This is a genomic window from Nannocystis sp., from assembly GCF_016714285.1.
GTDB lineage: Bacteria > Myxococcota_A > Polyangia > Nannocystales > Nannocystaceae > Nannocystis.
This window is the reverse complement of sequence record NZ_JADJNN010000002.1, coordinates 142,672-256,665: the sequence shown is the minus strand read 5'-3', so window position 1 is coordinate 256,665 and position 113,994 is coordinate 142,672. Positions and strand designations below refer to the sequence as shown.

Sequence of the window (113,994 nt, the reverse complement as noted above, 5' to 3'; positions counted from 1 at the left end):
GCACCGGTGCCGCCGACGCGCTCGGGCAGGCCGAGCAGGTGCCACTCGTTGTCGTGGTGCGCCTTGAGCGAGCGCCTGAGCGGCTCGGGGATCGCCACGTTGCCGTCGGCGTCGAGGGTCAGCGGGATGCGGTCGGACGCCACCCAGCTGGGCGCCAGCTCGCGGGCGCAGAACTCGTTGTAAGCCTCGAGCGTGGCCCGGGCGGTCTCGGCGTCCATCCCCGCGAACTCGCCCTTGCCGAGGATGCTCTCGTCGACCCGCAGCACTTCGAACAGGTTGAAGAAGATGTCGCGGAGGTTGCTCTTGTAGTGCTGGGCGTTGCTCACGAGGGCCTCGAACGTTGTTCACAGCGGGCGTAGGCCCGACACGGTGCCGCTCTTTTTTCCGAATTTCGCCAGGCTTGTCAATGTCTGTGTGCAGGTCGCGGGCTCCCCACATGGGCCGCAGGAGCCGCAGGGGCCGCCGGCTCCCCGGTTTGTCGCCACGGACCGGCGTTTCGCAGTACGCTGGCGGCCATCTCATGTGTCGGATCTTCGGATTTCGCTCGGTGATGCAGAGCCAGGTGCACCGCAGCCTCGTGAGCGCTGACAACGCCTTCATGCGGCAGAGCGAGCGGCACCCCGACGGCTGGGGCGTCGCCTACTACGTGGCCCAGGCTCCGCACGTGATCAAGGGCGCCTCGGCGGCCTTCGGCGACCAGCTGTTCAAGCACGTGTCGGGCATCGTCACCTCGGAGACCGTGCTGGCGCACCTGCGCAAGGCCACCCAGGGCGAGCTCTCGCCGATCAACACCCACCCGTTCCAGTACGGGCACTGGGTGTTCGCCCACAACGGCAACATCGAGGGCTTCGCCGACGTGCGCGACGACCTGCTCGCACGCATCCCCCCGGTGCTGCGCCGCTTCATCCTCGGCACCACCGACAGCGAGGTCATCTTCTACCTCGTCCTCGGCAAGATGGCGCAGCGCTGCGAGCTGCACCGCCCCGGCTTCCCGCTGGCCGCGATCGCCGAGTCCGTGCGCGAGGCGGTCGCCGAGATCTCCACGCTCGTCGGTCCGCTCTGTGAGGACAACGCCGGCCCGCCGCACCGCACCTACCTCTCCTTTGTCCTCACCAACGGCCTAGCGATGCTCGCGCACCAGGGCGGCAAGGAGCTCCACGTCAGCACCCACAAGCGCCGCTGCCCCGACCGCGACACCTGCCCGCACTTCGCCCCGGAGTGCGAGCGCGCCGCCGAGAACGGCTTCGTCAGCCACCTCGTCCTCTCCAGCGAACCACTCGACGGCGACAATGTCTGGGAGGAGCTGCGCCCGCACGAGATGATCGGCGTCGACGCGCGCATGCAGGTCCAGCGCTTCCCACCGCCCGCGCCCGGGAGCGCCACATGACGCGCCAGATCCGGCCTTGCCTGGGGCCTTGCCTGGGTGCGGCGATGCTGCTGGCGGCCTGCCGCGACCAGCCGCTCGAGTCGCGGCGGGCCGATGTCGAGGAGCTCTGCGCCGACTATTGTCCGCGGCGGGTCACCTGCGTACCAGACGGCTACGCAGCGGGCGACCCCGCCGAGTGCGAGCGCAAGTGCCGGGCCGACGAGCGTCCGCTCGAGGACAGCGCCTGCGGCGAGGCGTCCTTGGCGGCGCTCGAGTGCCTCAGCGCGGTCGCGTGCGACGAGCTTGCGGCGGCGGTCGCCGGGATCGCGGGGCCGGGCGACAGCGCCTGCTTCGCGGAGCTGCGCGAGCAGCAGGACCGCTGCGACCTCACGCCCCAGTACTGAGCTACGTGCTGGGGCCCGCGTTGAGGCGAGCCAGGAAGGCGTCGGCCATCGACTGCACGTCGGCGCCGCTGAGCCGCTCCTCGCGGGCGATCTCGTAGACGTGGAGGTCGGGCGCGGACAGCTCCTCGATGAAGCGGCTCGGCTTGCGCGGGACCTCGGCGCCGCGCTCGAGGCGCATGGCGGCGCGGGTGATGTAGAGCTGGTCGCGGGCCCGCGTGATCGCCACGTAGAACAGGCGCCGCTCCTCCTCGATGTCGCCGGCGATCGCGTCGCTGATCCGCGGCGCCGCGACGCGCTTGTGCGGCATCGTGCCCTCCTCGCAGCCGATGATGAACACGTGCGGCCACTCGAGACCCTTCGCGCTGTGCATCGTCGCCAGGGTCACCTGGCCGCGTCCGCCGGCCTCGGGCTCGTCCTGCTTGTTGTCCTGGTTCATCGCCTGGAAGAACTCCTGCCAGCGCGTCCGTCCGCCTTTGTTGCGGGCGCGCTGCTCGAAGCGCCCGAGGCTCTCGTACATCCACTCGACGCTGTCCCAGCGGGCCGCCGCCGCCTCGCTGCCGCCACCCTCGCGCAGCATCGCCTCCTTGAGCCCGACCGCGTCGACCAGGCTGCGCAGCGCCCCGAGCCCCGAGCCGCTGGCGTAGAAGTGGGCCTGCGCGCGCTTGATCTGGGCCGAGAACTGGGCGATCGCCGGGGCCGCCCGCGCGGGCAGCTCGGGGATCTCGGCGCTGCGGTGCATCGCCTCCATCAGCGAGACATTGTGGTGGCGGGCGAAGTCCGTCAGTCGCTCGAGGCTCTTGAGCCCGACCCCGCGCGACGGCACGTCGACGGCGCGGCGGGCCGCCAGGTCGTCCTGTGGTGCGACGATCATCTTGAAGTAGGCGAGGACATCCTTGACCTGCTTCTTGTCGTAGACGGCCTGTCCGCCGAGCACGCGGTAGGAGATCCCATGCTCCTGCAGCAGCGCCTCGACCGGGTCGCACTGGCGCGACGATCGGTAGAGCACCGCGATGTCCTCGGGCCGCACGCCGCCCTCGTGGATCAGCCGGTAGATCTTCTTGCCGACCCAGCGGTTCTCCTGGTCGCCCTCGGAGGCGACCACCAGCTGCACCTTCTCGCCGCCGCGCCGCTGTGGGATCAGCTTCTTGTCGTGGCGCGTGCGGTTGTTGCCGATCAGCTCGTTGGCGCAGCGGAGGATCGGCGCGAAGGAGCGGTAGTTCTGCTCGAGCTTGATCGTCACCGCCTTCGGGAAGTACAGATCGAAGCCGAGGATGTTGGCCACCTTGGCGCCGCGCCAGCCGTAGATCGCCTGGTCGTCGTCGCCGACCACGCACAGGTTCTCGCGCGCGCCCGCCAGCCGACGCACCATCTCGAACTGGGCCCGGTTGGTGTCCTGATACTCGTCGACCATCACGTACGCGAACTTGGCCTGCCAGTAGGCCCGCGCCTGCGCGTCGGCCTCGAGCACGTGGGCCACCCGGCAGATCAGGTCGTCGAAGTCGACCGAGCCGAGGGTCTTCAGGCGGTCCTCGTAGGGCGCGTAGACCTCGGCCGCGACCTCGTCGTAGTCGCTCTCGTGGTCGAGCTCCAGCGACGCGGCCGGGGTGATGAACTCGTTCTTCCACAGCGAGATGCGCTGTACGATCGCCCCGAGGTCGAAGCGTCGGTCGGCGCCCGCTCCGTGGTGCCCGAGCTCGCGCAGCACCCCGCGGACCACCCCGTACACGTCGCCCTGGTCGAGGATCGAGAAGCGCTTCGGCACGCCGAAGGGGTCCGGCTGCTCGCGCATCATCGCCGCCCCGAGGCTGTGGAAGGTGCCCAGCACCAGCGCGTCCGCGGCCTTGCCGACCATCCGGTGCAGCCGCTCGCGCATCTCGTCGGCCGCCTTGTTGGTGAAGCTCAGCGCCACGATGCTCTCCGCCGGCACCCCGCGCTCGAGCAAGTACACGACCCGGTGGGTGATGACGCGGGTCTTGCCCGAGCCGGCGCCCGCGAGCACGAGCAGCGGCCCCGCGGTGCAGGTGACGGCCTTGCGCTGATCCGGGTTGAGGCCGCTGAGATCCATCCGTGGCAGGCGCTCCTTGTAGGACCACACGCACCGCGCCGACAAGCCTTGAATGCCGCGAGCGGGTGTGCCTAAGGTCCCCGCGTGGACGCGTCGGCGTCGCCGCTGGAGGTTGTACAGCTCGAGGTCGGGCTGTTGCAGAATTTCTGCGAGGTCATCGGCTGCCCACGCACCGGTGAGGCGGCGCTCGTCGACCCCGCCTTCGAGGTCGACCGCCTGCTGCGCGAGGCGACCCGCCGCGGCTGGCGCGTCACGACGATCTTCCTCACGCACACGCACGACGATCACGTCGCCGGGCTCGACGAGGCCGCCGAGCTCACCGGTGCGACGGTCCGCTGTCACCCGCTCGAGTTGGCAGCGGCGCGCGTTCACGCGCCCCATGTCCTTGCGGTCACCGACGACGAGTGGGTCCCCCTCGGCGCCGCCGCGGTGCGGGCGATCTACGCCCCGGGGCACACGCCGGGCTGCGTGTGCTGGTTCGTCCCGGAGCCCGCCGCCGTGATCACCGGCGACGTGCTCTTCGTCGGCTCGTGCGGCAGCGCGGCCGATCCGCGGGCGATGCTCGACACCCTGCAGCGCCGCCTCGGCGGCCTGCCCGAGCACGCCCGCCTCTACCCCGGCCACGACTACGGCAAGACGCCGACCAGCACCCTGGCCTGGGAGTTCGCCCACAACCCGGCGTTGCGGGCCGACACTCTCGCCAGTTTCTGCGCTTACAAGCAGATCCCCGCGCCGCGCTGATCGCCGCTCACCACTGCCGACGCTGCCGCGGCTGCTTCGGCGGCGGCACATAGCCCCTCGCCAACACGAGGTCGAAGGCCATGCCGAGGTTGATCATGAAGCTGATGAGCACGCGCCGCTCGGAGGCCTGCTCGGTGACCGTCTGACGGTGCGAGCTCGGCCCGACCACCAGCCCGGCCCACGCCTCGATCGCCGTGCGCGCCGAGACGTACTTGTGCAGGCCGCCGCTGATCATGCCCGCGTGCAGGCCGTAGTCGTCGCGCGCGACCTGCTTGTTGTAGAAGGGCGGCACGTAGGTGCTCGGGCCAAACGCGGGCAGCAGCATGTACTCGCCGCGGATGAAGGCCAGCCGCGAGTAGGCCCCGAGCCCGAGACCCGCGCCGGCCAGGCCGCTGTGCACCGCGTAGGGCCGCGGCCGCACGTTGCCGACCATGATCCCGCGGGCGTGCAGGTACAGCGCCTTGAACAGCTGCGCGCGCAGCTCGATCGTCGCGCCCGCCCCGAGGAAGTTGCCGCGGTGCTGACACTGGTCATACCCGTCACCGCTCTGGCAGTCGCCCTCACCGACCGCGTGCGGCCCGAGCACGAGGCCGGCGCTCAGCTGCAGCCGCGGTCGCGGCGGGGAGATCTCAGACGCGGCGCTCGTCGGCGGGCCAATCGGCGCTGGCGGCAGGCTCGCCACGGGAGCGGGCTCGACCTGAACAGCGACCGGGGCGGGCGCCGGGGTCGGCGCCTCCACGGCGGGCGCCTCGACCTCGATCAGCGTCGGCGCCCGCTCGTTCGCGGCGGGCTCATTCGTCGCCGACGCGGGCACCGGCACCGGCGCGACCTCTGCCGGCACCTGGGCGCGGGCGAGGGCAGGGGCCGCCAGCGACGCGGCGAGGGCGAGCTCCGGGACGACGCGACGCATGGTCTCATGGTGCCCAACGCGGGCGAAGCTGGCCAGCCCTGGCGCCCATCAGGCCCGGGAATGTGCGCGGCTTTTCGCGTGTTGCGAGGGCTCCGGCAGCCCGCGCAGGGACCTTGCCGCTCCGGGTCCGATGCAGGTCCGGTCGATCACCTCGGCATTGGTCACCAGCGATCACGTTCCGTCGGCCTCGTGTCACTCGCCACGCGCGGTCATCGATCTTGATCTCGTGGCATCGGCTTGAGTAAGAAGAAAATCCCTAAATTGCGGACCCTGACGCTGGCTGGGTCATTCTTCGTCCGCTCGCTCATGGCGCGCTTTTAGTCCGAGAACTCCACATTGCACCGCCCGTGATCCGCTCGAGATCACGCAGGCCTGTTTCTCTGTGCGCCCTTGTCGATGCGCCCTGACCCGACCGTTCGCCCGTCCGGCGGAGACCCCATGAAGCACCTCGCCCTCGTCCCCTCGCTCATCGCCTCGCTGCTCGCGCTGCCGTCTTGCGACGCGCCGCTCCAGGACTCGTACGCGCTCGACAGCACGACCTCCCTGCCCGAGGGCGTGGCCTTCGACAACGTCACGCACACCTTCTTCGCCACCGCCGTCAACGGCGCCCAGATCACCCGCATCACGCCGCTCGGCCAGGAGATCGTGTTCCACAGCGACGTCAACACGAAGCTCTCCTTCAGCGGCGCCCACGTCGACGAGGAGCGCCGGCGCCTGTGGGTCTGCGTCGTCGACGTGAAGACCAACAGCTCCCCCACCTCCGAGGTCTGGGCCTTCAACATCGAGAACAAGCAGCGGACCCACCGCATCGCCCTGCCGACCGTGTCCTTCTGCAACGACCTCGTCGCCGACGATGACGGCGCGGTCTATGCCACCGACTCGGCCAACCCCAACATCTATCGCATCGACCCGAGGACCCAGAGCTTCTCCGTCTTCCTCTCCGCGCCGGAGTTCACACCCGTCGCTCCCGGCACCGTGGCGCTCAACGGCCTCGATCTCTCGCCCGACGGAGAGCGCCTGCTCGTCGTCACCACCATCCCCGCCGCGCTCTACAGCATCCCGGTCGCCGACCCGCAGGCCTTCGTCCCGGTTCGGACCACCGGCGACGTGTTCGCGATGCCAGGCGACCCGCGCTTCCCCGGCCCCGACGGCATCGAGTTCCTCGACGAGACGCTCTACGTCGCCTACGACGGCGGCGTGCAGCAGCTCGCCTTCCGGGACGCCGACTACACGCACGCCGCCGTCGCCACCACCACCTCGGTGCCGACCGGCCTGACCAGCCTCACGGTCGCCGAGGGCCAGCTCTACGCCATCGACAGCGAGGTCTTCCGCGCCCTCTACCTGTTTCTGCCGCCCGAGCTGCCCTTCAGCATCCTCCGCGTTGACACCGGCTTGTTCGACCGCTAGCCCGACCGCGAGCCAGCGGCCCCGCGCGGTCAGCCGACCGTGTTACGATCGGCGGCCGCGATGCCGCAGACCCTCCGCTTCCACCTCAACGACCGGCTCATCGAGGACGAGCGCGCACAACCGACGACCACGCTGCTCGCGTACCTCCGCGAGCAGCTCCACCTCACAGGCACCAAGGAGGGCTGCGCCGAGGGCGACTGCGGCGCATGCTCGGTCGTGGTCCTCGACGCCGAGGCCGCGGGCGGTCCCACCTACCGGGCCATCAACGCCTGCCTCGTGCTCCTGCCGATGGTCCAGGGCCGACGCGTGTACACCGTCGAGGGCCTGCGCCAGGACGGCGCCCTGCATCCGGTGCAAGAGGCGATGGTCCGCGAGCTCGGCTCGCAGTGCGGCTACTGCACCCCCGGCGTCGTGATGTCGCTGTTCGAAGCCTGCTACCGCCGCGACCTCCGCGAGCCGTGGCAGCTCGACGACCAGCTGTGCGGCAACCTGTGCCGCTGCACCGGCTACCGACCGATCCGCGACGCCGCCCGCTCGGTCGCCGCCAGCTGCCCGCAGGACTCGTTTCACGCCCGGCTCGCGGCCCCGGCCGACAGCATCGCGTTCACGCGCGAGTCCGCCGGCCGCATCTACGCCACGCCGACCAGCTTCACCGAGCTGTGGTCTCACCTCGCCGCGCATCCGCAGGCCCGACTGATCTGCGGCGGCACCGACCTCTCGCTGCTGATCACCAAGCGCTTCCAGGACCTGCCGGAGCTCGTCTCGCTCGAGGGCCTCGCCGATCTCCGCGGCATCTCGCGTATCACCGATGGTTTCGCCGGCTGGCGCATCGGCGCGACCACCAACCTCGCCGAGCTCGAGGCCGCGTGCCTCGCCGACTTGGCCGCCTACACCCCGCTGCTGCGGATGCTGCGCTACTTCGCCTCGCGCCAGATCAAGAACCGCGCGACCGTCGGCGGCAACCTGTGCAACGCCTCGCCGATCGGCGACCTCGCGCCGGTGCTGATCAGCCTCGGCGCCGTGGCCGAGCTCCGCTCCGCCGCTGGCTCGCGCCGCGTCGCCCTCGATGAGTTCTTCCTCGCCTACCGCAAGACGGCGCTGCAGGCGGGCGAGATCCTCGCCGCCATCGAATTGCCCGAGCTCCCAGCCAACGCCCGCGTCGCCGCCTACAAGGTGTCGAAGCGGCGCGAGCTCGACATCAGCACCGTCGCCGCCGGCTGCTACGTCGAGCTCGACGCGGCCGACCGCGTGGCCCAGATCCGCCTCGCCTACGGCGGCATGGCGGCGACCCCGGCGCGCGCGCGCAACCTCGAGGCCGCCCTGCTCGGGCGCAGCTGGTCGCTCGCCCAGGTCGAGGCCGCCTTGCCCGCGCTCGCCCACGACTTCCGGCCGCTCGATGACCTCCGCGGCTCCGCCTGGTATCGCGGCCTCCTCGCCGAGAACCTGATCCGCGGCTTCGTGCTCGAGACCCAGCACGAGGCCCGTCCCAACCTGTCCCAAAGACCATCCGCCACCGTGCACCTGGAGGTCGTGCCGTGACGCTGCATCAACCGTCCCACCACGAGAGCGCCCACGGCCATGTCTCGGGCGCCGCGCGCTACGTCGACGACCTCCCGCGCCCGCCGGGCCTGCTCGTCGGCCTCCCGGTCGGCTCGCCGATCGCCTGCGGGCGCCTGCTCGCGGTCGGCCGCGCCGCCGCGCTCGCGCTGCCCGGCGTGCACGCGGTGCTGCTCGCCAGCGACATCCCCGGCCACAACCGCATCGGCCCGATCGTCCACGACGAGCCGCTGCTCGCCGACGGCCCGCTCCACGCGGTCGGCCAGCTCGTCGCGCTCGTCGTCGGCGAGTCGCTGGCGGTCTGCCGCGCCGCCGCCCAGAAGCTCGAGATCTCCGTCGAGGAGGCCCCGCCGATCCTCTCTATCGCCGACGCGATCGCGGCCAGCTCCTACCTCGGCACGCCGCACCGTATGCGCCGCGGTGACGTCGAGGCCGCCCTCGCCAGCGCCGCGCTGCGCCTCGATGGCGAGCTGCGCAGCGGCGGCCAGGACCACTTCTACCTCGAGACCCAGGCAGCGCTGGCGATCCCCGGCGAGGACGGCAGCCTCGAGATCCAGTCGTCCACCCAGCACCCCAGCGAGATCCAGAGCGCCGCCGCGGAGATCCTCGCCTGCGACCGCAGCCGCATCGTCGTCCAGGTCCCGCGCATGGGCGGTGGGTTCGGCGGCAAGGAGTCGCAAGCCACCCACTTCGCCGTGCTCGCCGCCCTCGCCGCCCGCGCCCTCGCTCGCCCCGTCAAGGTCTGGCTCAATCGCGACCAGGACATGCAGATGACCGGCAAGCGCCACCCCTTCTGGTCGCGCTACCGGGCCGGCTTCACCGCCGACGGCCGCATCACCGCGCTCGAGGTCTTCATCTTCGCCGACGGCGGCTGGAGCATCGACCTCACCCCGGCGATCCTCGACCGCGCGCTGTTCCACCTCGACAACAGCTACTACATCCCGAACCTCGCCTTCGAGGGCCGGGCCGTGCGCACCAATACCGCCTCCAACACCGCGTTTCGCGGGTTCGGTGGCCCGCAGGGCATGCTCGTGATCGAGGACGCGATGTCCCGCGCCGCCGAGCGCCTCGGCATCGACCCGGCCGAGCTGCGCCGCCGCAACTACTACGGCCCCGACGCGGAGGGCGCCGCCGCCGTCATCCTGCCCGAGGGTCCGCTCGAGCCCGCCGTGCTGCCGCTGCTGCGTCAGCGCCGACTCACTCCGTATTATCAAGACATCGACGACTGCCGCCTCCCGCGGATCCACGCCGAGCTGCTGCGCGACGCCGACTACGCCGCCCGCCGGGCCGAGATCGACGCGTTCAACGCCCGCTCGCCGCTGGTCAAGCGCGGCCTCGGCTTCATGCCGATCAAGTTCGGCATCTCGTTCACCAACTCGGTGCTCAACCAGGCCGGCGCGCTGGTGCTGGTGTACACGGACGGCAGCGTCCAGCTCAACCATGGCGGCACCGAGATGGGCCAGGGCCTGCACAGCAAGATGCTGGCGATCTGCGCCCACGAGCTCGGCGTGCGCGAGCCGCAGATCCGCGTCATGCCCACGGCCACAGACAAGGTCCCCAACACCTCGGCCACCGCGGCCTCGAGCGGCTCGGACCTCAACGGCGCCGCGGTCCAGCTCGCCTGCGCGGAGATCCGCGAGCGCCTCCGGCCCCTCGCGGCCGAACTCATCGGCGCCAGCGACCCCGCCCGCGTCTGCTTCGCCGAGGGCCGCGTGTTCGAACCCGGCGGCCGCGAGACCAGCTTCGCCGAGCTCACCCGCGCCGCCTGGGCCCGCCGCATCGCCCTCAGCGCGACCGGCTACTACGCCACGCCGGGCATCGTCTACGACCGCGAGGCCGGACGCGGCAAGCCCTTCCATTACTTTGCCTACGGCGCCGCGCTCACCGAGGTCGAGGTCTCCGGCCTCACCGGCGAGCACCGCGTGCTGCGCGTCGACATCCTGCACGACGTCGGCCACTCGCTGCTGCCGAGCATCGACCGCGGCCAGATCGAGGGCGGCTACATTCAGGGCCTCGGCTGGCTCACCAGCGAGGAGCTCGTCTGGGACCGCCGCGGCCAGCTGCTCACCCACGGCCCCTCGACCTACAAGATCCCCGCCGTCGGCGACGCCCCCGAGGATTTCCGCGTCGCCCTGCTCACCAGCGCCGCGCAGGACAGCGTGGTCCACGGCAGCAAGGCCGTCGGCGAGCCGCCGCTGATGCTGGCGATCTCCGTGATCGCCGCGCTGCGCCACGCGATCGCCGGCTTCGGCGCGTCTGGCCTCACGTCTGGCCTCGCATCTGGCCTCGCATCTGGCCTCGAGCCCCACCTCGCCATCCCTTGCACGCCCGAGGCGATCCTGCGCGGCATCGAGGACATGCGGACCCGCGCCCGCGCCCAGATCATCAGCGCCGCGGAGTAGCGGCCCCGCTGTTGCTCGTGAGATCCTCCCGCGATCTCCAGAGGACCGCGATGACCACCGATACCTTCGTCTTCAACCCCTACGCGCCCAGCTACGACGCCGACCCAACACCCGTGTATCGCCATCTGCTCGCGCACGCCCCCGTGTATTGGTGGGAGCGCGGCCGGGCGTTCCTCGTCAGCAAGCACGCGGACGTGGTCGCCATGATGAAGGACCCTCGCTTCTCACGCTCGGCGCGCGACGGCCAGTTCTAGCCGATCCCCGATCTGCCGGAATACAGCCTGTATCGCCGCATCTCGGAGAGCAGCATGCAGGCAGTGTCCCCGTCCGACCACCTGCGCCTGCGCCGGCTCATGAACCCTGCGTTCAGCCCGAAGGCGGCCGAGCGGCTCCGCGAGGACACTCGCCAGATCGCAATGCAGGCGCTCGCGGCACTACCGGAGGACGAGGTCGTCGACCTCGCGGCGTTCGCCGACTACATCCCACTGAGGGTCGTCGGCCGTCTCTTCGCTATTCCAGCCGCCTCGGAGGACGCCTTCCTGACCTTCGCGCAGGCGCGAATCGGTCTACTGAACCCCCTCCTCCCGCCGAGCGAGCGCGATCGCCTGATCCGGATCGTCAGCGAGGGCTTCGGATTGATCGCCGCGCTGATCGCCGAACGTCGCGTTCATCCTGGGGACGACCTGCTGTCGACGTTGATCCACCACGAGGAGGCGGGTGCCCGTCTCTCCGAGTACGAGCTGATGAGCATGGTCGGGGCGATCATCGTCGGCGGCTCGGACACTACGGTCCACACGCTTCGCTTCATGCTGCTCAATCTGCTGCGAAACCCCGAGCAGCTCGCTCGCGTTCGGGCAGATACACGCCTCGTCGGCGCCCTGCTCGAGGAGACCCTGCGCTTCGATCAATTCGGCAAGCTGGGCTCGCCGTGTTACGCGCTCGAGGACCTGAGCATCCGCGGCGTCCCGATCGCCCGGGGCCAGATGGTCATCCCAATGGCCGGCGCTGCCACGCATGACCCCGAGGCCTTCGAGCGGCCCGAAGTGTTCGACATCGGGCGAACGGATCTCGGCGTGGCTCTTAACTTCGGCGTCGGCCCCCACGTCTGCCTCGGAGTTCACCTGGCTCGGATGGAGGCCAACGTCGTGGTGCCGCTCGTGCTCGAACATTTCCCGGAGATGACCCTCGCGGGCCCGCCCGAGTATCAGCCGAGCGGGTTCTTCCGCGTGATGCACCGCTTGCCCGTGCGTGTGCGCCGGGCCGCGGCCTAGTCGAGGAAGAAGTCCGGGATCAGCGTCGCCCCGGGCGTGACCGCGTAGTGGTCGAAGCTGGTCACGCCCGTCTCGCGCAGCAGGTCCTCGTCGAGGAAGAAGTTGCCGGTGCACTTGCGGCTCTCCCGCGTGAGGATCACGTGGGCCGCGTCGGCCATGATCTCGACGGTGCGGCAGCCCGCCATCATCGCCGGGCCGCCGATCATGTTGATCGCGGCGGTGGCGATCGCGGTACGCGGCCACAGGGCGTTGACCGCGACCCCCTCGTCGGCGAACTCCGCCGCCATGCCGAGCACGCACATGCTCATGCCGTACTTGGCCATCGTGTAGGCGACGTGGTTCTTGAACCAGTGCGCCTGCATATTGAGCGGCGGCGAGAGGTTCAGGATGTGCGGGTTGCCGGCCTTGAGCAGGTGCGGCAGGCAGGCCTGCGAGCACAGGTAGGTGCCGCGGGTGTTGATCTGATGCATCAGGTCGTAGCGCTTCATCGGCGTGGCCAGCGTGCCGGTGAGGCTGATCGCGCTGGCGTTGTTGATGAGGATGTCGATGCCGCCGAAGGTCTCGACGGTCTTCGCCACCGCGGCGAGCACCTGGGCCTCCTCGCGGATGTCGACCATCAGCGGCAGCGCCTTGCCGCCCGCGGCCTCGATCTCGGCGGCGGCGCTGAAGATCGTTCCGGGCAGCTTGGGGTGCGGCTCGGTGGTCTTGGCGGCGATGACGACGTTGGCCCCGTCGCGCGCGGCACGAAGGCCGATGGCGAGGCCGATGCCGCGGCTGGCGCCGCTGATGAAGATTGTCTTGCCGGAGAGCGTGGGCTTGCTGGTCATGTGGCTTCCTCGCGCCCGGTGGGCGCGCCTGCAGGTCGTGTGTAGCTGATCGCAACGATGTTGAAGATGGCCCGGCCGCGCGGGCGCTCGACCGTGACGTCGTCGCCCTCCTCCTTGCCGAGCAGGGCCTTGCCGACCGGCGAGGCGACGCTGATCTTGCCGACGCTGACGTCGAACTCCTCGGCGCCCACCAGCTGGTAGTGCACGGTGCCGCCGTCCTCGTCCTCGAGCGTGACCCAGGCGCCGAAGGTCACGCGCTCGGGCTCGCTGGCGGGCGGCGAGAAGGGCCTGAGGTTGTCGAGCCGCTTCGACAGGAACTCGAGGCGCTTGTCGATCTCCCGCAGGCGCCGCTTGCCGTAGATGTACTCGGCGTTCTCCGACCTGTCCCCGAGGGCAGCCGCAGCCGAGACCTCATTCGTCACCCGCGGGCGCTCGACCTTCCACAGGTACTCGAGCTCGTCGCGCAGCTTCTTCAGGCCCTCGGCCGTGATCCAGTGCTTCGGGGGCTCCTCCGCCACCGGGCGACCATGCCAGGTGCTCACTCCGGCGGCAACGCCCGCGCGCCCGCCGACAGCGGCGCCGCCTCCTCGGCCTCCTCGAGCGCCTGCGCCACCACCAGCTCCGCCTGCCGCTGCATCCCCGCCACCCGACCGCCCGCCATCACCACCCCGGCCCCACCTGCGAGCAGCAGGCCGATGCCCAGCCACATCATCAGCGACGACAGCAGGAAGCCCAGCACCGTCACCCCGAGCGCGACCGTCGTGAACATCACTGCGGCGAGCGCGAGGCTCGAGCCGGTGCGCTCGCTGCGGACCTGCACGAGCGCGCCGCCCTGGCCGTCGGAGCTGCCGTGGATGCGGTAGAGCATGCCGGTGCGGTCGTCGAGGATGTCGATGTCGCCGTTGCCCTGACGGTGCCCGCGGTGACCGACCTGGCGGGCGATCGCCGCGCGCACGCCCTCGACCGCGCGGTCGGGTGACAACGCGAGCTGGGCCTGCGCCGTGTAGCCCTGCACGGCAGCTCCGGCGGACTTCGCGATCGCCGTGCCCGGGCTGTCGCCGGCGCGCTGAGACAGCGCCTGGCGCAGCTCCTCGGGAGAGATGCCGGCCTCCGCGGCCGCGTCACGCAGCTCTTGATCCGTGAGTTTGGCCCGCTCGTTCATCGCCGGCCAGGGTAGCGCAACTCGTCGCGTCCGGTGCAGCCCTCACGATCGCCTTCATGTTAGACCCGCGTCGAGGTCAAAAGGACAATGAGTGAGCTCGCCTTCATGGCCGCGGTGCAGGAGCGTCGCCTCGCGGAGCTGATCGCCCGCGGGGTGCAGATCGTCGATCCGAGGCAGACCTACGTCGACGCCGCGGTGCTGCCCGAGCGGATCCACGCCGGCTCCGTGCTCCACCCGGGCACCCGCCTGTGCGGCGCGCGGAGCTTCCTGGGCCCGCACGCCGAGCTCGGCCGCGAGGGCCCGGTCACCGCGATCGACTGCGTGCTCGGCGAGGGCGCGCGCCTCGATGGCGGCTACGCCCGCGACGCCGTGCTCTTGCGCGGCGCCTCGGCGGGCTCGGCCGCCCACCTGCGTGAGGGCACCTTGCTCGAGGAGGAGGCCAGCACCGCCCACGCCGTCGGCCTCAAGCACACGATCCTCCTGTCCTTCGTCACGATCGGTTCGCTGGTGAATTTCTGCGACCTGCTGATGGCCGGCGGCAGCTCGCGGCAGGATCACTCCGAGGTCGGCAGCGGCTACATCCACTTCAACTACACGCCGTGGGGGGCGCGCGGCGACAAGGCCACGCCCTCGTTGATCGGCGACGTGCCCCACGGCGCGCTGCTGCGGTCGCGGCGGATCTTCCTCGGTGGCAGCGGCGGCATGGTCGGCCCGCGTCAGGTCGGCTTCGGGGCGGTCGCCGGCGCCGGGCAGGTGCTGCGCAAAGATGTCCCCGAGGACAGGCTCGTGATGCAGGCGACCCGCGAGCGCGAGCGGCCCTTCCCGCACGGCGCCCTCGATCCGGCCGAGCCGCGCGCGGCCCACAACGCCCGCTACATCGCCGAACTGATGGCCCTGCGCGCCTGGTACGCGGAGATCCGCCTGCGCCGGGCGCCCGCGACCGGGCCGCACGCGCACGTCCACACCGTCACGCGCGAGGCCCTCGCCACCCTCGACCTCTGCATCGCCGAGCGACAGGCCCGCTTCACTGCCTTCCTGCGCGAGCGCGGCGTCGACACGCCGCAGCTCACGACCCACCACGAGCACCCCTGTCCGCTCGTGCTCCACGCGGCTGAGCCTTACACCGACCACGTCGCGTGGGTGCAGAGCCTGCCCGACGCCGACGTGACGGCGCTCGGCGCCTGGCTGGCCGACATCGTGCGCGACGTGGCCAGCGGCTAGGGCTGTTCGAGGCTCGGGGCCAGCAGCTCGAGCGCGTGCGAGATCCCCATCGCGGTGATCAGCGTCGTCAGCTTCGGCCCCTTGTCGCGGTCGATGAGCAGGTCGTACACGACCGGCAGGAAGGTCTTGTTGTCGAGCGATGTGCCGGCGGTCAGCGTCTTCATCGTCGGCACCAGCCCGTCCTCGTCGAGCGTCGCGTCGGCCTGCAACACCTCGACGATGCGCCGCAGGCAGGTCGCCTCGTCCGGCGTCAGCGCCCGGGTCTTCGGCGTCTTGCGGATGATGAAGAGGAACTCCTCGGGCGCGAACTTCTCGAGCCAGTTCTTGACGCAGCGAGCGCGCGCCGTGCACTGCACGCGCTCCGCGTCGGTCTTGATCAACCCGGCGAGCTTGTAGTGATTGATCGTCTGACCGATGTTCCCCTCGAAGATCTGCAAGATCATGCTGAGGTGGCGAAAGCCCGGGAGGAAGGGCATCACCTCGCCGGGGCCGACGCGGTGGTGATCGACGCTCGCCAGCTGCAGCGCGCGCTGGGCCACCAGCTTCTTCTGCTCGTCCTTGGCCTCCTCGAGCCCGTAGGCGACCCGGCGCAGGCGATCGTAGGCCTCGTAGAGCGCGATCACGTCGACGTCGAAGCTGATCTGGAACTCGGTGTTGGGCCGGTACGACACGAAGATCCAGCGCAGCACCTCGGGCTCGTAGACCTCGAGGCAGTCGGTCACCGTGACGACCCCGCCCTTGGAGCTCGAGATCTTGCCGGCGCGGCCCTTGATCCGCACGAAGTCGTAGCCCACGTACTCCGGCGCGCGGAAGCCGTAGACCTCGCGCACGATGTCCTTCGCGGTGTCGTAGCTGCCGCCCGCGGTGCTGTGGTCCTTGCCGCCTGGCTCGAAGCACACGCCCTCGTGGGCCCAGCGCATCGGCCAGTCGATGCGCCACGGCAGCTTGAGGTTGCCGCCGCTGCGCAGGTCGACGTCACGCTCGTGGCCGCAGCGCTCGCAGTTGTAGTGCACCGTCCACTCGCCCGTGATCTGGAAGCGCAGCTTGTCGCGCCCGCACTCGTCGCAGAAGCCGGACAGCGGCAGCCAGTCGTCGTCGACGCGCGAGTGGGCGGTGGTCTGCTCGCGCACGCGGTTCAAGATGTCGCGGATCTTGCTCGCCTGCTGCAGCGCCTTCTGGATGCCGACCGCGTAGGTGCCCTTGCGGTACTGCGCCGACTGGCGGATGAACTCCGGCCGGATGCCGAGCGGCTCCATGCTGCGCTCGAACTGGGCGATGTGGTGCGCGGCGTAGCTGTCGTGCTGGTCCCAGGGGTCTGGCACGTCGACGATGCTGCGACCGAGATGCGTCGCCAAGAGCTCGCGCTTCGGCATGCCCTCGGGCACCTTGCGGAACACGTCGAAGTCGTCCCATGAGTAGATGAAGCGCACGTCGGCGCCGCGGTCCCGCAGCGCCCGCGCGACCAGGTCGACCGTCATCACCTCGCGGAAGTTGCCGACGTGCACGACCCCCGACGGCGTGATCCCGGCGGCGACGGTGATCCGCTTCGCCTCGGGGTGCGCAGCGAGGGTCTTGGCGGCGGCCTGGTCGGCCCAGTGGTTCAGGAAGGGGTCGTGCGACTCCATGGCGGGCATGGTTGTCGCGCGAACAGGCCCGCGGGCACAAGGCCCCCCGGCCAGTGAAGTTGGGGGGCCCGTGATTCCTACTTGGCCGGGGCCTTGGCGGCGGCCGGGCTCTTGCCGCAATTCGCGGCGTCCTTGATCGCCTCGATGCGCTCGACCAGCGCCTGTCCGGCGCTCTTGGCGGCGTAGATCTTCAGCGCCTCCTCGGCCTGCGTGCAGGCCTCCTTGAAGTTCTTCTTGTAGTTGGCGACCGACGCGAGGCCCTCCAGGGCCCGCGCCGCGATGAGCTCGCTGCCCGGAGCGGTGGCCGTGCGCTGGGCCTTCACGAAGGTCGAGGCGGCCGAATCGAGCTCGCCAGGGTTGGCGATCTGGTCCTTGTCCTCGCCGCCGAAGGCCATGTTGATCTTGGCCTCGCCGTACAGCACCAGCGCCAACCCGGCGTTCGGGCCGTCGCTCTGCAGCTTGTACGCCGCCTCGAAGTTGGTGGCTGCGTTGGCGTCCTCGTCCATGCCGAGCTGGTAGGCGCCGAGGGCCAGCTTGGCGATGACCTGCACCTCCTTGTCGGCGGTCTGGTCACCCATCGCCACCGCGTGCTCGGCCGGCTCCTTGGCGTTCTCGGCGACCGGCTCGACCACCGACAGCGCGAGCCAGCCGGCGCTGAGCCCCGAGGCGCGCAGCTGCTGCCGGGCCTTCAGGTCGGCCGTCAGCGGCTCGAGGATCTCCTTGGCCTTGTCGAAGTTGCCGAGGATGTACTGGTCGCGGGCCTGGGCGATCGCCGGCGGATCGGGCTCCTGCGGGACGCCGGGCGTCACAGCGCCGCCGGTGTCCCCGGGCGCGCCGCCTGTGTCGCCGGGCTTCGGGTCGTCGGGCTTGGTGGTGTCCGGGTCCTTCTTGCAGGCGCCGAGCAAGGCGAAGGCGGTGAGGCAGAGCAGAGTGCGCTTCATGAGATGGTGGTTCCTGACGATGGTTGACCTGAGGTGGCGGACGATGGAGCTTCGGGGAGATCGTCGCGTGCGAGCGGCACAGGCTCGCGCTTGCACACACGGACGTGGAGGCTGCCGTCTGCGCCGAGTGTGCCGTAAACCAGGCGCGTCGGGTCGGGATCTTGCCCGAAGCGTTCGTGTTTGAACCGCCCAACGACCTCGACCTCGTCGCCGAGCAGGAGGGAGCAGAACACCCGGTGCGGCCCGACCCGGTCCTCCGGGGCGACGACATCGGCGCGCCCCAGGTGCTCCAGCGTGGCCCGTCCGGTGGCGTCGGCGACCGTCACGTACTCGACGGCGACCGCGGCGTCCGGCCCGGCCCCGCTGCGGTTGCGCCACACGCACTCGCGCCCAGGCGCGCCGCCGAGGCTTCCGTCGGCCGCGGCCAGGACCCCACGGATCAGCACCGGCCCCTCCGGCGCCTCCGCGATCGGCGTGGCCAGGCCGCGCTGCAGCATGCGCCCGACCATCGCCGAGAACTGCGGGTCGTCCTTGCTGCGTTGCCGCGGTCCGCGACGTCCGCGAGGCTCGGTGTTGCGCGCCGACATCTGCCGCTGCGCCCGAAGATTGCCGAGCCAGTACACGAGGATCGCCGCCGGGATCAGCACCGCGACGATGTATGGCCAACGAGCGGGCAGCTCCACGACCTCAGCCAGCATCACCAGTACGCCTCTGCCACCGTCAAGGTGAAGCCGAGCTCGTCCTTGTCGGCCCGGGCAGCGCCCGGCTTCTTGTCGAGATCCTCGGGGCCCTGAGTCTTGCCCTCGACGAGCGATCTGCCGGACTTGCCAGGCTCGATGCGGGCGATCGGCGCGCCGCGCATGCGCTGACCGTTGGAGAACTGGACCTCGGGGATCACCCCCTCGATCGCCACCGTGCCGCGGTTCTCGACCACGAGGATCCACCGGATCCGTCCGAGCCAGATCTCCGGCGTGCCCTCGACGTCGAGCTTCACCGTCGGCCCGATGTCGTAGGCGCGGTTGGGCCTGCCGTCGTGCTGGCGCGGGATCAGGTGCATGCGCTCGGCCTGATAGTCCATTTGCACGAAGAATTCGCGCATCACGTTGAGCCCGAGCAGCCCCTCGGTCCGCTCGTTGACGCAGCCGTCACACACCGAGACGAGCAACCCCTCGAGCACGGTCTCGCCGAGGCGCAGGCCGGGCAGATACACCATTCGGCTCTCGCGCGGACCGCTCGCGGTGTTGAACTGCAGGGTGGGGGCGTCGTCTGGCACCGCGAGGCCGAGCTTCGCGGCGGTCTTGCTGTTGACCGTGGTGAACGAGGCGCCGGTGTCGAACAGGTAGGGCAGCACGGTGCGCCCGGCGGGCCCCTGCAGCTCGACGCTCATCAAGATCGCGTTGCCAGTGGCGGAGAAGGGGACGGCGATCTCCGTGGCCGAGGCGGTTCGCAGCGGCGTGGGGCTGGGCGCCTCGACCGCCGGGATGTCCTCGGGCGGGTCGATCTGGTCGGCCAGGCTGTGCCCGATCGCGCTCGCGATCCGCGTGACCCCGTGGTCGTCCCCCAGGCCCTGCGCCACCCAGTTGTCTTGCGAACGCAGCGCCGTCACCAGCGCCTGCGGCGCGATCTGGGTGAGCAGCAGCAGCCCGACCATGTTCCAGGCCAGCGGCAGCCACGCAGCGGTCGCCCACAACCGCCGTGAGTCGCCCCCGTGCTTCCACGCCGCCAACCCCATCGGCAGGGCCAGTGTGACCACCACGCTGAGTAACCCCAGCCACACCGTGTTGGTGTAGGGGTCGAGCTGGGCGACCCGTGCGAGCGAAAAGTTGCACCAAAGCGCCAGTGGCAGGACCAGCACAGAAGTAAACACCAGCGCCACCCACAGCATCGTCGTCAACGTCCCCGACGATGCAGCGCCCGTGCCCGTACCCGTGCCCGTAGCGGTTGGACTCGAGCGTCCGAGGCGCGGTTTGTTCACGGCGGGGATACTATCCGAAATTGGGGGCATCTGAAGACGGTCGTTGGATCCCCGCGGCAAAATCCGTAGGATACACGGCGGGAATGGCTGAGCAGCCCAAACAAGCCAAGATCGCCACGTTCGGCGTTCGCTTCGAATCCTACGACGACTTTCTGGTCGAGTACACGGACAACCTGCGGCGTGGCTTCTTGATGCTACCCAGCGTCCGCAACCTCGCGGTGGAACAGGTGGTCCGCATCAAGCTGAGCCTGCCGAACCGGGCCATCTTGTACCTCAGCGGCAGCGTCAGCGACCCGGGGGCCGATGGGGGCAAGGGTACCCTCATCAAGCTGGTGAACTTCACCGCGGAGCAGGACAAGATCCTCAGCCTCTGCGTGAACTCGGTCCTCATCGACGCCGCGCCCGCGGCCGTCGAGGCCGCCCCGAACAAGCCGATCAACGTCCTGCTCGTCGATGACTCGCCGAGCGTGCGCAGCGAGCTCAGCACGGCGCTCCGCGCCCGCGGTATCAACGTCAGCACCGCTGACAACGGCCTGCTGGCGATGTCCGCCGCGCTCAAGCAGGAGCCCGACCTGATCCTCACGGACGTCGAGATGCCCGAGATGGACGGCTGGACGCTGCTGCGGATGGCCCGCGCCCGCAAGAAGCTGGCCCACATCCCGATCGTGTTCCTCACCGCGCTCAGCGACGACATGTCTCGTCTGCAGGGCTACCGCATGGGCGTCGACGACTACCTGCCGAAGACCCTGCCCGCCGACGAGATCATCGCCCGCATCCAGGGCGTGCTGGCCCGCCGCGCCGGTAACCCCAACCCCGCGGTCGAGAGCCGCGGGCTCCGCGGCGACCTGCACCACGTCCGTCTCGGCAGCGTGCTCTCCTTCCTCGAAGCCGAGAAGAAGACGGGTGACCTGCGGCTCGACAACGGCGACGACCACGCCGTGCTGCGCATCGTCAACGGCATCCTGCGCGACGTGAAGAACCTCGGCGATCGGGTCCAGCACCCGCACGAGCGGGTCTTCGAGCTGCTGTCGTGGTCCAGCGGTCAGTTCGAGTTCTTCACCTTGCCGCCAGGCTCCGAGTCCGAGGGCGGGCAGATCGAGCCGACCTCCGTCACTTATCTGTTGATGGAGCACGCCCGCCGTGAAGATGAGGCCGCCGAGGCCAACCGCCGGCGATCCTGAGGCTGGCTGAGAGGACATGTCCCCGGGGCCATGGTCTTCGGGGCCGGTTCATTAAACGCCGCGAGGCGCCCCGCGCGAGCGGGACGCCTCGGCTCAAGACGCGGCGGTGATCACTTCTTGGCCGGGCCGTCGGTCGCGCAGGTGGCATCGACCGTGAAGTTGCTGCCCGACTGGAACGGCTCGACGTTCATGATGAGGTAGGTGCCGCCGTGCTGGGCGCAGTGGATCTTGGCCTGGTCGACCGCCTGCTGGGCGGTCGGGGCGAAGCCCTTGGCGATGCCGAGCTCGACGTAACCGGTGGCCATCGCGTCCTTGGAGGCGACGGTCTTCACCTTGGCGACGGGAACGGGCTTGGCGCTGGTGCCGTTGCCGCGGAAGCTGCCACCGATACCACCCGCGCAGGCGGAGGTCAGGGCGAGGGACAGGGACAGGACGATCATGACAGGGCGCATACAGACTCCGGAGCTGGTAGGTCAGCGATTGGGGCGGCTAGACGTCGCCTGAGTGGGGAAGATTCGCGGTCCCGGGCAGCACACGCAGGCTCGCAGAGCGGATCCCCGGGCCATCCTGCGTGCGAGCACAGGTCCCGGGCCTGGTCTCGGCGCCGTGGGCCACACAGCGGCTGCAATCCCCGGCACAGCCGCTGCGGCGGCGGTTCAGCCAGCGCGCGGTGAGCCAGGCCACGGCCACGGTGATGCACAGCAACACCGCCCCGGTCTGCCACCACGCCTGCCACCCCGACAGCCCATCCGAGAGTGAGGGCCCAAGATCGGCGAGCACGGAGCGCGGGGACGGCAGCATGTCAGTCACCCTTACGCAGCGCCGCTTCGTCCGCAGGGCACCAGCCGCCCTTGATGCCGCGTGCGCGTGGGCACAGGCCGTACAGCTCGAGTCGGTGGCGGACGAGGTTGAAGCCGAAGCTGCGAGCGACCCGCTCCTGCTCCCTCTCGATGTCGTCGTTCTGGAACTCGAGCACGTGCTGACACTCGATGCAGATCAGGTGGTCGTGGTGTTCGGTGTCGCCCGCCGTCTCGTACATCGTCTGGCCGTCGCCGAAGCGGCGCAGCGCCGCGAGGCCACACTCGGTGAGCAGCTTCAGCGTGCGGTACACGGTCGCGTAGCCGATGCGGGGGTTCTCCGAGCGGCTGAGGTGCAGCAGCTCCTCGATGCTCATGTGGCCATCGGTGCTGAAGAACTTCTGGGCGATGAGGTCCCGCTGGCGCGTCGACTTGAGCTGCTTCTTCTCAAGATACGCGTGGAACTGACCCATCAAGGTCTCGACGTCGGTCCCGATTGGGTGGTGCCGCCGATCGTGCATCGCCGTGACCGTAACGCGAGCCCCGCCGTGCGGCAAGCGTTGCGGGCGTGAAACCGAACCCTTATAGTCCGCCGCGCATGGCGACCCCTGCCTCATCCTCAACACCTCGGCGCCGCGCCAAGCCTGGTGAAGCTGCGATGGCGGCCCCTGAGCTTACGTCACCCGCGATCGACCAGGTCCTCGGTGAACTCGAGCGGGTGGTCGCCGAGCTCGAGGCCGGTGACTTGCCGCTGGAGAGCGCCCTCAAGCGCTTCGAGGACGGCGTGCGCCTGGCACGACAGGGCGGCCAGCTGCTCGACGCGGTTGAGCAACGGGTCGAGATGTTGCTCGAAGGTCGCGACGGCACAGCGCCCTTCCCCGGCACCAACGAGGATGACGACGACGGAGGCGACGACGATGACAGCGTTTGACCTGAAGGCATACGTGAACGACCGCCGGCACCAGGCGGACGAGGCCCTCGCGCAGGCGCTGCCCGAGATCGACGCCGCGGGCGGTGACCCGGGTCGACTCAAGGAGGGCATGCGCTACGCGGTCCTGCAGGGCGGCAAGCGCATGCGGCCGATGATCACGATCGCCGCCTGCGAGGCCGCCGGGGGGAGCGTCACGAACGCGTTGCCGGCCAGCTGCGCGCTGGAGATGATCCACGCCTACTCGCTGGTCCACGACGACCTCCCGGCGATGGACAACGACCTCGAGCGCCGCGGTCGGCCGACCGTCCACGTCGCCTTCGGTCATGCCCAGGCGATCCTCATCGGCGACGCGCTCCTCACCCGCGCCTTCGAGGTCCTCGGCCGCGGCGCCGCCGGCATCTCGGGCGATCGCATCGCCGCTGCCATGACACGCCTCGCTCACCACGCCGGGATCCACGGCATGGTCGGCGGGCAGGCCCTCGACATCCAGCACGGCCAGGACATCCACGCGCTCGAGCTGCTCGAGCGGGTGCACGCGCTCAAGACCGGCGCCCTCTATGCCGCCGGCGGCGCGATGGGTGCCCTGTGTGGCGGCGCGACCGAGGCGCAAGTGCGTGACCTCGAGGCCTGGGGCCTGAAGTTCGGCATCGCCTTTCAGCACGCCGACGACATCCTCGACGACGACCAGCAGGCACTGCGCCCGCAGGCGCTGGCCCGCGTCGATCAGCTGGTCGGCGAGTGCGACGGGCTGGCCGCCCAGTTCGGCGTCCGCGCCGAGCCGCTGCGGGCGCTTGCCAGGTGGGTCGCCGACCGGGCCCACGCCGCCGCCGCGGGCGTCAAGGCCGACTGACCTTCAGGACAGGTCACGGCGCCACCGAGATCAGCACGCCGTAGATCCCCGCGCGGGAGATCCATCCATTGATCCCCCCGCGGTTGTTGCCGATCTGAAAGGTCGGCCCGCGGATCGCCTTGATCAGGTGCAGGTACTGTTGCCCGTTCACCTTGCACAGCACGATGTCACCGACCGCGAGCGCGCGCTCGCCCACCGGCTCCACGGTGCACAGCGCCCCGTTGTCGACCTTGCCGCGCATGCTGTTGCCGCGCGGACGAAAGCTCACCGTCTCGCCTTGCAGCAGCCGCTCGATGTGTCCCGTCGCCCAGCCCACGTCAGTCCCATGTAAAAGCAGCGAGGCCTGGCTGACAAGCCCGCGTGCGCGCTCTAGCATCGCCGGATGCTGCGTCGTCCGCTCTGTCTGATCCTCCTGCTGACCGCCGCATGCGCGCCCGAGCCCGCCCGCAGCGAGGCGTCGAGCCCACCAGTGTCGGCCGCCGCTGCGCCGATCGTGACCAACGCTCCGGTGACAATCGTCGATCCAGCGCCCGCCCCAGCGCCCGAGGCCAACGACCCGCGCTGGCACGCGACCCTGAAGGAGATCGCCGCGCACTACACGAGCTGGGGACGGGTCGACGACCAGATGCGCTGGGCCCCGACCCTGTGCGCCATGCCTCAGCCCGCGCGCGCCCGCATCAGCGCCAGCGGCGACGAGTCCACCCACGGGCGCAAGCTCTACACCCTCTACGCCAAGGACCCCGTCGCCTACGGCGCCCCCAAGAGTTTCATGGCCAGCCCCGATCTGCCGAGTCTCGCCGACCTCAAGCAGGTCGTCGTCAAGGAGGCCTTCCGTCCGCTCGAGGTTGCGAACGACGGCAGCCTGGGCCTCGGCGGCGGCATGTTGCCCGCCGAGCACGAGGGCAAGCGCTACATGCCGGGCGAGCCAGCGGGGATCTACGTCGTGTTCAAGCCGAGCAAGCCGCTGGCCGAGACCGACGCTGGCTGGGTCTACGGCACGGTCACGGCCGACGGCGCGACCGTGACCTCGGCGGGCAAGGTTGCGAGCTGCATGGGCTGCCACGAGCACGCGAAGCACGAGCGCCTGTTCGGCACCGACCCGATCAAGGTCCCGCCAGGCCCGGGCCCCGACGGTCGCCACCACTGAGCACCGGGCGAGTTAGCTGGCCCAGATGCGCAGGTGGTTGATCGCGAAGTTCATGCGGGCCATGCACTCGCGATACTCCGGGTGGCGCAGGATCATGAAGCCATCCGAGAGCAGCGTCTGCTTCCAGTCGCGGCGCGCGTGGCCGATCGGCAGGATGTCCGACACGACCAGGCTGTCGCCGAGGCGCTGGCGGATCTCGTCGAGCCCCTCGATGCGGCGGATCCGTCCCTGGCCCTCGGCGCGCTTGAACAGCGCCGCGACGTGGTATCGGCGGTGCGGGCGGGCGTCGAAGCTGCGCCAGCAGACCGTGCGGGCCCACTCGCGGTAGAGGTCGAAGTCGTTGGCGAAGTTCATCTGGTCGACGAGCTTGCCGCCCGGCGAGCGCGCGCCGATCTCCCCGAACACCACCTCGCCGTCCGGCTTGCGGTACCACTCCATGTGGGTGAAGCCGGTGTCCATGCCGAGCGCCTTGAGCACGCCGCGGCCGAGCTCGATGCCGTCGCGTAGCGCCGGCTGGTAGGGGTCTCGAAACACGATCTGCGCCGGCGTGATCCACTCGTTGTTGCGGCCCTCCAGCGGCTTCGGGTGGTACTGGGCCACGCTCTCGAACACCGGCGTGCCGTCGATGCACACGGTGTCGTAGGTGAACTCCTCGCCCTCGATGAACTCCTCGAGGTTGAGCTCCGCGTGATGACCGACGGCGCCGAGCACCCCGCGCAGCTCCGCGGGGTCGTCGGCGCGGTAGGTGTCGGCGGTGCCGGCCCCCGCGATCGGCTTGACGATCACCGGGTAGCCGATCTCCTCGGCGGCCGCGAGCGCCTCGGCGGCCGTGCTCACGCGGGCGTAGTGTGGCACCCGCAGCCCGGCCGCGGCGACCCGCTCCTTCATGATCGGCTTGTCGCGGAAGCCGATCGCAACATCCGGCCGCATCCCCGGCAGACCCAGCGCCTCACGCACGCGCGCCGCCAGCACGATGCACGGCTCCCACAGGCACTCGATGCGGTCGACCTGCAGCTGGCGCGCGGCGGCGACGATGCGCCGCAGCGCGTCGTCCTCCTGGAACAGCCCGGGCACCTGCAGGTAGTCGCGGAGGTGGCGCTGGACCTTGGCAGGCAGGCTGCCGCGCGGCATGTCGCCGACGCCGTAGACCTGGGCCCCGACCTCGGCGAGGCCGCGCGTGAAGTCTTGCATCTCCTCCGGGTAGTGCGGTGAGATAAAGAGGACTTTCATGGGCTCGCTCCTGGGTGGCCTTCGGGCCAGGTACTTGGGGACATGTGCTTCGAGACAGGCGCGTTCACCCGGCGCGCACGCGGATCGTGCGGGCGATGACCTCGAAGATCTCGCGCATGGCGTCATAGTCGGGGTGGCGCATCTGGATCCACGCGTTGGCCATGTAGCCGGCCTCGATCGGCTGGGTCGGCGTGCCGGCGGGCGGCAGGTGAGCCTTGGTGACGTACTCGCCGAAGCGGCGCTGGACCTCCTCGACGCCCTCGTAGCCGACGATGCGACCGTCACGATCGGGGCGCAGCGCGATGATGCCGGAGGCGAAGCGACGCGAGGGGCGACGCTCGATGCGGCCAAACACGACCGCGTTGGCCCACTCGCGGTAGATGTCGATGTCGTTGCCCGCGGCGTACACGTCCCACTGACCGACGCCGGGCGGGCGGGCGCCGATCTCCGAGAACTTGAGGCCCTTGGGCCCGTAGAACCACTCCATGTGCGTCGCGGTCGTGCCGAGGCCCATGGTGGTGATGACGCGGCGCCCGAGCTCCTTGAGCGCGTCGTAGCCGGAGGCGTCGAGCCGGTTGGTCGACACGATGTACGGCGAGATCCAGCGGTTGCGCATCGCGTCGAGCACGTTCGGGTAGTAGTGCGACACGAACTCCATCACCGGCACGCCGTCGACCGACATGGTGTCGTAGAAGCCCTCGTGACCCTCGATGAACTCCTCGATCGCGACCGACTGTCCCTGAGCGACCCCGGCCTCCTTCAGCGCCGCGGCCAGCTGTCCGTCATTGTCACAGCGGGTCGTGCCCGAGGCGCCCGCGCCCGCGCGCGGCTTGATGATGATCGGGTAGCCGACCGCGCGCACGAACGCGATCGCCTCGTCGACGGAGGCGATGCCGTCCGACGCGGCGCAGGGGATCCCGTGGCGGCGCAGGTGCTCCTTCATCTGCGGCTTGTCGCGACACAGCACGGCCGCCTCGACCGACAGGCCGGGGATCTTGCAGGCCTCGCGCACCGCCGCGACCGGCAAGATGTGAGCCTCGATCGTCGACTCGAGCCGGTCGACCCACTCGCGCCGCTGCACCCGTCGTACCGCCTCGAGCATCGCCTGCTCGTCGCACACCGATGGCACCTGCTCGTAGCCGTGCAACCAGCTCTTGAGCTCGCTGTCGAGGTACACCGGCGACGCCTCGCCGATGCCCGTCACCTTGGCGCCGACGGAGTGCATGGCGCGGACAAAGTGCCTCTGGTAAGAGGGGAAGTGCGGGGCGACGAACAAGACATGCATGATGCGTTTCCTACCCTCGGGGCAGCCTATTGCGCTCCTACCATGGCTGCGCGCCAAGGGACAGATCCATGACCGTGGGCATGCTGCTGGGCCCCCAGCGCCTGCATCCGATCGTCGGCGAGGCCCTGGAGCTCCTCAAGGTCGACCCCGCGGACGGCCGCAAGATCGCCGCCATCACCGCGGGCTGGCAGGAGCGCGAGGCCGAGGACCAGGAGCTGTGCGCCGCGCTCGGCAACCGATCCGTCAACCTCATGCTGCACGCCCGCGGCGAGGCCGTGTTCCGCGACGATCCCGATTTCTTCGCCGCGCACCGGGCGAAGCAGGACCGCCTGCGTAGCCTGCAAGACCTCTACCGCCTGCGCCTCGCCAGCACCCTCAAGGCGGCAAGACGGGTCCAGCAGGCCACGGCCCCGCGAGATCTCATCGAGTCCGAACTCGAGGAGTCGCTGCAGGCCCTGCGCCTGCTCGACGCCCACCACGTCGCCAAGGTCCGCCAGATCGAGGAAGACTTCGACCGCCGGACCAAGCCGCTGCAGCGCCTGTCAGTCCGCCGCCAGCTCGCCGAGATCGACGCGATCCTCGCCGAGTGCAGCGCCGTGGCGATCGCCGGCGGACACGTCGCGGTGCTCTACAACCGCATGCGGATGTTCGACCTCAAGAGCCGCCTCGCCGAGCGCCCCGAGGTCCCGATCATGGCCTGGTCCGCCGGCGCGATGGTCGTCTCGGACCGCATCGTCCTGTTCCACGACAGCCCGCCGCAGGGCCGCGGCAACGCCGAGCTGCTGGCCAACGGCCTCGGCCTGTTCCCCGGCGTCGTCGTCCTCCCGCACGCCCGCCGCCGCCTCCTGCTGCACGACCACGCGCGCATCTCGGTGTTCGCCCGCCGCCACGCGACCGCCGCCTGCTTCGCCCTCGACGACCGCTGCTGGCTGCGCTTCGACGGCGCGCGCTGGTTCAGCGGCCCCAACACCTTTCAGCTGTGCAGCGACGGCCAGCTCATCACCACCACTCCGGCCGCGCCATGAAGTCAGCGATCCAGACCTTCCTCTCCAAGGGTCCCCCCGACGAAGTGGCGATCGCCGCCTTCCTCAAGGCCCACACCTTCCCGATCGTCGAGGGCCGCCAGGCCACCTTCGTCTATCACGGTGCCGCCGACGCCGTGAACCTTCGCCACTGGGTCTTCGGCCTCGCGTCGTCGCAGTCCTTCGAGCGCGTGCCGACCACCAACCTCTGGCACCACACGCTCGAGATCCCGCCGCAGTCCCGCGTCGAGTACAAGCTGGAGATCCACCAGGCCGGACACCGCCAGTGGATTCAAGATCCGCTGAACTCGAACCTCGCTCACGACCCCTTCGGCGCCAACTCCGTGTGCCACGGCCAGGGCTACGAGCGACCCGACTGGACTGAGCCCGACCCCGACGCCCGCAAGGGCTCGCTCAAGGAGATGCTGTTCTCGCAGACCACCCTCGGCGGGCCCCGCCGCGTCTCCGTCTACCTCCCCGCGCGATTCCGCGAGACCCGCCGCTACCCCCTCCTCATCGTCCACGACGGCGGCGACTACATGCGTTACGCCAGCCTCCAGACGGTCCTCGACAACCTCATCCACCGCCTCGAGGTCGCCCCCCTGGTCGTCGCGCTCACCCACCCCGGCGACCGGCTCGGCGAGTACCCCAACCATCCGGGCCACGCCGCCTTCATAGCCGAACAACTGCTACCGGAGATGCAGGCCAAGTTCCCGCTCTACGAGGCCCCGGCCTCGCGCTGTCTCATGGGCGCGAGCTTCGGCGGCGTCGCGGCGCTGTCGACCGCGTGGCGCTATCCCGGCGTCTTCGGCCGCCTGCTGCTGCAGTCGGGCAGCTTCGCCTTCACCGACATCGGCGAGAGCAAGCGAGGACCCACCTTCGCCAAGGTGGTGGACTTCATCAACGCCTTCCGCGACCGCCCCGGCAAACCGTCGGAGAAGGTGTACCTGTCGTGCGGCACCTACGAGTCGCTGATCTACGAGAACCGGACCATGGTGCCGGTCCTGCAGGGCACCGGCATGGACGTCCGCTACGAAGAGGCACGCGACGGACACAACTGGGAGAACTGGCGCGACCGCCTGCGCAGCGGCCTGTCCTGGCTATTCCCCGGGCCGCTGTGGATGGTTTACGAGTGAGGCTTTCGCGCTTGCCAAATTGAGGCCTCTTCGCCCATAGTCGCGCCGGGAAGGACCCCGAGATCATGGCGAACGTTACGCGCAACATCGGTCTGTCGCTCGGCGCCGACATCTGCTGGCCCGGCTGCTTCGAGGAGATCGTCAAGCGGCTGAACCTCAGCCTGCCCATCGGCGGCGACAGCATCGACTTCCACATCGAGCGCGTCACCATCGACCCGTACTACCTGCGCCAGCCGGTCCGCTACGACGTCGTCCTCGACCGCCTCACCCACTGGTTCCACACCAGCCGCGAGTGGATCAAGAAGGCCGTCATCATGGACGGCCTCTATGTGCTCAATAACCCGTGGTCGCTGCAGTCGATGGAGAAGCACTCCACCTACTGCGCCATGATGAAGCTCGGGATGCCGATCCCCGAGACCTGGATGATCCCGCCGAAGGAGCGGCTCACCGAGAACCCCGACGTCCACCCCACGATGGAGCGCTACGGTCGCAAGTGGGAGCTCGAGGAGATCGGCGAGCGCCTCGGCTACCCCTTCTTCATGAAGCCCTACGACGGCGGCGCCTGGGTCGGCGTCTCGCGCATCGACAACCCGCAGCAGCTGCGCCGCGCCTACGAGGAGTCCGGCAAGCGGGTCATGCACCTGCAGAAGGCCGTCGACCCCTTCGACCTGTTCGTCCGCGCCATCGGCATCGGCCCGCAGGTCCACATCGTCAAGTACGACCCCGCCGCCCCGCTGCACGACCGCTACAAGGTCGACTTCTTCTTCGTCAACGGCGAGGAGTGGTCGGTCCTCACCGACACCTGCCTCACGATCAACGCCTTCTTCGGCTGGGAGTTCAACTCCTGCGAGTCGCTGCGCAAGGACGGCGTCTTCCACCCGATCGACTTCGCCAACGCCTGCCCCGACTTCCAGGTCACCTCGCTGCACTACCACTTCCCCGACCTCGTCAAGAACATGGTCCGCTGGGCCATCTTCTGCGCCGCCACCAAGCGCGAGAAGTCGCCGAACCTCAGCTGGGACCCCTTCTTCGCCATCGCCAAGCAGGACCTCCCGTACCGCGAGCGCCTCAAGGGCTACGCGAAGATCGCCAACGAGCGCATGGAGACCGAGCGCTTCAACGAGTTCTGCGCCAAGCACCTGTCGCACCTCGATGAGGTCGCCCTCGAGTTCTTCGGCACGGATGTCGCCAAGGGCTACGTCCGCCAGAAGGTCGCCGCCCTGTTCCCGCAGCACGAGGTCCACCGCTTCACCGAGCACTTCTGGGGCCTGGTCCAGTTCTGGCGGAAGACCGAGACGGACCGCCTCAATAGCCTCAAGCCTGCCGAGCCCGAGCCGACTCCCATCGATGTTGGCGATGTGGGCGCGGTTGCGGCTGCCCCACTGGCCGACTCGCTCGACGCGACCATGCCCGAGGCGGTCTTCACCGCTCCGCCTGTGGCCGCCGCACCCGTTGCCGCCGCGCCCGCAGTCGCCGCGCCCGCAGTCGCTGCGCCCATCAGGCCGATCACGGGCACCGCCAGCAAGCCCACCAACAAGAAGTCCGGCAAGGCCAAGAACTGATCCGACATGGAGAAGGTGCGCGCAACCTGGTACTCACCGCGACTCCGCCAGGACGTCACCGTCGCCCGCTTCGGCCACTACGGCGCGCCGCTGCTGCTGTTCCCGACGGCGGGCGGCGACGCCGAGGAGTGCGAGCGCATGCTGATGATCCGCGCCCTCGCGCCGCTGATCGACGCCGGCAAGCTCAAGGTCTACTCGCCAGACTCCGTCGCCGGCCAGGCCTGGATCGACAAGGGCCTCAGCGCCCGCCACAAGGCGTGGGTCCAGAACCAGTTCGACGGCTACGTCTACAACGAGCTGCTGCCGGCGATCCGCAGCGACTGCCGCAGCCCTGACATCGAGGTCTACACCGCCGGCGCCTCGCTCGGGGCCTTCAACGCGCTCATGTCGATCTGCCGCCACCCCGAGGCCTTCAAGGTGGCGCTGTGCATGAGCGGCACCTTCGACCTCTCGGGCTGGATGGACGGCCACCACCCCGTCGACTTCCACCTCGCCTCCCCGGTCCACTTCCTGCCCTACCTCGGCGAGGGCCCGCAGCTCGAGCGCCTGCGCCAGCGCTTCGTCGTGCTCGCCTGCGGCGGGGGCCGCTGGGAGACCCCGCGCAACTCGTGGGGCGCCGCCGCTGCGCTCGGTCAGCGCGGCATCCCCAATCGCGTCGACCTCTGGGGCCCCGAGCACGACCACGACTGGCCCACCTGGCGCGAGATGCTCCCCAAATACCTCACCGAGATGCTCCAGGCCGAGATGCCCTAACCCCGACACGCCGCGCGCACGGACGGCGCGCGAGAACCATCGAGGAGAGCCGCCCATGGTCCGCGTCGTCTTCATCGCCCCGTTCAACATGACCGCCACGACGCGCTTCGTCAGCGCCGTGGCCGAGCTCCCCGAGGTCCAGCTCGCGCTCGTCACCCAGGAGCCCAGCGAAGCCCTGCCTGCCGAGCTCCGGCAGCGCCTCGTCGCCCACTACCGCGTCGCCGACGCGCTCGACGTGAAGCAGCTCGCGCCCGCCGTGGCCGCGCTCGGCACCCAGCTCGGCGGCATCGACCGCATCCTCGGCACGCTCGAGCAGCTGCAGGTCCAGCTCGGACAGCTGCGCGACCACTTCGGCGTCGATGGCATCGGCGAGGTGGTCGCCCGCAATTTCCGCGACAAGGCGCAGATGAAGGACGTCCTGCGCGCCGCCGGGGTCCCCTGCGCCCGCCACCGTCGCCTCAACTCGGCCGCCGAGGGCTGGGTGTTCGCCCGCGAGGTCGGTTTCCCGATGATCGTCAAGCCGCCCGACGCCGCCGCCGCAAAGGGCACCTTCCGGGTCACCGACGCCCACACCCTCGAGGAGGCGCTCCGCGTCTTGCGGCCCTCGCCCGACCACCCCGCCGTCGCCGAGGAGTTCGTCACCGGCCTCGAGCGCTCCTTCGAGACGATCAGCATCCGCGGCCGCGCCGTGTGGGACTCGTCCACCCGCTACAACCCGGCGCCCCTCCACGTGCTCGAGAACCCGTGGATCCAGTGGACCGTGCTGCTCCCCCGCGAGGTCGAGACCAGCGACACCCAGGCCGTGCGCCCCTACGCCCACGCCGCACTCGAGGCCCTCGGCATGCGCACCGGCATCAGCCACATGGAGTGGTTTCGCCGCGACCGACCCGACACCGGGCCCGTAGCGATCTCCGAGGTCGGCGCCCGCCCGCCCGGCGCGCAGATCATGTCGATCAACTCCTACGCGCACGACGTCGACTTTTACCGCCTGTGGGCTCGCCTCGTCGTGCACGAGGCCTTCGACCCGCCGCGCCGCAGGTTCGCCGCCGGCGCCGCGTTCTTCCGCGGCCAGGGCGGCGACCCTCACAGCGTCCGTCGCGTCGTCAAGATCCACGGCCTCGAGCAGGCGCAGAAGGAGCTCGGCCCGCTCGTCGTCGAGGCCAAGCTCCCGCAGCTCGGCCAGCCGCGCGCCGAGTCCTACGAGGGCGAGGGCTACGCGATCCTTCGCCACGCCGACACCGAGGTCGTCGAGAAGGCGCTCGCCCGCCTCGTCGCGCTCGTCCAGATCGAGCTCGGCTAGGCAACGGAACATGGCGCGAGGGACATGTCCTCCAGGGCATGTCCTGATGGCCATGTCCCGCAGTACAGCAAGGGAACGCGCCTGCAGACCGCTGCGGACCGTCCGTCGCTGCGCGGCGTCGGAGCCGCCACGCGTCACCGGCCCGCGGGCACAGCCAATCGCGGTCGATTTTCCGATGCTTACTTGCGCGCATTCTCGGAGCGCTCCCGCATTCGCGCGCTCGCATCCACAGATGCGCCGATTGCCGCGGCGTACCATCTCGTACCAGCGGAGCGTCGTTTTTCCGCGAGCGCGCACTGGTTATCCACAGCGAACGCGCGGCCGCTCGCGCGGTCCCGGCCCGGAGATCCGCGCTTGACCTGACCGGCCCACACGCCGCTCTAATGGAGCTTGTAGTCGGAGGCTTCGATGCGCGCACACGACGTCAACGAGCGCCAGCTCGAGATCAAGGAGTTCGCCCGGTTCGAGCAGGCCCAGGGCGTACGCCACAAGCCGCGGCCGCGGCCGCTCGGCGGCGACGCCAATGTCTACGGCGAGGACTTCGCGCTCGTCACCGTGCGCGACGGCTTCTACGCCGACGAGCACCGCGTCTACTACGCCTCGCGCGGCCGGGTCTACGTGGTCCGCTCCCCGCGCATGCGCTCGGGTCAGGGCTACCGCCGCATCGCCGCGCTGCCCGAGGACGCCCAGGCGCTCGACGAGTCCGCCTTCGACCCCGATGACCTCGAGGACCAGGCGGTCTTCGCCGTGGCCGACTGCATCGACGGCATCGAGTGACAGCGGTGTCGTGCCATTAAAAAGAGCCGCCTCGTCCAGGGCACGGCGCCCTGCCGACGAGGCGGTCGAAGCCGCGAGACCTTGCTCTGGGCTTCTGTTGTTGGGATGGAGGCGCCGGGAGTTGAACCCGGGTCCGAAAGCCATCAGGTGGGACCACTACGTGCGTAGCCGATGAATTTGTCCGCACCCTTGCAGGTGCGGTTTGAGTCTTGGGTATGCCCATCGACAGGCCTTCCCGCGACCGATCCCCTTGATTCTCGCCGGCGCGCCCGAGGCGTGCGCACCTGCTAGCTCCTGTGATTACACCCCTGTCCCTACTGAAGCGCCTCGGGCAGAGATGTCACCGCGGGTTAGGCGGCGAGGGCCATACGGCCGTAGTTGCCATCGTTGGCAGCTGTGTTTCCTACAAATTTTGACGTGGCTTTGTAGGCAGCCCCGGCACGCGATCCTCACGTTCAGAACCCCCGTCGAAACCGTGACACCCCCGTTGCAGCCCTCGCGGGCTTGGTCTCGTCTTCGGGGCGACGGGGCCCCCAAGGCGAAGGGCCAGTATGGTCCAGCGCCCCGGACTGCGCAAGTCCCCGACATCCGCGCCGCCTCGCTCGCCGCCGCCTCGCTCGCCTCGCTCGCTCTCGCGACGCTGCTCCAGCCAGGGCCGGCCTCCGCCGCAATGTTGCGCCCCCCCACCGCCCGGGGTTACATGACCTGGCATCGCCCCGAGCAGCCCCGATACCGTGACCTCTGCGGTCCCCAAGCCGCCCCCCGACCGCAGCGGAGGGCCGCCCAGACGGGCTTTCGTCGTGGTGCTCGCGGGTGACCGCATGGGCGAGATGGTCGAGCTCGACTCGCACTACACGACGATCGGTCGCGGGCTCACGGCGACCGTGCGCATCAACGACGAGGGAATCTCGCGCACCCACGCGGCCGTTACGGTCGACAAGGGCGTGTACTACCTCTCCGATGCCGGCTCGACCAACGGGACCTTCGCCAACGGCGAGCGTGTCGACCGCTATCCGCTGCGCGAGGGCGACAAGATTCAGCTCGGCGCCGCCAGTGTCCTCCGCTTCACCTTCCACGAGGACACCGACGACGACCTCCAGCGCGACCTCTACGAGTCGACCCTGCGCGACCGCCTCACCGGCCTGTTCAGTCGCAGCTACCTCGAGAACCGCCTCGAGAGCGACGTCGCCATGGCCCTGCGCCACGGCAAGCCGCTCGCCCTCGGCATGTTCGCCCTCGACGACCCGCAGCAGATCGTCCTGGCCCACGGCCAGCCCGCGCTCGACCAGATCTACCGCGAGCTCGCTCGCCGCGTCCTCGAGATCACCCGCAGCGACGACCTCGTCGCCCGCAACGGCGACGAGTTCGTCCACGTCTGCCGCGATGTCGACGTCATGCGAGCCGCCCGCGCCGCCCTCCGCGTCCACGCCACCCTCGCCGATCACAACTTCTCGTCCCCCGGCGGCGGCCCGCTGCGCATCACCGTCAGCATCGGCGTCGCCGACCTCGCGCTCCTGCACGAGCCCACCGCCGAGGCCCTGCTCAAGGCCTCCGAGTCGGCGCTGCTGGTGGCCCGTCGCGCGGGCGGCAACCGGGTCGAGATCTACGACCCGGAGAACGAACCCACCCGCTTGGTCTAGAGCCCGATCCAGGGAGATCCCATGTCTGCTCGTCGCGTCTCGATCTCCCTCGCCCTGCTCGCGCTGACCGCCTGTCGCGGCGACACCACGCCGCCGCTCTACACCGCCGCCGTCGATACACCCGCGCCGCCCGCGGCCGAGGAGGCGCCGATCGCCGAGCCCGGCCGCCGCCTGTGGTTCGCCCGCGGCCCCGGTCGCGACGCGATCCTCGCCCGCGAGCGCCAGGACCACGTCGCCGCCGTCGCCCTCCTCGACCAAGTCCTCGCCAGCCCCGAGCTCGGCCCCGATGACCGCGGCGCTGCCCAGTGGTTGCGCGGCCTCGAGGACCTCCGTCTCCAGCGCCCGGCCGAGGCCGCCGCTCGCTTCGCCGAGGCCCGCAGCGCCCCCGCCCTCGCCAGCGTGAGCGCCCGGCTGCGCCTGCTCGAGGCCCAGGCCTGGCTCGACGCCAGCGAGCCGACGCGCGCCCTCGCAGCGGTCGGCGACCTGGCCCAAGGGACAGACAACAGCGCCCTCGTCGGCAGCGCGATCATCATCACCGCCGACGCGAAGGCCCGCGGCGACGACGCCCCGGCGAAGGGCGTCGCGGCGCAGCTCTACGAGCGCTTCCTGCAGCGCCCCGGCGACTCGCCGCGACGCCACGAGGTCCGCGCCAAGTGGGCCCGCCTGCTCGTCGCCTCCGAGTCGCAAGACGACCTGCGCAAGGCGCTTGCGCTGTACGAACGCCTCGCCCTCGATGTCCCGCTCAGCGACTACGGCGAGGAGGCGCTGCAGCGGATCGGCCCGCTCGAGCAGCGCCTCGGGATCCACAAGTCCTTCGCCGAGGCGCGGGAGGCCGTGCGCCAGCGCAGCCTCGCGCGCATGCGCGACGCCCTGGCCCGCAGCCGCTTCGCCAGCGTGATCCACGACGCCGACGACTTCCTCGGCTTGCCCGCGCTCGCCGACGGCGACCGCTGTGAGGCCCTCTTCCTCAAGGGCAGCGCGATCTTCAAGCAGCGCAAGCGACCCAAGTCGCGACCGGTCTTCGATCAAGCCGCGACCGCCTGCCGCCGCGCCGGGTCGGGCCACCAGGACACCCTCGTCAAGGCGCTCTACCAGGCCGGCCGCGGTCGCTACGCCGAGGCCCACTACGAGGACGCCGCCAGACAGTTCTCCGCGATCGCCGACGAGTTCGGCGGTCACTCCTACGCCGATGACGCCCTCGTCCTCGCCGGTGAGTCGTGGGCCGAGCGCGACGACCACCCCCGCGAGCGCGCCGCCTACGAACGTGTCCTCAAGGACATCCCCGCCGGCGACATGGCCGGCGAGGCCCGCCGCCGCCTCGTGGTCCTCGCCTTCACGCAGGACCGCGTCGCCGACGCCCTCACCCTCACCGACGAGGGCCTCGCCAGCGCCGCCAAGCTGGACCTGCGCGAGCGCGCCAAGCTGCACTACTTCCGCGGCCGCGCCCTCCAGCGCCAGGGCCACACCGAGGCCGCCGTCGCCGCCTGGCTCGACGCCCTCAGCGTCGGCCCGCTCAGCTACGCCGGCCTGCAGACCCTCTCGCGCCTCCGCGACGTCGGCGACGACGCGCTGGCGAAGGGCGTCGCGGTGCTCGAGCGCGAGTCGGCCGGCGTCGCGGTCCAGCTCGAGCTGCCGGCGACCCCGGCGGCCCAGCGGGCCCAGCTGCTCGCGCGGCTCGGGCTCGGCGAGGACGCAGGTGAGGAGCTCGGTGAGGCTGGCATCGCCGGCTGGCCCGCGGCCGCCGTGCTCGTGCAGGCGGGCCTCTACGCCGAGTCGCAGCGCCTGCTCGGCGGCCTCGGCAGCGGCTGGCGCAGCAGCCCGCCGGTCGGTCAGCTCCGCGAGCTGTGGCAGATCGCCCACCCGCTGGCCTTCGGCGAGCTCGTCCGCGCCGACGAGGCCAAACATCAGGTCCCGCCCTTCCTCGCCTTTGCGATCATGCAGACCGAGAGCGTGTTCGACCCCGGCGTCACCTCCAAGGCCGGCGCCCGCGGCCTCATCCAGCTCATGCCGGCCACCGCGGCGGACCTCGCCCGCCAGGCCGGCCTCGCCGACTTCAACCCCGAGAACCTCTACCAACCCGCCCTCAACCTCGAGCTCGGCACCCGCTATCTCGGCAACCTCGTCCGCCGCTACGGGGGCGAGGACGCCGCGGTCCCGCTGGCGATCCCCAGCTACAACGCGGGCGCGGGCGCGGTCGACCGCTGGCTCGAGCGCCGCAAGTCGTGGGACTTCGACCTCTTCATCGAGGCCATCCCCTTCGACGAGACCCGCGCCTATACCCAGTCCGTGCTCGAGCGCTGGCTGACCTACCGCTGGGTGCACGGCGGCCAGCTCCCCGCCGAGCAGCGCATCCCGTACATCCCACTGGCGATCCCCGGCCGCAGCACCGGCGTGTAGCGCTGCGTCGCTGGCGATCCCCGGCCGCAGCACCGGCGTGTAGCTCCGGCTGTGGCATCACCGCAGCTACCGCCGCGGGGCGCCGTGCGGCAGCTGTCCCGAGGGACAGCCCAAAAATTGCTCGAGCTGCTCCGCGTGCAGCGTCGCCTCGGCGCGACCCATCGCCACCGTGGCCTCGACCCGCTCGCTGCTGGTGTAGTCCCAGCAGCTCACCGGCGTGATCCGGCTCGGCGCGAGGTACAGCCGGGCCCCGCGCGGCCCGAGGCTCTGCGGGGGGTAGGGCCGGGTCAGCAGCACCAGGTTGCGCGCGACCCCGGCGACCTGCTCGGCGGCGAAGGCCGGCACGTTGTCGACCATGCCGCCGTCGAGGTAGCGCTCGCCGCGAAAGCGCCCGAACGGCGTGAACGGCGGCGTCGCCGACGACGCCATGATCAGGTCGGCCACCTCCTCGGCGCTCTCGCAGCGGCGCGCATCAAACACCCGCGGCACAAAGCCGAGCCGCCGCCCGACGCTCGGGTGCAGCATGTCCGGCCGCAGCCGCTTCTCCGCCATGTACGCGCCGTAGCCGATCAGCATGCTCGCCAGCGGGGAGATCCTCCGCGGCGGCTCGGCGACCACCATCAGCACCGGCACCTCACAGGCCCGCAGCGCCTCGAGCCCGCCCTCGCGAAACGCGTGCACCATGCTGTCGCGGTAGACCGGCCCCTGCGGCGTCGGTCGCTCGCCCTGCAGCAGCCGTCGCCACTCGAAGTTCGAATGCACGTCGCGTCGCCGCCAGTGCCAGTAGCTCCGCGTCGCCTCGGTCCGCCCCGCCAGCCACACCGCCGCCGTGCAGGCCCCGGCGCTCACGCCGGCCACCGCCGCCAGCCGCGGCCGCAGCCGCTCGCCCCAGCGATCGAGCAGGCCCACCTGATAAAACGAACGGCTCCCGCCCCCCGCGAAGGTGATCGCCAGATCTCTCGGCATGTCTGAAGAGACAGGTGCTTCGACCTGTCCTCCGGGACAGGCAACGAGGTGCTCGCGCCGCTCGCGACTCATGGCAGCTCCAGCGGCACGCGCGTGCACCCTGACAGCGCCGGCGTGGGCCGCTCGACCCGGCGCAGCTCGTCGTCCCCCGGCCCATACACGCCCGCGGCCCGCAGCAGCGCCGCCGCTGGCTCCTCCGCGCCAGCCGCCGGCAGCCGACCCTCGACCGCCAGCACCAGCGTGTCACCGCAGACCCACGGCGCCAGCGCGTGGCTCGGCCCCAGCGACGTGCTGTCGCCGTGGGCCGCCAGCCCGAACCACAGCGGCGCGAAGCGGACCACCTCGCCGCCCAGCGCAGCGCCCACGAAGGCCGCGTCGACCAGCTCGCTCGCCGGGTCGCGGTGCGTCGCCAGCAGCAGCGGCCCGATCGCGGTGACCGTGCCCGTAAAGTCGCAGCGCCCCGCACAAGCCTCGGGCGCCGCGACGCCGAGGCTGCGCGCGCTCGCCATGTCGCTGCCGCGCAGCGTCAGCTCCGACCTGTCCCCCGGGACAAGTACCCAGGGACATGGCGCATCAGCCAGCAGCGCCAGCGCGGCGGCCGGCGGCGGCGCACAGCTCGGCTCCGCAGCGACGACCGGCGGCGCGGGCACACCGACCACCTCGCGCACCGGCGGGTTGCAGCCCACGAGCACGGCACCCCCGATGGCCACGAGGGTCGCCCCGACGGCCATCGGGGCCCACCCGAGGGCCCAGACGGCCCTCGTGACGGCCTTCCCGACGGCCTTCCCGACCGCCCTCCCGACCGCCCTCCCGACCGTCAATTGACCGGCGCGATGGGAGCCTGGATGCACCCGCCGCCGCTCAGCTGCATGACGCCCTTGTTGTCCGTGAAGGACTGGGCCTGCCACAGGACCTTGCCCTCCTTGTTCTGGCCGGTGATGCCCGACTGCTTGGTGAGCGCCGCGAACGGCAGGTCGCCGGTGTCACACTCGGCGTAGTCGGGCAGCGGCCCCGGGCCCCACAAGATCTTGCGACCGTTGAGCTCCCCCGGGTTCGGCGTGATGTAAGTGACCGCCAGCGAGTACGACTCGGTGCCCGTCGTCATCAACGTCTGCTTGAACTCCTCGACCGTGCAGTCGATGCGCCGCGCGACGTCCTCGCTGCACAGGCGCTCCTTCCACTCCTCGAACACCGCCGGACCATCCTTGCCGTCGAGCCGCTGCTCCGGGTGCCTGTCCAGGTAGTAGCTCTTCAGACACGGCAAGTAGTCGAGCTTGAGGACGATCTTGTAGGTCCCCGCGAAGGGGTCGCCCTCGACGCTCTCTCCCTGGCTCAGCTCGACGCAGGTGAAGCCGAATTCCTCCGGCTCATCCTCCTTGCAACTCATCATCGACAGTCCACTGGCCAGGCAGCCAGCCATCAGCAGCAGCGCGCGCACGTTTGCGTTCATTGTCGCCCTAGTCTCGCAAAACGAGGCCGACTCCCGCAAGTTCCCTTCGCGGCGAAATGCTGGTCCCTGGTCCCTGACCCGGGTCGCCCCGGGCCGCTCCGAACCGAATGTCGTCGGGTCGCCGCGGGCCGCCGTGGCCCTCCGCGGGCGGCGAGCGTGCAGCCAGTTTCACCCGCAAACCGCCTCCAGGCGTCCGTGTGGGGGTCTCCGGGCCTCGCCCAGCTGTGACACGCGTCACCCTGGGCACACCAGGTCGCATGTTAGCCTCGAAACCCGTCTGGAAGCCCGTTTTTGGGCCCGATCTCCGCGATATGCCAGCTCTATCTCCGACCCGGGTGACCCCGCAGGGCCACGGCCGCCTCGCCGCCGCGATCGCCCGCGCCACCACCGCAGCCTCCTGGTGGCGCGAGCAGACCCCGGTCGCCTCGCGGACCGCCGCCCGCGGCGAGCCTCCGTACCTGCTCAGCGTCCCCGATATCGGCCTCGCCTGCGAGGTCCTGCTCGCCGATCGCCTCTTCCACGACCTCGGCAGCGCCGAGCGCGACGGCCTCGCGGGATGGATCCGTGCCACCCAGCAGCCCTCCGGGGCCTGGCACGACGCCGCCGGTCGACCCGACCCCTCGCGCACTGCCCTCGGCTGGTGGGCCCTCGTCGAGTCCGGCGATGACCCCGAGGCCGAGCACCTGGTCCGCGCGCGGCGCATCGTCCACGAGCTCGGCGGGGCCCAACGCGGCAGCATCGAGGTCCGCCTGTGGCTGGCGATGGCGGGCCACATCCCGTGGGCCTGGCTGCCGACCATGCCGGCCGAGCTGTGGCTGTTGCCCACGGTGACCTGGCTGTCGCCGAGCCGCGTCTCGCCGTGGGCCCGCGGGGTGATGACCCCATACCTCCTGCTCTCGCGCGCGCCCGCGCGGGTGCATGTGAGCAGCGCCGCGCCCCTGCTGCTGCACCGCCCCGACGGCGAGCCGATCTTGCCGCGCCTGGTCCAGCCGGGTCTGCTCGGAGATCTGCTGCAGGCCTTCGACCAGGGCGTGAAGCTGATCCGCAAGCTGCCCCGCGGCCCGGTCCTCGGCGCCGCCCTCAAGCGCGTGCAGCGGTGGATGATCGCCGCCCAGCAGGCCCACGGCGGATGGTTCGCGGCCCACCCGACCTTGCTGAGCCTCATCGCCCTGCGGGTGCTCGGCGCCAACTACGACGACCCGCGGATCGTCCGCGGCCTCGCCTACCTCCGCCGCGCCCGCGGCCTCGTCAGCACACCCGCGGGCCCGCAGCTGGCCCAGGGCCTCCTCTGCGCCCCGCTCACCACCCTCGCTCGCATGGTCCGCCTCGCGCTCGCCGGCGACGCCGCGTCGATCGCCGCCGGCGAGGCCGCGCTGCCCTTCCTGCTCGGCGAGGAGATCCGCCAGATCGGCGAGTGGCAGCTTCGCACCAACGCCCCCGCCGGCGGCTGGCCCTGCGAGGCCGGGGCCGACAAGTACGTCGACACCCTCTCGACCTGCGCCGTCCTCGACGCCCTCCACGCCCTCCCCCGATCGTCGCACCACCAGAGCCAGGCCCGCGCCGCCATGCGCCGCGCCGTCGAGGTCCTGCTCGCGATGCAGGAGCCCGACGGCGGCTTCGCCCGCTTCGAACGCGGCGAGTCCGAGGTCTTCATGACCCGCTTCCCGCTGCGCGACGCGAGCCTCCTCGCCGCCGGCACGCCCACCGACAACGCCCGCGTCCGCGTCTCCGCGGCGGCCCTGCGCCAGCTCGGTCGCCTCGGCTTCCAGGCCGACGACGACCGCGTCGCCCGCGGGATCCAGTGGCTGTGGCAGCGCGTCACCCTCGACATGGCCGGCTTCGATCTCGGCACTCTCGGCGAGCTCGCGCTGTGCAGCGCAGCACTGTGTCCGCCGACACATCCGCTGCGCCAAACCATTGAACGCCAGCTCCGCGGTCGTCAGCGCGAGGACGGCAGCTTCGGCAGCGTCGTCGACACCGCCGTGGCGATGCACGGCCTCATGGCGCTCGAGGGCGCGGTGTGCATCCAGACCCAGCGAGCCGCGCGGCACCTGGTCCAGTTGTTGGACAGCGCCCCGCCCGAGCTGGCACAAGCAGCGCTGTCGGAGCGCCTCGGCGGCGAGTGGACCCCGGGCCTCGGCCTGACCCCGGTGTGCCACGACCCGAGCGCGGGCGTCCGCGAGGCCGCGCTCGCGCTCACCGTGTTCGCCGAGCGCGGTGGCCAGCTGTGATCGATCGAACCCACCGGTCCCCCGCGTACCAAGGAGCCCCATGACCACCGCGACCGCAGCAGCCACCACGCCCGCCAACCGCTACGACGTCGTGATCATCGGCGCCGGCCTCGCGGGCTGCGCCGCCGCGCAGGCGCTCGCGCACGCCGACCCCGAGCGTCGCCGCAAGATCTTGCTCATCGATCGTCACCCCGGCTCCTCGCCGCGCTTCGCCGGCGAGTTCATCCACCCGCGCGGCGCCCAGATCCTCGCGGACCTCGGCTTCTACGCCGCGCTCAAGGCCGCGGGCGCCGTCGATGTCGACGGCTTCACCGTGCTCGAGCGCGCCGACGGTCGCTACGTCGAGCTGGCCTACGACGAGGTCCCCGGGCAGCGCAGCCAGGGCCTCGCGGTCCACCACAAGACCCTCGTGCGGGTCATGCGGCAGGTCGTACGCGAGTGTCCCCAGGTCGACCTGTTCGAGGGCTGGATCATCCACGAGCTGCTCCACCGCGGCGAGCGCGTCTGCGGCGTCGTGCTCACGGGCCCCGCCGGTCAGCAGGTCACCGTCCACGCCGACCTCGTCGTCGGCGCCGACGGCAAGGCCAGTCAGGTGCGCAAGCTCGCCGGCATCCCCGACCAGCGCCAGACCGTCGGCTTCACCGTCGGCCTCGAGCTGCGCAACGCCAGCCTGCCGGCGCCGACGTGGGGCAACATCATCCTCGGCGCCTGGGGTCCGGTGCTCGTCTACCCGATCTCCCGCGACACCACCTCCGGTTCTGGCGGCGACCTCATCTACCGCGTGACCCTCGACCTCCCGGCCAACCTGCCGGTCAAGGGCGCGCGCCTGGCCGAGTTCCTGCTCGAGACCTTCGTGCCCTTCCTGCCCCACCCGCTGGCCGACCAGATCGCCGACGCGATCCTCCACCACAAGGGCCCCTTCGAGATGGCCCCCACCGTCAACCTGCCCGCGCCCACCGCGGTGCGTCCCGGCCTCGCGCTGATCGGTGACGCCGGCGGCTGCTCGCACCCGATCACCGCCAGCGGCATGACCATGGGCCTGCGCGACGCCGAGTGCCTCGGCGAGGAGGCCCGCCGCCGCAGCGACGCGCCCGCCCACGAGGCCTGGCTCGACGACGGCAGCCTGCGCCGCTACCGGGCCGAGCACGACCGCTACGTGCCGACCCGCCAGGCCCTCGCCGACGCGATCTACGAGGTCTTCCGCGGCGGCAACGAGGGCGCCCGCGCGATCCAGCGGGCCCTGTTCGACTACTGGGCCTCCGGTCGCAGCGCCCGCGCCCGCTCGATGGCCCTGCTGTCGTGCGCCGAGGGCCGACCCGGCGTGTTCCTCAGCGAGTACCTCAAGGCCGCCCGCTACGCGATCGAGTCGAGCCTCGTCGCCCGCCACGCCGCCCACCTGCCGACCCGCGATCGCCTGCGTCAGGTCAGCGGCGCCATGCAGCTCGCCAGCAACAAGCTCGGCCTGGTCGCCCAGGTGATGTGGGCGCAGGTCCGGCCGACCTGGCTGCCGCACGACCGCACCTTCATCTGAGTTCGCGAGCGCGGGCGGCCCGCAACCACCACGCAGACCGGCGAACAGCCGGCCCGTACGCGGTTCCCCAGGCGATCTGCGGCGTGATCGCCCGGGCCCGTCGCGCCGCGACGCGAGCATGGTTTACCCTCGATCCCGTGCCCCTCGACCCGCCCCTCGATCGCGCGAGGCCCACGCCGCCGCTCACGCTCGCCGACTCGAACACCGCGTTCACAGGCGATCCGAGCGGCGACGTGAGTGGCGACCCGCGTGGTGACCTCATCGGCGAGCCCCGCAAGATCCAGCCGCCGCCGGCCCGCGAACGCGACGACGAGCTGATGGCCAACCCGCCGATCGGCGTGCACCACCGCGGTCGCCTCGAGGGCTACCGCCAGGGGGGTCGCATGCGGGTGGTGCTGTCGCTGCTGGTCGTGGGCTTCGTCGCCGGCGGGGTCGCGCTGGCGGTGTGGTTCGTGCGCACGCGACCGCCGCAGCACGCCAAGCAGTTCGAGCTGCCGCCCGGCAGCGACCTCGAGGCGCGGCCGCGGACGATGACCTGGACCGGCGGCAAGGCGCGCCTCGGCCTCGACCGCACGCCGCCCGGTGTGTTGCAGATCGACCTGCCGGACCGCAGCCTGCGGCTCGCCGACGGCTGCGATCAGGCCCAGATGAAGCTCGAGGTCGAGGCCGGCAAGACCACCGCGCTGCGCGTGATCTTCGGCGACATCGTCGAGGAGCTCAAGCCCGGCGCCCGCCCGCTGCTGACGCCCCGCTAGGACCTGTCCCCGAGGACAGCTCAGCTGGGCGCCGCCATGATCGCCGCCAGGTCGGCGGGCCAGGGCGCGGTGAAGCGGACCGGGCGGCCGTCGCCGGGGTGGGCGAAGGCCAGCGACACCGCGTGCAGCGCGTGCCGGCCGAGGCCCAGCTCCGCCTCGAGCTCCGCCAGCGCGCGGGCCGGCGGCGTGCTGTGGCCGCCTCGCTCGCCGTCGACGACCGCGAGGAAGCGCGACTCCTCGAGCCCGTAGAGCTTGTCGCCGAGCAGCGGGTGCCCGATCTCCGAGAGGTGCACGCGGATCTGGTGCTGTCGCCCGGTCTCGGGGCGCGCCTCGATCAGGGTGATCGGCGCGCCGCGGAAGCTGCCGCGGGCCAGCGGCACGACCTCGGTGACGGCCGGCACGCCGCCGTCACCCGCCGCCCGCGGGCCCATCTTGATCCGGATCGCCGAGCCCAGAGCTGGCCCAAGGGCCATGTCGATCCGAACAGGTCCCGCGAGACAGCCGGTGCACAGCGCCCAGTAGCGCTTCTCGACCGCGCGGGCGATGAAGGCCCGCTTGAGCGTGGTCGCCGAGGCGCCGTGCCGGCCGAAGATCAGGACGCCCGAGGTCTCGCGGTCGAGGCGGTGCGCCATCTCCCAGCCGTGGCCGACCCCGAGGCGCTCGCGCATCAGCGCCGTGAGCGTGTGGCGGTGGTAACGGGCCGACGGGTGCACCGGCAGACCGGCGGGCTTGTCGAGCACGAGCAGATCGGCGTCGCGGTGCAGCTCGCGGTAGTCGAGGACCACGCTGGGCTCACGCGGCGCGGGCCGCTCGAGCACCAGCGCGTCGCCGGCGCGCAGACGCTGCGCCGGGCGGAGCAAGGTCTCACCGGTGTCGGCGCGGCGGACCCGTCCGGCGGCGACGATCTGCTGCACCCGCGTGCGTGACAGCCGGGTGATGCGGCTGACCAGGAATCGGTCGAGGCGAAAGCCGTCGCGGGCGCTGTCCACCACCAGCGGGATGTGGATGAGCTCGCCGGTCGGCGGCTCCATGTCGCCGTCGTCCGCGCTCACGGACGCGTGTTATAACCCGCAGGCGATGTCCGACGCGCCGAAGTCGAAGGTCCCCCCGAACGCCCCTCCGGACGAGCCCCAGGGCTCTCTCGGCGCCGTCCTGATCGGCGCGGCGATCCTCATCGTCGCCGCGTTGCTCATCTTCTGGCCCGACAACGACGCGGCCAGCGACGGCGCGGGCGGCGGCAAGGCCAGCAAGGCCGGGCAGCAGGGCAGCAACATGGCCGACGGTGGCCGCAGCGGCACCGCGCGGGGCATCCAGCCGCGCGCGGTCGACCCGGCCGAGGCGCGCATGACCCCGCAGGTCAGGCCCGGCCTGCTCGCGCCGACCGACGGCCTGGCCACGATGCCCACGCCCAAGCCGGAGCCCACCAGCTTCCCCAGCGCCGCGGCCGAGATCGCCTACTTCGAGAAGAAGCTCGTGCAGGCCCGCGAGGACCTCGTCGCCCGCACCACCTTCCTCGAGCGCATGAAGAAGACCCTCGCCGAGGGAGCGATCAGCGAGCACGACCGCAACACGCAGCGCGCCAAGATCGTGCAGAGCAACTACGACAAGGCCCAGGCCCGCGTCACCGAGCTCGAGCAGAAGGTCGCCGACCTCAAGCGCAAGCAGACCGGCGGCTGACCTTCAGGACAGGTCCCGAGCGCCAGCTCAGTTCGTGGCGTGGTGCGTGAGAGCCAGCTCAGTTCGTGGCGTGGCGCGCGAGCCGAGGGCCAGCTCAGCTCGTCGCGGGGCGAGAGAGCCCGAGCGCCTCGGCGCGAGCGATGCGCAGGGCCGCGTAGGGCCGCCGCCAGCACGGCTGCGCGTCCGGGTCCCACGCCGCCACCGGCACCAGGCCGCGGGCCGCGAGGTCGCGGTGCAGACGCAGCTCGTCGACGGGCTCGCGCGAGAACGGGAAGGGGTTGCGGCTGTGTTCGCCGTCGAGCTGGCCGTACACCTCGTCGTCCGCGTCGATGAGCTCGAACAGCGCCTGGGCGCGGCGCTCGAGGTGGTCCAGGAACTCGGGGTCGAAGGGCCCGACCTGGGCGCGCAGGTCGGGGTCGCGGCCGACCCACTTGGCCCAGTCGAAGCCGTACACGAAGTCGTGCACGTAGCGGAAGCGGATCGCCGTGTCGCCGCCGTAGAGCCGCTGCAGTCGGCTCATCCGGGCCAACTGCTGCGTCAGCGCGGCCGCCGGGTCTGGCCGCGGCCGGGCCCGTCGCAGCGCCTGCGCGACCAGAAATTCGAGGTCGCAGCACAGGTTGTCGGGGAAGCTCTGCCGCTGCGCCGCGCACAGCTCGGCGACACCTTCGGCGAGCGCGACGAGGGTGGCGTCGTCGTCATCGGGCAGCGCCGCGGCGCTGCACACCGCGACCAGCTCGCCCGCCAGCTCGCGGCCGGGGGCCAGCGAGCGGCGGACCCAGCCGTGCAGGTCGAGCTCGCGTCCAGCCGCGACCAGGCGGTCGGCGGCCAGCGGCGGGAGCTGGGGGAGCTGTCTCATCGGACCCCGACCCCGAGCGCGCGCAGCAGCAACAGCGCGAGCGCGAGGGTCAGGGCGCTGCTCCACAGCGTGCGGTGCAGGGCCTGCTTGTAGCGGGCGATCGCCGGGAAGGCGTTGGTGAGCGCCATTGGGCTCGCGGCCGCCACGCCGCGCCACTGCCACAGCAGCACCATCAGCGCCGCGCTGAAGGCGAAGGGCGAGACGACGCCGACGCCGATGCGGGCGGCCAGAGCCCACAGCACGGCGCCGGCCATCACGGCGTACTCGACGGCGTTGCGGGCCGCGAGGTTGCCGAGCTGGGTGGTGATCGTCGACTTGGCGCCGGCGCGGTCGCTCTCCTCGTCGGCGAGGCCGCTGGCGATCGCCGAGGCCAGCGCCAGCGCGGTCAGCCCGGGCAGCACCAGCAGCAGCTCCGGCGCCACCACTTGCCCGCTCTGCGCGTAGGCGTTGAACCACGGCAAGAGCGCGCCGACGCCGACCGCCTCGACGATCTCGCCGAGCCCGCGGTCGTTGAGGCGCAGCGGCGGAGCGCTGTAGAGCAGCAGCATGCCGAGGGCGATCAGGCTGGCGAGGCCGAGGCCGCTGCGGCCGAGCAGGAGCTCGCCGCAGAGCCCGAGCGACAGGGCGCACAGGCCGGCGCCGACGCCCGCGAGCAGCACCGACTGCGGGTGCAAGATCGCGTCGGGGATCGTCTTCGGCGCGCCCGCGTCGGGGAACATCTGCCGCTTGATCGCGTCGACGCGGACATCAAACCAGTCGTTGAGCAGCACGATGTAGACCAGCGTCAGCGCGGTGAAGCCGAGCCCGACCGCGGCCCCACCCCACGACCAGGTGCCCGCCGCCAGCACCCCGAGCGCCTGCCCCACGATCGCCGGCACCAGCAGCTTGGGCCAGCTCGCCGGCTTCAGCGCGTAGAGGAAGCGGCGCGGCAGCGGGAGGAAGGCCGGGTGCATGCGCGGCGCTCGTCAGCCTTGCAAGCGGCTCAGCTCGGCGTCGATCGCCTCGCTCAGGCCCTCGACCGTCGGGTTGCCGGCGAAGGTCTGGCCGTTGACGAAGAAGCTCGGGGTGCCGCCGACCCCGACCTCCTGCGCCTTGCGCATGTCCTCCTCGATCTGCTCCTTCACGCCGCCGCCCGCGAGGCACGCGTCGAGCTTGCCGGCGTCGAGCCCGGCCGCGGTGGCGACCTCCTTGAGCACCGCGACCGACAGCTCGCTCTGGCGCGCGAAGATGCCGTCGTGCATCGCCCAGAACTTGCCCTGCTCCTGCGCGCACTGGGCGTACTCCGCGGCCGGCCGCGCGTTCGGGTGGAAGCTCAGCGGGAAGTTGCGGAACACGAACTGCACCGGCTTGCCGGCGTACTTGCTCTTCAGGCCGCTGAGGGTCTCGGCCGCGCGCGAGCAGTAGGGGCACTCGAAGTCCGAGAACTCGGTGACCTGGACGACGGCATCCTCCGGGCCGGCGAACGCGGCGTGGACCGGGCGACGCAGGTCCATCGGTGGCGGGCTGACGTCGGGCAGCATGCGCTCGACCTTGGCCTTGGCGCGCAGGTCATCGAGCAGCTTGCTCAGCACCTTCTCGCCGCCCTGGCCCTGCATCGCCTGGATCACCTGGTCCTTGACCATCTCCAGCGGCGGGGCGCTCGGCGACTTGTTGGCCTCGTAGAACGCGAGGATCGCCGCGTCGTCCGGGGTCGGCACCTCGGCCTCGATCCTGCCCTGCACGAAGGCGTTGAGCTCCTTGCCCTCGGCCTCCGCGGCGGCGGTCAGCAGCTTCTGCTGCAGCAGGTTGTCGAGCGCGCCCTGCCGCGCGCTCGTCACACTCTGACAGTAGGTGCGCAGCGCCGACTGTTCGGCCTGGACCAGCTCGGGGCCGAGGTCGTCGACCGTGACGTCCTTGCCCTCGATGCGCGCCACCACCGTGCCCTTCGGCATGGTCAACGCCGCGCCGCTGCAGCCGCTCGCCGAACCAGCCGGCGGCGGGCCGACGAGCGGCGCGACGGCACTGCCACCCCTCGCATCACCGGCAGCGGGCCCAGCACCGGCTTTGGTCGCCGCCTTGCCGTCCTTCGCCGCGACCGCCTTCGGGGTCGGCGGCGCCTTGCCGCGCTCGGGCAGGCAGGCGGGCGTGAGGAGGAGCGCGACGCACAGGGAACGGACGGACAGGACAGTCATGCGGGCGCGAAGGATATCCGCCCGGGCCGCGGCCCGCCACCGCCGACTCGCGGTAAAAACTTCCAAGCTGCGCGGGGTTTGGCGTAGCGTGCGGACGTGATGAAGCGCCGCCTCCCGCTGCTCCTCGGCCTCGTGCTCGTGCCCGGACAGCTCGCGTGCGGCAAGCGGCCCCAGACCGCCGCTCCGAACCCGCCTGCGCCCGCTGCGGCCCCGGTCACGCCGGCGGCCACCGCCAGCGGACCGCGCCCGAAGACCCTGCTGCGCGGCGCCGTCGTGATGACCGCGGCCGGCAAGATCTACGAGCGCGCGGATGTCCTGCTCGAGGGTGATCAGATCGTCGCCGTCGGCCCCGAGCTCGCGGCGCCGGGCGACGCGAAGATCGTCGACCTCAGCGGCAAGACCCTGACCCCCGGCATCATCGACACCCACTCGCACATCGGGGTCTACGCCGCGCCCGGGCTCGCCGCGCACGCCGACGGCAACGAGGCGATCGCACCCAACACCGCCGGAGTCCGGGCCGTCGACGCCTACTTCCCGCAGGACCCGCAGATCGACCGCGCCCGCGCCGGCGGGATCACGACCATGCAGATCTTGCCCGGCTCGGCCAACCTGTTCGGCGGCAGGTCGGTCACCGTGCGCCTCACGCCCGGCGTCCGCTCGGCCGCCGAGGCCCGCTTCCCCGGCGCGCCCGCGGGGCTGAAGATGGCCTGCGGCGAGAACCCCAAGCGGGTCTACGGCGAGAAGGGCGGGCCGCAGACGCGCATGGGCAACGTCGCCGGCTACCGCGACGCCTTCCAGAAGGCCAGCGAGTATCAGCGCAGCTGGACCCGCTACCGCAAGGACCACGCCGAGTGGCTCGCCAAGAAGGACAAGCCCGAGCCGCCCGTCATCGGCGACGACTACGACGACGACGAGCCCAAGGACGGCAAGGTCGGCAAGGACGGCAAGCCCGCGAAGAAGAAGGGTGACGAGCCGCAACCGCCGGCCGTGGACTTCGCGCTCGAGACCATCGCGGGCGTGCTGCGCGGCGAGATCCTGGTCCACAACCACTGCTATCGCGCCGACGAGATGGCGATCATGCTCGACCTCGCGGCCACCTACGGCTTCAAGATCCGCAGCTTTCACCACGCGACCGACGCCTACAAGATCGCCGACAAGCTCGCGGCTGCCGGCACCGCCGCGTCGGTGTGGGCCGACTGGTGGGGCTTCAAGGCCGAGTCCTTCGACGGCATCCGCGAGAACGCGGCCCTGCTGACCCAGGCCGGCGCGCGGGCGATCATCCACTCCGACAGCGCGGTCGGGATCCAGCGCCTGAACCAGGAGGCCGCCAAGGCGATGCACGCCGGTCGCCGCGCCGGCATCCCCGTCAGCGACGACCAGGCCCTGCGCTGGATCACCGCCAACCCGGCCTGGGCCCTCGGCATCGACGCCAAGACCGGCACCCTCGAGCCCGGCAAGCTCGCCGACCTCGTGGTCTGGAGCGGCAACCCCTTCAGCGTCTACACCATCGCCGAGCAGGTCTATATCGCCGGCGAGCAGGTCTATGTCCGCGGCTCGCTCGAGCCCCGCACCGACTTCGAGCTCGGCTACCTGCCCGGCGACCTCGAGCGCAGCACTCCGCCCCTCGCCACCACGAACGCAGGGTCCACCCCATGAGCACTCTTTCTCCTCGCCGTGGTCTCTGCAGCTGCCTCGTGCTGGCCTTCGTCTGGGCCCTCGGCGCGGCGCCTGCTGCCGCCGCGCCGGCTCCCACAGCAGTGTCGACGCCAGCGCGCGCCGGTCCGGTCTATCTCGTCGGCGGCGAGCTGCACGTCGGCGACGGCACCGTGATCAAGGACGCCGTGATCGCGATGGACGGCGGTCTGTTCACGATCGTCGGCGGCCCCGAGGCGCGGGCCAAGCTGCTCGACGAGTCGATGGCGGTCGACCTCAAGGGCAAGCTGATCACGCCGGGTCTGTTCGCCGCCGAGACCCAGCTCGGCATCGTCGAGATCGACCTCGAGGGCAGCACCCGCGACGACAGCAAGGCCAGCGAGCACCCGGTCCGCGCCGCCTACGAGGCCGCCGCCGCGCTCAACGCCGAGTCGGCCCTCATCCCGATCCAGGCGATCGACGGCGTGACCTCGGCGGCCGTGGTCCCGACCGGCGGCCTCATCTCCGGCCAGGTCGCGATCATCGACCTCGTGTACGGCGACCACCGCGGCCTGGCCGCGCAGCCGCGCGCGGCGATCTCCGCCCACCTCGGCCAGGCCCACGCCGGCTCGCGCGCGGCGACTCTGGCCAAGCTGCGCGAGGTCCTCGGCGACGCCCGCGGCTATCCGGCGCGCCGGGCCGCGTACGATCGCGCCCAGTCGCGCGAGCTCTCGGCCCACCCGCTGGACCTCGAGGCGCTGCAGCCGATCTTCAAGCAGCAGGCCGTGCTCACCCTCTCGGCCGACCGCGCCTCCGACATCCTCGCGGCCCTCGACCTCGCCCGCGACTTCAACCTCAAGATCACGATCGTCGGCGGCGCCGAGGCGTGGAAGGTCGCCGACTTGCTGGCCCGCGCGAAGGTCCCGGTGATCCTCGAACCCACCCTCAACATCCCCGGCGGCTTCGACAGCATGGGCGCTCGCCTCGACAACGCGGCGCTGCTCCACCGCGCCGGCGTGACGGTCGCGCTGCTCGCCCCCGGCGGCACCCACAACCTGCGCAGCCTGCCGCAAGGGGCCGGCATCGCCGTCGCCCACGGCCTGCCCTGGGAGGCCGCCCTGACCGCGATCACCCTGGCCCCGGCGCGCGCCTACGGCGTCGAGCGCACGCACGGCAGCGTCGCCGTCGGCAAGGTCGCCAACCTCGTGGTCTGGAGCGGCGACCCCTTCGAACTCTCGAGCGCCCCGACGGAGGTCTATGTGCGCGGCGTGAAGCTCCGCGGCACCACCCGCCAGAACCTCCTGCGCGACCGCTACCGCGATCTGAAACAATTTAGTCGCGGCAACAAATAGATCGCAGTGCGCAGCGTTCGTGACGCGAGCCGCCGGTGCGGGTTATAGATCGATCGCGTATGTCGACTCACCGCCCCAGCACCTCCCAGCTCGAGCACGGGCCGATCTTCTCGTGGTACCGCGATTACAACGGGCTCATCTTCACCTCGGGTCACGCGTCGGTCGACGTCGACGGGCTGGGCATCACGCTCGGCGATCTGGCGAGTGAGACGCACGCGACGCTGAGCAACCTGCGGCGCACGCTGGAGAAGGCCGGCTCGGGCCTCGAGCGCGTGCTCAAGGTGACGGCCTACATCACGGACATGAGCCAGTTCGCGGTGTTCAACAGCGTGTACGGCAAGTTCTTCCCCGGGCCCAAGGTGCCGGCGCGGACCTGCGTCGAGGTCTCGCGCCTGCCCTTCAATTTCAAGGTCGAGATCGAGGCCGTCGCGCACGTGTGATCCGCGGCTCGGCGGCTCGGCGGCTCAGCGCGACAGGTACGGGTAGCTCTGCAGCAGGCCCATCGCCCACGACTCGCCGAGGGTCGTCTCGACCGCGAGGTGGCGGTCGCGCAGCCACTTGTTGATGCGATCGACGTCGAAGTCCATGGCCGAGAGCGTGTCCTCGCAGGTCGCGCCCATCTTGATCTCGAAGGTGAGCGTGGGCGAGAGCTCGACGCGCTCGGAGCCGGGCAGGACCATGTCGTCGTCGGGGTTGCGGAGGATCACCTCGTGGCAGCGGCCGAACAGGTTGTGCACGTTGGCGAGGCTGTCCTGGTAGGCGCCGGTCATGAAGAAGCCGAGGTAGTAGCGCTCGTCGGGCCCGTTCATGACGTGCAGCGGCAGGTAGGAGAGGTTCTCGTCGGGGTGGGCGAAGGTCTCGACGCAGCCGTCGCTGTCGCAGGTGATGTCGACGATCTGCGCCTGCAGCGTCGGCTTCTCGGCGTGGCGTGACAGCGGCGCGGCGGGGAACACCTGGTCGATGCTCCACGCGTCGGGGATCGACTGGAAGATCGAGAAGTTGACGAGGTACTTCTGCTGCGCCTTGCCGAGGAAGTCGGTGATCTCCTCGGAGGGGTGGGACAGGGTCTCGACGATCTTCTCGACCTTGGCGCGGATGCGGTGGAACAGGCCCTCCGCGGCGGCGCGCTCGGCCAGCGACAGGTAGCCGCGCGAGAACAGCTGCAGGCACTCATCGCGGAAGTCGATCGCGTCGTGGAAGTACTCGTCGACGTTCTTGGTGTTGATGTTCTCCAGCGTCTCGCGCAGCTCGTCGACCAGGCGGTGCTCGTCCTCCGTGGCCTCGGGCACCGGCAGCAGCTCGCCCTGGACCTCGCGCAGGTCGGCGATCGTGACCGCGTGGTTGGCGACCACCACGCGCCCGCTCTCGGTGAGCAAGGTGGGCTGGCGGGCGTTGACCTCGGCGCAGGCCTCGGTGACCTCGAAGACCACCTGCGAGGCGTACTCGTCGAGGGTGTAGTTGGCGGACGACGGGTAGGAGGTGCGGCTGCCGTCGTAGTCGACGCCGATGCCGCCGCCGAGGTCGAGGTAGCGCAGCTGCGGGCAGTGCTCCTGGAGGTCGGCGTAGATGCGGGCGCCCTCGCGGACGGCGGTCTTGATGCGCTTGATCTGGGTGATCTGCGAGCCGATGTGGAAGTGCAGCAGCGACAGCTGGCCGTGCAGGTTGGCGGCCGCGAGCTCGCGCGCGACGGCGAGGATCTCGTTGGTGGTCAGGCCGAACTTGGAGCTCTCGCCGCCGGAGCTCTGCCAGCGGCCGGAGCCGCGGCTGTACAGCTTGGCCCGCACGCCGACCTCGGGGCGGGCGATCCAGTCCTGCTCGTTGAACACGTCGAGGTAGCGCCGGACCTCGCGGGTGCTCTCCAGCACGATGATCACGTGGTGCCCGAGCTCGGCCGCGTGGAAGGCCATGCGCATGAACTCGCGGTCCTTGTAGCCGTTGCAGATCAGCAGCGACTGCTTGAGCGGCGGCTGGGCCAGCGCCAGCAGCAGCTCCGGCTTGCTGCCAGCCTCGAGCCCGTAGTTCAGGCGCTCGCGCGCCTTGACCACGGTGTCGACCACGCTGCGCCGCTGGTTGACCTTCAGCGGGTACACGCCGATGTGCGAGCCCTGGTAGTTGTTGTCGCTGATCGCCTTGGCGAAGGCGCTCTTGAGCGTCTCCATCTGGCGCTCGATCATCGTCGGGAAGCGGACCACGTAGGGCGTGCGGATGCCGCGGCGGGCCAGCTCCAGCGAGAGCACGTGGAGGTCGACGACCGGGCAGTTCGGGGCCGTGAACACCAGGTGGCCCTGGTCGTTGGAGCGGAGGAAGTCGCGGCCCCAGCGGTCGATGCCGTAGCGCTTGAACGAGGCGTCGACGGCGAGCGCGTGGCTCTGGGCGGCGCGCTTGGCCTCGCTCTCGCTGGCCGTCGGCTCGGCGGGGGGCGGCGGGGCGGCCTCGGGAGCGGCGGCCGCGGTGGCGGGCTCGGACTTCACTTGGGTGTCGGTGTCGACTTCAGACGTCTGGGCCATCGCGGCGGGATTATGGGAGCCGCGTCGGCGGGGCACCAGCCCCTGGGGCCGCCCGGGCTGGCGCCGACGCCGAGATTTCACACAGATCTTCGTCGTTTGGGCGGCGCTGCCGCGCTGGTATCCTCCCGCCGCGCGCGTCCGCCTGGGCGAGGAGCGCCGAGGAGACCGCACGAGCCATGGCCGCCTATCAGTACATCTACACGATGAAGGACCTGCGTAAGGTCTTCCCCAACGGCAAGGAGGTGCTCAAGGGCATCTACCTCTCGTTCTTCCCCGGCGCCAAGATCGGCGTGCTCGGGGCGAACGGCGCCGGCAAGTCGACGCTGCTGAAGATCATGGCCGGCGTCGAGAAGGAGTTCCAGGGCGAGGCCTGGGCCGCCGAGGGCGTGTCGGTCGGCTATCTCCCGCAGGAGCCCGCGCTCGACCCGAACAAGACCGTGCTCGGCAACATCGAGGAGGCGGTCGCGCCGATGAAGCAGGTGCTCGCGCGCTTCGAGGAGGTCAGCATGAAGCTCGGCGAGCCGATGAGCGACGCCGAGATGAACCGCCTGCTGGCCGAGCAGGCCGACCTGCAGGACAAGATCGACGCGGGCAACGGCTGGGAGCTCGACCGCACGCTCGAGATCGCGATGGACGCGCTGCGCTGTCCGCCGGGCGAGGCCGAGGTGACGACGCTCAGCGGCGGCGAGCGTCGCCGGGTCGCGCTGTGTCGCTTGCTGTTGCAGCGGCCGGACCTGCTGCTGCTCGACGAGCCGACCAACCATCTCGACGCCGAGAGCGTGGCGTGGCTCGAGCGCTTCCTGAAGGAGTACCCGGGCACGGTGGTGGCGATCACCCACGATCGTTACTTCCTCGACAACGTCGCCGGGTGGATCCTCGAGCTCGACCGCGGGGCGGGGATCCCGTGGAAGGGCAACTATTCGTCGTGGCTCGACCAGAAGCGCAAGCGGCTGGCGCAGGAGGAGAAGGCCGAGAGCTCGCGGCAGCGGACGCTGGCGCGCGAGCTCGAGTGGGTGCAGATGTCGCCGAAGGCGCGGCAGGCCAAGAGCAAGGCGCGCGTCAAGGCCTACGAGGACCTGCTGGCGGCCTCGTCCGACAAGCGCGCCGACACCACCGAGCTGGTGATCCCGTTCTCGCGGCGCCTCGGCAACACGGTGGTCGAGGCCAAGAAGCTGAGCAAGGGCTTCGGCGAGCGGCTGCTGTTCGACGACCTCAACTTCATGCTGCCGCGCGGCGGCATCGTCGGCGTGATCGGCCCGAACGGCGCCGGCAAGACCACGCTGTTTCGCATGATCACCGGCCAGGAGAAGCCCGACAGCGGCGAGCTGAAGATCGGCGAGACCGTCGACATCGCCGCCGTCGACCAGAGCCGCGACGCGCTCGACCCGGACAAGTCGATCTACCAGGAGATCTCGGGCGGGCAGGAGCTGCTGAGCATCGCCGGGCGCGACGTCAACGCCCGGGCCTACGTCAGCAAGTTCAACTTCAACGGCGCCGACCAGCAGAAGAAGGTCGGCGTGCTGTCGGGCGGCGAGCGCAACCGGGTCCACCTGGCCAAGCTGATCAAGAAGGGCGGCAACCTGCTGTTGCTCGACGAGCCGACCAACGACCTCGACGTCGACACCCTGCGCCACCTGGAGGACGCGCTGCTGGCGTTCCCGGGCTGCGCGGTGATCATCAGCCACGACCGCTGGTTCTTGAACCGCCTGGCGACCCACATCCTCTCGTTCGAGGGCGAGTCGAAGGTGGTGTGGTTCGAGGGCAACTACGAGGATTACGAGGCCGACAAGAAGCGCCGCCTCGGCGAGGACGCGCTGACGCCCCACCGGCTCCGCTACCGCAAGCTCGTGCACTGAGCGGAGCGCGGCTTCAGGGCTCCCACAGGCTCGCTGCCGAGGTGGAGTTCGGGCTTGAGGAGAAAGAGCCACTCGCCTGGGCCATTCTCGCTGCGCTGAAAGGGACGGACGAGGAGCGAGCTGAGGTGCAGAGCGTTGTACCGAAGCAGGCCCTCGATCGGCCGCGTGTACAGCGTGCCGTCGACGATCTCCGCGATCATGAGGGGTGATGTGTTGACCACGTCCTCGTAGGTCGCGCGGGCCGGGGCTGTCATGACGGAGCCAGAGTATCAGGGCGTTGTCGTTGGCGGGCGGCGCCAGATCTTGGCGAGCTGGAGCTCGAAGGATTCGAAGGGCTCGGCATGCACGGCTGCGTTGCTGGCGTACAGGGCGCAGCGGATCCAGTGGGCGCCGCCGTGGCGGTAGACCTCGAGCGTCTCGGCGATCGGGTCGACGAGCCACACGTGGCGGACTTGTTCGCGGAGATAGATGTCGAGCTTGACGCCGCGGTCGCGGGCTTGCGTGGAGGGTGAAATGATCTCGCAGGCCCAGTCGGGCGGGACGCCGATCCACGGGCCCTCAGCGGGCACCTGCTGGGCACGGGCGCCGCGCCAACCTGCAAGGTCGGGGACGATGATGTCGGGCTCGCTGCCAAGGTGCAGCTCGGGCTTGTTGAGTAAGAACCAGCTGTTCGGGCCCTCGACGTCGGTGTCGAATTGGTTGCCGAGGATGGCACTGAGGCGCGTGCAGGCGAGCGCGTGCGGGATGGCTGGGCATGCTTGCGTGTACAGCGTGCCGAACAGGACCTCGGCGATCATGTGCTCCGGGGCGCTCAGCACATCGTCGTAGGTGGCGCGCCTCGTGGCGGGGGCGGTCATGGCGGGGTCAGGATATCAGAGCGCTCGGCGGCGTTGAATCAGGGCTCCCACAGCCATCGCAGTGGGAGCTCGATCGCCTCGAAGGGCTCAGCGCGGCTGGAGGCGCTCGGACAGGACGGCGGTCAGCACGGCGCGCACGGCCGGCGCATCGAGGCCGCGGAGGTGGCCGAGCAGGGCGTCCTGGTGCGCGTGCAGGCCGGTGCGGACGACCTCGAGGGCGGTGATCGGGAGGCGCAGCTCGCCGCGGTGGAGCAGGAGCAGGGCTTTCTTGAGGTCGTCGGTGGGGACGCTGGTGAGGGCCTGGAGCAGCACGGGCGCTACATAACACGCGGCGGGTTGGGCCGAGTCGCGCTACCTTCGCGGCGATGTCGGAGCCGCGCTGGTCGTACGAGGACCTCGCCGACGCGCTGGCCTCGGGGCTGGCGCGGGCGTCGGCGGAGCTGGAGCTCGAGCAGGCGGTGCACGGGCTCGACGTGCGCAGCGAGCTCGAGCTGCACCCGCTGCTGCACGCGGGGCTGCGCGCGGCGGGTTACGGCGTGCACCCGGAGCAGCGCTTCCCGCGGGAGCGGTCGCTGCGGCGCAGGACGGAGGGTTCGCGCTGCGATCTGGTGGTGACGCCGGAGGGGCTGCCGCTGGTCGACGACGCGGCGCAGCTGGGGCTGTTCGCGCCGGCGCGGGCGGTCGCGCTGGCGGACGCGATGTGGATCGAGGTCAAGGCGGTGGCGCAGTTCAGGGCGCTGGCGCCGAACATGGCCTACGCGCAGGCGCTGCAGCGGCCGGTGTGGCGCGACGTGGAGAAGCTGGCGAGCGACCCGCAGATCGCCCACGCGGCGGTGTTGCTGATCGTGTTCACGGCCGACGCGGTGGTCCCGGAGCACGACCTCGGGGTGTGGGCCGCGCGGGCCAGCCAGCGCGGGCTGCCGCTGTGGCCGCGGGTGCAACGAACGCTGGCGATCGGCGACCGCGTGGGCCACCGCTGCTGCACGCTGGCGCTGCTGCCGATCGAGCGGCGGGGCTGAAGCCTCCTGCGGGCAACCGGCGTGGTTCGTTCAACACGCCGGCTCGCCGTCGTCGGCGACCCGCGCTCACTGCGGGCAGACGACGTTGTTGATCTGACCGCCGGCCATGTCGGAGTAGGTGTAGGGCTGGTTGAGGCCGTCGTAGGTGGCGATGGCGAAGGTCTCGGGGTGGATGCGGTAGGCGACGGTGCTGCCGAGCGGGACGGCCCAGATGTAGCCGTCGACGTCGACGCCGATGCCGCGCGCGAGGCCCTGGATCGGGAGGTTGACCTTGCCGCCGACGACCATGGTCTCGGAGTCGAGCCAGCCGATGCCGCCGTCGGTGGCGTGCCAGACGCGGCCCTTGAGGTCGACGGCGACGCCGCTGCCGCCGTTGGGCGGGAGGTTGCCGATCTGCGCGGCCCACTGCTTGGTGACGGGGTCGTAGCGCGAGCCGTCGTCGAGCCAGACACGATCTTTGGTGTCGACGGTGATGCCGTAGAAGCCCTTGTTGACGACCTCGGTCTGCAGGGTCTCGTGATCGACCTTGAAGATGATGCCGCCGCCGAACACGAAGAACCACGCGTTGTTCTTGGTGTCGACGGCGGCGCCGTAGGCCCCGAGCAGGCCGCAGGAGAGGTTCGGGAGGTCGACGGTGTCGTCGACCAGGCCGGTGTCGCCGTTGACGCGGAAGACCTTGATGCCCTTGGCGTTGGTGCAGGGGGAGTTCACGTCCTGGCCGAAGCTGGCGGCGGCCCAGATCTGCTGGTCCTCGTACTCGCAGGTCACCTCGTTGTAGACGCCGGAGGTCCAGGCGACGGGGCGCTGGGTGGTGGCGCCGGGGAAGGCGGTGTACCAGGCGACGCACTCGTCCATGCCGAACGGGAGGACGTTGTTCTTGCCGGTGGAGGTGTCGATCTTGCCGTTGCCGTTGGCGTCCTTGCAGTACTCGGGGCGCGACCAGATCTTGGTGAGGCCGCCGTGGCGGTTGGCGACGACGACGGCGCGGCCGTCGATGCTGACCGAGGTGCGCGATGGGCTGCCCTGGTGGTCGGGGCGCGTGCGGTAGCGGCCGAGCTCGGTCATGTTGCGGGTGTCGAGCTTGCTGACGGTGTGCTCGCCGCTGTTGGCGATCCACACGTAGCTCCAGTCGGTCTCGCCGCACTTGACCTCGCAGTTGTTGACGGGCAGGTCCGGGACGGCGCCGCTGGTGCTCGAGCCCGGGTCGCTGGTGCTGACGTCGGTGTCGGAGACGACGCCGCCGGTGCTGCCGGTGGTGGTGTCGCCGCTGGTGACGGTGGTGGCGGTCGTGCTGGGGGAGGAGGTCGCGGTGGGGTCGCTGCTGCTGCTCATGCCGCTGTCGGAGACGGTGCCCTCGGCGCCGCTGGTGGTCGGGGTGCTGCCGCCGGTGGTCGCGCTGGCGCTGGCGCTGCTGCTCGACCCTGGTTCGCTGGTGGCCTGGCTCGAGCTGCCGGCGCTGTTGCTGTCGGCGGTGTCGTCACCACAGCCGAGGCCGAGCAGGAGGACCGACGCGAAGATCCACGGGGACGCAGTAGATTGGGCCATGAGATCACCCTAATGGCACAGCGGTGAACCCCGCAAGTGGGTCGTGGCCTCGCCGGGCGCGCAAGTACGCGCTGGGGCTCTCAGGAGGTGGGGAGCAGCTTGCCGGGGTTCATCGCCTCGCCGGGGTCGAGGCTGTGCTTGACGGCGGTGAGGGCCGCGAGGCCGACGGGGCCCTTCTCGCGGGCGAGCCAGGGGGCGTGATCGGTGCCGACGCCGTGGTGGTGGCTGATGGTGCCGCCGCCGTGGACCATCGCGTCGGTGGCGGCCTGCTTGACGGCCAGCCACTGCGCGCGCGCGGGAGCGGCGGAGGCGGCCGGCGAGTCGGCGAGCCGCTGCGGGAACACCATCGTGAAGTAGAGGCTCGCGCCATCTTCGTAGGCGTGGGAGACGTGGCACATGACGATCGCGCGGTCGTTCGCGGCGGCGGCGTTGCGGTGGAGGGCCTCGCGGATCGCCGCGTCGATGTCGTGGTAGAGCGGGAGCAGGTTCGACCAGCGGGTCGCGGTTTCTAGGGTCTCGACGGCGACGCCGCGGTCGAGCAGGGGGTCGCGCAGGTAGGGCATCATGAAGCGGCGGGCGTACCACTTGCGGCCGGGGCTCTGGCCGATCGACAGGCCGCCGTGGCGGGCGCAGACGCAGCGGGTGAGCGGCTGGGCGTCGAGCACGGCCTCGCGGTCGCCCTCGAGGCCGACGAGCAGGAGGCAGCGGCCCTCGCCGTAGCCGCGCCACGCGACCACGCGGCTGCCGATCCGCGTGGCGGCGCCGGGCGGGTGCTGGGCGGCGGAGAAGGTCTGGAGGAAGTGGGTCTCGGGGGCGTCGGAGAGGCGCAGCATCGCCACCGGGAGCTGGCGCTGGACGATCTCCCGGACCGCGGCGGCGCCCTCGGCGAAGGACTTGAACAGGTAGCCGCGGTAGTCGCGGAGCTGCGGCACCGGGTGGATGCGCACGGTCGCCTCGGTGATGATGCCGAGGGTGCCCTCGCTGCCGAGCACGAGCTGGTTGGTGTTGGGACCGGCGGCCGAGGCGGGGAAGGACTCGGTGTGCCAGGCGCCGCGCGGGGTGGCCAGGCGGGCGCCGAGCAGCCACTTCTCGGCCTTGCCGTAGCGGTTGCTCTGCTGGCCCGCGCTGCGGGCGGCGACCCAGCCGCCGAGGGTGGAGAACTCGAAGGACTGGGGGTAGTGGCCGAGGGTGAAGCCGCGGGCTTGTAGCTGTTGCTCGAGGTCGGGGCCGTAGACGCCGGCCTCGAGGGTGGCGCAGTGCGAGAGCTCGTCGAGGGTGAGGAGGCGGCGCATGCGGGTCATGTCGACGGTGAGGACCGCCGCGTGGCTGCCACGCATGGCCGTGACGCCGCCGACGACGCTCGAGCCGCCGCCGTAGGGGACGAGCGCGAGGTCGTGGGTGACAGCGAGGTCGACGAGGGCCTGGACCTCCTCGGCGTCGCCGGGGTAGACGACGGCGTCGGGGACCTGCTCGCCGAGCTCGCCGGCGCGGAGGGCGAGGAGGTCGAGGTAGCTCTTGCCGCGGGCGTGGAAGGCCCGCTCGTAGCGGTCGGTCTTGACGTGTTCGCTGCCGACGACGCCGTGGAGGGCGGCGAGGGTGGCCTCGCCGAGGCGTGGCGCGGCGAGCTCGATCTCCGGCAGCGGGACGGCGGGGCTCGGGGTCAGGTGCTCGCGGCCGAGGGCCGCGGCGATGTAGGCCCACACGGCCTGGTCGCGCGCGCCGAGTTCGAAGGTGGCGTGGGCGAGGCCCCAGCCGTTCCAGCGTAGCTTTCGCCGTTCGATGGTCATGGGATTGTCAGGATCGTGGAGGTGGCGGGCAGGCGGCTGGGGGTCATGGGATTGTCAGCACCTGAACTTGAGGACAGCCGGGAGGATCGTGAAGGTGGCGGGCAGGCGGCCGGGGGTCTCGCCGTCGACGTCGAGCAGCGCGGGCGGGCCGGGCAGGGCCTCGGCGACGACGCGGCGGCCCTGTAGCGAGCGGACCTTGGGGTGGAGGATGTGCTTGCCGCTGTAGACCGCGTTGGGGTCGCGCAGCATCTCGCGGGTGCTCATGTCGTGCATGATCACGAGGTCGAAGAGGCCGTCGTCGGGGCGGGCGTTGGGGGCGAACTGCATGCCGGCGCCGAAGAACTGGCCGTTGCAGACGGCGGCGGTGTTGATGCCGAGCTCGAAGGCTGGCTGGTCGTCGACCTGGATGCGGCAGCGGGGCATGGCGTAGCCGAACAGCGAGCGGACGGAGGCCCAGAAGAAGGCGAAGCGGCTGTTGATGCGCTTGCTGAAGGTGGCCTCGTTGACCCGGCGGGAGACCAGGCCGGACAGGCCGAAGCTGGCGATGTTGTTGAAGTAGCGCGACGCGGGGTGGCCGTCGTGATCGGTGTAGTCGAGGCGGCCGACGTCGATCGCGCGGGTGCTACCGTTGGCGATGCGATCGATCTGTCCCGGGAGGTCGAGGGGGAGGCCGAAGGTCTTGCGGAAGTCGCCGCCGGAGCCGGAGGTGAGCAGGGTGAGCTCTGCGCCCGGGCGCAGCAGGACGTTCTCCGGGCCGGTGGGCGGGGCGAAGAAGCCGTTGACGACCTCGTTGATGGTGCCGTCGCCGCCGACCGCGATGATGAGGTCGACGCCGTCCTGCAGGGCCTCGCGGGTGCGCAGGGTGGCGGCCATCTGCGCGTCGGTGAAGGCGACCTCGACGGGGCCGAGGGCGGCCTCGAGGGCCTTGTGCATCTTCGGCCAGTTGCCGCGGGTGCGCCCGTGCGAGGAGTTGGGGTTGACGATGGCGCGGATGCGGCGGTTGCTGGTCATGCGCGTGCTCCGTGCGAGGGGTTGACGATGGCCCCGATGCGGCAGATGCGGTTGCTGGTGGTCATGCGCGTGCTCCGTGTCAGGGGTCAGGGGGCGGCGCCGTAGGTGTCGAGCACTCGCTCGACCTGACGCATGCGTTCGGCGCGGTCCCAGCCGAGGGGGCCGCCCATGAGGCGAGCGGCGCCGCTGAGGGCGGCCTCGCCGGGGTTGCCGAGGGTGCCGAGGCCGGTGCGGCGGAACACGACGTCCGGGAGGGCGACGGCCATCTCGCAGCGCAGCGCGTGGACCACCTGGGCGCCGATCTCCGGCAGGCCCTCGGCGAGCGGACGGGCGAGGTTCGGGTCGGCGTCGATGATGTGCAGCAGCTCGCCCATGCGCGTGCCGTAGTTGCGGGCGAGGTGCTCGAGCATGGCGGGGTCGTGGCCCGGGTGGCGCTGGACCTGGTCGGCGACGAAGCGGCGAAAGTTGGCGATCGCGCCGCCGGGGAGCGGCGTGGTGGCGGTGCTGCAGGCGGGCAGTCGGCGCTCGAGCTTGCGGGCGGCGAGGTCGACGACCTGCTCGGCGAGGTGGCGCGAGGTGGTCCACTTGCCGCCGATCGCGGAGATGAGGCCGGACATCGCGTGGTCGGCGTCGGCGTGCGCGTGGTCGTGGACCTCGGCCCTGCGGCTGGCGTCGTAGGTGCTGGCGTCGCTGTCGTCGCTGCCGTCGCTGACGAGCGGGCGCAGGCCGCCGTAGAAGTGCAGCACGTCGGCGCGGGTGAGCCGGGCCGAGGGGAGGTGCTCGTGGACGCTGGCGAGCAGGCTGGCGATGTCGGCCTCGGTGACGCGGAAGTCGTCGGGGGCGCCCTCGTAGGCCTCGTCGGTGGTGCCGATCAGGGTGTGGCCGCGCCACGGGAGGAGGAACAGGTGGCCGTGCTTGCCGGCGAAGGTGATGGCGTGGCCGGTGGTGAGGGCGCGGGTGATGATGTGCACGCCCTTCGAGCGGACCACGCGCTGGGAGGTCGGCAGTCCGGCGAGCAGGAGGTCCGCCCAGGGGCCGGCGGCGTTGATGACGAGGCGGGCGCGCAGCTCGTGGGTGTTGTTGGTGAGGAGGTCGCGGGCGCGGACGCCGAGGACCTGGGAGCCGTCGCGCAGCAGGCCCTCGGCGAGGGTGTAGTTGCACAGCTCTGCCCCGGCGGCGGCGGCGGAGAGGAGGCACTCGAGCGCGAGGCGCTCGGGTGAGAACATCTGGCAGTCGTGGTAGACGATCGCGCCGCTGAGGTCGTCTGCGGGGAGGTCGGGCTGGAGCGCGAGGGTCTCGCGGATGTCGAGAGAACGGTGACCCGGGAGGCGCTGGTCGGGGTCGGCGAGCCAGGTGCGGTCGAAGGCGAGGAGGTCGTAGATGCTGAGGCCGGCGCGCAGCATCGGTTTGCCCTCGCTGCGGCTGCGGCCGCGGTGGGTGGGCAGCAGCATCGCCAGCGGGTAGACGAGGTGCGGGGCCGTGCGGAGCCACATGCGACGCTCGCGGAGCGACTCGCGGATGAGGCCGACCTCGAGCTTCTTCAGGTAGCGCAGTCCGCCGTGGATGAGCTTTGAGGAGGCCGCGCTGGTGGCGTGGCTGAAGTCTTGCTTCTCGATGAGGGCGACGGAGAGCCCGCGGAGGGCGGCGTCGCGGGCGATGCAGGCCCCCGTGACCCCGCCGCCGACGATGACGAGGTCGTGGACCTTCGCGCAGGTCCGTGGCAGGTCCCGTCGCATGCGGGGGCAAGGCTACTCGCGTGCATGGCGGGCGCCAACGGGCTTTTTCTCCGGGTTCGCGCGCTCGCCGCGGAGGCTCCACAGGGCCCGGGAATCGCGTATTCTCGGCGCCCGCCCATGCTCAACGATCGCCCGATCTCCAGCTTTATTCGCAAGCATTATCGTCACTTCAACGCAGCGGCACTGGTCGACGCCGCGGAGGGCTACAACCGGCACCTCGCGGGCGGCGGGAAGATGCTGGTGACGTTGGCGGGGGCGATGAGCACGGCGGAGCTGGGGATCAGCCTGGCGGAGATGATCCGTCAGGGGAAGATCCACGCGATCTGTTGCACCGGCGCCAACCTCGAGGAGGACGTGTTCAATCTGGTCGCGCATGACCACTACGAGCGGGTGCCGCATTACCGACAGTTGACGCCGCACGACGAGAAGGCGCTGCTGGACCGGCACATGAACCGGGTGACCGACACCTGCATCCCGGAGATGGAGGCGATGCGGCGCATCGAGGACGTGGTGCTGGCGGAGTGGGTGCGCGCCGACCAGTCGGGCGAGCGCCTGTTCCCGCACGAGTTCTTCTATCGCATCCTGCGAAGCGGGGCGCTGAAGGGCAGCTACCAGATCGACCCGAAGGACTCGTGGTTGCTGGCGGCGGCGGAGGCCAACCTGCCGATGATCGTGCCGGGCTGGGAGGACTCGACGCTCGGCAACATGTTCGCGGGGCACGTGATCACGCGCGACGTGAAGAACGTGCACACGGTGCGCTCGGGCATCGAATACATGATCTACCTCGCGGACTGGTATCAGCGGGCGACCCGCGACAGCACGATCGGGTTCTTTCAGATCGGCGGCGGGATCGCGGGTGACTTCCCGATCTGCGTGGTGCCGATGCTGCATCAGGACCTGCGCCGCACCGATGTGCCGCTGTGGGCGTACTTCTGCCAGATCTCCGACTCGACGACGAGCTACGGCTCGTACTCGGGGGCGGTGCCGGGTGAGAAGATCACGTGGGGCAAGCTCGGGGTCGACACGCCGGGCTACATCATCGAGTCGGACGCGACGATCGTCGCGCCGCTGGTGTTCGCCTACGTGCTCGGCTGGTAGCGGCCTCGGGCGGCCTCGGGCGGCCTTAGAGGCCAAAGAGGTGCTGGAGCTTGATGAAGACGATGTCCTCGTTGGCAGCGAGCGGGGAGCCGAGGTTGGAGAAGCCGGAGCCGGGGCGAAACTTCACGACCATGCCGCCCTCGCTGAGGGTGGTGCGGTGGGTGTAGGCGATGAAGAGGAAGCTCCCGGGCAGGTACTCCCAGCGCAGGATCGTGTTGGAGATGAAGCTCGAGAGGCCCTGGTCGACCACGCCGTAGTAGGGGGCGGCGGAGGTCGGGACGAGCACGCTCGGGGCGGTGAGGATGAAGAAGTCGGTGTGGTGCGCGCTGAGGTAGTAGAGCTGGTTGAAGGACTGCAGCGTGAGCGTGGGGATGATGCCGAGGGTGCCGCGCAGCAGGCCGGTGTACGAGTTGACGCGGGCGCGGGCGAACACCGCCTCGTCGAGGGCGTTGGTGGTGGTCCAGCGCGGGCGGTTGTAGGTCCCGTTGAAGTCGCCGCGGAGGGTGAGCTCGAGGCGGTTGACCGGGCGCACGCGCAGCTCGAGCGCGAGGTCGGGGCTGGGGGCGCCGTTCTGCTCGCCGTAGGCGCCGTTGAAGCCGGCGATGACGCGGCGGTTGTCGGGGGAGGTGATGTCGAGGCCGGTCCACCAGTGCACCGGGACCTCGTAGGGGATGCCGCCGCGGGTCTCGTAGAGGTCGAGCTGGGGCAGGTGGCCGCCGGTGTTGAAGGCGAACTGCCACAGGTTGAGGGTGGTGAGGCCGACCTCGCCGGTGAGCTGCTTCTGCAGGAGCTGGCCCTGGAAGCTCGAGGCGACGCGGGTGGCGACGCCGCCGACCAGCCGGCGCAGGCGGCCGATCGGCTGGGCGTTGTACACGCTGACGCCGGCGTTGCCGTCGATGTAGTTGTTGAGCCGCATGAAGCCGAGGTCGTTGAAGTTGACGTGCGGGGTGAGCATGTCGACCGCGGAGTCGATCGAGAGGTTCTTGCCGCTGCGGCGCAGGTCGAAGCCGGCGCCCATGCCGGCGCGGCGGCCGTCGTGGGTGCCGATGATCTGGGCCGAGTGACGCCAGCGCTCGGCGAAGCGGATGCGGTAGTCGAAGCCGCCGGTGAAGGCGCTCGGCTCCCCGCCGCCGCGCACGACGCCGGTGGCGATGCCGCCGACGCTGGTCTGGCTGTCGAACTCCTTGCGCACGCGGAGCACCGAGTACTGGCTGGTCGGGTCGACGGTGATGACGTGGTCGGTGCCGTCGCTGAAGCGCTCCTTGCCGAAGGTGGCGCCGGTGGTGGCCGTGATGGCGCCGACGCTCCACGAGCGCGCGGCCTGGCCGGTGATGCGCAGGGCGCCGAAGATGCGGGTGAGCGGGTCGAGCTGGGTGAGGGCGCCCTGCTCGTCGTTGCCGTTGGCGTCCTTGCGGGTGGTCAGGTCGGCGCGGGCGGGCTTGGGGTTGTTGCCGACGCGGCGCGAGTAGAACAGCTGGAAGCGGGTCTCGAAGATCTCCTTGGACTCGAGGAAGAAGGTGCGACGCTCGGGGAAGAAGACCTCGAAGGGGCCGAGGTTCAGGACCGCGGGGTCGACCTCGGCCTGGCCGAAGTCGGGGTTGACGGCGAGGTCGAGGGTGAGGTTGCCGCGCAGGCCGTACTTCACGTCGAAGCCGCCGTTGGGCAGGAAGGGGAAGGACTTGTCGTAGCTGGTGTCGGGGCGGCGAGCGGCGATGCGAAACGAGGTGAAGGGGCGCAGCTCGAGGTTGAGGCCGGGTTCGATGCCCTGGACGCCGTGATAGTCGAGGGCCCAGGAGATCCGTCCGGGCAGGCCCTGCGGGGCGGGCGAGAGGACCTGGGTCTCGCCGACGTCGTTGATCCAGCGGCCGACGTTGACGCCGAAGGTGTGCTCCTCCCTGGCCTCGAAGCGGATCGTCGACCAGGGCACGAAGATCTCGGAGCTCCAGCCGCTGCTGGTGACCTTGCCGGCGGTCTGCCACACGCCGTCCCACAGCGGCTCCTCGCTGTCGTCGCGGAACAGCTGGGCGTCCTCCTGCGAGCCCGAGGGGTTGGTGACGAACACGTAGCCGTTGGTGTCGTTGTTCTGGGGGTCGAGCTCGAGCCAGACGAGGTCGCTCGGGCCCATCTGGTCCTTGCGGAACACGCCGCCGCGGACCTTCTTGGGGTCGCCGTGGCAGACGTAGGCGACGTAGATGCCCTTGCGGCCGTAGGCGACGCGGATGTCGGTGCGGTAGTTGGGAGCGAAGCCGTAGCGCGGCTCGATCTGGACCATCTCCGGGAGCACCGGCACGGCCTGCCAGGCGCGCTCGTCGATGTGGCCGTCGATCGTGATGGCGCTGTCGTCGATGCGCTGGGCCGAGAGGCGCACGCGATCGACGCGAGCTCGCCCGACCAGCGGCTTGAGGCGACCGACCGAGCTGGGCGCCACCCACTCGGGTGGCATCTCGATCGGGCCGGACTTCGGCACCGCCGCGGCTGGCACGGAGGTGGTCGCGGTGCTCTCCGGTGCAGAGGCGGTCGCGGGGGTCGCGGCGGGCTCTGGCACAGGTGGGGCCGCCAGCCACAGCCACCACAACGACGAGGCGAAGAGCTGCACGAGAGCTCGTCATGTATAACCCGACTCGCCGCGATAAGGGGTGAGTATCCGCACCATAAAACGCCGTATGGCGCACGCCAGGGGCCGGTACGGGCGTGTACACCGACTCCATGTCGTACAAGCTGGTGACCCTCGGTGGCGATGGTACGGGCCCGGAAGTGATGCGCGAGGGCCTGCGTGTGCTGCACGCGATCTCCGCGAAGTTGGAGCTCGCGTGGGACGTCGACGACATCCCGTGCGGCGGTCAGTACTACCTCCAGCACGGGGATCGCGACTGGCCCGAGGGCGCTGAAGCGCGCTGTGACGCTGCAGACCTGATCCTGCTGGGCGCGGTCGGCTGGCCGTCGCCGACCGGCTCGGGCCCGGTGCTGATGAAGGACGGCAAGATGGCCGGCTTCTCGCCGGTGCTCGGCAACCGCACGCGCCTGAACCTGTACGCCAACGTGCGGCCGGTGAAGCTGTACGAGGGCGTGCAGCACCGGATCCACGGGGCCAACAAGCAGGTGTGGCAGCCAGGCCTGGTCGACATGGTGATGATCCGCGAGAACACCGAGGGGCTGTACACGCCGGCCGGCGGCAAGCTGTCGCCGGGCGGGCGCACCGAGGTGGCGATCGACACCCGCGTGATCACAAGGCGGGCGAGCGAGCAGGTGATCCGCCACGCGTTCGAGCTGTGCCGGCGCCGCAACAAGGGCGCGCCGAAGGACGGCAAGCTGCGGGTCACGGCCGTGGTCAAGGACAACGTGCTGCACGGCTGTCAGCTGTTCGCCAAGATCTTCTTCGAGATCGGCGCTGAGTACCCGGAGATCGAGAAGGACACGGCGATCGTCGACGCGTTCACGCAGTGGCTGATCAATCAGCCGGAGTACTACGACGTGGTGGTGACGACCAACATGTTCGGCGACATCGTGACCGACCTGGCGTCGGTGCTGCAGGGCGGCATGGGCATGGCGGTCGGGGCCAACGTCGGCGCGAAGCACGGTATGTTCGAGCCGATCCATGGCTCGGCGCCCAAGCACGCGGGCAAGGACAAGGTCAACCCGATCGCTATGGTGCTGGCGGTGAAGGAGGGGCTCGAGTGGCTGGGACAGCAGCGCGGCGATGCGCGGCTGGGGCGCGGCGCGCAGGCGATCGAGGCGGCGGTGGTCGAGCTGCTCAAGGCGGGGGCGCCGTTGACGTATGACCTCGTCGGCGAGGCGAAGGCGGCGAAGTGCTCCGAGGTCGGGCAGTGGCTCGCCTCGGCTGCGGTGCGGCTGCTCGGGTGACGGCTGACGCCGGGGCCTTGCGGTTTGCCGGACTTCACTCGCAAGGGTACGAGGAGGTCGATGGCCGTTCAGTCCTCGCGCTGGAATGGCACTTCGTGCCACTCCAGCGCTGCGGATTCACGTCCATCGACCTCCTCGCACCCATGCACGCCAAGGCCGTGAACGGCCCCTGCGGCGGCTCTGGCTTGATCCGATCGCGTGGTTCGAAGCGAGGGCCGAGTCGGGCAGCTTGCGGCCTCGGCCGCAAGATGCCCGACACCCTGGAGGCGATACCCGCCGCAGGTCGGTGCGCGGGCAACTGCTTGCGTCGGTGCGGGACATGCGTTCGCGTGGATGTGACGAGCAGCCGCGGTTGGATCTGCGGCGGGTAACGGGTCCAGGGGGTCGGGTCCGCGGCGGCCGTGGCCGGCGCGGATGCGACTCGGGCGTCGCTGTGAACCACGTGATCGCGAGCGAGCCAGAGCCGCCGCAAGGGCCGTTCACGGCCTTGGCGTGCGAGGGTGGGCGAGGGTCGATCCGGCTGAATCCGCAGCAGCGGGGGCGACCGAAGGGAGCACACGCAGCGAGGACTGAAGCCGGATCGACCCTCGCCCACTTTTGCGAGTGAAGTCCGGCAAACCGCTGGTGCCCGCGTTCGAGCGCCTACTCGCTGGCGAGGATCACTTCGTCGGGGATGAGCTTGCTGACCGGGCCGGCGCAGACGAGCCAGAGCTGGTGGGCGGCGCGGGTGGCCGCGATGTGCAGCAGGTGGCGCGACTCGATGACCTCGGGGTAGTTCTGGCCGGTGGGCTCGAGGATGACGACGTAGTCGAACTCGAGGCCCTTGACCTGGCGGACGTCGGTGACATCGATGCCGGGGGTGAAGCTGAAGTCCTGGCGGCCGATGCGGCGCAGCTTGGGGACCTCGGCGATGCGCAGGGCGTCGTGATAGACGTCGGCTTGCTGGGGGTAGCGGGTGACGAGGGCGACGCTGGCGGTGGGCTCGCGCTGCATGAGGCTGCGCAGGGCCTCGGCGAGGAAGGCGACGGCCTCGCCGGTGTCGCCGAAGCTGTAGAAGCCGACGGGGGCGCCCTCGCGGGCGATGAGCTGCTCGGAGGGGTTGTGCAGCGGGCCGAGGACGTGGCGCGAGAGCTCCATGACCTGACGGGTGGAGCGGTAGGAGATCTTGAGCGGCTGGATGGCGACGTGGGGGAGGCCGGCGTCGCGGAGGAGCTCGGGCCAGTCGGTGAAGCCGTTGTCGAAGATCATCTTCTGGGCGCGGTCGCCGGCGATGGTGACGCTCTGGCCCTCGGTGACGCAGTCGAGGAGGACGCGGACCTCGAGGGGGGCGAGGTCCTGGGCCTCGTCGATGACGATGTGCTCGTACTCGAAGCGCTTGCCGCCGACGAAGATGCCGCCGAACTTGAGCTGGAGCAGGCGCAGGAGGATCGCGTCGTCCTCGGGGTCGAGGCCGATGTTGGCGGCGAGCAGGCGGGTGACGCGGGCGCTAGCCGACGCAGGCTGACCGGCCTCGGACTCGGGGCCGTCGTCGTCGCGCTCGCCCTTCGGCGGGCGGGGCTCGTCGTCGATGCTGGGGGCGCCCGAGAGCTCGGGGGCCTCGTCGTCGTCGCGCTCCTCGCGGACGGGCTCGGGCTCAGCGTCGAGCTCGTGCTTGTCGGCGCACCAGCGGACGATCGAGGCGATGTCGGCGTCGCTGAAGTCGGCGGAGGCGGCGGCGTGTTCGCGGATCGCGGTGCGGATCGCGGCGCCGTCGGTCATCAGCTCGAGCCAGTCGTCGCAGACGTCGCGGGTGGCCTCGCGAGCGGCGCGCAGGGCGGTCTCGGCGGCGGCGCGCACGGCCGGCTGGAGGTTTTGCTGGGCGCGGACCCACTCGAGGGTGCGGTCGACGCGGAAGACCGGCGGGAGGTTGGCGCTGCGGCGCCAGGCGGCGAGGACGGCGTCGCCGCCGGGGCGACCGTCGAGGCGCTTCTCGAGGTTGGCCTCGATGTCGATCAGCTGGGCGGCGACGTGGTCCTCCAGCATCTTGATCATGACCGGGTGTTTTTTGAAGCGGCTGACCGGATCTGGGGTGGAGTCGACGTGGGAGATCGGGAGGCGCAGCTTGAGCTTGCGGAGCAGCACGGTGCTCCAGCGGCGGTAGGTGGTGACGGGCACGCCCTCGATGCCGAGCGAGGGGAGGACGTGGCGGATGTACTCCACCAGGGCCTCGTTGAAGACCATGATGAGCATCTTGGTGGGGGCGAAGCGGCGGCGGTCCTGGAAGGCGAGGTAGGCGACGCGGTGGAGGGCGACGGTGGTCTTGCCGGAGCCGGCGCCGCCCTGGATGAGGACGATGCCGGAGTCGGGCTGGGTGATGAGGTTGAACTGCTGCTTGTCGATGAGGGCGGTGATCTCTTGCAGGTGCTTGTCGGCGCGGGGCTCGTCGTCGTCGCCGTGGACGCCGAGCTGGCCGGTGGGGATGCGGGCGGCGGTGCCGACTCCACCCTCGAGCGAGGGCTTGGCGGCGCCGACGGCGTCGCGCCAGCGGCCGAGGCGGTCGCACACGAAGGCGCCCTGGGGGGCGGTGACGCGGCGCAGCTGGGTGTCGGTGACGCCGATCGATCGACGGATGAGGACGCGGCCCTCGAGGCTGCGGGCGTCGAACTCCTCCTCGTACTCGTCCTGCTCCTCGTAGCGGTAGTAGAGGCGGGAGACGGGGGCGTTGCGCCAGTCGACGATCGAGAGGCCGTCGCCGTCGTCGAGGAGGGTGCGCTTGCCGACGAGGACGTCGCGCTGGCGGCCGGACCGGGCCTCGCGCAGGCGCAGGTGGCCGAAGTAGGGGTTCTTCGGGTCGGCGGGGGCGTCGCGGCCCTGGCCGCGGGTGCGGCTGAGGGCCGCGACTTGATGCATCTGCTCGATGAGCGAGGCCTGGTCCTCCTCCTTGGCCTCGGCGAGGGCGTCGCGCAGCTCGAGCATCTGGGCGTCGAGGTCCTCGAGCTGTTCGGGGGCGGTCTCCGCCTCACGCGCGAGCCGGGCCAGGATCCTCCGCAGGATGTCGGCCTCCTCGGCGACGATGCGCTGGCCGTCGGGCGAGAGGGCGGCGAGTTCCGGGTCGGGCTGCTGGGACACGATCGGGGTGCATAGCAAACCAGCCCCGGGGCCACCAGAGTGCGCCAGCAAAAAAAACACCCCCCACGCGCGCGTGGGAGGTGTTTTTCGAGGGCCGGTCCCGGTCGCCCGGGAGTGGCCTTAGCTGCGGCGGCGGCGGCGGATGAAGCCGGCGAGGCCGAAGGTGAGGAGCGTGCCGAGGAGGCCGCGGGTGTTGTTGGCGTCGTCGACCTTGCAGCCGCAACCCTCGTCGTCGATGCCGGCCGTGTCGGTGCCCGAGGAGCCGGAGCCGGAGGCTTCGGTGTCGGAGGAGCCCGGGGTGGTGTTGCCCGGGGTGGTGTTGCCGCCGCTCGTGGTCGGCACGCCGCTGTCCGAGTCGCTGGCGCTGGAGCTGCTGCCCGTCGGGGCGGTGTCGGTGGTGTCGGTGCCCGGGACGGTGGTGACCATCGTTGTGCCGGCCGTGTCGGTGTCGATCGGGTTCGTCGTGGTGCCGTCGCCGGTGGTCCCGTCGCTGCTGCTGCCGCTGGTGGTGCCGTCGGTGTCGGTCATGACGCCGGTGGAGGTCATGTCCACGACGACCGGGTCCGGCTCCTCCGTGGTGGGCTCCGGGATCTGGGCGCAGTCGTTGAAGTTGCAGCACTCGTCGAAGCTGAGCGTGCCGATGATGTCCGAGAGGGCCTTCTCGAGGTCGGCCTGGTTGTTGGCGTCGTAGTAGTCGAGCATGTTGCCCGAGCCCCAGTCAGCCATCTTGTTGAGCTGGTTCACGTCGACGAAGTCACCGAAGCCGATGACGTAGGTGGTGGTGCCGGCGGTGTACATCGTCTGGAGCGGCATCTGGACCTGCGCGTCGGTCGAGTTGTACTTGCCGTCGGTGACCAGGATGTTGATGAACTCGGTCTGGTCGTTGCAAGGATAGATGGCGCCCATCTTCTTGCACTCGATCGTGTAGGACGCGATGTTGGCCTGGACCAGGTTGAGGCCGAGGTGCGTGTAGGTGCCGGAGCCGATGCAGGCCTTGGGCTGCTGGGCGCTGAAGTCACACTTCGGCATGTGGCTCAGGGTCTTCTCGTCGAAGTTCGGCGGGTCGATCAGAGAGCCGTCCTTGAAGGTCCACTTGATCGGCGGCGCCGCGTAGGGGTCGACGCAGCCGGGGGCCTCGCAGGAGGTCTTGGGGTCGAGGGCCCAGGCGAAGTTGTCCTTGCGGCAGGGGCCGTACTGGACGACCAGCTTCTCCTCGGCGGGGGCGTTGTGGCCGAACACCGAGAGGCCCAGGTGGACAAGGTCCTCCACATGGTTCCCGGGGGAGTTCATAATCTCGATGTCGAAGATCGACATGGCGCCGGCGAGGGCGTCGCGGGCCTGGTCCCAGCCGCTCATGCCAGCCGGGGCGTGCTCGGTGCCCATCTTGTAGTTGAGCATCGACGAGGAGGCGTCCATCAGGACCATGATGCGCGGGAGGCCGGGGGTGCAGACGGGGGCGACCACGTCCTGCTGGATCTTGACGATGACGGCCTTGAGGGCGTCGATGAGGGCCTGCGGGTCCTTGGCGCCGATGGCCTTCATGGTGCCGCCGGCGGCGGCCAGGTTGTCGGCGAACATCTGGCCCTCGGCGTCGCCGATGGCGACGACGTAGGTCGGGACGTCCTGGTTCTTGAACAGGTCGCCGGCGGTGATGGCCGGGTCCTGGTTGGCCGGGGCGAGGGTCATGTTGCCCTGCGGGTTGGTCCACTTGCCGTCGGTGACGACCATGAACACGGCCTTGCGCTTGCCGATGTCGCCGGGGTGGTCGGCGTAGGTCTTGGCGAGGTAGGCGTTGGCGAAGTCCATGGCGCCCTTGGTCCAGGTGCCGATGCCGACCTTGTTGCCGCCCGAGGGCGCGCCGGCGGCCTCGAGGGCGGCGACGATGGCGTCGCCGTTGGTGCACTCGATGTAGGGCTTGTTCGGCGGGTTGTCGTCGTACCAGCCGACGTCGAGCTTCTGGCCGTCGATCAGGCCCGAGCTGTCGGCCGGGATCGTGGTGCCCTTGACGTTCGGGTCGGGGTCGTGACCGAAGCGGATGAGGCCGAGGATGAAGTTCTCGGCGATATAGCCGTTGTCGAAATCGATGGCTTGGGTGATCGCCGCGACGGCGCCTTCCCAGCGGGTCGTGTTGGCGTCGAACTGCTCGTTCATCGAGCTCGAGTTATCGAGGATGATGCCAAACAGTGGCTTCTTGAAGGTGCAGTTGCCCTCCTTCTGGCAATCCTTGGGGGCTGCGTCCGCCGTCGGCGGTTCCGAGCCGCCGACGAAGGCCAGGCCGATGCCCGCCAACAGACCCATCTGCACGCCAATCCGCTTCCATGAACCGATCAAACTGAGACGCTTCATCGCTGTGTAATCCTTGCTTGCTAGTTGAGATCGCTGCTGCCCGCTGCTCAGGGGGGGAGGCCTCAATCGTATGCGCACCCTGGAGACTTGAGCCGCGACGTTACGCGACTTGACAGTGGGCGTCAATACATCGGCGGAGCGCCGGGCAACCTGGTGCTGGCGCGTGCTGGGGCCTGCTGCAGCTGTGTGAACCGATGCCGACGGGTGGTCGGCTGGCGGCCCTGGGTGGCGTGGGTCCGCGGCGTGGTCGACGGGCCTGCGGAGGATGCAGAGATGTGAAGCAACGCACGGTCTACGCGCATCGCTGGTGTGATCGCACCTCGGGTCCGGAGATCGCTGCCTCGAGGTTATAAAGCCTGGCGATGCCACGCCTTGCTGCGCTCTCGTTGGCCCTGTTCATGGCGAGCTGTCATCGCGAGGCGGGTCCGTCGCGGCCGCCGACGCCGGAGGTCGCGGTGGCGCCAGTCGCCGCGGCCGGCCTGCAGCTCGATGTCAGGCGCATGGCGGCGGATATCGGCGTGCTCGCGGCCGACGAATTTCGCGGCCGATACACGCTCAGCCCGGACCTGCAGCGTGCGGCCGAATTTCTCGTGCGGCGCTACGGGGAGCTCGGCCTGCAGCCGTGTGGGCCCGGCTTCGCGGTCGACTTCCCGCTGCGGACGGGGGCGCGGCTGAGCTCGCCGGCGCGGCTGGAGCTGGTGCGAGGCAAGCGGGCGACGGCGATGACGGAAGCAGAGTTCGTGGTACTGCCACAGAGCGGCTCGGGGGTGGTGCAGGGCGAGCTGGTGTTTGTGGGCTACGCGGCGGTGTCGGAGCCGGCGGAGCTGGACACGAAGGCCGACGGCGAGGCGACCAAGAAGGAGGACACCAGGGGCGCGAGTGGCAGTGCGGCAGGTGGCAATGCAGTGGATGGCAGCGTAAGTGCCAGCGCGCCCGCCTACGATGACCTCGCGGGGATCGATGTGAAGGGCAAGGTCGCGCTGGTGCTGCTCGAGGCGCCGGGGCGGCCGGACCCGATGGCGATGTTCACGCGGATGCGGGAGGAGTCGGAGGCGTTCGCTACCGTGGCGGCGCCGTTGAAGGCGGCGAAGGATGTGGCGGGGTTGAAGAAGTTGCACGCGGAGGCGCGGGGGCGGCTGCTGGCGATGGTCGAGGCGTACGTGCCGGCCTCGGCGACGGCGAGCGTGTGGCCGCTGCCGGAGGACGTGCTCGCGGTGGAGTACGACCTCAACAAGGTCGCGAGCGGGCTGATGCGGGCGGCGGCGAAGCTGCCGGGCCCGCAATTCGGGTTCTCGGCGGGCAGCGTCAAGGCCAAGGTGGAGCGGCTGGTCAAGGCGGGCGCGGTCGGGGTGATCGTGGTCCGCGGGCCGCGGAGCTTCCTGTCGGCGGGCGAGCGCGAGGCGGATGAGCTGCCGACGCTGGCGAGCGCCGCGGGCGGCAGGTTGCCGGGCGAGCCGCTGGCGGTGCCGGTGGTGCAGATGAAGTGGAAGCGGGCGGAGCAGCTGCTGGGCAAGCCGAAGCTCAGCAAGTTGCAGGCGCAGATCGACGCGGAGAAGCGGCCGCACTCGCGGGCGCTGGGGCTGACGGTGTCGCTGGCGGTGGCGGTGGAGCCGGTGACGATCGCCGTGCCGAACGTGCTGGCGAGTCTGCCGGGGGGAGATCTGAAGCAGGAGATCGTGATGATCGGCGCGCACTACGACCACATCGGCGTGGAGGGGCTCGGGCAGTGCGGCGCGGCCGGGGACGACAAGATCTGCAACGGGGCGGACGACAACGCCAGCGGCACGGCGATGGTGCTCGAGCTGGCCCGGGCGTGGAAGCAGAGCGGCAAGACACCGCGGCGCACGATCGTGTTCACCCACTTCGCGGGCGAGGAGCTCGGGGTGCTCGGCTCGAAGGCGCTGGCCGAGGCGTTGCCGTTCGGCGACGCGCGCGTGGTGGCGATGGTCAACCTCGACATGGTCGGCCGGCTCGGCCCCAAGGGATTGGCGATCGGCGGGCTCGGCTCGAGCGACGCCTGGATGCCGCTGCTCGACAAGATGGGCAGCGCGGGCCTCGAGATCCTCTACGAGGGCAGCGTGGCGACCCGCAGCGATCATGCGAGCTTCTATCGCAAGGACATCCCGGTGCTGTTCTTCTTCACCGGGGTGCACAGCGACTACCACCGCCCGGGGGACCACGCCGACAAGATCAACCTGGTGGGCATGACGGCGATCGGGGAGATCGTCGGCGGGGTGATGCTGGCGCTGGGCGACGGACTGGCGGTGCCGTGGAAGCCGGCCGGGCCGCAGGGGGGCCTCAGTCAGGGGCTGCCGGGCAGTGATCCGAAGACGGTGATCAAGCGGGTCAAGGCCGCGGACGCGTCATGAGCGAGCCGCTGCGCGTCCACGTCGACCTGCACCCGGACGCGCTGCTCGACCCGGCGGCGCTGCGGAGGGCGGGGGCCCGCGCGGCGAGCTTGCCGGAGTCGGCGGTGCGCGGGGTGACTGTGCTGCACCGGGCGATCGACGCGCGGCGCGGGAAGGTGCGGGTGCACGCGGAGCTTGAGCTGCGCCTCGAGGACGCGCCGATGTTGGGTCAGGTGTATCGGCCGACTGCGCTGCCGCGGCTCACGGGGGCGCCGCCGGTGGTGATCGTGGGGGCCGGACCGGCGGGGATGTTCTGCGCGTGGGGGCTGGCGCGGGCGGGTATTCGGGCGGTGGTGCTCGAGCGCGGGCGGGCGGTGCGGGAGCGTCGGCGGGACCTGGCGAGCCTGAGCCAGCGCGGGGCGCTCGACCCGGAGAGCAACTACTGCTTCGGCGAGGGCGGTGCGGGCACTTACTCGGATGGGAAGTTGTATACGCGGGCGAGCAAGCGGGGGCCGGTGCGGCTGGTGCTCGAGGCGCTGACTGGCTGGGGCGCGCCGCCGGAGATCCTGGTCGACGCGCGGCCGCACATCGGGACCAATCGTTTGCCGCGGGTGATCACGACGATGCGCGAGGACCTGGCGGCGGCCGGGGTGGAGATCGTGTTCGAGGCGCGGGTCGACGGGCTGGTGCTCGCGGGTCGTGAGGTCCGCGGGGTCCACCTGCGTTCGGGCGAGCTGTTGCCAGCGGCGGCGGTGGTGGTGGCGCCGGGGCACTCGGCGCGCGACGTGCAGCGCTGGTTGCGGGCGGCCGGGGTGCAGATGAGCTTCAAGCCGTTCGCGCTCGGGGTGCGGGTCGAGCACCCGCAGGCGCTGATCGACCGCTTGCAGTACGGGTCGCTGGCGGGGCACCCCGCGCTCGGGGCGGCGGCGTATCGCCTGGTCGAGCAGACGCCGGGCGGTGCGGTGTTCTCGTTCTGCATGTGCCCGGGCGGGTACATCGTGCCAGCGGCGACGGACGCGGGGATGCAGGTGGTCAACGGGATGAGCCCGAATCAACGCAGCGGTCGCTTCGCCAATTCGGGCCTGGTCACGGAGATCGGTGCAGCTGCGCTGTCACAGGCGGGGTATGACCCGGGAGATCCGCTGGCGGGGGTGGCGTATCAGGCGGCGTTCGAGGCCGCGGCGTACGTGGCGGGCGGCGGTGATTTTGTCGCGCCGGCGCAGGGGCTCGCGGACCTGGTGGCGGGGCGGATGTCGCGGGGGTTACCGGCGACCAGCTATCACCGCGGGTTGATGTCAGCGCGGATCGATCTGCTGCTCGGTCCGCTGGCGCCGGCGCTGCAGCACGCGCTGCGGGCCCTGGGGCAGCGGATGCCGGGTTTTCTTGGGCCCGAGGCGGTGGCGGTCGGGCTCGAGAGTCGCACGAGCTGTCCGGTCCGCGTCGAGCGCGACGCGGAGACGCTGGCCTCGCCGAGCACGCCGGGGCTGTATCCCTGCGGCGAGGGGGCGGGCTTCGCGGGGGGCATCGTGTCGGCGGCGCTCGACGGGCTGCGCGTGGCCGAGGCGGTGGCGCGGCGGCTCGGGGGGCGCGCGGAGGCGGTGGCGGCGGGGCTGTGATCCGGGGCTGGTCGATCGGACAGGTCGTCAGGGACATGTCCGTGGGGACAGGAGCACCGCTAGCGGAAGCTGCGGGCGACCAGCCAGCCGCACAGGGTGGAGAGGCCGGGGAGGAGGCACCAGGGGTACATCCACCAGAAGCCGGGGAGGGCGGGGACGAGGGCGCGGCCGGCTTCGGCGCCGCGGCGCAGGCCGCCGGACGGGGGTGCGACGCAGAGCTCGCGGGGGGCGATGGTGGTGTCGGCGGTGAAGCGGACGCGGTCGGCGAGGTCCCAGATGCGGAGGAGTGCGGCGCGGCGGACGGACTCTGGTTCGGGGTTGTGGTGGATGAGGTAGGGGAGGCGAGGGACGCGGTGGCGGAGGCGGTCGACCGGGGCGAGCAGGACGGTCTGCCAGCGCCTGGGGTGGCGGGGTCGCTGCTCGGGGGGCATGGGCTTCGACATGAGGAAGCGCCAGGTCGCGTCGAGCTCGCTGCCGGAGAGCCAGGCGATGTAGACGGCGAGCATCACCTGGACGAAGGTGCCGACGTTCATCAGCGCGTCGATGCTGAGGTGCATGATGACGCCGACGCCGAGCCACAGGCGCTTGCCGAGCAGCCAGTCGAGGGCGATGCGGTGGGCCCGTGGGCGCCAGCGGCGGAGCGCGAGGTAGGCGGCGAGGGCGAGGGTGGGGACGGCGAGGGTGAGCGTGCTGCCGAGCACGGCGACCTGGGCGGGGGTGAGTCGCCAGGGCCCGTTGGCGGGGTCGTAGAAGTAGATCGCGGTGAGGGCGGTGAGGTAGGCGGCGATGCCGACGAGGCCGACGAGGCAGAGGTACGACAGGGCGCGGCGCCAGGCGGGCGCGTGCGGCCAGCTGCCGTCGCTGCGCTCGCGCTCGTGGGCTCGCACGGCGGCGCCGATGAGGGCGACCGGGAAGGCGAGCTCCCAGAAGCGGGTGATCCAGGTGGCGATGGGCAGGGCCCAGATCGATTGCAGGAAGGTGACGAGGTAGATCTGGGCGGGGTGGCGGTAGAAGTGGTCGAGGTTCAGGGCGAAGAACAGGGCCGTGCCATCCATCCAGGTGTGGCCGCTCTTGAGGGCTCCGGTGGCGCAGTAGATGATCGTCAGCTGGAGCATCATCAGGCGCAGGGGCCAGGCGGCGATCGGGCGCAGCGGGGGGATCTGCGGGGCGCCGGCCAGCACGGCCCGCTTGCGGCGCCACCAGCTGTCGAGCGAGTAGGCCTCGCCCCAATTGCTGAGCATGCCGAGGAACAGGAACACGCGGACGACCGTGTCGCCGCCGCTGTAGAAGATCGGGCTGTAGATGTAGATCGAGTTGACGAGGAACCAGCTGACGATCGTGGTGACGCGGGTCTTGACGCCGGCGATCATCAGGGTGAGCGCGGCGATCGTGGCGGCGTAGACCGTGAACACGAAGGGCGGGTCGGCCCGGATGTGGAACAGCGAGAAGCGGTACCACAGCGCGAGCAGCCAGTCGTACCAGTGCTCGACGCCGTGCTCGGGGTCCCAGATCAGGCGAAACTCGCCGCCGTAGTTGCGGCGGGCCATCTTCGGCAGCCACAGGCCCTCGTCGGTGAACAGGAAGCGGGCGAGGGGCAGCAGGTCGACGATGGTCCACAGGACCACGCCGCCGAAGACGATGCGCAGGAGGCCGGCCGGGCGCGGGTCGACGCGCTGGAACCACAGGCGCCGCCACAGCTCGGGGCGGACGATGAAGAACAGCAGCGCGAGGGCCAGGGCGAGCCACAGGACGGAGGTCGCGACGCCGAGGTGGGCGGCGACGTCGACGGGGGGCGCCTTGTCGGCGGCGGGTCCGAGCATCACTCGCCTCCTTCGGCGGCGGGGCGACGCTCAACGATGGGCGCCTTGTCGGTGGTGGGTCCGAGCATCACTCGCCTCCTTCGGCGGCGGGGCCGTGTGCATCACCGCGAGCACCTCGATGCATCACTCGCCTCCTTCGGCGCCGGGGCCACCCTCGACGGGGAGGAGCGGGGGCTCGTCGGGCATGAGGGCGCGGCGGCGCTCGATGGTCTTCTCGCGCTGTTCGGCCTTGTCGTGCCAGGTCTGGATGATGGCGTCGCGGAACTCGCCGGGCGCGAGGGGCGGGAGGCCGTGGCGGGCGCGGACCTCGTCGGGGAGCTGGGCGTGGACGGTGGAGGCACACTCGACGCTGGGGAGGTGCTCCTTGGTGAGCTTGAGCTGCATGGGGTCGAAGCCCATGTAGGGGATGACCTTGGCGGGGTGCGGGACCTTGGTCCACATCTTGACGAACTTGACGCGGACGGGGGCCTCGCCGTTGTGGTGGAGGGCCCAGTCGCGGCAGACCCAGGCGGCGTAGTGTCGCTGATAGCGGTCCTGCTCGAGCAAGCGGCGGTTGATCTTGCCCATGCGATCGTAGAACACGTAGGGGTATTCGCGGCGGCCGTACATGTCGTGCTGGAGGTCGTACACGCTGCCGTCGGCGAGCTCGACGAAGACCTGCAGGAACATGTTGCTGCGGTGCGGGTTGGGGGCGAACATCGACCAGCTCTGGATGTTCGAGGTGGCCCGCATGTACGCGCCGACCCGCAGCTTCTCGGCGAGGCTGCGGCTGAAGTTGGCCGCGAGCCCGCCCGAGGGCGTGGTGTGCTGGAGCAGGGCGATCACGTGGTAGAGGATGAAGAGGCTGCAGAGGACCAGACCGAATGGCTTGTAGGCCCAGCGGCGACCGTCCGCGGCGGCGACCGTCAGCGGGGCGCGCAGCAGCGACTCGGTGAGCTCGGGGTCGGGGGTCGTCACATGTCCTCCGGGACAGCTACTCGCCGTCGTCCGCGTGCTTCGCGGGGGTGTCGTCGTCGGCTGGGGTGGGGCGGGCGATCGGCGGCGTGCGGGTGGCCTCGGTCGGCGGGCCCGAGCCGCCCCAGTCGCGGCGGTTGGCCCAGCTCTTGCGGCGGGTCTCGGCGGCCTTGGCCTCGCGCTCCTTCTCGGAGGCGAGCTGGGCCTCCTCCTCGGCGGTGAGCGGCATGCCGCGGCGGAGCTTCATGAAGGGCGGGAGGTCGCCGGCGAGCGGGCAGTTGTGGGTCTCGACCAGCTCGTCGGTGACCTTGAGCTTGGTGGGGTCGTAGTAGCCCTTGGCGGCGACCTGCTCGGGGCTGGGGATGCGGGTGCTGAGCTTGTGGATCTCGACGGCGGCGGGCTTCTCACCGGTCTCCAGGTACCACTCGCGGCAGTGGAAGTTGGCCCAGTAGCGGAGGTACCACTTGCCCTTGCTGACCATGCGGCGGTGCATCTTGCGGGCGCGGTCGTTCCAGATCCACGGGAAGGGTCGGTAGTCGAAGGCGTTGTTGCCGATGTTCCAGCGCTCGCCGGCCTGGGTGACCACGACGGTCTTCATGAAGATGTTGGCGCGCGGCGGGTTGGGGGCGAACATCTTCCAGCTCTGCGAGGTGCCGGTGACGCTGAGCCAGCCGCCGAACAGGGCGCGGGTCGGGCTGCGCCAGTTGCTGAAGATGTTGTAGTTGGGGGCGAGGCTGAGGCCGACCGAGAGGCCGTGGGCGACGACGAAGGCGAGGATGACGGCGCGGAGGACGGGGCCGTGGGCCAGGGCCGGGGCGCCGCGCTGCGGGCGGGCGCGCCACAGGCGGAAGGTGACGCCGACGGCGAGGACGAGGCCGAACCAGCCGTACACGAGGGTGCCGAGCTCGCGCTCGCCGGTGGCGCGCTGGTAGATCAGCCACGCGAGGCCGAGGCCGAGGAGGACGACGAGGAGGTCGGGGATCGATCGGCCGCGCGGCGGGATGTCCTCCGGGGCCTGGGCCGGGCCGGCCCACTGCTGGGCCCGATCGAGCCACGCGGCGGGCAGGCGGCGGCCGAGCGGCGAGCGGCGCACGAGGGCGACCAACCAGCGCAGCGCCGCCGCATACTCCTCGCCGGTGAGCCACGCGGCGTAGGTCATCAGCATGATGAAGGGGAACATGCCGATGTTCATGAACAGGATCAGGAAGCCGTGGAAGATCAGGCCGAGCGTGAGCCAGACGCGGCGGCCGAGCAGCCAGCGGCGCATCGAGGCCTGATCGAAGGTCCACGGGGTGCCCAGGCGGGCGGCCAAACGGGCAGCCAAACGAGTGGGCACGCGGGCGGTGAGGCGAGCCGGCAGGCGCAGGCGGAGGGGCCAGCGGCCGAGCGCGTACCACAGCGCGGTGAGGCCGGGGAGGACGCCGGCGAAGGCGGTGTGGACGCTGGCGAGGCCGTCGCTGACGAGCTTGGCGGTGGCCTCGGCGGTGGCGTCCTTGGGGATCTCGACGCAGTAGGGGTAGGCGAGGACGACGATGCGGTAGATCAGGAGGTAGCAGGCGAGCAGGGCGGCGCGGCCGAGCCAGAGGCGCCAGGCGACTCGCTGGGCGCGGTGCCACGGCTGGTCGCGGTGGTCGAGGCCGAACTTCAAGATCATGCCGAGGCCGAGGGCGGCGAAGCAGCACTCCCACCACAGGGTCACCCAGGACATCAGCCGGAACACGTTGGTGCCGAGGCTGGCGGAGACCATCTGCGTCCACAGCTCGAAGCGGTAGAAGTGGTCGAGGTTGAGCGAGTAGTAGAGGGAGTCGCCCTTGGCCCAGACGCTGCCGGTCTTGACCATGCCGGTGCTGGTGTAGATGGCGATCAGCTGGGCCATCATCAGGTAGCGTGGCCAGCTCGGGACCAGGGCGTAGACGGGGGCGCGGCCCGGTGAGGGCGGCAGGCCGACCTCCTGCAGGCGGCCGCGGCGGCGCAGCCACCAGCAGCGCACGAGGTTGTCGACGCTCCAGGCGGCGCCGGTGCGGGCGAACAGCAGGATGAAGAAGAAGGCGCGATAGACGGTGTCGGTGCCCTCCATGTAGAGGGTGTTGTGGTTGTAGACCGTCGACATCATCAGCCAGGCGAGCAGGCCGGTGACGCGGCTCAGGACGCCGAATGCGTAGAGCAGGCACACGCCGAAGAACACGAGCATGAAGCCGTCGACGAAGTCGGGGGAGGCGTCGATGAAGAACACCGAGTGCTTGCCCCACAGGAACTTGAGGTAGGCCCAGTGGTCGAGGAAGCCGTCTTCCGGGGTCCAGCCGGTGAGCGAGGAGCCGCCCATGCGGGAGCGGGCGTCCTCGATGGTGAACATGCCCTCGTCGCTCCACAACATTCGCCAGTAGGGGCGCATGTTCCAGAAGCACTGGATGGTCATGAGGCCCATGCCGATGCGCATGACGGCGAACATGCGCGGGTCCTCGAGGGCGAGGAGGCTGCGGCGGACGGACTCCATGCGGGTGGCCAGCCAGGCCAGGAGCAGCAGCAGGGCCGCGAAGCACAGCCAACCGACCTGCGAGCTGAGCTCGGGCGGGACTCGGCTGTAATTCGGGATCTCCGAGAGCAGGGCGAGCAAGCGCGGAAGATATCACGGCGTCCATAGGGGCCCGCGCTGGCGTGATGGGGTCGCTGCGCAAGGGCTGCGTGAACGGGCGCACAATTCGCATTTCGTTCGGGGGCCTGGCGATGTTGCTGTGCGACACTGCGGCGCGTGCTGCTTCGCCTCGCTCGGGTGCTGGCGTGTTGGATCGTCGGTGCGGCGGCGCTGGGTTGCGCTGCGGGGGGCTTGCCGCCGTCGGAGCCGGGGCCGGCGCTGGGTCGGAGCTTGCCGGAGTTCACGCGACGCACGCTCGCGGGGAGCTCGATCTCCAGCGAGGCGCTGCGCGGCAAGATCGTGGTGGTGGAGTTCTTCGCCCAGTACTGCAAGCCGTGCTGGACGGCGCTGCCGCAGGTGCAGCGGCTCGCGGCGGGTGACCCGGAGCTGGTGGTGCTCGGCGTGGGCGAGGATGAGTTCGCCAGCGAGACCGAGATGATGGCGCAGCAGCTGGGGCTCAGCTTCCCGGTGGTGCACGACGCGGGTAACGGTTTGGCGGCCCGCTTCCGCGTCGGCAAGATCCCCGCGACCCTGCTGCTCGACCGCAGCGGGGTGGTGCGCTGGCAGGCGCGGCCGGGCGACGGGGTGGTCGAGCTGCGGCGGGCTGTGGCCGCGCTGCGCAGCGGCGGGTGAGCGAGGGCGCATGATGTGGCCGCGCTGCGCAGCGGCGGGTGAGCTGGGTGCATGAGTCGCAGGGATTGGCCACATCGCTGGGGCGTATGAGCGCTTCCCGGGGGGCCGGAGTTTGGCTACCGTGGCGTGGTGCGCGTGGTGCTCGCAGCGTCGCTGGTCCTCGGGGCCATGTCCTTTGGGACAGGTTGTCGCGGGCGCAACCTGGCGGCGGGGCTGGCGGGGACGCCGGCGGTGGAGGGGCAGGCGCGCTGCGGGGTGACGAAGAGTCAGGCGCGGCCGCTGATCATCGAGTGGCCGTCGCCGGAGCGGGCGACGCTCGAGGGGCTGGTGGAGCGGGGCTCGGGGCTGGTGGCGGTGCGCTACGAGGGCTGCGAGATGGAGCTGGTGCGGCGCTGTCAGGTGGCGGGCGCATACCGTTACACCGCGGTGGAGCCGAAGCGCGACGACCAGATGTTTCGCAGCGCCGACGAGCTCTACGCGAAGATCCCGATCGGCGCGGCGCAGCTGGAGGCCGAGCTCGAGCGGCACGGCGCGCTGGCGCTGGAGATGACGGTGGTCGGGCACTACGAGGCGGCGCGCGAGCAGGTGACGCGGGCCGAGCTGCGCGGCGAGTGCGAGCGGGCGACGCATGTGGTCTCGATGGTCACGGTGGGGGCGTTCAAGCTGTCGACGGCGGGCGGGGCCGAGGTGTCGGCCGGAGCGCGGGTCGCCGGGGGTCCGGGGGTGGGCGCGGGCTCGTCGGCGGAGCGGGGCTTCGAGCGCAGCGACGGCGAGCCGGGTCGCTGCAGCTACAGCGGGGGCGGAGACTCGGCGCCGCCGGAGCGCTGCGGGGCGCTGCTGCGCCTCGAGGTCGAGCCGATCCGCGAGCCGGACGAGGTCAAGGCGGAGCGCGAGCGGCGGCCCTGTCCGCGGGGCAGCGTGCTGGTCGAGGGCGGTCGCTTCCGGCCGGTGACGGTGCGCGAGGGCATGGTCGCGATCGCGGATTTTTGCCTCGATCAGGACGAGGTCAGCGTCGGGGCGTACGCGGCGTGCGCGGATGATGGGCCCTGCTCGGACGCGCCGACGACGGTGCAGGCGGAGGATCTGACTCCGAAGGCCCGGGCGGCGCACAGCCAGCTGTGCAACGGCGGCCGCCGGGTGCGAGGGAAGCACCCGGTGAACTGCGTGACCTGGCATCAGGCCGAGGCCTACTGTCGTCACCGCGGCGGGCGCCTGCCGACGGAGCACGAGTGGGAGTGGGCGGCTCGCGGCGGCGACCAGGAGCGCAGCTACCCGTGGGGCGAGGAGGAGCCGGGGCCGCGGCTGGCGAACGCGTGCGGCCGCGAGTGCGCGCGGCACTTCGAGGACACCCACGGCGAGGCGTGGCCGAGCCTGTTCGATGCAAACGACGGGGCGGTGGGGACGGCGAAGGTCGGGAGCTACGCGCGGGGGGCCGGGCGCGGGCGGGTGAACGACCTCGCGGGCAACGTGTGGGAGTGGACCGCGAGCCCGGAGATCACGTATCGCACGGAGCTCGATGAGCGTGCGGGCGAGACGGTGGTCGGGGTGCGGCCCGATACCGGCAATCGCGTGGTTCGCGGCGGCGGCTTCCTCAGTGAGGAGGTCAAGGAGCTGCAGAGCGGCGCGCGGGCGCTGCGGAACCTCAAGGAGCGGCGGGCGGACCTCGGCTTTCGCTGCGCCTTCGATCCGTGAGATGTCCGAAGGGACAGGTTAGCGATGGAACGGCGGACCTCGGCTTTCGTTGCGCCTTCGATCCGTGAGATGTCCGAAGGGACAGGTTAGTGCTTGAGCGGGGGTGTGGTCGCAGCGGGCGTGGTTGGGCGGGCGACGGACATCAGGAAGTCGAAGCGGGTCTGGTAGAGCTTGCGCTGGAGGGAGAGGCCCTCGATGTGGTGGCCCTGGCCGGCGAACTCGACGTAGGTGACGGGTTTGCCGAGTGCGCGGGCTTTGTCGGCGAAGGCCCGCGACTCGCCAACGGGGACGCGCCAGTCGTTGGCGCCGTGGGTGAGGAGGAGGGGGGCCTGGAGGCGGTCGACGTGGGACAGCGGGCTGCGGTCGCGCATGCGGGCGAGGTCGGCGGGGACGGCCGGGTCGCCGCTCTCGAGGACGACCCAGTCGGGGATGTTGCACTGGTCGTGGAAGCTCTTGATGTCGGAGAAGCCGGCGTGAGAGAGGCCGAAGCCGAAGGGGTAGCTGTCGTTGCGGTCGTTGGTGGTGGGCGGGAAGGTGAGGGCGCGCATGGTGGCGTAGCCGCCGTGGCTGCCGCCGTACACGCCGATCTGCCTCGGTGTGAGGCCGAGGTTGCGCTCGGTCCAGCGGGCGACGTGGAACAGGTCGACGATCTCGTCGCCGCCGAGGTCGCGGTCGTTGAGGGCCATGAAGGCCTTGCCGAAGCCGTCGCTGCCGCGCACCGAGGCGGACACGACGGTGAGGCCGGCGGCGCACATGATGTGGTCGAAGGTGCTGTAGCTGTTCTCGCCGCCGTAGAAGGACTCGACGAGGGCGAGCTGCTTGCTGCGGTCCGCGAGCGGGTGGATCGGCCGCAGGACGAAGGCGTGGAGCTCGCGCGGCTTGCCGTTCACGCGGTCGAAGGTCGGGATCTTCACGGCCTCGGCGCGGCACTGGACGATCTGGGCGCTGAGGGCCGCGGGCAGGGAGATCACGCGCTGGTTGCTGAGGCCGGCGGCCTTGCCGTCGCTCGGGGCGAGGGTGGCGAGGTTGGCCTCGAACACGAGGTCGGGGGCTTCTTGGGTCCACATCACGCGCGCGCCGTGGCCGTCGATGACGTCGGCCTTGCCGCGCTGGGCCTGCTCGCCGAGGATCTTGCCGCTGCGCGGGTCGACCAGGGCGAGGGTCGAGCCCATCGGCGAGCGGTGGACCGCGAACACGCCGGTGTCGACCAGGCGGGCGGAGCTCAGGTCCTCGGTGAAGCGGGTCAGCTGGCGGACCTGCCGGGTCTTGCGCGAGTAGCTGTGGAGGTTGCCGAAGCCGTCGTCGTTGGCGGTGAAGAGCAGGCCGTCGCCGTCGACCCAGCCCTCGAGGGGGCTGGCGTCGGTGCGCGGCTGCCGGGGGTCGGTGAGCACGCGGACGACGGGCTTGGCGGCGGTGAGGTCGACGGCGACCAGCTGGACGCGGTTGCGGTCGCCGTCGACCTGGGCCTGGAAGTAGACCTCGCTGGCGTCGGGGGCCCAGCGGATGTCGGCCCAGGTGAAGCGCAGGGCCTGGGTGTCGCAGACGACCTCGCGGCTGGCGCGGGTGGTGACATCCATGACGCGCAGGCAGCTGCGGAAGGGGGCCTTGGTGCCGCTGCGCGGGAGGTAGGCGACCTGGGTGTCGTCGGGGGAGAAGCCGAGGCCGTAGACGTAGTCGTGCTGGGTGACCTGGGCGAGGGCGCCGGAGCGGAGGTCGAGGGTCCAGAGGTTGGTCTGCTCGTCGTTGCGCTCGTCGGCGTGCAGCCACAGCGTGTCGCTGGCGGCGTGGTGGTGCAGGCTCCACAGGCTGCGCTTCGACCAGTCGACGTCGCTGATGGTGGTGGCCCTCGTGAGATCGAAGGGGACCGCGGCGGCGCGGAGGTCGAGCATCTTGAGGGTGTAGCGGTCGCCGGTGGCGAAGAAGAACAGGCGCTCGGTCTTGAGGCTGGGCATCCAGCGCTCGAAGGGGAAGCCGGCGAGGAAGGGCTCCAGGTCGACGCTGCGGTCGAAGTAGCGGACTACGCCGGTGCTGACCGGGGCGACGGGGTCGCCGAGCGGGGGCGTGAGCGCGGGGTAGGGGCGAGCCTTGACGGGCGGGGCGCAGGCCGCGAGCGAGGTGCAGGCCGCGAGCAGGGCGAGGGCGGCGATCGAGCGGAGCTGCGGACGCATGGATCCCCAGTAGCAGCGCGGCGGCGTCGCTGACAAGGGGCGCGGGCTGAGGTGGATGGCGCGGCGGTGGGCGCTAGCCCGCGAATTCCGGGTAGCCCCGACTCAGCCGTGGAGGCAGCCCTTCCGTGAGACGACGGGTTGCGGTGGGCGTGACATGCGAACGCCGCGAGCGCAGGGCTGCGTCGCGGCGGCGGTGTGTGGTCAGGGGCCCGAGGGCGCCCGGCCGGGCCTCAGTAGGCCGACGGGTTGCTGTTCGGGACGACCTGCGTCATGAGCAGGCCGCCGTACTGGCTGGGATTGTTGTTGGGGGTGCCGTTGGCCAGGCCGTCGTTGGTGCAGTACGGCAGCGAGGCGGCGCACCAGATGCTGCTGCGCGGCCACCACAGCTTGCGCGGGGTGTTGAGGCACACGGCGCCGTCCGGGCCCCACTTGGCCTCGATGCCCCAGTTGGTGTCGGGGGTCTGCTTGCCCCATTTGTCGGAGATGTCGATCGGGTTGCCGTTCGAGGTGTGGGTGACACCGTCGCCGCAGTAGTCGGCGCGGATCATCCGCATCGCGGCCTCGTGGGCGTCGGCGTCGACCCACGGCTCGTAGCCCCACTCGACCGCCTTCGCCAGCGCCGCGCCGCGGCAGGCCCAGGTGAACTTGCCAGTTCCGGGCTGGCGGATCGCGGTCTCCGGGTCCCAGGTGCCGGGCAGCGCGATGGCCTGGGTCGGGTTACCAGCGCCGTCCCTGCACAGCGTCTCGAAGTTCCCGTCATCGTCCATCTGGTGCACGGTATGGAAGTACACGTTGCTCTGCACGCCGCTCTGCACCACGGAGAGGATCTTGAAGGTCAGATCGACGCCTCCGTTGGTCAGCGGGTCGAAGTTGAGCTGGTAGATCGTGTTGGCGAGCTGGGCGCCGATCTTCGTCGACGAGCCGTCATAGGCGCTCAGCAGGCTTCCGTTGATGATCTGGATGTTGGAGAGCGGCGTGCCGTTGAGGTGCACCTGGGTCGTCAAGGCCCCGTTGACGCGCCCGTTCCCCGCGCCGAGCTCGGTGCCGTTGAGATTCCGGCCGTTGAGGTTCCGGCCGTTGAGGTTCCGACCGTTGATCGACGTGCCGTTCGTCCTGGTGCCGTTCTCGACCGCGCTACGGAAGGTGATCTCGTCGTCGACCGGCGTGAAGTCGAGGTGATCGTCGTCGGCCGCCTCACCCTTGTTGAGCACGTCGACGTTGAGATCGTCGCCGATCTCATCACAGCCGGTGATACCCGGAGACGCTAAGAGGACAAACGCAAACCCCACACTTCCGAACTGCCACTTTGTAGACATACCTACCTCCACGACCCCGTTCTATCGCAGAACCCAGCGGCACTCAACACGCAATTTTTCGCCGCCATTGAACGTTCAATGAACGTACAGCCTCAATGCCGAGGCGTTGCGCAGACCCGCAGGCCGATTGTCGAGTCTCGCATCTCCGGGGGCGAGACCGTGCGGTTGACCGCGATGGCCATGACGTGGTCATATGCGAACGCGCCGCTGCGGACCGCGAAGTCGCCAGCCACGAGCGATGAGCTCATCCATTCGAAGACGTTGCCGGCCATGTCGTCGAGGCCGAAGGGGCTGCGCGAGGCCGGGTGCAGGCCGACCGCGTCCGGGCCGACCGCGGTGGCCTTCTCGTAGGTGGCGAGGATGTTGGCGTCCGTGGGCTTGATCTGTTCGCCGTGCGGGAATCTGCGCCCGTCCGCGCCGCGGGCGGCGCGCTCCCACTCCCAGTCCGTACACAATCGGGCACCGGGCACTCGTCCGCTGCGGTCGAGCCAGGTCAGGTAGGCCGTCGCGCTCGGGATGTCGATGCCGCTGACCGGAATGCGCGACCAGTCCTGTTGCGCGTTCGAGCTGCGCTCGCTGTAGATGAGCGGCTGGCCCTCGACGGCTGCTGCGGTCTTCTCACCGGCGGTGATCGAGAGCCGCCAGACGTCCTTCTCGACCGTCAGGCGAATGCCCGCATCGGCCGCGCCCATGGTGCTGTCACCGGGGAGGAAGGCCGCGCGGTCGCTGAGGGGCAGGGTGCGAAGGAAGGCGAGCCAGTCGCCGTAGGTGGTCTCGTACCGCGCGATCAAGAAGGCCTTGGTCTCGACCTCGTGTTGCGGCGGCGAGGAGAAAAAACTGCAGATGAGCTCGTCGTAGGGGCAGCCGAACAGGAAGCGCCCTTCAGGGACGTACACGAAGCCCTCCGGGACCTGCTCGGGCGCCGGCAGGGGCAGGCTCAGCGCAAGCGATTCTTCGCGGCGGATGACCAGCGGGTAGGCGATCTCCAGCGCCTCGCTGATTCGCAGGGTCAGCAGGTACGAGCCCTGTTGCAGCTCGACCGCGCGAAGCGGGGTCGGGCCCAGGTCGCGGGGGGCGCCCAGCGCGGTGCGCTGGGTCGTGGGGTCCTGCACATACTCGGCGATCGTCACCGTCACCGGCGGCGTGGTCTGCAGCGAGAGCTGGCCCGGGGCGTGCCAGCGATTGAACTGCGGGCTGTCCGCGGACAGGCGCTCGGCCGTCTCGATCGCCAGGTCGCGCCGGCCGCTGGCTTCAGCCGCGAGCGCGCGCTCGAGGAAGGCGTCGGCCAGCAGCTCGCGTCCGGCACGGTGGTTCGCGTCGAGGCCGAGCACCAGCTCGAGCTCCTGGATGGCGCTGCGATACTGGCGGTCGGCGACGGCCGCGGCTTGTGTCGCGGCCGTCCAGCTGCGGTTGCCGCCCTCTTTATCGAGTGAGTCGAACTCCTTGAACGCCTGCTGCCGGAGGCGTGTCGTCTCGACCTGGCGCTCGCGGGCCTGCTCGAGTGACGCGCTGGCCTGGGTCAGCTGCTCATCGACCTTGCGGGCGAGCTCACGGGCTTGTTGGATGCGGAAGCCGACGAAGACGGCGACGGCGAGGATGGGGATGCTGATCGCGGCGAGGAGCTTGATCCGGCGAGAGCGCTGGACCTGGGAGTCGCTGGCGTCGAGGAAGGCGAGCTCGCGGGGTCGCAGGGAGTCGCGCTCGAGGATGTTGGCTTCGCCGATCTGCGCGGCGGTCCACAGGCCGGTGCGTTCGCTGCCGAGGCGCTGCCACTCGAGGGCGGCGAGCTCGAGGCGGTGGCGGATCTCTCGGGCCTCGCGCTCGTCGGAGATCCAGCGCTGCAGGGTGCCCCAGTTGCGGATCAGGGCCTCGTGGGCGATCTCGTAGACGGTGCCGTCCTGGGCCTCGCGGACGACGACGAGGCGGCCGCGGACGAGGGCCTCGAGGGCGGCCTCCTGGGCGCTGTCGTTGTTGATGAGCTCGTCGCGCGGGAGGCTGGCGCGGGTGTCCTCGATGGTGACGAGGCGCATCAGGAGGCGGCGGACGGCGATGCGCTGGGGAGCGGGCAGGCCGTTGACGACGTTGTCGGCGTGGCGGGCGAGGGCGCCGGTGACCCGGCCGATGCGCTCCAGGTCGTGGATGGTGATCTGTCGGGTGGTGGTGTCGCGGGCCTCCCAGAGTTCGGCGAGGGCGAACTGCATGAGCGGGAGGCTGCCCTCGGCGCCGGCGGTGACGAGCTCCTCGATGAGGGCCTCGGAGTCGAAGTCGACGTCTTGCAGGCGGGCGGGGCCGACGATCGCCTCGCGTACGCCCTCGCGGGAGAGCGGGGTGAGGAGGTAGATCGCGGCGTTGATGTAGAGGCCGATGTGGGGGAGGGCGGCGACGCGGGTGAGGAAGTCGCCGCGCACGGTGGCGAGCAGGCGGACGCCGGGGATGTCGCTGGCGACCTCGGCGAGGAAGCGGCCGACGGCGAGCAGCTGGGAGCGGTCGGCGAGGGTGACGAGCTCCTCGAGCTGGTCGATGAAGATGATGAGGCCCTGGTCCTTGCCGTGGCGGCGGGCGATCATGCGGAGCAGCTCGGCGGGCTCGTCCGAGAGGAGGTCGCGCAGCGGCTCCTCTTGCAGGCTGAGGGTCGAGGCCAGGGCAGAGACGAGGGTCTGCAAGGGCCTTCGGCCGGGCATGAGGGAGATCGTGGCCCAGCTGCGGCGGTCGACGGCCTGGTCGGTGAAGATGGGGAGGACGCCGGCGCGGCACAGCGAGGACTTGCCGACGCCGGAGTCGCCGGCGACGAGCACGAATGGTTCGGCGCGCAGGCGGTCGACGACGGCGCGGATCTCGGCGCCGCGGCCGAAGAACACGCCGCGGTGGCGGGCCTCGAAGGCTTGCAGGCCGCGGTAGGGGTTGCCGCGCACGACCTCGGAGGGGCTGGCGCCGAGGGCGAGGGTCTCGAGGGCGGAGCAGAGCTCGTCGGCGGACGGGTAGCGCTCGCCGGGGGAGCGCAGGCAGCGGTCGACGATCTCGGCGAGGCGGGCGTCGACCCACGGGGCCACGGCGCGCAGGGGTCTGGGTTTGGTCTCCTGGGTGAGGCGCGCGAGCTCGAGGGTGGAGGTGCCCTCGATCGGCGGGTGGCCGCAGCCGAGGATGTACATCAGGACGCCGAGTGCGTAGACGTCGGAGGCGCGGGTGGCTGGCTCGGCGCGCCACAGCTCGGGGGCCATGTAGTAGGGCGTGCCGACGACGGTGGCGTCGCTGGACTCGTTGATGCGCACGCGCTGGAGGGCGGCCTGGGCGATGTGGCCGCGGGTCAGGGTGCTGTCGAGGGCGGCGTCCTTGTCTGTGGTTGGGGCCGGGGGTGGTGCGGCGGTGAGGGGGCCGCTGTTGGGGCTGCGGTTGGGTGCGGCGGGGAGTGGGCCGCTGTTGGGGCTGCGGTTGGGGCTGGCGGTGAGGGTTGAGTCGACGACGCGGCCGCCCTTGGCGCCCGCGTCGATGGTGACGCGGGGGAGGCTGTGGGACTCCGGGTCGATGGTGGCGTCGAGCTCGGTGGGGACTTTGGGGCTGACCTGGGACAGCTCGGCGACGGAGGCGGCCTCGAGTAATTTGGCGAGGCTGAAGTCGAGGAGTTTGACCTCGCCGGTCTCGGTGCGCATCGCGTTGGCGAGCTTGATGTCGCGATGGAGCACGCCCATGCGGTGGGCGCAGGCGAGGCCGCGGGCGAGGCCGACGCCGAGTTTGAGGAGTTCTTGCCAGGGGACGGGGCGTTTGAGTTCGCTGAGGCTCTGGCCGCGGATGTACTCGCCGATGATGTAGAGGCGGCCCTCGAGCTCGCCGACGCGGTGCACCGCCATGACGTTGGGGTGCTGGATGCGGGCGGCGGCGCGGGCCTCGGTGAGGAAGCGTTCGCGGGCTTTGGGGCTGGCGTCGACGACGTTGAGGAACTTGATCGCCACGGGGCGGTCGAGGACGAGGTCGTGGCCGAGGAAGACCACGCCCATGCTGCCGCGGCCGAGCATCCGGACGATCCGGTACTCATCGAACTGCTCTGGCAGCGTCCATTGCGAGCTGGCCATGGGGCGGACATCAGCATACACATGGGGACAGGGCCACGGGTTCTGAACAGCATTCTGTGGCCCACGTAGGCCCAGCGCTTTTTGCGCGGGAGGTGGTGTGCGAGGCGTCTTGAACGTTCAGACGCCTTGGTTTGGGTCGGGGCTGACCCAGGCGGAGGAGCTGATGGCAGCGGGTCGTTCGGGCGCTGTGGTGGTGCTGGTGAAGCGTTGGAGCTCGACTTGTTGGATGAAATCGAGCGCGGACTCGACGCTGGCGGACTCGCCGGAGACCTGCACGAGGATCTCACCGGAGCCGGCGCCGAGTGAGAGGACGAGGCGGCGCGAGGTGCCGTAGAGGAGCAGGAGCAGCAGCACGACGCCGAACAGCCAGTAGGTGACGGTGCGGTCGTGCTCGAGGGCGACGACGCCGAGGAGGGCGACGAGGAGGGCGAGCCACAGGAGGTAGGGGAGGTGGCTGCGACCGAGTTTGGTCCACTGCAGGGCGTCGAGGGGGATGGAGATCATCGCCGTGGACTGGCCCTGTTGGATGACCTGCCAGACGCGGTGGGTGGTCAGCGTGACGCCCATCCAGGAGGTGATCGGGATCTCGCCACGGAGCAGCTTGCGGGTCATGCGGGTCTCACCCGCGGGGATGCTACCAAAGCGTCGCGGGCCGCGGGAAGCGGTGGGATGCAGTATCCTGCGGCCTCCGATGATCGAGCTCAGGCGTGTAGCTGTGGTCGCATTGCTGCTGGCGGGCGGGTGTCAGGGGGTGAAGCCGCCGGTGCAGGTTTCGGGTGCGGGCGAGCTGCGGCCGGTCGCGGTGGTGGCGACGCCGGTGGAGGCGGTCGCGGTGCCGGCGGTGGTGGAGCCGGTGGGCTCGCCGGTGGTGGCATCGCCAGTGGTGGCGTCGTCGGTTGTCGCGGCCGGGCCCGTGGCGGCGGGTGGGTTGGCGCCCTTGAGCGCGGAGCAGCGGGCGTTGCTGCTGGCCGGGGGTGAGGAGCGCATCTTTAGCAAGCGTGAGCACTTCACGGTGAGCAACGAGTACCGGCACGACCTGTGGTTCCCGTATCTGCGGGGGCTCGGCGGGGTGTACGTCGGGGTCGCGTCGGACCAGAACTACACGTTGATGGCGGTGGCGGGCAGCGAGATCGGGTATCTGATCGACCTCGACCGGCAGGTGGTGCACCTGCATCGCGTGTACATGGCCTTGATCGCGGCGTCGGAAGATCCGGACGGGTTTCTTGGGCGCTTCGGGGCGAGCGCGGCGGTGCGGCGGGAGACGCGGGGGCTGCTCGAGGCTGGCCTTTCAGACATGTCGGAGCGCGACCGGGCGGCCGCGCTCGAGTTCGTGGAGACCAACCGCGAGGCGCTGTACGAGTATTTGAAGGCGGTTCGGAACACGCGGCGGGGCGAGCAGGGGGTGACCTGGCTGGCCGACCCGGCGCTGTATCAGTACATCCGCCAGATGGTCGCGGGCGGGCGGCTGCGGCCGATCAACGGCAACCTGGCCGGAAAGACAGCCATGGCGACGATCGCCGCGGGGGCGCGGGCGCTGGGGCAGACGGTGAAGCTGCTGTATCTCAGCAACGCCGAGGAGTACCTGTATTACACGCCGGACTTCGTGGCCAACGTGCGGGGGTTGCCGGCCGACCCGAAGAGCGTCGTGCTGCGGACGATCCACGACCGGTTTGAGGGCTGGGAGAGCTGCGGTGATGGTGATCGGCGGTGGAACTATCAGGTGCAGCCGCTGGTCGACTTTCAGGCGCGGCTGGGCGAGCGCAAGAACACGGCGCGCACGGCGATGCTGGCGCGGGCCAACGAGGAGCGGGTGATCGACCGGGTGGCGCGCGGGGTGAGCGTGTTCAAGTCGCCGCCCTGAGTGCTCAGGTCAGGGGGAGGGCCAGGCCGGCGTTGACGAACAGGAGCACGCCGGCGACGGCGTCGCGCGGGATGCCCCACTGCTCCGCGGTCGCGGCGCGCCAGGCGGCCATGGGTTCGCGCCAGTTGGCGGCCCGCTCGGCGGCTCGTTCGGCGGCGTTGTTGGGGTCGTCGAAGGCGTCGAGGCAGAAGCCGAGGACGGTGGCGCGTTGGATGACCTGTCCCTCGGGACCTGTCGTTTCGGACACATCGGTAGCGAGCTCGAGGACGACGCGGGGGATCTCGCCGGTCTGGAGGGCGCCGCCCTCGAGGCGGGCGAAGGGGACCTGGCGCTCGACCTGGAGGGCCGAGGCGGGGGCGTTGCCGCGGGACAGGGCGCGGCGCAGGGTCGGGGCGGCGAGCATGTGGAGGAACTCCTCGACGCGGGCCGTGGCCCAGGTCTCGTCGCGGCTGGGGGTGGCGGTTTGCACGGCGGCGACGAGGCTGCGGCGATCGGGGTTCCACTCCTCGAGCCAGGCGACCTGGGCGAACAGGGCCCGCAGCGCGTCGCCCCAGGCGTTGGTGGGGCCGTCGCCGAGGCCGAGGACCTGGCCGACGGTGCGGCCGGCGAGCTCGTTGCTGGTGGCGGCGCTGCGCAGGAGGGGGCCCTGGGTCGGGGCGAAGCAGAGGGGGGTCTGTGGCGACTCGAGGTGGGGTGCGGAGGGGTCCTGGGGCGCGGGTGCGACGGGGGCGTGGGGGTCGAGCCAGTGGAGGTCACCGCCGGTGAAGACGATCGAGTCGGGTTCGGCGGGCGGGCCCGCCTGGCGGAGGGCGTGGAGGACCAGCGAGGACATGCGCGCGGGGGCGGAGCGGCTGTTCTCGGCGGGCGGGTCGATGAGCATGAACAGGCCCTCGCGGGCGCGGGTGACGGCGACGTAGAGGAGGCACAGGCTCTCGTGGGCGAGGCGGCCGATGTGTTGTTCGAACATCGGCCGGAGGTCGTCGAAGATCGACCACATGTCCTTGGAGACATGTCGTGCGATCTTCGAGATCGGTCCGGCGTCGCCGTCGCGCTCGTAGACGACCTTGAGGGTGCGGGTCGAGGCGAGCTCGGCCTCGAGCTCGGGGAGGATGACGATGTCGAACTCGAGGCCCTTGGCCTGGTGGATCGTCATGACCTGGACGGCGGAGGCGGCGGGGTCGGCGACGGCGCGGGCCTCGACCATGGCGACGAAGTCGTCGCAGCGGAGGCTGGCGCGCTGGTCCCAGGTCTGGGCCAGCTGGATGAGCTGCATGCAGCGTCGGTACTGGCGCTCGTCGACCTGGCCGGCGATGGCCTTGATCCACGGCTGGAGGGTGCGGGCGAGGCCGTCGCTGGCGATCAATCGGCGCACGCGGGCGGCGGTGCGATGGCGCGGGCCGGGGCCGTCGTCGTGGAGGCCGACGACGGGGCCGAGCGGGGAGGTGAGGACGTTGAAGGCGGCGACGCTGTGGTCGGGGTGGTCGGCGAGGCGGAGGAGATCGAGGATCGCGTTGACGGCGGGGGCGTCGGTGAGTGGGCCGCCGCCGCGGCCGGTGGCCGGTATTTTGAGGCGGGTCGGGCCGAGCTCGTAGAGGACGCGGCCGACGGCGCCGTTGGTGCGCAGGAGGACGCCGATGGTCTTGCCGGGGTGGCGGGCGTAGAGCTCGGCGACGAGGGCGGCGGCTTCTTGCAGGCGGAGGTTCTGGCGCTTCGCTTGATCTTCGCAGCGGGCGACGGTGCGCAGGCGGACGTAGCCGGCGAGCTCGTGGCGGGTGGTGGTGTGGGCGGTGAACTCCTCGTCCCAGCGGGCGGCGGCGTCGGGGTAGCGGAGCAGCGCGGGGTTGTGGGCGAGGTCGCCGAAGATCTGGTTGACGGCGTCGATGATGGCCGGGGCGCTGCGGTAGCTGGTGGCGAGGGTTTGTTTGACGATGCCGGCGCCGGCGCCGAGCAGCTGGTCGATGCGGCTGAGGATCTCCGGGCAGGCGTTGCGCCAGCCGTAGATCGACTGCTTGACGTCGCCGACGCAGAAGAAGCTGCGCTCCTCGGGGGTGTAGCTGACGGTCTCGTCGACGATCGGGCGCATCGCGTTCCACTGCTGGATGCTGGTGTCCTGCATCTCGTCGAGGAGGACGTGGCGGAGGCGGGCGTCGATGCGGTAGCAGATGTCGTCGAGCTGGCCGCGGAGGTCGGCCTGGGCGAGGGCGACGGTGAGGTCGGCGAAGGTGAGGGCCTTGTGCTGGTGTTTGACGCGCTGGTAGCACTCGTCGAAGCGCTCGAGCAGCTCGTGGGTGGCGCTGGTCTGGTCGATGACGCGGCGGCGGTAGACGCCGCGGGCGTGGTGGAGCAGGCGGCGGTAGGCGGCGACGGTGTGGGCGTCGATCGGCTTGCCGTAGTAGACGCAGGTGCCGTCGGCGATCTTGGCCGCGAGGCCGTTGGCGAAGAACTCCATCCAGTCGTCGGAGCTGCCGGTGCGGCACTGTTCGGCGCGCTCGCAGTCCTTGGCGTGGGCTTCGACGGTGCGCTTGGGGCCAGCCGGGTAAGCCGACTGCAGCTCGGCGATCGCGTGGTCGAGGGCGGCCTCGGTCAGGGTCTCGCCGGGGGGGATGGCGTGCCAGGCGTCGGTGTAGCGGGCCTCGCGGTAGAGGTCGTAGAGGGCGCTGACGGTGTTGTCGATGGTGTCGGTGACGGCGCGTTCGGAGCTGCCTTCGGTGAGCGAGGCGAGCAGCTCGATGATCGCGGCCTCGTCGCCCTCCTCGAGCATGCGCTGGATGGCGGAGCGGCGCAGGCGGAAGGCCTCGTCCTCGTCGATGATGCGGGCGTCGGCGGGGAGGCCGAGCTCGAGGGCGAAGCAGCGGACGATGGTGCCGAAGAAGCTGTCGAGGGTGCGGATCTGGAGGCGGTGGAGGTTGTGGGCGAGGCCGGTGAGGAGGTCGAGGACGAACTGGCGCGAGAGCTCGGGGCGGTGGAGGCGGCGGCCGAGCTCGTGGCGTTTGTCGTCGGTGTCGGCGGACTCGGCGAGGGTCCGCAGGATGCGGTCGCGGATCTCCCCGGCGGCGGCGCGGGTGAAGGTGCTCGCCAGGATCGAGTACGGTGCGGCGCCGCGGGCGAGGATCTGCAGGTAGCGGTTGGTGAGCTGGTAGGTCTTGCCCGAGCCGGCGGAGGCGAGGATGCTGACGTGCTGCATCGTCGCGTCGGCGGCGAGCGGCGGGTCGGCGAGGTGCTGCATCGGCGCGCTGGCGACGTCCTCGGCGTCGCGGAGGATCGCCAGCACCTCGGTGCGGGGGCCGGCGCCGGGGACCAGGCTGATGCGCAGCTCGCCGGCGGGCGGCGACCAGGGGGTGCCGTCCTCGTGGTCGGGCCAGGGGCGGTCGTCGTCGGCGGGGGAGGTCTCCCATGGGACCGGGTCGTCGGCGGGGCCGCGGGCGAGCGGGCGGGCCTGGCTGTCTTGAGGGACAGGTGAGATGTCTGGAAGGACAGGTAGCGCGCGGCTGTCTGAGAGGACAGGGTGTCTGGCCGTGGGGACAGGTTGGCTGTCTGCGAGGACAGGTGCGTTGGAGCTGTCTGGAGGGACAGGTTGAGGGGTCGAGGGGATGCGGTGGCGGGGCTGGGCGGGCGCTGCTTCGCCGGCCAGCTCGGCGCGGGCGGCCTCGCTGCTGCGGGCGAAGGTGGTGCCCACGGCGGTGAAGAGGTCGCGACTGGCGCGCGGGCCTCGGGGTTTGCGTGGGCCCTTGCGGGATGCGGGCTTGGTGGTTTTTTCGGGGCGCGCGGGGACGGCGGGCTGGGGGTTGTCGGAGAACAGCCAGAGGGCCTCGGGTGCGGCGGCCTGGGAGGCGGTGCGACGGGTGCTCACGTCTCGGACTCCAGGTCCTCGCCGCCGCCGAAGACGCGGGTCTGGCAGATGTTGGCGAAGGCGTCCTCGAAGCGTGCGGGGTAGTCCTCGGCCATGTCGAAGCGGCCGGCGCGGACGTTGCGGACGATGTCGCGGGCGGTGCCGATGGCGTCGTGGAGGTCAGCGGTGGACCAGCGGGCGACGTGGAGGGCCTCGCCCTCGGGCTTCTTCGGCAGGTTCATGTAGGCGAGCTGGACGGTGCCGGTGAAGCCGTGCTGGGCGGCGAGGTGGTGGTAGAGGGGGAGCTGGAGGTCGTCCCAGACGCGGCCGGAGGAGCGTGCGGCCTTGTGGGTGCGGTCGGGGGTCTTGCCGGCCTCGCTCGTCTTGTAGTCGATGATCATCCACGAGCCGTCGCGCTCGGACTGGTCGATGCGGTCGATCTTCCCCTTGATGCGCATGGGCGGCTGGTCGGGGATCTCGAGGTGGGTGTGCTCCGGGAGTTCGAACTCGCAGTGGCGGATGACCCAGCCCTCGGCCGAGCGGCGGGCCTGGTGGCGGGCGAACACCCGCAGGCGCTCGCGCAGGCGGGCGAGCTGGATGCGGATCGCGGGCAGGGGCTGGGCGCCGAAGGTGTCGCGGGCGTGGCTGACGAGCAGGTCCTCGAGGAAGCCGGCGATGCGCTTGGGGTCGCTGCTGCGGGCGTGCTCGGCGTCCTCGCCGAAGCCCTGGAGGACCTCGTGGGTGAGGTTGCCGAACTGGAGGGCGTCGAGCTCGACGGCGCTGTCGTCGATCTCGCGCAGGCGGCGGACGTACTTGAGGTAGTAGCGGAACGGGCAGCGCAGGTACCAGCCGAACTCGGTGACGGTCATCGCCTCGGGGCCGAGCGGGTTGGCGAGGGCGTCGGGGATGCGGAAGCCCGAGACGCCGCCGGCCGGCGGGGCGCCGTAGGGGAGGTTGCGGCGCAGCGCGTGCTGGGGGTCGCAGAGGCGGAGCACGCGGGCGGGGAGCATCGCCTGTTCACCGGCGAGGAGGAGGCGGCTGGGGGTGAGTGGTTCGCCGTCGGCGGCCTGGCGGCCGGCGATGAAGGTGCAGCGCTCGCGGCTGTGGCGGATGGCCTCGAGGAGGTAGAGGTCGCGGGCGTAGCGGCGGCCGTTGCTGAGGATGCCGAGGTGTTCGCGGAGGCCGTCGGGCAGGAAGGCGTCGGCGCTGACGGCCTGGGGGATCGCGCCGTCGTTGAAGCCGGCGAGGATCAAGATCGGCGCGGGGTCGTGGTGGAGGTCGAGCCAGCCGAGCATCTCTACCTGGCCGGCGCGCGGGTCCTCGGGGACGCGCAGGCCGGCGATCTGGGCGAGCACGAGGCGGAGCGCGGTGGGGCCGTCGACGCGGGGCTGGAGATCTGCGGCGGCGCCGGTGAGGCCGCCGAGGGTGCGGGCGATCTCGAGGCAGGTGGCGGCGACGCGGGCCTCGGAGAGCTGCGGGGTGCCGACGTCGATGTGGCCGTAGGCGTGGCGCAGGACCTCGAGCACGGGCTCGAACCACTCGGTGAGCGGGCGGCGTTCGCCGGCCAGCGGGGCGAACAGGCGGCCGACGATCTCGTCGAGCATCGTGATGTGCTTGACGGTGCGGTCGTCGCCGAGCCAGCCGCCGCGGGTGTCCTGCAGGTGGGCCGTGTAGTAGCGATCGAGCACTGTGAGCCACTCGAACGGGATGTCCTCCTGGACAGGTTGTGGCGGGGGCTCGGTGGTGGTGGGCTCGGTGGGTGGGCCGAGGGTAGGGTCGGTGGGTTGGGTTGGAGCTTCCGTGGTCGCGGGTTTGCGCGGGCCGAGGCAGCGGCGGACCCAGGCCTCGACGTCGGGGTGGCGCATGAGTGAGGCGAAGGCGGCGAAGCGGGGCTCGCGGGCCCACTCGAGGCCGGCCTCGAGCAGGCGGAAGGGGCGGCTGCGGAGGACGGGCTGGCCGCGGGGGTCGTGGACGGTGAGGTCGGCCCACTCGCCGGCCTGGGCCATGGTGGGGCTGAGTTTGTCGTCGCCGATGCCGATCGAGATCTGCTCCGGACGGTAGCGGCCGCCGAGCTCGGCGAGGCACTCGACGACGGCCTGGGCCTGGTCGGCGGGGCGGTCGGCGATGATGAGCTGGCTGTCGGGGATGTGGACGCTGCGACCGGTCCAAAACGACCGGTCGAGGCAGGCGTCGGCGTCGAAGCCGGGGGCGAGCTGCTCGGGGGCGTGGATGAGGGCGGTGGCTCGCTCGCCGTAGGCGCGGACGACGGCTCGCTGCACGCGGGCGAGGTCGACGACGCCGATGAGCACGAGTTGATAGCCGGGGTCGACGGGGGTGTCGGCGTCGACGAGGGCGGCGACGGCCTCGCGGCGGCGCTCGTGTGGGTCGACGCGGTCGCAGCGGCGCAGGCGTTCGCGGTAGCGGTCGGCGAGGCGCTCGAGGGTGGACCAGCGCAGGGCTTCACGGTCCATGTCCATGCGGTTGGCGACCTGTGAGACGTCGCGGAGGCTGAGCAGCTCGCCGGACAGCTCCTCGACGATGCCGCCGATCTGTGCGGCGAGCTCGTGCCAGGCGGGCCAGTCCTGGGAGTCGGGGCGGCTGGGCAGGAGCGCGGCGATCTGTGAGACCTCGGCCTCGCGGAGGGCGTGCATCCAGCCGAGGGTGCACTCGAGGGCCGAGGCGGTGCCGGGTGTCGGCGGGACCAGCTGGTCGACCATCTTGCCCGGGGTCAGCACCTGCGGCGGGACCAGGCGCAGGCCGAGCGCGGCGCACTGGGCGAGCAAGCTGTGCAGCAGCAAGCGACCGGCGCGGCTGCCCGGGAGGACGCACCGGACCTGCCGCAGATCGCAGCGCTTGCCGTCGCTGTGCTGGCCGATGAGCCAGGCAGCCGCCGCGGGCAGCAGGGGTTGCTGCCAGTCCAACCATTGCCGGTGCATGACCAAGATTCCCGCACGTGTCGCGAGGCGACAGGTGCCTTGCACGCTAGGCAATCCCAGTGCCCGGTGCAAGGTCTGGAAGGCAGAATTTATGGGTCTGCGGCCTCGTTCACGGGAGATCGCAGCTGGATCAAACGGGGGCCGGGAGATGCTCCGGAGCTGGCCTGGGAAATGGCTCGCGAGGGGCTGCGAGAAACGCTGAAAATTTGACAGCGGCGATCGGGTGGTCGGGCTATTCCCGGTGAGGGTCGGCGGAGGATGTGAGGTTGACGCTGTGCTGGGCGTGCTTGCCGGTCGCGGCAAGGGTCGGCCGATCGCGGCGAGGTGGGGTCTGCGAGGCCCAGCGCTAGCGAGGGCCGTGTTACCGTGGTTCGCCGTGTTCACGACGCTGTTCGCCGTCGGCGCCATGCTGCTGACGCTGGCCCTCCCGACCTTCCCGGACGGGCTGACGATCCCCATCGTCGGCTTTCTTGGGCTGGTCGGGCTGGCCGGGGTCGGCGGCTTCCTGCGGACCGGGGCGGCGCGGGCCGAGCTGGCCCTGCTGGCGCCGTGGTTGCTGGCGCTGGGCCTGGGGCTGGCGGTGGGGACGCTGCGGGGCAACCCGCTGGGCCAGGCCCTCGAGGATGCGCTGCCCTACCTGCTGTTCGCGCTGGGGCTGTGTGCGGGGCGCGGGGCGTCGCGGCCGGAGTGGGTGCTGGGGGCCATCCTCGCGGTCTGTTTGGCCGACGCGACGATCTCCCTGGTGCGCATGCCGACGCTGGATCTGGGACGGGTACGATCGACCTTCTATCACTTCAAGGTGATCGCCGGGCACCCGCTGGTGGGGGTCTACTGCGCGGCCTTCCTGTACCGCCGGGCGCGGGGTCGGGTGCTGCGAACGGGGCTGGGGCTGGCGATCGCGGTGCTGGTGTTCGCGGTGGTCGCGACGGTGAGCCGCGGCATGGTGCTCGGGCTGTGCCTGGGGTTGTTGCTGGCGCTGTACCTGCGCAGACCCGCGCGTGGCTTGCTGGTCGGGGCGGTGGCGGGGCTGCTGGTGGTGGTGTTCACGGCCAGCGTGTTCGACCTGGGGGCGCAGTACCTGCGACTCGGGAACCAGGCGACGGTGGACGGGCGGGTCAGGGAGATCGGCCTGTGCCTCGAGTACTTCATCCGCATGCCGGTGTTCGGGGCCGGACTGGGGGCGGAGTTCGAGGTCGACGGCTTCGTGGTGTCGTACGTGCACAACATGCTGGCGTACCACCTGTGGAAGTTCGGGCTGGTGGGCTCGGCGCTGTTCGCCATGCCGCTGTGGGGGCTGACGCGGCAGGCGCTGCGGGTGGCGATGCCGCTGCGCGCGACGATCCTCGGGGGGGCGGTCAGCGTGCTCGTGTATCTGGTCACCGCGGCGGCCTACAAGAGCTACTTCCTGGTGCCGATGGTCGGGATGACGGTGGGCGCCAGCCTGCGCCTGGTGCTGCCGGCCCGCGCGGCCGCGGTGCCAGCTGCGGTGCCAGCCACGTTGTCTGTGGCGGGGAAACCTCCTAGCGTGGCGGTGGCATGAGTGAGGCGCGGGCACCCTTCGCGGTGGTGATGCTGACGTACAACGAGGAGCTGAACCTCCCGAAGGCGCTGGCGTCGATCGGCGGGCGGGCGCCGGTGGTGATCGTGGACTCGGAGTCCAGCGACGCGACGGCGGAGATCGCGAGGGCGCACGGGGCGGAGTTCGTCGTGCATCCGTTTCGCGACTACGCGAGCCAGCGAAACTTCGCGCTCGAGCAGGTGGAGGGCCGGTTTCGCTGGATCTTCTTCCTCGACGCCGATGAGGAGCTGACGCCGGCGCTGTGGGACGAGATCACGAGGATCTGCGCGGAGGACCAGGTGGACGGCGGGTACGTGCGCCTCGACGTGCGCATCCTCGGGCACCGGCTCACGCACGGCGAGTTCGGCGGGTCGATGGTGCTGCGCCTGATGCGGCCGGAGAAGGCCCGCTTCGGTCGCGGCATCAACGAGCGGGTCGACGACCGGGCGCTGAAGATCGCGGTGCTCAAGGCCCGGCTGGTGCACCGCGACGCGCGGCCGCTGACCCACCTGTTCACCAAGCACGTCGGCTACGCGCGCAAGGAGGCGCTGGCCTACCTCGACGGGGTCGACCGTCAGCGCGGGCTCGCGGGCTTCGGGCTGCGCACCAAGGCGGCGCGGATGGTGGGGGTGCGCTGGGTGTACAACCACCTGCCGCTGTTCCTGCGGCCGTTCGCGCTCGGGCTGCGCGTGGTGGTGGTGCAGGGGGCCTGGCGCGACGGGTTGCCGGGGCTGATGCACGCGGGGATGCACGCGCTGTGGTACCCGATGCTGATCGACCTGCTGATCTACGAGGAGAAGCTGCGCCGACGCGGGGTGCTGGCCCGCGAGTTCGCGCCGCGGCCGACGGAGTGACCCGATGCAGCGCGTGTTCAAGACCTGGTTGACGCGGATCGGCGCGCACGTGTCGGCGCGGGCGATCCACCGCGTGAACGCGGCGCTCAACTACCTCGAGGTCGGGCGCTGGATGGCGGCCCAGGGCTTCGATACCTCGCGCAGGGTGATCGACCGGCACGAGATCTATGCGCAGATCGCGAGCGAGCTCGGCGAGCAGCGCGTGCTCTACCTCGAGTTCGGGGTCCACCGCGGCGAGTCGATGCGGATGTGGTCGCAGCTGCTGCGCCACCCGGACAGCCAGCTGCACGGCTTCGACAGCTTCGAGGGGCTGCCCGAGGACTGGACCGTGATCGACGGCAAGGGGACCTTCTCGACCGGCGGGGCGGAGCCTGTCCTTTCAGACAGGCGGGTGCGCTTCTTCCGGGGCTGGTTCGCCGACACGCTGCCGGGCTACACGCCGCCGGCGCACGAGCGCCTGGTGCTGCACCTCGACGCGGACCTGTACTCGTCGACGAAGACGGTGCTGGACGCGCTGGAGCGGGAGATCGTGCCGGGGAGCTTCGTGCTCTTCGACGAGTTCTCGGACCGCCTGCACGAGCTGCGGGCCTTCGATGAGTTCCTGCGCGCGCACCCGCAGTGGCGCTTTCGCCTGGTGGCGGCGGACCAGATCCTCGCGCGGGTGGCCTTCGAGCGGGTCTCGTGAGCCGCACCCGCCAGACCTTGCTGTGGATGGCGGGGCTCTCGCTGGTGACGCTGTGCCTGGGGGTGCTGCGCGAGTTCTGGATCGCCCGCGAGCTGCGGGCGAGCGGGGCGGCGGACCTGTTCTTTCGCGGGCTGGTGGTGGTCGGGGCGGCGCGGGCCTTCGGGACCTCGCTGTTTCGTTCGCGCTGGATCCCCGTGCCGCTGACGGTGCCGGCGCGGGCGCTGCTGCGGGTCGAGGCGGGCACCTGCGCGGCGATCTCGGGGGCGGGGCTGGTCGCGCTGGTGCTGATCGCGGGGGTGCCGGCGCTGGCCGAGCCGAGCCTGTGGGTGTTCGCCGCGGCCGTGCCGCTGGCGACGATCGGCAGCGCCGTGCGGGCGCTGGCCGAGCGCGCGGGGCTCGAGCGCCGCGGCTTCGTGCTCGAGTGGGCGCTGCCGGTCGGGGCGATCGCGGGGGCGCTGCTGCTGCCAGGCGGGGCGCTCGGGCCGGCGGCGGGGATCCTCGTGGGGCTGGTGCTCGGGGTGGTCGCGTTGTTACCACCGGCGCTTTCGGACAGGTCGCAAGGGGCAGGTCCTGAAGGACAGGTGGGAGCGACCGCGAGGGATGCGGGGCGGACGCGGGTGCTGCTGCTCGACGCGCTGGTCTACGCCAACCTCGGGCTGCTCGACGCGGCGCTGTCGCACGTGTTCGTGGCCGGGGGCTTCGCGCTGCTGAATTACGCGTACCTGTTCGTCAACGCGGCGCTGATGGTGCCGTCGGCGGCGGCGACGGTGGTGGGGCTGCGGGTGTCGGCGGGCGGAGATCCGGCGGCGCAGGGGCAGCTGCGGCGCTGGGCGGTGCTCGGCGGGGTGGCGTGCGCGGGGCTGGTGGTGGTGGTCGGGCTGTTGCTGGGCCAGACGTGGGTGGCGGCGCGGGTCGATGCGGCGGTGGGGTGGTCGCTGGCCGCGGGGATCGCCGAGCTGGTGCTGTGGAGCGCGCCGTTCGCCGGGCTGCGCCTGGCCAACACGATCGGCCGGCAGTTCGTGATCGCGACCGAGCCGCGGCGGGTGCTGGTGTGGGACCTCGCGGGCCTCGGCGGACGGGCGCTGATCCTCGGGCTCGGGGCGGCGCTGTTCGGGCTCAAGGCGTCGCCGATCGGGCTGGCGTTCGCGGAGCTCGTGCAAGTCGGCGCGTGGTGGCGGGTCTCGAGATCCCGCTGAGCGCGATCAGGTGAGGCGCGGGCTCGGGAGCTTCTTCGGGCCGGTGCTGGCGAGGTTGCCTTGCTCGTCGGCGAGCTTGCGCTCCATGCTGCGGATCTTGGCGGTGAGGAAGGCCTCGGCGCCGGCGTAGAGGCACACGAAGGTCCACACCGGCGAGAGGTGGGTGATCCACGCGAGGCTCCACACCGCGAAGACCAGCGAGGCGCGGCCGATGTCGCCGTTGAGCAGCTGGCCGGTGCCGGGCAGGAACAGGCTCAGGAGGCCAGCAGTGGCCGGGAGCCGCGGTTCCTCGTCCTCGAAGGGGGCGAGCGCCGTCTCGCTGGAGAGGCGGGCGAGCATCGCGTGCTCGCCGAGCTCGGCGGCGGCGTTGCGGAACTCGGCCTCGAGCTCGGCCTTGTACTCGGGGGTGACGCCGTAGCGAGTGACCGCGCCGCCGCCGATCGCGAGCACGATGCCGGCCTGGCGCATCGCCTCGAGGGTGGTCTCGATGTCCTGACGCGGGTGGCCGAGGGCGTCGGCGGCCGAGCTGACGGTGAGGAAGTCGATGCGCGGGTCGGAGAGCAGGGCGAGGATGCGGGCGGCGAGCGGTGACTCGGCCTCGCCAGCGCTGCGGTAGCCAGGTGCGGGTTCGGGGCTGACGGAGTGGTCCCAGCCGACGGCGCCGCGGCGCACGGCGGGGAGGTTGCGGGTCTCGACCTCGGGGCGCGGGCTGAAGTCGCGACCGGGCTCATCGGCCCCGCGCTCGTCGAAGCGGAGGCGGCGTTGGTTCCCGGCGGGGCGTCGCCCCTTTGTCGGCCGCAGACGGTTCATCGACTCCCCAGGATAGTTGCCGGCGCCCGGTTGTCACGGCCAGGGCGGCGTCCGCGTTCCAGCCTACACGATCTGCTGGTAGTCCGAGGGGGGTGGGGTGAGTGGTTGCTGGCGCGCCGGATGCGCCTCAGATGTGGCCCAAATGTACCTGTAGATGCGCCTGGAGGGGTCTGGGCTGTGAGGTCACACGGGGACGTCGAAGTCGCGCAGGGCCTGGTTCAAGCTGGTGCGCTGGTCGGTGCTGTCTTTGCGTCGACCGATGATCAGGGCGCAGGCGATCTGGAAATTGCCGGCGGGGAATTCCTTGGTGCGGGTGCCGGGGACGACGACAGAGCGGGCGGGGACGCGGCCGCGGTGGGTGATCGGCTCGCGCCCTGTGACGTCGATGATCGGGGTCGAGGCGGTGAGCGTGACGTTGGCCCCGAGGACGACCTCACGCTCGAGATGCACGCCCTCGACGACGATCGCCCGCGAGCCGAGGAAGCAGCCGTCCTCGACGATGACCGGGGCGGCGCCCGGGGGCTCGAGCACGCCGCCGATGCCGACGCCGCCCGAGAGGTGCACGTGGCGGCCGATCTGGGCGCAGCTCCCGACGGTGGCCCAGGTGTCGACCATGGTGCCGCCGCCGACCCAGGCGCCGATGTTGACGTAGCTCGGCATGAGCACGGCGCCGGACTCGATGAAGCTGCCGTAGCGGGCGGTGGCCGGCGGGACCACGCGCACGCCCGCGGCCGCCCAGTCGCGCTTCAGGGCGATCTTGTCGTGGAACTCGAAGGGGCCGAGCTCCGTGGTGCGCAGCTCCTGGGTGGCGAAGAACAGCAGGATCGCCTGCTTGACCCACGCGTGCACGGTCCACGCTTCGCCGGTCGCGTTCGGGGTGGCCACACGCAGCGCGCCGCGGTCGAGCAGGGCGACCGTGTGGAGCACGGCCTCGCGGTGGTCGGGGTCGGCGAGCAGGCCGCGGTCGGCGAAGCAGGCGCTCACGCGGGCCTGCAGCGCCGCGCTCGAGGGCGAGAGGTCAGACATGGCGAGGGCATCGCACAGGCGAGCGCGCTCGCGCAAGCGCGCTGAGGTGTGGCGTCCGGGGTCAGGGCTGGGCTATCGTCGCCGCCGAGGTCCCATGCTCCTGCTCCGCGCCCCTCGCATGATCGTGCCCGCGCTCCTTGTCGGCCTGGCTTTTGGGACAGCTCATGCGGGTGAGCCGCAGGTCGCCGCCACCGACGATGGTGTCTTCCAGCAGGCGCGGACCACCGCGCAGGCGGCCAAGGACAGGGCGACCAACCCCGGGCCGGTGAGGTTCGAGCGCGACGGCTGCCTGAGCGACCCGAAGCAGTGCAAGTGTCAGGACAAGGACCCCGCCAAGGCCGCGCTGTGCTCTGGCATCCTCGGCCACTTCTGCCCCGACAGCACGCTGCGCTACCTGGCGGCGGCGTGCATGGACCTGTTCGGCGGGGCGACGCTGTGTCAGTGCGCGGCGACCCAGCAGATCGAGTCGTATATCAAGGCCGAGGACGCTGCGAAGGCGAAGGCGGAGAAGAAGGAAAAGGCGAAGGCGAAGAAGGCGAAGTAGCTGGATGTCAGCGGGCGCAGAAACCGGGCGCAGAGGCCGGGCGCAGAAACCGGGCGCAGAGACCGGGCGTCAGCGGTCGAACAGCGACATCAGCTCGGCGTGGTGACGGGCGGCGTCGGCGTAGCCGAGGTCGATGAGGCGCTGGACGTAGTCGCGGTCGAACAGGAGGTAGCTGGCGAGGTCGCTCTCCTGGCGGGCGCCGTCGGCTTGCACGGCCCAGCGGATCCATCGCGCGATGACGCCGGAGTAGCGGGAGAGGCCGGTGCGCTGGACCGTCTCGAAGGCGACGCGGCCGAGGTCCTGGCTCGGGCGGATGAGCACGGTGTGGACGTGCGAGTAGGGGGTGGACTTGTCCTTGTGCATCGCGCCAGCGAGGCGGGTGGCGAAGTCGGGGCCGAACTCCTCCGAGCCCGCGGCGAGGATCTGGTTCATGCGCTGGATCCGCTCGAGGTCGTTCTCTACCTTCTCGAGCAGCAGCACGTTGAGCACCTTGCCGAGCATGAACATCGCGCTCGGGAAGGCGGACTCGGCCTCCTCGCGGATCTGGCGGAACTCGCCGGCGTCGGGCTTGTGGCGCAGGCCGATGATCAGCAGGCGGGTCGCGCCGAGGCGCATCGCGGGGCGCAAGGGCGTGTTCTGGCGCAGGCCGCCGTCGGCGAACAGCTGGTCGCCGACCCGCACCGCCGGGAACAGCACGGGGATCGCCCCGGAGGCGAGGGTGTGGGCCGCGTTGATCGGGGTGAGCACGACGCTCTGACGCAGCGCCGAGGGCCAGTGCGGCGGCAGGGTGCCGCTCGCGGTCTGCACGAAGATCGTGACGTTGCCGGTTGCGACCTCGGTAGCGGTGCAGGAGATCGCCGAGAGGTGGCCGCGGTGCAGGTTCTCGGTGATGCCCGCCCAGGGCAGACGCGTGCGTACCAGGGCCTCCATCGCGCGTGGGTCGACGAGGCCGCCGAGCTGGGCGCCGTGGCTGCTCTGGTTGCGGATCTTGCCGAACAGCACCTGCGGCAGGGCTCGCATCTGCGACCAGCCGAACTTGCAGACCTCGTCGAGGTCGAGCTCGGACCACACGCGGGCGAGCAGGCGGCCCTGGGCCTTGGGGCGGTCGGCGGTCGCGGCGATGTAGGCGCCATTGACCGCGCCGATGCTGCTGCCGGTGATGATGTCGATGCGGTTGTCGCCCTTGAGGCGCTCGCGGATGTAGCGGAGGACGCCGACCTCATAGGCCCCGCGCGCGCCGCCGCCGGACAGCACGAGGCCGATCTTCGGGCGAGCGCCGCGGGGTGTCTCAGCGGCTTCGAGCTCGGGCTCCTCGGGGTCGCTCAGAAGCCGATCTCCCGGCAGTCGCACTTGCTCTCGTCGCTGCAGTCGGCGGGGGCGGCCGGGTTGGCGCCGTCCATCGAGACCGAGAACACCCGCTCATCGGACTGCGGGTACTGCTTGATGAGGCTCCAGACCGTGTCGACGCTGGCGCCGTCGCGGATCTCTGCGGCGTCATCGTTGGTGAGGAAGGGGATCTCGATCGAGGCGTTGCCGCGGATCTTGTCACCGTTGATGATGAAGGGTCCGGCGCTGGCGCTGATGTCTTCCTTGTAGAAGCACTGGGCCTTGTCGAACTTGCCGAAGGCATCGGCGGCGCAGCCCGAGCCGGCGGCCTTGCCGTAGATCTGGATGACCGCCGCCTCGCAGTAAGAGCCGGAGCAGGTGTACTGCTTCTTGAAGGTGTAGCCGCCCGGGTTGCCCTGGGGGTCCATGAGGCATGGGTTCAGGCACGGCGAGACCTTCACCGGGATCGTGTCACCAGGCTGGATCCGCGTTGGCATGCAGACCTTGCCGCGGAAGAAGGGCAGGGCGACGTCGGTGAAGCTCGTCGGCGCCGGCTTGTCGCTCGTCGAGTCGACGTCCAGATCCTCTGCGACGCACTGAAACAGCACCATGTCGCAGACCTCGCCGCGGTTGGGACAGGGAGCGGTGGCCGAGCAATCGCCCGCGTCCTCGGTGGGCGCACATGCAACGATGCCGACCCCGAGCAAGAAGCCCCCTGCGATGAACACGTTCAACTTGCCAAGCGCCATCGTGATTTTCCTCGTCTCTTGCCATCGTACCGCAGGGGCGCGCCGATGTTCGGACTTCCGGGCGCGCCCGTGTGCGGGAGGTCTCCTCTCACGTTCGGAGAGAAACTGGTAACGGCCGAACCGTGACAGGTATGTAGCTTTTGCGGTCCCGTTTCCCCGTTTTCGGGAGCGCGCTGGCGAGCTACCCCACACCGATTTCCTCTGGAGTAACCCTGACGATGCGAACCATTACGTCTCTCATGACCATCTTCGCCCTTGCGCTCGGCCAGGCCGGGTGTGGCGACGACACGAACAACACCACGACCAGCGAGACCACGCCGCAGACGAGCAGCGCCACCGAGTCGGCTGGCTCGACGACCGATCCGACCAACGCTTCGACGACGGACAACCCGACGACGACGGTGTCGTCGACGGACCCGACCAACGGCTCGTCGTCGACGGACCCGACCAACGGCTCGACGACGACGGACCCGACCAACGGCTCGTCGTCGACGGACCCGACCAACGCGACGACCGCTCCGGAGACCACGGGTGGTGTGGAGCCGGACACCAAGTGGCCGCCGCCGGACGTCAACATGCCGAACATGCCCTGCCCCGACGGCTACGTCGCGGCGCAGTTCGTGGAGGGCGGCCTCGTGTGCGCCCCGAAGTGCAGCGGCCCGGGCAAGATCTGCCCGAGCGGCGACACCGGCTCTGCCATGGGCGCGTGCGTGTTCAACCCGGAGTCCTCGGGCACCGCGTGCAAGATGGGCGAGATGTGCATGGACATGGCCGAGATGTGCCAGCAGACCGGCGGCGGCGGCTACGCTTGTCTGGCGCCAGCGGACCACTGCGCGCTGCTGTGCACCGGCGGCGAGTCGTGCCCGGCGGGCATGGAGTGCATGGGCAAGCTGGTCTGCCAGTACCCGAATCCGTGAGCCGTCCTGATGCGGGTCCGGCTCGCCGGGTCGGACCTGCAGCCTTCAAGACGCGACGCTGACGGCGGCCTTGAGCTTGTCCGCCAGCTCGCCGTTGGCGTCCATCTCACGGACGATGTCACAACCGCCGATGAACTCGCCGTTGATGTAGAGCTGGGGGATCGTGGGCCAGCTGGAGAACTGCTTGATGCCGTCGCGCACGCCCGCGTCCTGCAGCACGTTGATGGTCTCGAAGGGGACGCCGTGGCGCTTGAGCACCTCGACGACCGCCGCCGAGAAGCCGCACTGCGGGAAGCTCTTGTTGACCTTCATGAACAGCAGGACCTTGTGGTTGGCGACGAGGTTCGTGAGGTACTTCTGGACGTCGAGCTCGGTCATGGTGTTAGCTGGCGGTGATACACGCGCTGCCCTGCGAAAACCAGTGCGCGGCGGAACAAGTTTGGGCACATTCACGTCGGCCAGCCCATGGACTACCCGACGTTGACCCCGCACCTGACGCGCCGTCGCCTCCTGCGTGCGACTGCGGCGGCCCTCGCCGCGTTCGCGCTCCCGCGCGCGAGCCGGGCCGACGAGCCCGCGAGCCCGACCGGCGATCCCCCGACAGATCCGCCACCAGATTCGGGCGCACGCAAGAAGATCCTCATGGTCGGTGACAGCATGATCGCCGGCGGTCTCGGCCTCTACCTCGAGAACGGCCTGCGCAAGGTCCACGGGCACGAGGTGCGGCGCAAGGGCAAGAGCAGCACCGGCCTGGCGCGGCCGGACTTCTTCTCGTGGCCCAGGGAGGCGCAGGCGCAGCTCGCTTCCTTCACGCCCGACGCGGTGGTCGCGATGTTCGGCGGCAACGACGTCCAGGGCCTCTACATGGGCAAGGGCGCGTGGGTCACGTGGCCCGAACCCGAGTGGCCCGTCGAGTACGCCCGCCGCGTCAACGCCTTCGCGGACCTCGTCGCCCCGGACGGCCGCCCGCTGTTCTGGATCGGCATGCCGGTGATGCGCCCCGAGAAATTTCACGTGCGCGTGCAGCGAGTCAACACGATCTACCGCGCCGAGATGGCGATCCGGCCGGGCGCGCACTTCATCGACATCTGGCGCTTGCTGGCCGACGCCGACGGTAACTACACGGACCGCGTCGACATCGACGGGCTGCCGGGCGGCAAGACGGAGCGGGTGCGGGCCGGCGACGGCATTCACCTCAGCGTGGCCGGCGCTCACCGCGTCGA

Annotated in this window: 93 protein-coding genes and 1 other RNA gene (2 of these 94 cut by a window edge); 45 read left to right on the top strand and 49 right to left on the bottom strand. The window is 70.8% G+C overall.

Annotated elements, in window-relative coordinates:
• On the bottom strand, positions 1-326 hold the beginning of the coding sequence (locus tag IPJ59_RS05270) for an acyl-CoA dehydrogenase (RefSeq protein WP_293270017.1). It extends 1,495 nt beyond the left edge of the window; 326 of the gene's 1,821 nt are visible here — the first part of the coding sequence; the start codon lies at positions 324-326; the stop codon falls past the left edge of the window.
• Positions 327-520: 194 nt separating this feature from the next.
• On the opposite strand from IPJ59_RS05270, the gene IPJ59_RS05265 reads away from it, so the two are divergent.
• Together IPJ59_RS05265 and IPJ59_RS05260 are read left to right on the top strand one after the other, a co-directional pair.
• A complete protein-coding gene (locus IPJ59_RS05265; RefSeq protein ID WP_293249480.1) occupies positions 521-1,387 on the top strand; it encodes a class II glutamine amidotransferase in 867 nt (288 codons plus the stop codon).
• A gap of 44 nt (positions 1,388-1,431) precedes the next feature.
• Entirely contained in the window at positions 1,432-1,770 is a 339-nt protein-coding gene (locus IPJ59_RS05260; protein WP_293270015.1) for a hypothetical protein, read from the top strand.
• A gap of 1 nt (position 1,771) precedes the next feature.
• Here the strand turns inward: IPJ59_RS05260 and IPJ59_RS05255 are convergent, their stop codons facing one another.
• The gene (locus IPJ59_RS05255; protein WP_293270013.1) at positions 1,772-3,835 is read right to left on the bottom strand and encodes an ATP-dependent helicase; all 2,064 of its coding nucleotides are present in this window, start codon (positions 3,833-3,835) and stop codon (positions 1,772-1,774) included.
• A gap of 84 nt (positions 3,836-3,919) precedes the next feature.
• Between IPJ59_RS05255 and IPJ59_RS05250 the strand changes: the two genes are divergently transcribed.
• Positions 3,920-4,576, top strand: a complete 657-nt coding sequence (locus IPJ59_RS05250) for an MBL fold metallo-hydrolase (RefSeq protein WP_293249488.1) — start codon at positions 3,920-3,922, stop codon at positions 4,574-4,576.
• Positions 4,577-4,583: 7 nt separating this feature from the next.
• Here IPJ59_RS05250 and IPJ59_RS05245 read toward each other — a convergent pair whose 3' ends face one another.
• Positions 4,584-5,486 (bottom strand): hypothetical protein, encoded by a 903-nt coding sequence (locus IPJ59_RS05245; RefSeq protein ID WP_293249491.1) that lies wholly within the window; start codon positions 5,484-5,486, stop codon positions 4,584-4,586.
• Positions 5,487-5,924: 438 nt separating this feature from the next.
• On the opposite strand from IPJ59_RS05245, the gene IPJ59_RS05240 reads away from it, so the two are divergent.
• The 5 genes from IPJ59_RS05240 to IPJ59_RS05220 are packed head-to-tail and all read left to right on the top strand — an operon-like array spanning position 5,925 to position 12,123.
• A complete protein-coding gene (locus IPJ59_RS05240) occupies positions 5,925-6,893 on the top strand; it encodes an SMP-30/gluconolactonase/LRE family protein (protein ID WP_293249494.1) in 969 nt (322 codons plus the stop codon).
• Positions 6,894-6,953: 60 nt separating this feature from the next.
• A complete protein-coding gene (xdhA, locus tag IPJ59_RS05235) occupies positions 6,954-8,432 on the top strand; it encodes a xanthine dehydrogenase small subunit (protein WP_293249497.1) in 1,479 nt (492 codons plus the stop codon).
• Positions 8,429-10,852, top strand: coding sequence for a xanthine dehydrogenase molybdopterin binding subunit (gene xdhB / locus IPJ59_RS05230; RefSeq protein ID WP_293270011.1), 2,424 nt, complete (start codon positions 8,429-8,431; stop codon positions 10,850-10,852). The genes xdhA and xdhB overlap by 4 nt, the downstream gene beginning before the upstream one ends.
• A 50-nt stretch (positions 10,853-10,902) precedes the next feature.
• Complete coding sequence (locus tag IPJ59_RS05225) at positions 10,903-11,106, top strand: hypothetical protein (protein WP_293270009.1); 204 nt, start codon at positions 10,903-10,905, stop codon at positions 11,104-11,106.
• A 54-nt stretch (positions 11,107-11,160) separates the two neighbouring features.
• Complete coding sequence (locus tag IPJ59_RS05220; RefSeq protein ID WP_293270007.1) at positions 11,161-12,123, top strand: cytochrome P450; 963 nt, start codon at positions 11,161-11,163, stop codon at positions 12,121-12,123.
• On the opposite strand, the gene IPJ59_RS05215 is transcribed toward IPJ59_RS05220, so the two are convergent.
• The 3 genes from IPJ59_RS05215 to IPJ59_RS05205 are packed head-to-tail and all read right to left on the bottom strand — an operon-like array spanning position 12,120 to position 14,112.
• Positions 12,120-12,950: an SDR family oxidoreductase gene (locus IPJ59_RS05215; protein WP_293270006.1), complete on the bottom strand. Its 831-nt coding sequence runs from the start codon at positions 12,948-12,950 to the stop codon at positions 12,120-12,122. The genes IPJ59_RS05220 and IPJ59_RS05215 overlap by 4 nt on opposite strands.
• Positions 12,947-13,468: a transcription elongation factor GreB gene (gene greB, locus IPJ59_RS05210; RefSeq protein ID WP_293270004.1), complete on the bottom strand. Its 522-nt coding sequence runs from the start codon at positions 13,466-13,468 to the stop codon at positions 12,947-12,949. Before greB ends, IPJ59_RS05215 begins: the two co-directional genes overlap by 4 nt.
• A 20-nt stretch (positions 13,469-13,488) precedes the next feature.
• On the bottom strand, positions 13,489-14,112 hold the full coding sequence (locus IPJ59_RS05205) for a hypothetical protein (protein ID WP_293249515.1): 624 nt from the start codon (positions 14,110-14,112) through the stop codon (positions 13,489-13,491).
• An 87-nt stretch (positions 14,113-14,199) separates the two neighbouring features.
• On the opposite strand from IPJ59_RS05205, the gene IPJ59_RS05200 reads away from it, so the two are divergent.
• Positions 14,200-15,333: a UDP-N-acetylglucosamine pyrophosphorylase gene (locus IPJ59_RS05200; RefSeq protein WP_293249518.1), complete on the top strand. Its 1,134-nt coding sequence runs from the start codon at positions 14,200-14,202 to the stop codon at positions 15,331-15,333.
• On the opposite strand, the gene lysS is transcribed toward IPJ59_RS05200, so the two are convergent.
• The 4 genes from lysS to IPJ59_RS05180 all read right to left on the bottom strand — a co-directional run bounded on the left by lysS (position 15,330) and on the right by IPJ59_RS05180 (position 19,784).
• Positions 15,330-16,958 carry a lysine--tRNA ligase gene (lysS, locus tag IPJ59_RS05195; RefSeq protein ID WP_293249521.1) on the bottom strand — a complete coding sequence of 543 codons (1,629 nt, stop codon included), beginning with the start codon at positions 16,956-16,958 and terminating at the stop codon, positions 15,330-15,332. The genes IPJ59_RS05200 and lysS overlap by 4 nt on opposite strands.
• A 77-nt stretch (positions 16,959-17,035) precedes the next feature.
• Positions 17,036-17,899 (bottom strand): hypothetical protein, encoded by an 864-nt coding sequence (locus IPJ59_RS05190; RefSeq protein WP_293270002.1) that lies wholly within the window; start codon positions 17,897-17,899, stop codon positions 17,036-17,038.
• The gene (locus IPJ59_RS05185) at positions 17,896-18,597 is read right to left on the bottom strand and encodes a hypothetical protein (RefSeq protein WP_293249527.1); all 702 of its coding nucleotides are present in this window, start codon (positions 18,595-18,597) and stop codon (positions 17,896-17,898) included. The genes IPJ59_RS05190 and IPJ59_RS05185 overlap by 4 nt, the downstream gene beginning before the upstream one ends.
• Positions 18,597-19,784: a retropepsin-like aspartic protease family protein gene (locus IPJ59_RS05180; protein WP_293250253.1), complete on the bottom strand. Its 1,188-nt coding sequence runs from the start codon at positions 19,782-19,784 to the stop codon at positions 18,597-18,599. Before IPJ59_RS05180 ends, IPJ59_RS05185 begins: the two co-directional genes overlap by 1 nt.
• A 173-nt stretch (positions 19,785-19,957) precedes the next feature.
• Here IPJ59_RS05180 and IPJ59_RS05175 point away from each other — a divergent pair, with 173 nt between their 5' ends.
• Positions 19,958-21,055: a response regulator gene (locus IPJ59_RS05175; RefSeq protein ID WP_293249530.1), complete on the top strand. Its 1,098-nt coding sequence runs from the start codon at positions 19,958-19,960 to the stop codon at positions 21,053-21,055.
• A 110-nt stretch (positions 21,056-21,165) separates the two neighbouring features.
• Here the strand turns inward: IPJ59_RS05175 and IPJ59_RS05170 are convergent, their stop codons facing one another.
• A complete protein-coding gene (locus IPJ59_RS05170; RefSeq protein WP_293270000.1) occupies positions 21,166-21,495 on the bottom strand; it encodes a hypothetical protein in 330 nt (109 codons plus the stop codon).
• Positions 21,496-21,857: 362 nt separating this feature from the next.
• A complete protein-coding gene (locus IPJ59_RS05165; RefSeq protein WP_293249535.1) occupies positions 21,858-22,373 on the bottom strand; it encodes a Fur family transcriptional regulator in 516 nt (171 codons plus the stop codon).
• Positions 22,374-22,510: 137 nt separating this feature from the next.
• Between IPJ59_RS05165 and xseB the strand changes: the two genes are divergently transcribed.
• Both xseB and IPJ59_RS05155 read left to right on the top strand, forming a co-directional pair.
• On the top strand, positions 22,511-22,783 hold the full coding sequence (xseB, locus tag IPJ59_RS05160; RefSeq protein WP_293249538.1) for an exodeoxyribonuclease VII small subunit: 273 nt from the start codon (positions 22,511-22,513) through the stop codon (positions 22,781-22,783).
• Positions 22,770-23,633: a polyprenyl synthetase family protein gene (locus tag IPJ59_RS05155; RefSeq protein ID WP_293249541.1), complete on the top strand. Its 864-nt coding sequence runs from the start codon at positions 22,770-22,772 to the stop codon at positions 23,631-23,633. Before xseB ends, IPJ59_RS05155 begins: the two co-directional genes overlap by 14 nt.
• Positions 23,634-23,646: 13 nt before the next feature.
• Here IPJ59_RS05155 and IPJ59_RS05150 read toward each other — a convergent pair whose 3' ends face one another.
• The gene (locus IPJ59_RS05150; RefSeq protein WP_293269998.1) at positions 23,647-23,949 is read right to left on the bottom strand and encodes a hypothetical protein; all 303 of its coding nucleotides are present in this window, start codon (positions 23,947-23,949) and stop codon (positions 23,647-23,649) included.
• A gap of 66 nt (positions 23,950-24,015) precedes the next feature.
• Here IPJ59_RS05150 and IPJ59_RS05145 point away from each other — a divergent pair, with 66 nt between their 5' ends.
• Complete coding sequence (locus tag IPJ59_RS05145) at positions 24,016-24,780, top strand: cytochrome P460 family protein (protein ID WP_293249547.1); 765 nt, start codon at positions 24,016-24,018, stop codon at positions 24,778-24,780.
• A 12-nt stretch (positions 24,781-24,792) separates the two neighbouring features.
• Here IPJ59_RS05145 and IPJ59_RS05140 read toward each other — a convergent pair whose 3' ends face one another.
• Positions 24,793-26,010: an ATP-grasp domain-containing protein gene (locus IPJ59_RS05140; protein ID WP_293269996.1), complete on the bottom strand. Its 1,218-nt coding sequence runs from the start codon at positions 26,008-26,010 to the stop codon at positions 24,793-24,795.
• 64 nt (positions 26,011-26,074) lie between these two features.
• Entirely contained in the window at positions 26,075-27,295 is a 1,221-nt protein-coding gene (locus tag IPJ59_RS05135; protein ID WP_293269994.1) for an ATP-grasp domain-containing protein, read from the bottom strand.
• Between the two features lie 68 nt (positions 27,296-27,363).
• Here IPJ59_RS05135 and IPJ59_RS05130 point away from each other — a divergent pair, with 68 nt between their 5' ends.
• The 6 genes from IPJ59_RS05130 to IPJ59_RS05105 all read left to right on the top strand — a co-directional run bounded on the left by IPJ59_RS05130 (position 27,364) and on the right by IPJ59_RS05105 (position 33,845).
• Positions 27,364-28,320 (top strand): Type 1 glutamine amidotransferase-like domain-containing protein, encoded by a 957-nt coding sequence (locus IPJ59_RS05130; RefSeq protein WP_293269993.1) that lies wholly within the window; start codon positions 27,364-27,366, stop codon positions 28,318-28,320.
• On the top strand, positions 28,317-29,453 hold the full coding sequence (locus IPJ59_RS05125) for an alpha/beta hydrolase (protein WP_293249559.1): 1,137 nt from the start codon (positions 28,317-28,319) through the stop codon (positions 29,451-29,453). The genes IPJ59_RS05130 and IPJ59_RS05125 overlap by 4 nt, the downstream gene beginning before the upstream one ends.
• Positions 29,454-29,518: 65 nt before the next feature.
• Positions 29,519-31,015, top strand: a complete 1,497-nt coding sequence (locus IPJ59_RS05120; RefSeq protein WP_293249562.1) for an ATP-grasp domain-containing protein — start codon at positions 29,519-29,521, stop codon at positions 31,013-31,015.
• A gap of 6 nt (positions 31,016-31,021) precedes the next feature.
• Positions 31,022-31,768, top strand: a complete 747-nt coding sequence (locus tag IPJ59_RS05115; RefSeq protein WP_293249565.1) for an esterase family protein — start codon at positions 31,022-31,024, stop codon at positions 31,766-31,768.
• Positions 31,769-31,823: 55 nt separating this feature from the next.
• Positions 31,824-33,068 carry an ATP-grasp domain-containing protein gene (locus IPJ59_RS05110; RefSeq protein ID WP_293249568.1) on the top strand — a complete coding sequence of 415 codons (1,245 nt, stop codon included), beginning with the start codon at positions 31,824-31,826 and terminating at the stop codon, positions 33,066-33,068.
• Positions 33,069-33,476: 408 nt separating this feature from the next.
• Positions 33,477-33,845 (top strand): hypothetical protein, encoded by a 369-nt coding sequence (locus IPJ59_RS05105; RefSeq protein ID WP_293249571.1) that lies wholly within the window; start codon positions 33,477-33,479, stop codon positions 33,843-33,845.
• Between the two features lie 103 nt (positions 33,846-33,948).
• Here IPJ59_RS05105 and ssrA read toward each other — a convergent pair.
• Positions 33,949-34,331: a transfer-messenger RNA gene (gene ssrA / locus IPJ59_RS05100) on the bottom strand.
• Between the two features lie 248 nt (positions 34,332-34,579).
• On the opposite strand from ssrA, the gene IPJ59_RS05095 reads away from it, so the two are divergent.
• Both IPJ59_RS05095 and IPJ59_RS05090 read left to right on the top strand, forming a co-directional pair.
• Positions 34,580-35,485 (top strand): GGDEF domain-containing protein, encoded by a 906-nt coding sequence (locus tag IPJ59_RS05095; protein WP_293249573.1) that lies wholly within the window; start codon positions 34,580-34,582, stop codon positions 35,483-35,485.
• A gap of 21 nt (positions 35,486-35,506) precedes the next feature.
• Entirely contained in the window at positions 35,507-37,882 is a 2,376-nt protein-coding gene (locus IPJ59_RS05090; RefSeq protein ID WP_293269992.1) for a transglycosylase SLT domain-containing protein, read from the top strand.
• Positions 37,883-37,948: 66 nt separating this feature from the next.
• On the opposite strand, the gene IPJ59_RS05085 is transcribed toward IPJ59_RS05090, so the two are convergent.
• On the bottom strand, positions 37,949-38,920 hold the full coding sequence (locus tag IPJ59_RS05085; RefSeq protein ID WP_293269990.1) for a patatin-like phospholipase family protein: 972 nt from the start codon (positions 38,918-38,920) through the stop codon (positions 37,949-37,951).
• Positions 38,917-39,540: a hypothetical protein gene (locus IPJ59_RS05080; RefSeq protein WP_293249582.1), complete on the bottom strand. Its 624-nt coding sequence runs from the start codon at positions 39,538-39,540 to the stop codon at positions 38,917-38,919. The genes IPJ59_RS05085 and IPJ59_RS05080 overlap by 4 nt, the downstream gene beginning before the upstream one ends.
• A gap of 10 nt (positions 39,541-39,550) precedes the next feature.
• Between IPJ59_RS05080 and IPJ59_RS05075 the strand changes: the two genes are divergently transcribed.
• A complete protein-coding gene (locus IPJ59_RS05075) occupies positions 39,551-39,673 on the top strand; it encodes a hypothetical protein (RefSeq protein WP_293249585.1) in 123 nt (40 codons plus the stop codon).
• Here the strand turns inward: IPJ59_RS05075 and IPJ59_RS05070 are convergent.
• Positions 39,666-40,298 carry a hypothetical protein gene (locus IPJ59_RS05070; protein ID WP_293249588.1) on the bottom strand — a complete coding sequence of 211 codons (633 nt, stop codon included), beginning with the start codon at positions 40,296-40,298 and terminating at the stop codon, positions 39,666-39,668. The genes IPJ59_RS05075 and IPJ59_RS05070 overlap by 8 nt on opposite strands.
• Positions 40,299-40,633: 335 nt before the next feature.
• Between IPJ59_RS05070 and IPJ59_RS05065 the strand changes: the two genes are divergently transcribed.
• The 3 genes from IPJ59_RS05065 (at position 40,634) to IPJ59_RS05055 (ending at position 44,815) form a co-directional block, all read left to right on the top strand.
• Complete coding sequence (locus IPJ59_RS05065) at positions 40,634-42,529, top strand: prenyltransferase/squalene oxidase repeat-containing protein (protein ID WP_293249591.1); 1,896 nt, start codon at positions 40,634-40,636, stop codon at positions 42,527-42,529.
• A 40-nt stretch (positions 42,530-42,569) separates the two neighbouring features.
• Positions 42,570-44,060 (top strand): FAD-dependent monooxygenase, encoded by a 1,491-nt coding sequence (locus IPJ59_RS05060; RefSeq protein ID WP_293269989.1) that lies wholly within the window; start codon positions 42,570-42,572, stop codon positions 44,058-44,060.
• Positions 44,061-44,197: 137 nt separating this feature from the next.
• Positions 44,198-44,815, top strand: coding sequence for a hypothetical protein (locus IPJ59_RS05055; RefSeq protein ID WP_293269988.1), 618 nt, complete (start codon positions 44,198-44,200; stop codon positions 44,813-44,815).
• Positions 44,816-44,835: 20 nt separating this feature from the next.
• Here the strand turns inward: IPJ59_RS05055 and IPJ59_RS05050 are convergent, their stop codons facing one another.
• Complete coding sequence (locus IPJ59_RS05050; RefSeq protein WP_293269986.1) at positions 44,836-45,867, bottom strand: RluA family pseudouridine synthase; 1,032 nt, start codon at positions 45,865-45,867, stop codon at positions 44,836-44,838.
• Between the two features lie 25 nt (positions 45,868-45,892).
• Between IPJ59_RS05050 and IPJ59_RS05045 the strand changes: the two genes are divergently transcribed.
• Positions 45,893-46,492: an HlyD family secretion protein gene (locus IPJ59_RS05045; RefSeq protein ID WP_293249603.1), complete on the top strand. Its 600-nt coding sequence runs from the start codon at positions 45,893-45,895 to the stop codon at positions 46,490-46,492.
• A 94-nt stretch (positions 46,493-46,586) separates the two neighbouring features.
• Here the strand turns inward: IPJ59_RS05045 and IPJ59_RS05040 are convergent, their stop codons facing one another.
• The 3 genes from IPJ59_RS05040 to IPJ59_RS05030 are packed head-to-tail and all read right to left on the bottom strand — an operon-like array spanning position 46,587 to position 49,519.
• Positions 46,587-47,348, bottom strand: coding sequence for a hypothetical protein (locus IPJ59_RS05040; RefSeq protein WP_293249606.1), 762 nt, complete (start codon positions 47,346-47,348; stop codon positions 46,587-46,589).
• On the bottom strand, positions 47,345-48,301 hold the full coding sequence (locus tag IPJ59_RS05035) for a prenyltransferase (RefSeq protein WP_293249609.1): 957 nt from the start codon (positions 48,299-48,301) through the stop codon (positions 47,345-47,347). The genes IPJ59_RS05040 and IPJ59_RS05035 overlap by 4 nt, the downstream gene beginning before the upstream one ends.
• A 12-nt stretch (positions 48,302-48,313) precedes the next feature.
• Positions 48,314-49,519, bottom strand: coding sequence for a thioredoxin domain-containing protein (locus IPJ59_RS05030; protein WP_293249612.1), 1,206 nt, complete (start codon positions 49,517-49,519; stop codon positions 48,314-48,316).
• 99 nt (positions 49,520-49,618) lie between these two features.
• Here IPJ59_RS05030 and IPJ59_RS05025 point away from each other — a divergent pair, with 99 nt between their 5' ends.
• Genes IPJ59_RS05025 through IPJ59_RS05015 form a run of 3 tightly spaced genes read left to right on the top strand, consistent with a single transcriptional unit; the run spans position 49,619 to position 52,943 of the window.
• Positions 49,619-51,175 carry an amidohydrolase gene (locus tag IPJ59_RS05025; RefSeq protein WP_293269984.1) on the top strand — a complete coding sequence of 519 codons (1,557 nt, stop codon included), beginning with the start codon at positions 49,619-49,621 and terminating at the stop codon, positions 51,173-51,175.
• Positions 51,172-52,503: an amidohydrolase family protein gene (locus tag IPJ59_RS05020; RefSeq protein ID WP_293249618.1), complete on the top strand. Its 1,332-nt coding sequence runs from the start codon at positions 51,172-51,174 to the stop codon at positions 52,501-52,503. The genes IPJ59_RS05025 and IPJ59_RS05020 overlap by 4 nt, the downstream gene beginning before the upstream one ends.
• Before the next feature lie 59 nt (positions 52,504-52,562).
• Positions 52,563-52,943, top strand: coding sequence for a RidA family protein (locus tag IPJ59_RS05015; RefSeq protein ID WP_293249621.1), 381 nt, complete (start codon positions 52,563-52,565; stop codon positions 52,941-52,943).
• Between the two features lie 24 nt (positions 52,944-52,967).
• Here IPJ59_RS05015 and speA read toward each other — a convergent pair whose 3' ends face one another.
• Positions 52,968-55,010 carry a biosynthetic arginine decarboxylase gene (gene speA, locus IPJ59_RS05010; protein WP_293269982.1) on the bottom strand — a complete coding sequence of 681 codons (2,043 nt, stop codon included), beginning with the start codon at positions 55,008-55,010 and terminating at the stop codon, positions 52,968-52,970.
• 176 nt (positions 55,011-55,186) lie between these two features.
• Between speA and ettA the strand changes: the two genes are divergently transcribed.
• Positions 55,187-56,866: an energy-dependent translational throttle protein EttA gene (gene ettA, locus IPJ59_RS05005; protein ID WP_293269981.1), complete on the top strand. Its 1,680-nt coding sequence runs from the start codon at positions 55,187-55,189 to the stop codon at positions 56,864-56,866.
• Here the strand turns inward: ettA and IPJ59_RS05000 are convergent.
• The 3 genes from IPJ59_RS05000 to IPJ59_RS04990 form a co-directional block, all read right to left on the bottom strand.
• Complete coding sequence (locus IPJ59_RS05000) at positions 56,845-57,120, bottom strand: hypothetical protein (RefSeq protein WP_293269979.1); 276 nt, start codon at positions 57,118-57,120, stop codon at positions 56,845-56,847. The genes ettA and IPJ59_RS05000 overlap by 22 nt on opposite strands.
• Before the next feature lie 15 nt (positions 57,121-57,135).
• Complete coding sequence (locus IPJ59_RS04995; protein ID WP_293269977.1) at positions 57,136-57,723, bottom strand: Uma2 family endonuclease; 588 nt, start codon at positions 57,721-57,723, stop codon at positions 57,136-57,138.
• Positions 57,724-57,810: 87 nt separating this feature from the next.
• Complete coding sequence (locus IPJ59_RS04990) at positions 57,811-58,035, bottom strand: hypothetical protein (RefSeq protein ID WP_293249636.1); 225 nt, start codon at positions 58,033-58,035, stop codon at positions 57,811-57,813.
• 53 nt (positions 58,036-58,088) lie between these two features.
• Here IPJ59_RS04990 and IPJ59_RS04985 point away from each other — a divergent pair, with 53 nt between their 5' ends.
• The gene (locus tag IPJ59_RS04985) at positions 58,089-58,742 is read left to right on the top strand and encodes a hypothetical protein (RefSeq protein WP_293249639.1); all 654 of its coding nucleotides are present in this window, start codon (positions 58,089-58,091) and stop codon (positions 58,740-58,742) included.
• Positions 58,743-58,808: 66 nt separating this feature from the next.
• Here IPJ59_RS04985 and IPJ59_RS04980 read toward each other — a convergent pair whose 3' ends face one another.
• The 4 genes from IPJ59_RS04980 to IPJ59_RS04965 form a co-directional block, all read right to left on the bottom strand.
• The gene (locus tag IPJ59_RS04980) at positions 58,809-60,287 is read right to left on the bottom strand and encodes an NHL repeat-containing protein (RefSeq protein WP_293269975.1); all 1,479 of its coding nucleotides are present in this window, start codon (positions 60,285-60,287) and stop codon (positions 58,809-58,811) included.
• Between the two features lie 80 nt (positions 60,288-60,367).
• On the bottom strand, positions 60,368-62,074 hold the full coding sequence (locus IPJ59_RS04975; RefSeq protein WP_293269974.1) for an FAD-binding oxidoreductase: 1,707 nt from the start codon (positions 62,072-62,074) through the stop codon (positions 60,368-60,370).
• A 54-nt stretch (positions 62,075-62,128) separates the two neighbouring features.
• The gene (locus tag IPJ59_RS04970; protein WP_293269973.1) at positions 62,129-63,085 is read right to left on the bottom strand and encodes a diacylglycerol/lipid kinase family protein; all 957 of its coding nucleotides are present in this window, start codon (positions 63,083-63,085) and stop codon (positions 62,129-62,131) included.
• Between the two features lie 86 nt (positions 63,086-63,171).
• A complete protein-coding gene (locus tag IPJ59_RS04965; protein WP_293269972.1) occupies positions 63,172-64,821 on the bottom strand; it encodes a glycerol-3-phosphate dehydrogenase/oxidase in 1,650 nt (549 codons plus the stop codon).
• Between the two features lie 117 nt (positions 64,822-64,938).
• On the opposite strand from IPJ59_RS04965, the gene IPJ59_RS04960 reads away from it, so the two are divergent.
• Complete coding sequence (locus IPJ59_RS04960; protein ID WP_293249655.1) at positions 64,939-65,919, top strand: deoxyhypusine synthase family protein; 981 nt, start codon at positions 64,939-64,941, stop codon at positions 65,917-65,919.
• Between the two features lie 25 nt (positions 65,920-65,944).
• Here IPJ59_RS04960 and IPJ59_RS04955 read toward each other — a convergent pair whose 3' ends face one another.
• Entirely contained in the window at positions 65,945-68,515 is a 2,571-nt protein-coding gene (locus tag IPJ59_RS04955; protein WP_293249658.1) for a DUF5916 domain-containing protein, read from the bottom strand.
• Between the two features lie 110 nt (positions 68,516-68,625).
• On the opposite strand from IPJ59_RS04955, the gene IPJ59_RS04950 reads away from it, so the two are divergent.
• Positions 68,626-69,780 carry an isocitrate/isopropylmalate dehydrogenase family protein gene (locus tag IPJ59_RS04950; RefSeq protein WP_293269971.1) on the top strand — a complete coding sequence of 385 codons (1,155 nt, stop codon included), beginning with the start codon at positions 68,626-68,628 and terminating at the stop codon, positions 69,778-69,780.
• A 642-nt stretch (positions 69,781-70,422) separates the two neighbouring features.
• Here IPJ59_RS04950 and IPJ59_RS04945 read toward each other — a convergent pair.
• Complete coding sequence (locus tag IPJ59_RS04945; RefSeq protein ID WP_293269970.1) at positions 70,423-72,888, bottom strand: ATP-binding domain-containing protein; 2,466 nt, start codon at positions 72,886-72,888, stop codon at positions 70,423-70,425.
• Between the two features lie 120 nt (positions 72,889-73,008).
• Positions 73,009-75,234, bottom strand: a complete 2,226-nt coding sequence (locus tag IPJ59_RS04940) for a vWA domain-containing protein (protein WP_293269969.1) — start codon at positions 75,232-75,234, stop codon at positions 73,009-73,011.
• Between the two features lie 362 nt (positions 75,235-75,596).
• Here IPJ59_RS04940 and IPJ59_RS04935 point away from each other — a divergent pair, with 362 nt between their 5' ends.
• Complete coding sequence (locus IPJ59_RS04935; RefSeq protein ID WP_293269968.1) at positions 75,597-77,603, top strand: M20/M25/M40 family metallo-hydrolase; 2,007 nt, start codon at positions 75,597-75,599, stop codon at positions 77,601-77,603.
• The gene (locus IPJ59_RS04930) at positions 77,600-79,198 is read left to right on the top strand and encodes an NAD(P)/FAD-dependent oxidoreductase (protein ID WP_293249673.1); all 1,599 of its coding nucleotides are present in this window, start codon (positions 77,600-77,602) and stop codon (positions 79,196-79,198) included. The genes IPJ59_RS04935 and IPJ59_RS04930 overlap by 4 nt, the downstream gene beginning before the upstream one ends.
• Before the next feature lie 59 nt (positions 79,199-79,257).
• Here the strand turns inward: IPJ59_RS04930 and IPJ59_RS04925 are convergent, their stop codons facing one another.
• The 3 genes from IPJ59_RS04925 to IPJ59_RS04915 all read right to left on the bottom strand — a co-directional run bounded on the left by IPJ59_RS04925 (position 79,258) and on the right by IPJ59_RS04915 (position 84,586).
• Positions 79,258-81,018 carry a hypothetical protein gene (locus IPJ59_RS04925; RefSeq protein ID WP_293269967.1) on the bottom strand — a complete coding sequence of 587 codons (1,761 nt, stop codon included), beginning with the start codon at positions 81,016-81,018 and terminating at the stop codon, positions 79,258-79,260.
• Between the two features lie 123 nt (positions 81,019-81,141).
• Complete coding sequence (locus IPJ59_RS04920) at positions 81,142-81,975, bottom strand: hypothetical protein (protein WP_293269966.1); 834 nt, start codon at positions 81,973-81,975, stop codon at positions 81,142-81,144.
• A 16-nt stretch (positions 81,976-81,991) separates the two neighbouring features.
• The gene (locus tag IPJ59_RS04915; protein ID WP_293269965.1) at positions 81,992-84,586 is read right to left on the bottom strand and encodes a hypothetical protein; all 2,595 of its coding nucleotides are present in this window, start codon (positions 84,584-84,586) and stop codon (positions 81,992-81,994) included.
• A gap of 135 nt (positions 84,587-84,721) precedes the next feature.
• Between IPJ59_RS04915 and IPJ59_RS04910 the strand changes: the two genes are divergently transcribed.
• Together IPJ59_RS04910 and IPJ59_RS04905 are read left to right on the top strand one after the other, a co-directional pair.
• Positions 84,722-85,237, top strand: a complete 516-nt coding sequence (locus IPJ59_RS04910; RefSeq protein ID WP_293249685.1) for a TlpA family protein disulfide reductase — start codon at positions 84,722-84,724, stop codon at positions 85,235-85,237.
• Between the two features lie 129 nt (positions 85,238-85,366).
• Positions 85,367-86,929, top strand: coding sequence for a formylglycine-generating enzyme family protein (locus IPJ59_RS04905; protein WP_293269964.1), 1,563 nt, complete (start codon positions 85,367-85,369; stop codon positions 86,927-86,929).
• An 86-nt stretch (positions 86,930-87,015) separates the two neighbouring features.
• Here the strand turns inward: IPJ59_RS04905 and IPJ59_RS04900 are convergent, their stop codons facing one another.
• The 5 genes from IPJ59_RS04900 to IPJ59_RS04880 form a co-directional block, all read right to left on the bottom strand.
• The gene (locus tag IPJ59_RS04900) at positions 87,016-89,097 is read right to left on the bottom strand and encodes a S9 family peptidase (protein ID WP_293269963.1); all 2,082 of its coding nucleotides are present in this window, start codon (positions 89,095-89,097) and stop codon (positions 87,016-87,018) included.
• 230 nt (positions 89,098-89,327) lie between these two features.
• A complete protein-coding gene (locus IPJ59_RS04895) occupies positions 89,328-90,413 on the bottom strand; it encodes an ADYC domain-containing protein (RefSeq protein ID WP_293269962.1) in 1,086 nt (361 codons plus the stop codon).
• Between the two features lie 92 nt (positions 90,414-90,505).
• A complete protein-coding gene (locus IPJ59_RS04890) occupies positions 90,506-94,480 on the bottom strand; it encodes an nSTAND1 domain-containing NTPase (protein WP_293269961.1) in 3,975 nt (1,324 codons plus the stop codon).
• Positions 94,481-94,597: 117 nt separating this feature from the next.
• Positions 94,598-95,092 (bottom strand): hypothetical protein, encoded by a 495-nt coding sequence (locus tag IPJ59_RS04885; protein WP_293249701.1) that lies wholly within the window; start codon positions 95,090-95,092, stop codon positions 94,598-94,600.
• A gap of 132 nt (positions 95,093-95,224) precedes the next feature.
• A complete protein-coding gene (locus IPJ59_RS04880; RefSeq protein WP_293269960.1) occupies positions 95,225-95,467 on the bottom strand; it encodes a hypothetical protein in 243 nt (80 codons plus the stop codon).
• A gap of 25 nt (positions 95,468-95,492) precedes the next feature.
• Here IPJ59_RS04880 and IPJ59_RS04875 point away from each other — a divergent pair, with 25 nt between their 5' ends.
• Positions 95,493-96,341, top strand: a complete 849-nt coding sequence (locus IPJ59_RS04875; protein ID WP_293269958.1) for an LIC_10091 family protein — start codon at positions 95,493-95,495, stop codon at positions 96,339-96,341.
• Positions 96,342-96,345: 4 nt separating this feature from the next.
• Here the strand turns inward: IPJ59_RS04875 and IPJ59_RS04870 are convergent, their stop codons facing one another.
• Positions 96,346-100,191, bottom strand: a complete 3,846-nt coding sequence (locus IPJ59_RS04870; RefSeq protein ID WP_293249707.1) for a UvrD-helicase domain-containing protein — start codon at positions 100,189-100,191, stop codon at positions 96,346-96,348.
• Entirely contained in the window at positions 100,188-103,106 is a 2,919-nt protein-coding gene (locus IPJ59_RS04865; RefSeq protein WP_293269956.1) for a PD-(D/E)XK nuclease family protein, read from the bottom strand. The genes IPJ59_RS04870 and IPJ59_RS04865 overlap by 4 nt, the downstream gene beginning before the upstream one ends.
• Before the next feature lie 376 nt (positions 103,107-103,482).
• Between IPJ59_RS04865 and IPJ59_RS04860 the strand changes: the two genes are divergently transcribed.
• From IPJ59_RS04860 to IPJ59_RS04845, 4 genes are read left to right on the top strand one after another with little or no spacing between them, the layout of a single operon-like run.
• Complete coding sequence (locus IPJ59_RS04860) at positions 103,483-104,646, top strand: O-antigen ligase family protein (RefSeq protein WP_293249713.1); 1,164 nt, start codon at positions 103,483-103,485, stop codon at positions 104,644-104,646.
• Positions 104,643-105,518, top strand: coding sequence for a glycosyltransferase family 2 protein (locus IPJ59_RS04855; RefSeq protein WP_293249716.1), 876 nt, complete (start codon positions 104,643-104,645; stop codon positions 105,516-105,518). Before IPJ59_RS04860 ends, IPJ59_RS04855 begins: the two co-directional genes overlap by 4 nt.
• Before the next feature lie 4 nt (positions 105,519-105,522).
• The gene (locus IPJ59_RS04850; protein WP_293269954.1) at positions 105,523-106,203 is read left to right on the top strand and encodes a TylF/MycF/NovP-related O-methyltransferase; all 681 of its coding nucleotides are present in this window, start codon (positions 105,523-105,525) and stop codon (positions 106,201-106,203) included.
• Entirely contained in the window at positions 106,200-107,399 is a 1,200-nt protein-coding gene (locus IPJ59_RS04845; RefSeq protein ID WP_293269952.1) for a hypothetical protein, read from the top strand. The genes IPJ59_RS04850 and IPJ59_RS04845 overlap by 4 nt, the downstream gene beginning before the upstream one ends.
• A gap of 6 nt (positions 107,400-107,405) precedes the next feature.
• Here IPJ59_RS04845 and IPJ59_RS04840 read toward each other — a convergent pair whose 3' ends face one another.
• Positions 107,406-108,209, bottom strand: coding sequence for a hypothetical protein (locus IPJ59_RS04840; protein WP_293249725.1), 804 nt, complete (start codon positions 108,207-108,209; stop codon positions 107,406-107,408).
• A gap of 183 nt (positions 108,210-108,392) precedes the next feature.
• Entirely contained in the window at positions 108,393-109,235 is an 843-nt protein-coding gene (locus IPJ59_RS04835; protein WP_293249728.1) for a 2,3,4,5-tetrahydropyridine-2,6-dicarboxylate N-succinyltransferase, read from the bottom strand.
• Positions 109,236-109,329: 94 nt separating this feature from the next.
• Between IPJ59_RS04835 and IPJ59_RS04830 the strand changes: the two genes are divergently transcribed.
• On the top strand, positions 109,330-109,779 hold the full coding sequence (locus IPJ59_RS04830; protein WP_293249731.1) for a hypothetical protein: 450 nt from the start codon (positions 109,330-109,332) through the stop codon (positions 109,777-109,779).
• Positions 109,780-109,848: 69 nt separating this feature from the next.
• On the opposite strand, the gene IPJ59_RS04825 is transcribed toward IPJ59_RS04830, so the two are convergent.
• The gene (locus tag IPJ59_RS04825) at positions 109,849-111,129 is read right to left on the bottom strand and encodes a patatin-like phospholipase family protein (protein WP_293249734.1); all 1,281 of its coding nucleotides are present in this window, start codon (positions 111,127-111,129) and stop codon (positions 109,849-109,851) included.
• A complete protein-coding gene (locus IPJ59_RS04820) occupies positions 111,102-111,854 on the bottom strand; it encodes a hypothetical protein (RefSeq protein WP_293249737.1) in 753 nt (250 codons plus the stop codon). Before IPJ59_RS04820 ends, IPJ59_RS04825 begins: the two co-directional genes overlap by 28 nt.
• A gap of 239 nt (positions 111,855-112,093) precedes the next feature.
• Between IPJ59_RS04820 and IPJ59_RS04815 the strand changes: the two genes are divergently transcribed.
• Positions 112,094-112,771, top strand: coding sequence for a hypothetical protein (locus tag IPJ59_RS04815; RefSeq protein ID WP_293269950.1), 678 nt, complete (start codon positions 112,094-112,096; stop codon positions 112,769-112,771).
• A 45-nt stretch (positions 112,772-112,816) separates the two neighbouring features.
• Here IPJ59_RS04815 and grxD read toward each other — a convergent pair whose 3' ends face one another.
• Positions 112,817-113,149 carry a Grx4 family monothiol glutaredoxin gene (grxD, locus tag IPJ59_RS04810; RefSeq protein ID WP_293269948.1) on the bottom strand — a complete coding sequence of 111 codons (333 nt, stop codon included), beginning with the start codon at positions 113,147-113,149 and terminating at the stop codon, positions 112,817-112,819.
• 87 nt (positions 113,150-113,236) lie between these two features.
• Here grxD and IPJ59_RS04805 point away from each other — a divergent pair, with 87 nt between their 5' ends.
• Positions 113,237-113,994: the 5' portion of an SGNH/GDSL hydrolase family protein gene (locus tag IPJ59_RS04805; RefSeq protein WP_293249746.1), read on the top strand. The gene runs 109 nt beyond the window's last position; the window shows 758 of its 867 coding nt (coding positions 1-758); its start codon is at positions 113,237-113,239; its stop codon lies beyond the right edge, outside the window.

Excerpts from the sequence above, each read along its gene's own strand:
- IPJ59_RS04925 (WP_293269967.1), bottom strand. The coding sequence starts at position 81,018 with ATGCTCGGACCCGCCGCCGACAAGGCGCCCCCCGTCGACGTCGCCGCC.
- IPJ59_RS05190 (WP_293270002.1), bottom strand. The coding sequence starts at position 17,899 with ATGAAGCGCACTCTGCTCTGCCTCACCGCCTTCGCCTTGCTCGGCGCC.
- IPJ59_RS05245 (WP_293249491.1), bottom strand. The coding sequence starts at position 5,486 with ATGCGTCGCGTCGTCCCGGAGCTCGCCCTCGCCGCGTCGCTGGCGGCC.
- IPJ59_RS04980 (WP_293269975.1), bottom strand. The coding sequence starts at position 60,287 with ATGGCCCAATCTACTGCGTCCCCGTGGATCTTCGCGTCGGTCCTCCTG.
- IPJ59_RS04995 (WP_293269977.1), bottom strand. The coding sequence starts at position 57,723 with ATGACCGCCCCCGCCACGAGGCGCGCCACCTACGACGATGTGCTGAGC.
- IPJ59_RS05105 (WP_293249571.1), top strand. The coding sequence starts at position 33,477 with ATGCGCGCACACGACGTCAACGAGCGCCAGCTCGAGATCAAGGAGTTC.
- IPJ59_RS05175 (WP_293249530.1), top strand. The coding sequence starts at position 19,958 with ATGGCTGAGCAGCCCAAACAAGCCAAGATCGCCACGTTCGGCGTTCGC.
- IPJ59_RS05255 (WP_293270013.1), bottom strand. The coding sequence starts at position 3,835 with ATGGATCTCAGCGGCCTCAACCCGGATCAGCGCAAGGCCGTCACCTGC.
- IPJ59_RS04965 (WP_293269972.1), bottom strand. The coding sequence starts at position 64,821 with ATGCGACGGGACCTGCCACGGACCTGCGCGAAGGTCCACGACCTCGTC.
- lysS (WP_293249521.1), bottom strand. The coding sequence starts at position 16,958 with ATGGAGTCGCACGACCCCTTCCTGAACCACTGGGCCGACCAGGCCGCC.
- xdhA (WP_293249497.1), top strand. The coding sequence starts at position 6,954 with ATGCCGCAGACCCTCCGCTTCCACCTCAACGACCGGCTCATCGAGGAC.
- IPJ59_RS04880 (WP_293269960.1), bottom strand. The coding sequence starts at position 95,467 with ATGCGCTCCTCACCCCCGGCCAGCAGCAACGCCCGCTGCTCCGCGCTC.
- IPJ59_RS05200 (WP_293249518.1), top strand. The coding sequence starts at position 14,200 with ATGAGTGAGCTCGCCTTCATGGCCGCGGTGCAGGAGCGTCGCCTCGCG.
- IPJ59_RS05205 (WP_293249515.1), bottom strand. The coding sequence starts at position 14,112 with ATGAACGAGCGGGCCAAACTCACGGATCAAGAGCTGCGTGACGCGGCC.
- IPJ59_RS04930 (WP_293249673.1), top strand. The coding sequence starts at position 77,600 with ATGAGCGAGCCGCTGCGCGTCCACGTCGACCTGCACCCGGACGCGCTG.
- IPJ59_RS04830 (WP_293249731.1), top strand. The coding sequence starts at position 109,330 with ATGCTCCTGCTCCGCGCCCCTCGCATGATCGTGCCCGCGCTCCTTGTC.
- IPJ59_RS05220 (WP_293270007.1), top strand. The coding sequence starts at position 11,161 with ATGCAGGCAGTGTCCCCGTCCGACCACCTGCGCCTGCGCCGGCTCATG.
- IPJ59_RS05215 (WP_293270006.1), bottom strand. The coding sequence starts at position 12,950 with ATGACCAGCAAGCCCACGCTCTCCGGCAAGACAATCTTCATCAGCGGC.
- IPJ59_RS05125 (WP_293249559.1), top strand. The coding sequence starts at position 28,317 with ATGAAGTCAGCGATCCAGACCTTCCTCTCCAAGGGTCCCCCCGACGAA.
- IPJ59_RS05145 (WP_293249547.1), top strand. The coding sequence starts at position 24,016 with ATGCTGCGTCGTCCGCTCTGTCTGATCCTCCTGCTGACCGCCGCATGC.
- IPJ59_RS04975 (WP_293269974.1), bottom strand. The coding sequence starts at position 62,074 with ATGACCATCGAACGGCGAAAGCTACGCTGGAACGGCTGGGGCCTCGCC.
- IPJ59_RS05040 (WP_293249606.1), bottom strand. The coding sequence starts at position 47,348 with ATGAGACAGCTCCCCCAGCTCCCGCCGCTGGCCGCCGACCGCCTGGTC.
- IPJ59_RS05135 (WP_293269994.1), bottom strand. The coding sequence starts at position 27,295 with ATGCATGTCTTGTTCGTCGCCCCGCACTTCCCCTCTTACCAGAGGCAC.
- ettA (WP_293269981.1), top strand. The coding sequence starts at position 55,187 with ATGGCCGCCTATCAGTACATCTACACGATGAAGGACCTGCGTAAGGTC.
- IPJ59_RS05240 (WP_293249494.1), top strand. The coding sequence starts at position 5,925 with ATGAAGCACCTCGCCCTCGTCCCCTCGCTCATCGCCTCGCTGCTCGCG.
- IPJ59_RS05170 (WP_293270000.1), bottom strand. The coding sequence starts at position 21,495 with ATGATCGTCCTGTCCCTGTCCCTCGCCCTGACCTCCGCCTGCGCGGGT.
- IPJ59_RS04835 (WP_293249728.1), bottom strand. The coding sequence starts at position 109,235 with ATGTCTGACCTCTCGCCCTCGAGCGCGGCGCTGCAGGCCCGCGTGAGC.
- IPJ59_RS05115 (WP_293249565.1), top strand. The coding sequence starts at position 31,022 with ATGGAGAAGGTGCGCGCAACCTGGTACTCACCGCGACTCCGCCAGGAC.
- IPJ59_RS04985 (WP_293249639.1), top strand. The coding sequence starts at position 58,089 with ATGTCGGAGCCGCGCTGGTCGTACGAGGACCTCGCCGACGCGCTGGCC.
- speA (WP_293269982.1), bottom strand. The coding sequence starts at position 55,010 with ATGGCCCAGACGTCTGAAGTCGACACCGACACCCAAGTGAAGTCCGAG.
- IPJ59_RS04890 (WP_293269961.1), bottom strand. The coding sequence starts at position 94,480 with ATGGCCAGCTCGCAATGGACGCTGCCAGAGCAGTTCGATGAGTACCGG.
- IPJ59_RS05265 (WP_293249480.1), top strand. The coding sequence starts at position 521 with ATGTGTCGGATCTTCGGATTTCGCTCGGTGATGCAGAGCCAGGTGCAC.
- IPJ59_RS05260 (WP_293270015.1), top strand. The coding sequence starts at position 1,432 with ATGCTGCTGGCGGCCTGCCGCGACCAGCCGCTCGAGTCGCGGCGGGCC.
- grxD (WP_293269948.1), bottom strand. The coding sequence starts at position 113,149 with ATGACCGAGCTCGACGTCCAGAAGTACCTCACGAACCTCGTCGCCAAC.
- IPJ59_RS04895 (WP_293269962.1), bottom strand. The coding sequence starts at position 90,413 with ATGTCTACAAAGTGGCAGTTCGGAAGTGTGGGGTTTGCGTTTGTCCTC.
- IPJ59_RS04900 (WP_293269963.1), bottom strand. The coding sequence starts at position 89,097 with ATGCGTCCGCAGCTCCGCTCGATCGCCGCCCTCGCCCTGCTCGCGGCC.
- IPJ59_RS05140 (WP_293269996.1), bottom strand. The coding sequence starts at position 26,010 with ATGAAAGTCCTCTTTATCTCACCGCACTACCCGGAGGAGATGCAAGAC.
- IPJ59_RS05025 (WP_293269984.1), top strand. The coding sequence starts at position 49,619 with ATGAAGCGCCGCCTCCCGCTGCTCCTCGGCCTCGTGCTCGTGCCCGGA.
- IPJ59_RS05035 (WP_293249609.1), bottom strand. The coding sequence starts at position 48,301 with ATGCACCCGGCCTTCCTCCCGCTGCCGCGCCGCTTCCTCTACGCGCTG.
- IPJ59_RS04885 (WP_293249701.1), bottom strand. The coding sequence starts at position 95,092 with ATGACCCGCAAGCTGCTCCGTGGCGAGATCCCGATCACCTCCTGGATG.
- IPJ59_RS04940 (WP_293269969.1), bottom strand. The coding sequence starts at position 75,234 with ATGAAGCGTCTCAGTTTGATCGGTTCATGGAAGCGGATTGGCGTGCAG.
- IPJ59_RS04960 (WP_293249655.1), top strand. The coding sequence starts at position 64,939 with ATGCTCAACGATCGCCCGATCTCCAGCTTTATTCGCAAGCATTATCGT.
- IPJ59_RS04815 (WP_293269950.1), top strand. The coding sequence starts at position 112,094 with ATGACCATCTTCGCCCTTGCGCTCGGCCAGGCCGGGTGTGGCGACGAC.
- IPJ59_RS05130 (WP_293269993.1), top strand. The coding sequence starts at position 27,364 with ATGACCGTGGGCATGCTGCTGGGCCCCCAGCGCCTGCATCCGATCGTC.
- IPJ59_RS05045 (WP_293249603.1), top strand. The coding sequence starts at position 45,893 with ATGTCCGACGCGCCGAAGTCGAAGGTCCCCCCGAACGCCCCTCCGGAC.
- IPJ59_RS04970 (WP_293269973.1), bottom strand. The coding sequence starts at position 63,085 with ATGACCAGCAACCGCCGCATCCGCGCCATCGTCAACCCCAACTCCTCG.
- IPJ59_RS05120 (WP_293249562.1), top strand. The coding sequence starts at position 29,519 with ATGGCGAACGTTACGCGCAACATCGGTCTGTCGCTCGGCGCCGACATC.
- IPJ59_RS05110 (WP_293249568.1), top strand. The coding sequence starts at position 31,824 with ATGGTCCGCGTCGTCTTCATCGCCCCGTTCAACATGACCGCCACGACG.
- IPJ59_RS04950 (WP_293269971.1), top strand. The coding sequence starts at position 68,626 with ATGTCGTACAAGCTGGTGACCCTCGGTGGCGATGGTACGGGCCCGGAA.
- IPJ59_RS04855 (WP_293249716.1), top strand. The coding sequence starts at position 104,643 with ATGAGTGAGGCGCGGGCACCCTTCGCGGTGGTGATGCTGACGTACAAC.
- IPJ59_RS05225 (WP_293270009.1), top strand. The coding sequence starts at position 10,903 with ATGACCACCGATACCTTCGTCTTCAACCCCTACGCGCCCAGCTACGAC.
- IPJ59_RS05030 (WP_293249612.1), bottom strand. The coding sequence starts at position 49,519 with ATGACTGTCCTGTCCGTCCGTTCCCTGTGCGTCGCGCTCCTCCTCACG.
- IPJ59_RS05155 (WP_293249541.1), top strand. The coding sequence starts at position 22,770 with ATGACAGCGTTTGACCTGAAGGCATACGTGAACGACCGCCGGCACCAG.
- IPJ59_RS05165 (WP_293249535.1), bottom strand. The coding sequence starts at position 22,373 with ATGCACGATCGGCGGCACCACCCAATCGGGACCGACGTCGAGACCTTG.
- IPJ59_RS05000 (WP_293269979.1), bottom strand. The coding sequence starts at position 57,120 with ATGACAGCCCCGGCCCGCGCGACCTACGAGGACGTGGTCAACACATCA.
- IPJ59_RS04820 (WP_293249737.1), bottom strand. The coding sequence starts at position 111,854 with ATGGCGCTTGGCAAGTTGAACGTGTTCATCGCAGGGGGCTTCTTGCTC.
- IPJ59_RS05085 (WP_293269990.1), bottom strand. The coding sequence starts at position 38,920 with ATGAGTCGCGAGCGGCGCGAGCACCTCGTTGCCTGTCCCGGAGGACAG.
- IPJ59_RS05020 (WP_293249618.1), top strand. The coding sequence starts at position 51,172 with ATGAGCACTCTTTCTCCTCGCCGTGGTCTCTGCAGCTGCCTCGTGCTG.
- xseB (WP_293249538.1), top strand. The coding sequence starts at position 22,511 with ATGGCGGCCCCTGAGCTTACGTCACCCGCGATCGACCAGGTCCTCGGT.
- IPJ59_RS05090 (WP_293269992.1), top strand. The coding sequence starts at position 35,507 with ATGTCTGCTCGTCGCGTCTCGATCTCCCTCGCCCTGCTCGCGCTGACC.
- IPJ59_RS05015 (WP_293249621.1), top strand. The coding sequence starts at position 52,563 with ATGTCGACTCACCGCCCCAGCACCTCCCAGCTCGAGCACGGGCCGATC.
- IPJ59_RS05185 (WP_293249527.1), bottom strand. The coding sequence starts at position 18,597 with ATGCTGGCTGAGGTCGTGGAGCTGCCCGCTCGTTGGCCATACATCGTC.
- IPJ59_RS04865 (WP_293269956.1), bottom strand. The coding sequence starts at position 103,106 with ATGCACCGGCAATGGTTGGACTGGCAGCAACCCCTGCTGCCCGCGGCG.
- IPJ59_RS05060 (WP_293269989.1), top strand. The coding sequence starts at position 42,570 with ATGACCACCGCGACCGCAGCAGCCACCACGCCCGCCAACCGCTACGAC.
- IPJ59_RS04935 (WP_293269968.1), top strand. The coding sequence starts at position 75,597 with ATGCCACGCCTTGCTGCGCTCTCGTTGGCCCTGTTCATGGCGAGCTGT.
- IPJ59_RS05075 (WP_293249585.1), top strand. The coding sequence starts at position 39,551 with ATGGCCACGAGGGTCGCCCCGACGGCCATCGGGGCCCACCCGAGGGCC.
- IPJ59_RS05070 (WP_293249588.1), bottom strand. The coding sequence starts at position 40,298 with ATGAACGCAAACGTGCGCGCGCTGCTGCTGATGGCTGGCTGCCTGGCC.
- IPJ59_RS04840 (WP_293249725.1), bottom strand. The coding sequence starts at position 108,209 with ATGAACCGTCTGCGGCCGACAAAGGGGCGACGCCCCGCCGGGAACCAA.
- IPJ59_RS04850 (WP_293269954.1), top strand. The coding sequence starts at position 105,523 with ATGCAGCGCGTGTTCAAGACCTGGTTGACGCGGATCGGCGCGCACGTG.
- IPJ59_RS05180 (WP_293250253.1), bottom strand. The coding sequence starts at position 19,784 with ATGCTGTGGGTGGCGCTGGTGTTTACTTCTGTGCTGGTCCTGCCACTG.